General features: G+C 36.1%; 114 protein-coding genes (2 of these 114 cut by a window edge). 47 read left to right on the forward strand and 67 right to left on the reverse strand.

The genetic code is table 11. The annotated features are described in order from the left end of the window. The 6 genes from MTQ00_RS09015 to MTQ00_RS09040 all read right to left on the reverse strand — a co-directional run. Positions 1–61 carry the start of a hypothetical protein gene (locus MTQ00_RS09015; protein WP_273648529.1) on the reverse strand. 101 nt of this gene lie to the left of the window's left edge, so 61 of the gene's 162 nt are visible here — the first part of the coding sequence; it begins with the start codon at positions 59–61; its stop codon lies off the left edge, out of view. An 81-nt stretch (positions 62–142) separates the two neighbouring features. Continuing rightward, entirely contained in the window at positions 143–4,909 is a 4,767-nt protein-coding gene (locus tag MTQ00_RS09020; protein ID WP_273648530.1) for a hypothetical protein, read from the reverse strand. Positions 4,910–4,911: 2 nt separating this feature from the next. After that, complete coding sequence (locus MTQ00_RS09025; RefSeq protein ID WP_273648531.1) at positions 4,912–11,397, reverse strand: hypothetical protein; 6,486 nt, start codon at positions 11,395–11,397, stop codon at positions 4,912–4,914. Between the two features lie 449 nt (positions 11,398–11,846). Further along, entirely contained in the window at positions 11,847–12,377 is a 531-nt protein-coding gene (locus MTQ00_RS09030; RefSeq protein ID WP_273648532.1) for a hypothetical protein, read from the reverse strand. 243 nt (positions 12,378–12,620) lie between these two features. Continuing rightward, entirely contained in the window at positions 12,621–13,478 is an 858-nt protein-coding gene (locus MTQ00_RS09035) for a hypothetical protein (protein WP_273648533.1), read from the reverse strand. 3 nt (positions 13,479–13,481) lie between these two features. Next, positions 13,482–17,603 (reverse strand): hypothetical protein, encoded by a 4,122-nt coding sequence (locus MTQ00_RS09040; RefSeq protein ID WP_273648534.1) that lies wholly within the window; start codon positions 17,601–17,603, stop codon positions 13,482–13,484. Between the two features lie 872 nt (positions 17,604–18,475). Between MTQ00_RS09040 and MTQ00_RS09045 the strand changes: the two genes are divergently transcribed. The 5 genes from MTQ00_RS09045 (at position 18,476) to MTQ00_RS09065 (ending at position 24,733) form a co-directional block, all read left to right on the forward strand. Then, positions 18,476–19,480: an EamA family transporter gene (locus MTQ00_RS09045; RefSeq protein WP_273648535.1), complete on the forward strand. Its 1,005-nt coding sequence runs from the start codon at positions 18,476–18,478 to the stop codon at positions 19,478–19,480. A gap of 24 nt (positions 19,481–19,504) precedes the next feature. Beyond that, positions 19,505–20,533 (forward strand): methionine ABC transporter ATP-binding protein, encoded by a 1,029-nt coding sequence (locus MTQ00_RS09050; RefSeq protein ID WP_273648536.1) that lies wholly within the window; start codon positions 19,505–19,507, stop codon positions 20,531–20,533. Further along, positions 20,526–21,182: a methionine ABC transporter permease MetI gene (metI, locus tag MTQ00_RS09055; RefSeq protein WP_273648537.1), complete on the forward strand. Its 657-nt coding sequence runs from the start codon at positions 20,526–20,528 to the stop codon at positions 21,180–21,182. The genes MTQ00_RS09050 and metI overlap by 8 nt, the downstream gene beginning before the upstream one ends. A 216-nt stretch (positions 21,183–21,398) precedes the next feature. Beyond that, complete coding sequence (metQ, locus tag MTQ00_RS09060) at positions 21,399–22,208, forward strand: methionine ABC transporter substrate-binding lipoprotein MetQ (protein ID WP_273648538.1); 810 nt, start codon at positions 21,399–21,401, stop codon at positions 22,206–22,208. A gap of 263 nt (positions 22,209–22,471) precedes the next feature. Then, positions 22,472–24,733 (forward strand): glycoside hydrolase family 3 C-terminal domain-containing protein, encoded by a 2,262-nt coding sequence (locus MTQ00_RS09065; RefSeq protein ID WP_273648539.1) that lies wholly within the window; start codon positions 22,472–22,474, stop codon positions 24,731–24,733. 190 nt (positions 24,734–24,923) lie between these two features. On the opposite strand, the gene MTQ00_RS09070 is transcribed toward MTQ00_RS09065, so the two are convergent. The 8 genes from MTQ00_RS09070 to MTQ00_RS09105 all read right to left on the reverse strand — a co-directional run bounded on the left by MTQ00_RS09070 (position 24,924) and on the right by MTQ00_RS09105 (position 29,453). Next, positions 24,924–25,478, reverse strand: a complete 555-nt coding sequence (locus MTQ00_RS09070; RefSeq protein ID WP_172279317.1) for a hypothetical protein — start codon at positions 25,476–25,478, stop codon at positions 24,924–24,926. A 103-nt stretch (positions 25,479–25,581) separates the two neighbouring features. Continuing rightward, the gene (locus MTQ00_RS09075) at positions 25,582–26,136 is read right to left on the reverse strand and encodes a hypothetical protein (RefSeq protein ID WP_273648540.1); all 555 of its coding nucleotides are present in this window, start codon (positions 26,134–26,136) and stop codon (positions 25,582–25,584) included. A 1-nt stretch (position 26,137) separates the two neighbouring features. Next, complete coding sequence (locus MTQ00_RS09080; RefSeq protein ID WP_273648541.1) at positions 26,138–26,359, reverse strand: hypothetical protein; 222 nt, start codon at positions 26,357–26,359, stop codon at positions 26,138–26,140. Between the two features lie 107 nt (positions 26,360–26,466). Further along, entirely contained in the window at positions 26,467–26,901 is a 435-nt protein-coding gene (locus MTQ00_RS09085; protein ID WP_273648542.1) for a hypothetical protein, read from the reverse strand. Between the two features lie 53 nt (positions 26,902–26,954). Continuing rightward, on the reverse strand, positions 26,955–27,203 hold the full coding sequence (locus MTQ00_RS09090) for a hypothetical protein (RefSeq protein ID WP_273648543.1): 249 nt from the start codon (positions 27,201–27,203) through the stop codon (positions 26,955–26,957). 95 nt (positions 27,204–27,298) lie between these two features. Beyond that, on the reverse strand, positions 27,299–27,706 hold the full coding sequence (locus tag MTQ00_RS09095; protein ID WP_273648544.1) for a hypothetical protein: 408 nt from the start codon (positions 27,704–27,706) through the stop codon (positions 27,299–27,301). 236 nt (positions 27,707–27,942) lie between these two features. After that, positions 27,943–28,503: a DUF2652 domain-containing protein gene (locus tag MTQ00_RS09100; RefSeq protein ID WP_172279333.1), complete on the reverse strand. Its 561-nt coding sequence runs from the start codon at positions 28,501–28,503 to the stop codon at positions 27,943–27,945. Positions 28,504–28,706: 203 nt separating this feature from the next. Next, positions 28,707–29,453, reverse strand: a complete 747-nt coding sequence (locus MTQ00_RS09105; RefSeq protein ID WP_273648545.1) for a metallophosphoesterase — start codon at positions 29,451–29,453, stop codon at positions 28,707–28,709. A gap of 106 nt (positions 29,454–29,559) precedes the next feature. Here MTQ00_RS09105 and MTQ00_RS09110 point away from each other — a divergent pair, with 106 nt between their 5' ends. Continuing rightward, entirely contained in the window at positions 29,560–30,195 is a 636-nt protein-coding gene (locus tag MTQ00_RS09110) for an alpha/beta fold hydrolase (protein WP_273648546.1), read from the forward strand. Positions 30,196–30,260: 65 nt separating this feature from the next. Here the strand turns inward: MTQ00_RS09110 and MTQ00_RS09115 are convergent, their stop codons facing one another. Then, the gene (locus MTQ00_RS09115) at positions 30,261–31,463 is read right to left on the reverse strand and encodes a CynX/NimT family MFS transporter (protein ID WP_273648547.1); all 1,203 of its coding nucleotides are present in this window, start codon (positions 31,461–31,463) and stop codon (positions 30,261–30,263) included. A gap of 78 nt (positions 31,464–31,541) precedes the next feature. Between MTQ00_RS09115 and MTQ00_RS09120 the strand changes: the two genes are divergently transcribed. Beyond that, positions 31,542–32,327 (forward strand): helix-turn-helix domain-containing protein, encoded by a 786-nt coding sequence (locus MTQ00_RS09120; protein ID WP_273648548.1) that lies wholly within the window; start codon positions 31,542–31,544, stop codon positions 32,325–32,327. On the opposite strand, the gene MTQ00_RS09125 is transcribed toward MTQ00_RS09120, so the two are convergent. Both MTQ00_RS09125 and MTQ00_RS09130 read right to left on the reverse strand, forming a co-directional pair. Continuing rightward, on the reverse strand, positions 32,328–32,912 hold the full coding sequence (locus MTQ00_RS09125; RefSeq protein ID WP_273648549.1) for a TIGR00730 family Rossman fold protein: 585 nt from the start codon (positions 32,910–32,912) through the stop codon (positions 32,328–32,330). A gap of 41 nt (positions 32,913–32,953) precedes the next feature. Continuing rightward, a complete protein-coding gene (locus tag MTQ00_RS09130; protein WP_273648550.1) occupies positions 32,954–34,342 on the reverse strand; it encodes an MFS transporter in 1,389 nt (462 codons plus the stop codon). Between the two features lie 142 nt (positions 34,343–34,484). Here MTQ00_RS09130 and MTQ00_RS09135 point away from each other — a divergent pair, with 142 nt between their 5' ends. From MTQ00_RS09135 to MTQ00_RS09155, 5 genes are all read left to right on the forward strand, one after another. Next, positions 34,485–34,955, forward strand: coding sequence for an Lrp/AsnC family transcriptional regulator (locus MTQ00_RS09135; RefSeq protein ID WP_273648551.1), 471 nt, complete (start codon positions 34,485–34,487; stop codon positions 34,953–34,955). Positions 34,956–35,239: 284 nt separating this feature from the next. Further along, entirely contained in the window at positions 35,240–36,007 is a 768-nt protein-coding gene (locus tag MTQ00_RS09140; protein WP_273648552.1) for a methyltransferase domain-containing protein, read from the forward strand. Beyond that, complete coding sequence (locus MTQ00_RS09145) at positions 35,991–36,464, forward strand: GNAT family N-acetyltransferase (RefSeq protein ID WP_273648554.1); 474 nt, start codon at positions 35,991–35,993, stop codon at positions 36,462–36,464. The genes MTQ00_RS09140 and MTQ00_RS09145 overlap by 17 nt, the downstream gene beginning before the upstream one ends. A gap of 237 nt (positions 36,465–36,701) precedes the next feature. Further along, positions 36,702–37,043: a hypothetical protein gene (locus MTQ00_RS09150; protein WP_273648555.1), complete on the forward strand. Its 342-nt coding sequence runs from the start codon at positions 36,702–36,704 to the stop codon at positions 37,041–37,043. 291 nt (positions 37,044–37,334) lie between these two features. Next, positions 37,335–38,507, forward strand: a complete 1,173-nt coding sequence (locus MTQ00_RS09155; RefSeq protein ID WP_273648556.1) for a T9SS type A sorting domain-containing protein — start codon at positions 37,335–37,337, stop codon at positions 38,505–38,507. A 62-nt stretch (positions 38,508–38,569) separates the two neighbouring features. On the opposite strand, the gene MTQ00_RS09160 is transcribed toward MTQ00_RS09155, so the two are convergent. From MTQ00_RS09160 to MTQ00_RS09185, 6 genes are all read right to left on the reverse strand, one after another. Beyond that, complete coding sequence (locus MTQ00_RS09160; protein ID WP_273648557.1) at positions 38,570–40,783, reverse strand: S9 family peptidase; 2,214 nt, start codon at positions 40,781–40,783, stop codon at positions 38,570–38,572. Between the two features lie 44 nt (positions 40,784–40,827). Further along, complete coding sequence (locus tag MTQ00_RS09165) at positions 40,828–41,259, reverse strand: MarR family winged helix-turn-helix transcriptional regulator (protein ID WP_273648559.1); 432 nt, start codon at positions 41,257–41,259, stop codon at positions 40,828–40,830. A gap of 140 nt (positions 41,260–41,399) precedes the next feature. Continuing rightward, the gene (locus MTQ00_RS09170) at positions 41,400–42,614 is read right to left on the reverse strand and encodes an FAD-dependent oxidoreductase (RefSeq protein ID WP_273648560.1); all 1,215 of its coding nucleotides are present in this window, start codon (positions 42,612–42,614) and stop codon (positions 41,400–41,402) included. 68 nt (positions 42,615–42,682) lie between these two features. Further along, a complete protein-coding gene (locus MTQ00_RS09175; protein ID WP_273648561.1) occupies positions 42,683–43,537 on the reverse strand; it encodes a helix-turn-helix domain-containing protein in 855 nt (284 codons plus the stop codon). A 75-nt stretch (positions 43,538–43,612) separates the two neighbouring features. Then, positions 43,613–43,933 carry a hypothetical protein gene (locus MTQ00_RS09180; protein ID WP_172278350.1) on the reverse strand — a complete coding sequence of 107 codons (321 nt, stop codon included), beginning with the start codon at positions 43,931–43,933 and terminating at the stop codon, positions 43,613–43,615. 95 nt (positions 43,934–44,028) lie between these two features. Then, on the reverse strand, positions 44,029–44,400 hold the full coding sequence (locus tag MTQ00_RS09185) for a helix-turn-helix domain-containing protein (RefSeq protein ID WP_273648562.1): 372 nt from the start codon (positions 44,398–44,400) through the stop codon (positions 44,029–44,031). 683 nt (positions 44,401–45,083) lie between these two features. On the opposite strand from MTQ00_RS09185, the gene MTQ00_RS09190 reads away from it, so the two are divergent. The 4 genes from MTQ00_RS09190 to MTQ00_RS09205 all read left to right on the forward strand — a co-directional run bounded on the left by MTQ00_RS09190 (position 45,084) and on the right by MTQ00_RS09205 (position 46,761). Further along, positions 45,084–45,938 carry a hypothetical protein gene (locus tag MTQ00_RS09190; protein ID WP_273648563.1) on the forward strand — a complete coding sequence of 285 codons (855 nt, stop codon included), beginning with the start codon at positions 45,084–45,086 and terminating at the stop codon, positions 45,936–45,938. Next, positions 45,907–46,284 (forward strand): hypothetical protein, encoded by a 378-nt coding sequence (locus MTQ00_RS09195; RefSeq protein WP_273648564.1) that lies wholly within the window; start codon positions 45,907–45,909, stop codon positions 46,282–46,284. Before MTQ00_RS09190 ends, MTQ00_RS09195 begins: the two co-directional genes overlap by 32 nt. Before the next feature lie 34 nt (positions 46,285–46,318). Continuing rightward, entirely contained in the window at positions 46,319–46,522 is a 204-nt protein-coding gene (locus MTQ00_RS09200) for a hypothetical protein (protein ID WP_273648565.1), read from the forward strand. A 74-nt stretch (positions 46,523–46,596) separates the two neighbouring features. Beyond that, positions 46,597–46,761 (forward strand): HIT family protein, encoded by a 165-nt coding sequence (locus MTQ00_RS09205; protein WP_273651057.1) that lies wholly within the window; start codon positions 46,597–46,599, stop codon positions 46,759–46,761. Between the two features lie 35 nt (positions 46,762–46,796). Here the strand turns inward: MTQ00_RS09205 and MTQ00_RS09210 are convergent, their stop codons facing one another. Further along, positions 46,797–48,989: a DNA/RNA helicase domain-containing protein gene (locus MTQ00_RS09210; protein ID WP_273648566.1), complete on the reverse strand. Its 2,193-nt coding sequence runs from the start codon at positions 48,987–48,989 to the stop codon at positions 46,797–46,799. A gap of 10 nt (positions 48,990–48,999) precedes the next feature. Then, the gene (locus tag MTQ00_RS09215) at positions 49,000–49,326 is read right to left on the reverse strand and encodes a nucleotide pyrophosphohydrolase (RefSeq protein ID WP_273648567.1); all 327 of its coding nucleotides are present in this window, start codon (positions 49,324–49,326) and stop codon (positions 49,000–49,002) included. Between the two features lie 539 nt (positions 49,327–49,865). On the opposite strand from MTQ00_RS09215, the gene MTQ00_RS09220 reads away from it, so the two are divergent. The 4 genes from MTQ00_RS09220 to MTQ00_RS09235 all read left to right on the forward strand — a co-directional run bounded on the left by MTQ00_RS09220 (position 49,866) and on the right by MTQ00_RS09235 (position 52,859). Continuing rightward, complete coding sequence (locus MTQ00_RS09220) at positions 49,866–50,570, forward strand: hypothetical protein (RefSeq protein ID WP_273648568.1); 705 nt, start codon at positions 49,866–49,868, stop codon at positions 50,568–50,570. Continuing rightward, positions 50,557–51,201, forward strand: coding sequence for a hypothetical protein (locus MTQ00_RS09225; protein ID WP_273648569.1), 645 nt, complete (start codon positions 50,557–50,559; stop codon positions 51,199–51,201). The genes MTQ00_RS09220 and MTQ00_RS09225 overlap by 14 nt, the downstream gene beginning before the upstream one ends. Then, a complete protein-coding gene (locus MTQ00_RS09230; RefSeq protein ID WP_273648571.1) occupies positions 51,171–51,920 on the forward strand; it encodes a sensor histidine kinase in 750 nt (249 codons plus the stop codon). The genes MTQ00_RS09225 and MTQ00_RS09230 overlap by 31 nt, the downstream gene beginning before the upstream one ends. Before the next feature lie 258 nt (positions 51,921–52,178). Continuing rightward, positions 52,179–52,859 (forward strand): response regulator transcription factor, encoded by a 681-nt coding sequence (locus MTQ00_RS09235; RefSeq protein WP_172279378.1) that lies wholly within the window; start codon positions 52,179–52,181, stop codon positions 52,857–52,859. Between the two features lie 192 nt (positions 52,860–53,051). Here MTQ00_RS09235 and MTQ00_RS09240 read toward each other — a convergent pair whose 3' ends face one another. The 13 genes from MTQ00_RS09240 to MTQ00_RS09300 all read right to left on the reverse strand — a co-directional run bounded on the left by MTQ00_RS09240 (position 53,052) and on the right by MTQ00_RS09300 (position 59,179). After that, the gene (locus tag MTQ00_RS09240) at positions 53,052–53,738 is read right to left on the reverse strand and encodes a hypothetical protein (protein WP_273648572.1); all 687 of its coding nucleotides are present in this window, start codon (positions 53,736–53,738) and stop codon (positions 53,052–53,054) included. A gap of 104 nt (positions 53,739–53,842) precedes the next feature. Beyond that, entirely contained in the window at positions 53,843–54,109 is a 267-nt protein-coding gene (locus tag MTQ00_RS09245) for a RebB family R body protein (RefSeq protein ID WP_034684388.1), read from the reverse strand. Between the two features lie 84 nt (positions 54,110–54,193). After that, a complete protein-coding gene (locus MTQ00_RS09250) occupies positions 54,194–54,463 on the reverse strand; it encodes a RebB family R body protein (RefSeq protein ID WP_089027138.1) in 270 nt (89 codons plus the stop codon). Between the two features lie 62 nt (positions 54,464–54,525). Next, complete coding sequence (locus MTQ00_RS09255; RefSeq protein ID WP_172279382.1) at positions 54,526–54,795, reverse strand: RebB family R body protein; 270 nt, start codon at positions 54,793–54,795, stop codon at positions 54,526–54,528. Positions 54,796–54,881: 86 nt separating this feature from the next. Beyond that, positions 54,882–55,148 carry a RebB family R body protein gene (locus MTQ00_RS09260; RefSeq protein ID WP_172279385.1) on the reverse strand — a complete coding sequence of 89 codons (267 nt, stop codon included), beginning with the start codon at positions 55,146–55,148 and terminating at the stop codon, positions 54,882–54,884. 83 nt (positions 55,149–55,231) lie between these two features. Beyond that, a complete protein-coding gene (locus MTQ00_RS09265; RefSeq protein WP_034684380.1) occupies positions 55,232–55,501 on the reverse strand; it encodes a RebB family R body protein in 270 nt (89 codons plus the stop codon). Positions 55,502–56,117: 616 nt separating this feature from the next. Then, positions 56,118–56,360 carry a RebB family R body protein gene (locus tag MTQ00_RS09270; RefSeq protein ID WP_172279387.1) on the reverse strand — a complete coding sequence of 81 codons (243 nt, stop codon included), beginning with the start codon at positions 56,358–56,360 and terminating at the stop codon, positions 56,118–56,120. A gap of 24 nt (positions 56,361–56,384) precedes the next feature. Then, positions 56,385–56,816, reverse strand: a complete 432-nt coding sequence (locus tag MTQ00_RS09275; protein WP_172279389.1) for a hypothetical protein — start codon at positions 56,814–56,816, stop codon at positions 56,385–56,387. 54 nt (positions 56,817–56,870) lie between these two features. Then, positions 56,871–57,680, reverse strand: a complete 810-nt coding sequence (locus tag MTQ00_RS09280; RefSeq protein ID WP_273648573.1) for a hypothetical protein — start codon at positions 57,678–57,680, stop codon at positions 56,871–56,873. Continuing rightward, positions 57,664–57,867 (reverse strand): hypothetical protein, encoded by a 204-nt coding sequence (locus MTQ00_RS09285; protein ID WP_172279393.1) that lies wholly within the window; start codon positions 57,865–57,867, stop codon positions 57,664–57,666. The genes MTQ00_RS09280 and MTQ00_RS09285 overlap by 17 nt, the downstream gene beginning before the upstream one ends. Positions 57,868–57,908: 41 nt before the next feature. Beyond that, the gene (locus MTQ00_RS09290) at positions 57,909–58,436 is read right to left on the reverse strand and encodes a hypothetical protein (RefSeq protein ID WP_273648574.1); all 528 of its coding nucleotides are present in this window, start codon (positions 58,434–58,436) and stop codon (positions 57,909–57,911) included. Positions 58,437–58,453: 17 nt separating this feature from the next. Then, positions 58,454–58,669 (reverse strand): RebB family R body protein, encoded by a 216-nt coding sequence (locus MTQ00_RS09295; RefSeq protein WP_034684366.1) that lies wholly within the window; start codon positions 58,667–58,669, stop codon positions 58,454–58,456. Positions 58,670–59,005: 336 nt separating this feature from the next. After that, on the reverse strand, positions 59,006–59,179 hold the full coding sequence (locus tag MTQ00_RS09300) for a hypothetical protein (protein WP_273648575.1): 174 nt from the start codon (positions 59,177–59,179) through the stop codon (positions 59,006–59,008). 40 nt (positions 59,180–59,219) lie between these two features. Between MTQ00_RS09300 and MTQ00_RS09305 the strand changes: the two genes are divergently transcribed. The 9 genes from MTQ00_RS09305 (at position 59,220) to MTQ00_RS09345 (ending at position 67,527) form a co-directional block, all read left to right on the forward strand. Then, positions 59,220–60,524 (forward strand): spondin domain-containing protein, encoded by a 1,305-nt coding sequence (locus MTQ00_RS09305; RefSeq protein ID WP_273648576.1) that lies wholly within the window; start codon positions 59,220–59,222, stop codon positions 60,522–60,524. An 85-nt stretch (positions 60,525–60,609) separates the two neighbouring features. Beyond that, the gene (locus MTQ00_RS09310; RefSeq protein WP_273648577.1) at positions 60,610–61,296 is read left to right on the forward strand and encodes a peroxiredoxin-like family protein; all 687 of its coding nucleotides are present in this window, start codon (positions 60,610–60,612) and stop codon (positions 61,294–61,296) included. A gap of 2 nt (positions 61,297–61,298) precedes the next feature. Further along, positions 61,299–61,760 (forward strand): thioredoxin family protein, encoded by a 462-nt coding sequence (locus MTQ00_RS09315; protein WP_273648578.1) that lies wholly within the window; start codon positions 61,299–61,301, stop codon positions 61,758–61,760. A 63-nt stretch (positions 61,761–61,823) separates the two neighbouring features. Further along, positions 61,824–62,663, forward strand: a complete 840-nt coding sequence (locus MTQ00_RS09320) for an AraC family transcriptional regulator (RefSeq protein ID WP_273648579.1) — start codon at positions 61,824–61,826, stop codon at positions 62,661–62,663. A 370-nt stretch (positions 62,664–63,033) separates the two neighbouring features. Further along, positions 63,034–63,444: a hypothetical protein gene (locus MTQ00_RS09325; protein ID WP_273648580.1), complete on the forward strand. Its 411-nt coding sequence runs from the start codon at positions 63,034–63,036 to the stop codon at positions 63,442–63,444. A gap of 326 nt (positions 63,445–63,770) precedes the next feature. Continuing rightward, entirely contained in the window at positions 63,771–64,409 is a 639-nt protein-coding gene (locus tag MTQ00_RS09330; protein ID WP_273648581.1) for a hypothetical protein, read from the forward strand. After that, complete coding sequence (locus MTQ00_RS09335; protein WP_273648582.1) at positions 64,406–64,639, forward strand: hypothetical protein; 234 nt, start codon at positions 64,406–64,408, stop codon at positions 64,637–64,639. Before MTQ00_RS09330 ends, MTQ00_RS09335 begins: the two co-directional genes overlap by 4 nt. Before the next feature lie 487 nt (positions 64,640–65,126). After that, positions 65,127–66,404, forward strand: coding sequence for a hypothetical protein (locus tag MTQ00_RS09340; RefSeq protein WP_273648583.1), 1,278 nt, complete (start codon positions 65,127–65,129; stop codon positions 66,402–66,404). Between the two features lie 100 nt (positions 66,405–66,504). After that, positions 66,505–67,527, forward strand: a complete 1,023-nt coding sequence (locus tag MTQ00_RS09345; RefSeq protein WP_273648584.1) for a hypothetical protein — start codon at positions 66,505–66,507, stop codon at positions 67,525–67,527. A gap of 87 nt (positions 67,528–67,614) precedes the next feature. Here MTQ00_RS09345 and MTQ00_RS09350 read toward each other — a convergent pair whose 3' ends face one another. The 11 genes from MTQ00_RS09350 to MTQ00_RS09400 all read right to left on the reverse strand — a co-directional run bounded on the left by MTQ00_RS09350 (position 67,615) and on the right by MTQ00_RS09400 (position 77,376). After that, positions 67,615–68,508 (reverse strand): CPBP family intramembrane glutamic endopeptidase, encoded by an 894-nt coding sequence (locus tag MTQ00_RS09350; protein WP_273648585.1) that lies wholly within the window; start codon positions 68,506–68,508, stop codon positions 67,615–67,617. A 186-nt stretch (positions 68,509–68,694) separates the two neighbouring features. Beyond that, positions 68,695–69,708, reverse strand: coding sequence for a glutaminase A (gene glsA / locus MTQ00_RS09355; RefSeq protein WP_273648586.1), 1,014 nt, complete (start codon positions 69,706–69,708; stop codon positions 68,695–68,697). 13 nt (positions 69,709–69,721) lie between these two features. Continuing rightward, positions 69,722–70,267: a hypothetical protein gene (locus MTQ00_RS09360; RefSeq protein WP_273648587.1), complete on the reverse strand. Its 546-nt coding sequence runs from the start codon at positions 70,265–70,267 to the stop codon at positions 69,722–69,724. Between the two features lie 249 nt (positions 70,268–70,516). Next, positions 70,517–71,494: a hypothetical protein gene (locus tag MTQ00_RS09365; RefSeq protein WP_273648588.1), complete on the reverse strand. Its 978-nt coding sequence runs from the start codon at positions 71,492–71,494 to the stop codon at positions 70,517–70,519. Between the two features lie 119 nt (positions 71,495–71,613). Beyond that, positions 71,614–72,027: a hypothetical protein gene (locus tag MTQ00_RS09370; protein ID WP_273648589.1), complete on the reverse strand. Its 414-nt coding sequence runs from the start codon at positions 72,025–72,027 to the stop codon at positions 71,614–71,616. 170 nt (positions 72,028–72,197) lie between these two features. Further along, a complete protein-coding gene (locus MTQ00_RS09375; RefSeq protein ID WP_273648590.1) occupies positions 72,198–73,310 on the reverse strand; it encodes a COG1470 family protein in 1,113 nt (370 codons plus the stop codon). A gap of 2 nt (positions 73,311–73,312) precedes the next feature. After that, positions 73,313–74,341: a hypothetical protein gene (locus tag MTQ00_RS09380; RefSeq protein ID WP_273648591.1), complete on the reverse strand. Its 1,029-nt coding sequence runs from the start codon at positions 74,339–74,341 to the stop codon at positions 73,313–73,315. Beyond that, positions 74,331–75,137, reverse strand: a complete 807-nt coding sequence (locus tag MTQ00_RS09385; RefSeq protein ID WP_273648592.1) for a fimbrial biogenesis chaperone — start codon at positions 75,135–75,137, stop codon at positions 74,331–74,333. Before MTQ00_RS09385 ends, MTQ00_RS09380 begins: the two co-directional genes overlap by 11 nt. A 77-nt stretch (positions 75,138–75,214) precedes the next feature. Next, positions 75,215–75,739, reverse strand: a complete 525-nt coding sequence (locus tag MTQ00_RS09390; protein WP_172279425.1) for a hypothetical protein — start codon at positions 75,737–75,739, stop codon at positions 75,215–75,217. 307 nt (positions 75,740–76,046) lie between these two features. Then, a complete protein-coding gene (locus tag MTQ00_RS09395; RefSeq protein ID WP_172279427.1) occupies positions 76,047–76,466 on the reverse strand; it encodes a hypothetical protein in 420 nt (139 codons plus the stop codon). Positions 76,467–76,545: 79 nt separating this feature from the next. After that, positions 76,546–77,376 (reverse strand): helix-turn-helix domain-containing protein, encoded by an 831-nt coding sequence (locus tag MTQ00_RS09400; protein WP_172279429.1) that lies wholly within the window; start codon positions 77,374–77,376, stop codon positions 76,546–76,548. A gap of 417 nt (positions 77,377–77,793) precedes the next feature. Between MTQ00_RS09400 and MTQ00_RS09405 the strand changes: the two genes are divergently transcribed. Both MTQ00_RS09405 and MTQ00_RS09410 read left to right on the forward strand, forming a co-directional pair. Continuing rightward, the gene (locus tag MTQ00_RS09405; protein ID WP_273648593.1) at positions 77,794–78,936 is read left to right on the forward strand and encodes a vWA domain-containing protein; all 1,143 of its coding nucleotides are present in this window, start codon (positions 77,794–77,796) and stop codon (positions 78,934–78,936) included. A gap of 102 nt (positions 78,937–79,038) precedes the next feature. After that, entirely contained in the window at positions 79,039–80,493 is a 1,455-nt protein-coding gene (locus MTQ00_RS09410; RefSeq protein ID WP_273648594.1) for a sigma 54-interacting transcriptional regulator, read from the forward strand. A 71-nt stretch (positions 80,494–80,564) separates the two neighbouring features. Here the strand turns inward: MTQ00_RS09410 and MTQ00_RS09415 are convergent, their stop codons facing one another. The 4 genes from MTQ00_RS09415 to MTQ00_RS09430 form a co-directional block, all read right to left on the reverse strand. Further along, a complete protein-coding gene (locus MTQ00_RS09415) occupies positions 80,565–81,017 on the reverse strand; it encodes a nuclear transport factor 2 family protein (RefSeq protein ID WP_273648595.1) in 453 nt (150 codons plus the stop codon). Between the two features lie 139 nt (positions 81,018–81,156). Then, positions 81,157–84,030 carry a glycosyl hydrolase gene (locus tag MTQ00_RS09420; protein ID WP_273648596.1) on the reverse strand — a complete coding sequence of 958 codons (2,874 nt, stop codon included), beginning with the start codon at positions 84,028–84,030 and terminating at the stop codon, positions 81,157–81,159. A gap of 227 nt (positions 84,031–84,257) precedes the next feature. Next, positions 84,258–84,512, reverse strand: a complete 255-nt coding sequence (locus MTQ00_RS09425; protein ID WP_172279440.1) for a hypothetical protein — start codon at positions 84,510–84,512, stop codon at positions 84,258–84,260. Positions 84,513–84,755: 243 nt separating this feature from the next. After that, entirely contained in the window at positions 84,756–85,373 is a 618-nt protein-coding gene (locus MTQ00_RS09430; protein WP_273648597.1) for a phosphatase domain-containing putative toxin, read from the reverse strand. A 296-nt stretch (positions 85,374–85,669) separates the two neighbouring features. Here MTQ00_RS09430 and MTQ00_RS09435 point away from each other — a divergent pair, with 296 nt between their 5' ends. The 5 genes from MTQ00_RS09435 to MTQ00_RS09455 all read left to right on the forward strand — a co-directional run bounded on the left by MTQ00_RS09435 (position 85,670) and on the right by MTQ00_RS09455 (position 89,788). Further along, entirely contained in the window at positions 85,670–86,086 is a 417-nt protein-coding gene (locus MTQ00_RS09435; RefSeq protein WP_273648598.1) for an acyl-CoA thioesterase, read from the forward strand. Between the two features lie 149 nt (positions 86,087–86,235). Next, positions 86,236–86,934, forward strand: coding sequence for a DUF1826 domain-containing protein (locus MTQ00_RS09440; protein ID WP_273648599.1), 699 nt, complete (start codon positions 86,236–86,238; stop codon positions 86,932–86,934). A 131-nt stretch (positions 86,935–87,065) separates the two neighbouring features. Continuing rightward, on the forward strand, positions 87,066–87,533 hold the full coding sequence (locus MTQ00_RS09445) for a cupin domain-containing protein (RefSeq protein ID WP_172279448.1): 468 nt from the start codon (positions 87,066–87,068) through the stop codon (positions 87,531–87,533). 547 nt (positions 87,534–88,080) lie between these two features. Then, positions 88,081–88,557: a nuclear transport factor 2 family protein gene (locus tag MTQ00_RS09450; RefSeq protein WP_172279450.1), complete on the forward strand. Its 477-nt coding sequence runs from the start codon at positions 88,081–88,083 to the stop codon at positions 88,555–88,557. Positions 88,558–88,567: 10 nt separating this feature from the next. Continuing rightward, on the forward strand, positions 88,568–89,788 hold the full coding sequence (locus MTQ00_RS09455; RefSeq protein WP_273648600.1) for an epoxide hydrolase family protein: 1,221 nt from the start codon (positions 88,568–88,570) through the stop codon (positions 89,786–89,788). Positions 89,789–89,876: 88 nt separating this feature from the next. Here MTQ00_RS09455 and MTQ00_RS09460 read toward each other — a convergent pair whose 3' ends face one another. Continuing rightward, positions 89,877–90,992 (reverse strand): FAD-dependent monooxygenase, encoded by a 1,116-nt coding sequence (locus MTQ00_RS09460; protein WP_273648601.1) that lies wholly within the window; start codon positions 90,990–90,992, stop codon positions 89,877–89,879. A gap of 101 nt (positions 90,993–91,093) precedes the next feature. Between MTQ00_RS09460 and MTQ00_RS09465 the strand changes: the two genes are divergently transcribed. After that, on the forward strand, positions 91,094–92,047 hold the full coding sequence (locus tag MTQ00_RS09465) for an AraC family transcriptional regulator (RefSeq protein ID WP_273648602.1): 954 nt from the start codon (positions 91,094–91,096) through the stop codon (positions 92,045–92,047). 339 nt (positions 92,048–92,386) lie between these two features. Here the strand turns inward: MTQ00_RS09465 and MTQ00_RS09470 are convergent, their stop codons facing one another. Next, positions 92,387–92,926 (reverse strand): hypothetical protein, encoded by a 540-nt coding sequence (locus tag MTQ00_RS09470; RefSeq protein ID WP_273648603.1) that lies wholly within the window; start codon positions 92,924–92,926, stop codon positions 92,387–92,389. Positions 92,927–93,963: 1,037 nt separating this feature from the next. Between MTQ00_RS09470 and MTQ00_RS09475 the strand changes: the two genes are divergently transcribed. The 8 genes from MTQ00_RS09475 (at position 93,964) to MTQ00_RS09510 (ending at position 101,176) form a co-directional block, all read left to right on the forward strand. Next, a complete protein-coding gene (locus MTQ00_RS09475; RefSeq protein ID WP_273648604.1) occupies positions 93,964–96,519 on the forward strand; it encodes an NACHT domain-containing protein in 2,556 nt (851 codons plus the stop codon). Between the two features lie 23 nt (positions 96,520–96,542). Then, entirely contained in the window at positions 96,543–98,192 is a 1,650-nt protein-coding gene (locus tag MTQ00_RS09480; RefSeq protein ID WP_273648605.1) for a hypothetical protein, read from the forward strand. A gap of 252 nt (positions 98,193–98,444) precedes the next feature. Continuing rightward, positions 98,445–98,849: a hypothetical protein gene (locus MTQ00_RS09485; protein ID WP_273648606.1), complete on the forward strand. Its 405-nt coding sequence runs from the start codon at positions 98,445–98,447 to the stop codon at positions 98,847–98,849. Position 98,850: 1 nt separating this feature from the next. Further along, positions 98,851–99,252: a hypothetical protein gene (locus tag MTQ00_RS09490; RefSeq protein WP_273648607.1), complete on the forward strand. Its 402-nt coding sequence runs from the start codon at positions 98,851–98,853 to the stop codon at positions 99,250–99,252. A 4-nt stretch (positions 99,253–99,256) separates the two neighbouring features. Continuing rightward, positions 99,257–99,601 carry a hypothetical protein gene (locus tag MTQ00_RS09495; protein ID WP_273648608.1) on the forward strand — a complete coding sequence of 115 codons (345 nt, stop codon included), beginning with the start codon at positions 99,257–99,259 and terminating at the stop codon, positions 99,599–99,601. 225 nt (positions 99,602–99,826) lie between these two features. Further along, on the forward strand, positions 99,827–100,099 hold the full coding sequence (locus MTQ00_RS09500) for an ECs_2282 family putative zinc-binding protein (protein WP_273648609.1): 273 nt from the start codon (positions 99,827–99,829) through the stop codon (positions 100,097–100,099). Between the two features lies 1 nt (position 100,100). Further along, on the forward strand, positions 100,101–100,541 hold the full coding sequence (locus MTQ00_RS09505) for a hypothetical protein (RefSeq protein WP_273648610.1): 441 nt from the start codon (positions 100,101–100,103) through the stop codon (positions 100,539–100,541). Positions 100,542–100,552: 11 nt separating this feature from the next. Continuing rightward, the gene (locus MTQ00_RS09510; protein ID WP_273648611.1) at positions 100,553–101,176 is read left to right on the forward strand and encodes a hypothetical protein; all 624 of its coding nucleotides are present in this window, start codon (positions 100,553–100,555) and stop codon (positions 101,174–101,176) included. A gap of 88 nt (positions 101,177–101,264) precedes the next feature. Here the strand turns inward: MTQ00_RS09510 and MTQ00_RS09515 are convergent, their stop codons facing one another. The 11 genes from MTQ00_RS09515 to MTQ00_RS09565 all read right to left on the reverse strand — a co-directional run bounded on the left by MTQ00_RS09515 (position 101,265) and on the right by MTQ00_RS09565 (position 113,017). Continuing rightward, on the reverse strand, positions 101,265–102,161 hold the full coding sequence (locus MTQ00_RS09515; RefSeq protein WP_273648612.1) for a hypothetical protein: 897 nt from the start codon (positions 102,159–102,161) through the stop codon (positions 101,265–101,267). Between the two features lie 16 nt (positions 102,162–102,177). After that, entirely contained in the window at positions 102,178–102,555 is a 378-nt protein-coding gene (locus MTQ00_RS09520; RefSeq protein WP_273648613.1) for a helix-turn-helix domain-containing protein, read from the reverse strand. A 187-nt stretch (positions 102,556–102,742) separates the two neighbouring features. Further along, the gene (locus MTQ00_RS09525) at positions 102,743–103,810 is read right to left on the reverse strand and encodes a hypothetical protein (protein WP_273648614.1); all 1,068 of its coding nucleotides are present in this window, start codon (positions 103,808–103,810) and stop codon (positions 102,743–102,745) included. Next, a complete protein-coding gene (locus MTQ00_RS09530; RefSeq protein ID WP_273648615.1) occupies positions 103,807–105,033 on the reverse strand; it encodes a tyrosine-type recombinase/integrase in 1,227 nt (408 codons plus the stop codon). Before MTQ00_RS09530 ends, MTQ00_RS09525 begins: the two co-directional genes overlap by 4 nt. Next, on the reverse strand, positions 105,026–105,577 hold the full coding sequence (locus tag MTQ00_RS09535; protein ID WP_273648616.1) for a helix-turn-helix domain-containing protein: 552 nt from the start codon (positions 105,575–105,577) through the stop codon (positions 105,026–105,028). Before MTQ00_RS09535 ends, MTQ00_RS09530 begins: the two co-directional genes overlap by 8 nt. 267 nt (positions 105,578–105,844) lie before the next feature. Next, positions 105,845–107,230 (reverse strand): tRNA uridine-5-carboxymethylaminomethyl(34) synthesis GTPase MnmE, encoded by a 1,386-nt coding sequence (gene mnmE, locus MTQ00_RS09540; RefSeq protein ID WP_273648617.1) that lies wholly within the window; start codon positions 107,228–107,230, stop codon positions 105,845–105,847. Positions 107,231–107,330: 100 nt separating this feature from the next. Beyond that, complete coding sequence (locus MTQ00_RS09545) at positions 107,331–108,257, reverse strand: DUF4421 family protein (RefSeq protein ID WP_273648618.1); 927 nt, start codon at positions 108,255–108,257, stop codon at positions 107,331–107,333. Between the two features lie 133 nt (positions 108,258–108,390). After that, entirely contained in the window at positions 108,391–108,969 is a 579-nt protein-coding gene (locus MTQ00_RS09550; protein WP_273648619.1) for an NAD(P)H-dependent oxidoreductase, read from the reverse strand. Then, a complete protein-coding gene (locus tag MTQ00_RS09555) occupies positions 108,966–109,985 on the reverse strand; it encodes a saccharopine dehydrogenase (RefSeq protein WP_273648620.1) in 1,020 nt (339 codons plus the stop codon). Before MTQ00_RS09555 ends, MTQ00_RS09550 begins: the two co-directional genes overlap by 4 nt. A gap of 56 nt (positions 109,986–110,041) precedes the next feature. Beyond that, positions 110,042–110,608: a Crp/Fnr family transcriptional regulator gene (locus MTQ00_RS09560; protein WP_172279490.1), complete on the reverse strand. Its 567-nt coding sequence runs from the start codon at positions 110,606–110,608 to the stop codon at positions 110,042–110,044. 639 nt (positions 110,609–111,247) lie between these two features. After that, on the reverse strand, positions 111,248–113,017 hold the full coding sequence (locus MTQ00_RS09565; protein WP_273648621.1) for an aminopeptidase P family protein: 1,770 nt from the start codon (positions 113,015–113,017) through the stop codon (positions 111,248–111,250). Between the two features lie 326 nt (positions 113,018–113,343). On the opposite strand from MTQ00_RS09565, the gene MTQ00_RS09570 reads away from it, so the two are divergent. Both MTQ00_RS09570 and MTQ00_RS09575 read left to right on the forward strand, forming a co-directional pair. After that, positions 113,344–113,781 (forward strand): DUF6526 family protein, encoded by a 438-nt coding sequence (locus tag MTQ00_RS09570; protein WP_273648622.1) that lies wholly within the window; start codon positions 113,344–113,346, stop codon positions 113,779–113,781. 202 nt (positions 113,782–113,983) lie between these two features. Further along, positions 113,984–115,087, forward strand: coding sequence for a DNA topoisomerase IB (locus tag MTQ00_RS09575; RefSeq protein ID WP_172279495.1), 1,104 nt, complete (start codon positions 113,984–113,986; stop codon positions 115,085–115,087). A 4-nt stretch (positions 115,088–115,091) separates the two neighbouring features. Here the strand turns inward: MTQ00_RS09575 and MTQ00_RS09580 are convergent, their stop codons facing one another. Further along, a protein-coding gene (locus tag MTQ00_RS09580; RefSeq protein ID WP_273648624.1) for a hypothetical protein crosses the window boundary here: on the reverse strand, positions 115,092–115,343 show its 3' portion. The gene runs 234 nt beyond the window's last position; only the last 252 of its 486 coding nucleotides appear in the window; its start codon lies off the right edge, out of view; it ends in the stop codon at positions 115,092–115,094.

Raw genomic sequence — 115,343 nt, forward strand, 5'->3', positions numbered from 1 at the left:
CTGTCGACCGCTTTCCAGCTTTAAAATATTCGTTTAAAGCTGCTATTGTTTTTTTTATCATAATTTTTATTTTTTCATGATCAGTTCCTCCTCCCATAAAGTAGGGAGGAACTGATTCATTTTTATTAATTACAATTAAGGGTTAATTTGGACTAACGATAAAAGTTTGCTCTATGATCATTCCATCTGTTCCATCTGAAGAAATCCCTCCAATATCTGTCCAACTTCCAGCATCATAAACAGTTAAAACCTTATCTTCCTTACTTAACATACCTGCCGTATTTTCAGTGATCATTTTAAAATGATGATAAATTGGATTTCCATCCGGATCAGCAATTGAAAGAGGATCTAGGCCAAGTTTTTCTAATCTTAGGAATAAAGTATGATCATTAACATCAAAAACTTCTTTAGGCATCCACATTGGTATGTTGGTGACAGGATCATTTTCAAAAAGATAGAGCTGAACTTTAGAAACATTATCCGCAAGAATATTCATTCTGGCAATTTCTTTCCAATTCCCTTGATTATTCAATTTATAAAGATGGTATTTCCCTTTATAACATTGCTCTTTCCAGTTAAGTATTGCAGACGTAACCTCATTCCCGGTTATCGCATCGGACTCGAATTTTAACTCGGGAGATGAAGGCAGTATATTTTCAGTTATTATTGTTATCATAAGCTTAGATGCTTCCGAAGGTGCATATTCCGTCACAATCACATCAGCAGAGCCATCGTAATTTGCATTAGCATACTCTACTTCAGCTTCTACAGTAACTTTATAATATAACGGATCACCAAAAGGTACCTCCGGCAGATCGGAAAAATCATCTTCCATTGTCCAGATTTCGCTATTTAATACTCCCTCAGCTTCAAGATCAAGTTCCTTTACAAGAGTCATCGTACGTATGGAGGTTGCATCGGCCATATTAAGAGCGCGATAAAGTTTTGCTTTCTTAACATTATGGATTTTGTCATACGGATTAATATTCACCTGCATTTTCGCTGAGCTGCTTAAAATAGTGTTTTCCAATACCGGAATAACACTTTTAATTTCCGGAGTTCTTAATGGGAATGAGTTTACCATCTTTATCGGTCCGATTGCCGGACTCGGCTCACTCTGAACCATTTGTGCATTGGTTTCTCTTACCGAATAAAAATAAACACTCGTCGAAGCTCCATCCAGGGTATAATCTACAAAAAGGGTCTTATGACTAGGAGTTGTTGATAACACTTTCATCATCGGAGCCATATCAAACTCTGGAGATGTAGGGTTAAGGAGCGTACCATTTCTGTCTCTAATGACTTGTGCTTTAGGAATCGGCTGATAGCTTCCACCTTTGATATGTTGGTAAATAACAGGTATTTCCGTTAATGGAACGTAAGTATTCTGAATGGTCTGCTTTACGAAATCATAGAATTTCAGCTGACCATACCTTCCATTAGGATCGGCTGGAATAATAATATGATTCATTGAATTGACCTGTGAAGAAGAAACATCTGGTAAGTTTTCCTGATAATGCTGATTATGTTGGCTGATAAACTCATTGATTCCATCAAAAAGCCTCGGATTATTAGGTATTGGCAAACCGTATCCATTATACGTTTTAAACTGACCAGTTCCTAAATCTATTGTCGAATTGGCTAAATCCGATAATCTTGAATTAAAAAATTCATCTCCGTTCTTCATCCTGATATCTTCTACAGAGTTAAGCTCAGGTACTACCCCATAATCTTCAGTATTTTTATATAAAGATGTTAACAGAATATCATCATTACTTCTTAAAAATGTTACACTGAACGGCCTATGGGCATATTCTGTAGTAAATGCATAGCTTGATCTTCCAAAATAATCCGGCCTTGTTGCATATTGGGCACCTAGTGGCAACTGAGGAACCATTGGGGCTTCTATTTTTCTTCCAAATAACAATGACGGTGTAGATATCCTTGACTGATAGGCATATTGCAGATCAGAGCTTCGCAATCCGAAAATGGAATATTTTTCAAGCGTATCCGCATCTTGTGGAAGAAGATGACCTTCAGTAAGGCGGCACGGAGCATTATAATAAAGGTAAGCTCTATAGCCCGGATAAAAATTAACATCTACAGTTCTGCTCACTGAAGCCTGCAACGGATCTGTTGCAAAAGTTTCATCCTGTGCATATACTTTTAATTCTCCCGTTCCAATATTATCAATCCTAAGAACCTTTAGCGTCTTTCTTTCCCCTCCCGGATCATTATCTCTGGCAATACGAACACTTCCTCTATACCATTGTATACTATCAGCACCTGGAACATTGGAATACTGCAAGTGATTATTTAATGTGAATCCAGGAAATGTAATCTCATACACCCCAGAAAAAACAGGTGTAAATTGATCCGTATATTGCTTAACAGATGCATTTCTGTTGATGCCTCTGAATTTCCTGAAATATGTATTTTCAGTTATATCCGGAGCTTGCCCTGAAGTAATGTTTATCTCTTCTGTATAAATAGGCCAGTTATTCCCTATTTTCACTTTTACCTGATGTGGATTAACAGATCCCCATGTACTTGTGTTCTGCATGTTTTCTACAATCATAAAAGCTTCATCTACAGATGGGGTCACAAAATTCAAAGGATCAAAAGGAGCTGTTGTACTTTGACCAAAAGCATTTCCTACCTGCTTTTTCAGAATATGAAACACAGGATAAGTAGGATTGGATCCTGAAACAATATCATGAATAAAATATTCATCATTTCCTACTTTAAATACTCCTCCTATGTAATTCTGAAATTGCCCGGGAGGAATGGTCGGGGAAAGGGACTGATTAGCACTCGTTAGGGGAAGGTCTTTTGATTGAATAACCGAAACCAAAGGATTTCCGGACAGATCAGAGATCGCATCAATCATCCCGAACACCTGTTTCGGCATTTCTGGCCTGAAGAAAACTTCTATTTCATCTGCAAATAATTCCTCGTTATCAGGAAGCGGATTAAAATCAACCAGCTGCTCACCATTGATTGCTTTTTGATAAGAGACCATATCCTGAGCAGCATCATATTCAAAAGTCAGTCGTACAAGGGTTTTATCGTTTCCTGTGATCTGGGCAAGCAATTCCTGCTCATTCTGAGAGGTCAGCAACAAAGGTTGTTCTTTCTGAATAAGGAATGCATTAACACTTGAAGGAGGCAAAAGTGTATTAGCAGGCTTAATATCTGATTCTATTTCCCAGGTTATGGATGAAACTTGTGATCTGGAGAACCAATTGACTCCATAGGACCCATATACATGTTTTCCTGATTTTGTTTCTTTGTGCAAATAGGCAGGCACACCAAAGTCAGGAATACCGATAGCAACCGTTTCATTTTTAGAATCGTTTCCATTATTGTCTACATTAACGAATCCAGGGTCATGAGGAAGTTCAGGAACTCTCCATTGACTTTCGCTAATATCCCTGTATTCAATACCCACATATACCGGATACGTAAATTTAGACATATCAAATTCTGCATTCGAAAAATAAAACGGACTGTCTTCCGGCTCATCAGGATTGAGTTCTTCAGCTAATAAGCTAATATACCTTCCTGTACCATCATGAGTATAGCCTTCAGCATCAATAATACCTGAAGCTGAACCTCCTACTGTAGGATCTGCAGAAAAAATCCCAGGAACAGGTTCCTTTAGATCAACTGGTAAGCTAGGTCGTTCATCCTCAATGGAAGTTGGTAATGTGATATAGGCATGATGTACTTCTTTTATTCCTTGTCCGTCCTTAAGATCTGCAATAGTAGTATATTGAGCAGCATATATGAATTTCTCCCCTTTATACACCTGATCATTAAGATCGAGACAGCCCAATCCCAACATCCTTGCCACATGATAATCCAATGACGCCATCTGTAGAATGGCTAAATGTGAAACCTCCAAAGGGGTGTTTGGGTCGCTTGAATCATCATTCAGATAATAGGACTCCAGTGCCTGAGGGTTTGCAGGATCATCACTTAATTGTAAATATTGTTTTACAGAATCTTTGATTGTATTCCTAGGATCGGGTAAATTACTCCACTTCTCATGATAGTTTCTTATGTTCACATACTCGCCGTCATTATACCTGGACCATGTTGCATGGACAGGACGGTTGCCAGGATCCGGCTCCAGCCTTCGGTCTATTACCTCACTATCATCCAACGAAAGGCTGTACTTTCCTATTTCCTCCCATTTTGTTCTCAGGGAAACCTGATCATAAAATTCAAAATCAATTCGTTCTATTATACAATTGGCAGGTACAAAACGGATACTACGTCCATTTTCAGCAAATATTTTTTCTGAAAAATCAACAATGTTTTTTCTGAATGTTACATTCTTAGGAAGATTCAGTTTATTGGTTTCTACAGAAAGAACTTCTGTTTTTGAAGAACCATTGGAAGATGGATATAACTGTGATGCAAAAAACAACATTTCTTTACATTCAACCTCTATAACATTACTACCGTAGTGCTCGAAAAAAGCAGCAGGATCTGAAAAAGGATCAATATTAGCGCGTACTTGTTGATACTTGCTGGTGTTTCTGAAATATACATAAAACTTTCTTCCTTCTTTATTTCCATATAACCATAAGGCCTCATTGTCAATTACCGTAGTGGGTTGTTCTTTCAGAAAAAGAGATGTTACTACCGGATAATATGGTGCCCTGAAAATGGAGATAAAATCGTCTGGTTTATTAAAACCTTCAGGAGCATTTTGAAAATGATCTCCTTTTGGAAGGTGTTCAGCAGCTGGGCCTTTTAAGGCCCATCTGAGGTGAATTCCTGCTGTACTGTCATTTCCTAAAGAACCTGCAGACTGAATATAAAGACAATCTGATTGTAAAAATGAATCATTGATAGGAGATGCAGCAATCATGCTTGTATTATTTTTAGTTGATGACATTATTAATTTATTTTGATATTGTATACTATTCTTGAATCCGATATTTCATAGATGGTTCCGTTCCACACCCTGTAAACAAATTGGAAGTTCAATTCTTCTGCAGTAATTGATTTACCTGCATTCATAACTATTGCCTGGGCATAATCTTTGGAATAGATCACCTTATAATTTTGATCTACAGCTGGTTTTCCTCCTCCTGCTGCAATTTTCATTACATCTATCATCCCATATTTATTATTTATACTCCTATTGATATATTCTAAAGGAATTTTAGGATGATTAAACGGTTCAGGATTTCTGATCAGTAGAGCAACTACATTGCCTGTAACAGGATCCACAATTTTATTAAATTCCGTAGTAGGAGCATCTTCTAATGGGGAAATTCCAAATAATCCCTGAAGTATCCTGTCAAAAGGATGCTGGTATTGAAGAGCAATAGCCTCACTCAAAGGATTAGAAACTCCCTGAATAACATTCCATGCTGCTTCAAGTTTGTCTGCTGTAATCGATTTTTCAATTTTATAAACTGCCTGTTTGGTTGCCTCATCTCCATTTTCATCAAAATATGGTATAAAGCAGCTTTGTACCTGCTCATTAAAATCTTTGTAACGGGAAGTCTGGAATACAAACTTGTGAACTTCTTTAGCATATCTAAGCTTAAGATCTTCCGTAATTTGAGAAATATTTACCTGTTGATCTTTCCCCCAATAGAAATTGAGTACCTGTGCAGTATATAATTTCTGAGGCTTAAGTCTCTTAGGAGTTACTATACGATAGAAAGACTTTGGCTTTACCAATGTTACAATTCCTGTACAATTCTCTCCACTATTCAGCATATTAAAATACTGATTCAATACCGGTGGTATGGCCGGATTATCATCTTGTGACCATTCTTCGATAGTTTGTGGTATATCTACCTGTGAAAGCTGAATATTTTGTTCTGTTGTATCTAATCTAGGCGGATTAACAATAGACACCCCTTCTACAGGATCTTTAATGATAATCTTCATGGTTCCTCCAAGCTTTCCTAATCCCTGATAATCTTCCCAACCGTCAAGTAACTTAGATACATAGCTGGAAGTAAAATACATAGAAATTTTAGTCGTTACATCGTCGTAAAACAATGGTTTGGCATTCACAATATTTCCATCCGCGTTAGGATACGATCGCTGATAATCAATATAAGCCCTCAATGACGTATGCGGATATAAATCAGGATGTGGTGTAAGATCGTTTTGAACAACATTGCCGTTAGTGTCTCGAATGATCCCTACGGTATCTTCAAGAATATGACTAGAGTTGGCTACCGGAATATCTCCATAGGTAGAATCTTTATCCAAATGGAAAAATCCAAGTGGACCTCCTGTACGGAATGCATAAGCATAATCAAAAGTCTGCTGTCCTTGCCCGTTATCTACTGTATCTTTTAGTTTAAATCTTACAAAATAAGATGTATCGGGCCTCCAGATAGGCTGAATCGATTTGGTAATCGCATCAACTGCCGCTTGGGTATCCTGTGTGATAGCTCCTTGTGAAGGGATACTGATATTATAAGCATAATCTTCTACAGATAACCATTTTATTTCATGAAATAAGGTAAAACAGCTTTTATTTGCGGAACAGTTTCCGAGATCCGCAAGAGTTGAAATAATTTCTTTACAAGCATTATCGAAAATTACTTTAAAGTGATTATAAGTACCCCAGCCTTCTTTGATAATAGTTTCAAGAGTAGCTATCTGCCTATGTAAAATTTCATATAAATAGTTATACTCAGGATTTTCCTCTATAAACTTGTATAAAGTCTCTAATAGTGGAGAACGGCTTACTGGAGGTTTTGGACTGAACTCTCCAAATTCCTGATAGGAAAGGGAATCACTTAAATTACAAAGCTTTCCATCTTCACAAGGATTCATATTTTTCAACAGGTTATTAATCTGTTTGAATTTCGTTCTCAAATTATTAAAACGTCCAACAATCTCTTCTAAATTATCAGGATTCTGATCAAGATACTCCTTTAAATTCTTTAAATAGTCGTAATACTGCTTTACATAAAGTTCAAATAAACTTGACGGAATACCTGCTGATGCCAGAATGTTGAAAACCTCTTCAAAAATTCCCGCTTCTATATTTTCCCTGATAAGCTGTACATAATTGTATTGTTCTACTCCCGGCGATACCCCTTTGGTATTGAAAGGCAGGAAGAAATTGTTATTGTAATACCTTACCAGATCAGGAAATATTTTACAGACAATTTCATATTTTTCTTGTCTGCTTTCACCACCACATCCCTGAGATTGTAATTCCTGAAGCTGTTTCACCAACTCATTATATAAATCCGGGTTACTCGGTTTCACATCATCAATAATCCCTCCATGAGCTAAGGCATCCTGATATCCCTGATCCATAAGCTGTGCCATCTGTTCTAATATCAGATTAATTGCAACACTATCTGCTACATCAGGAGTAATTACAATTTTAGTAATCCCGTTTTGTAAACCACCTGGTGCTGTTACAGGATTGATAAGTTCATCTCTGTAATAATATTTTTCTGTAATATCATATTGTACAAAGGACTGGCTATCATCGATTATCGGACTATAGAATGCAACAGTTACCCCGGAACTGTACGTACTTAATTTAAGTTCAATATCAGTAGAAGGTGCCGGCAACATGATTGTCAACTTAGAATGGTTTTTAAACTCTAGTGATTGTATGAAACCATAACTATTGATAGCATCAGATACTTTTGCAGAATCTCCCTGCATCGTAATACTTCCATCAGGATTTACCGTGTACTGTACATCTCCTGAAATCTGATATGACGCTCCTTTACTTTGAAAGAAATTATTTGTAGATGCATAATACAGGGTATTCAATGGTTTATCTAAAAAATCTGAAACAGAGTTTTCTACATGCTGTCCCTCGCAGAATAACGTAGATGCATTTACTCCGTATTGCTCAGGTATAAACCATCCAGGATTTCCTTGCTCCGTATAAGTGAAAGGAGTGGTTGCCAACAATCTGATTGCATTATATTGATTATCTTTTTTCTGCCACTGTCCGGCTTTAAGATTATCCAAAAGAGAGTTAGCAGGTTCTATTGCCTTGAAAGGATTATAGTTGATCCATCCGGATCCGTTATGGGCTTTTATTTCAATATTTTCCAGAGTATACTGATGTTTTACCTGTCTTAATTCCAGACCCTTCATTACCTTATCGGGTGGAACAAGATCTACATAATAGTCTGCAGGGTTTGTAAATCCACCAATCACTGCATTTGTAGCCGCAGCCGGCAATAAGCCTTTTGTGGTTTTGATATCAATGTAGGTATCCAGCGGAACTACATTATGAATCGTATTAGGATTAAGATTATCTGCACTGGCGGCATTCACTTGCAACAAATCAAAAGTTTCATTTGTTAGCATACTGATTCCTTTTACAAGTCCTTCCACCTGTTCTGGTACTTCCGTAAATGGATTGACAGGCGTTCTGTCTACATCCTTATTAAATTCCCATTTTAATTCGATCTTCGCTTTGAATTTAAGTTTAAAGAATAAAATTTTCACTTTAAATTCTACTGTAAATGCACCATAAATCATAAATGGCCGTGGAGACTCTACGGCGAGCAAGATAGTTACTGCTGCGTAAATACGAATGATCTTCACATTGATATCAATGGCCAGTCCTGCTTCAAAATAAGCTCCCATCTGAGGCTTTTGGAAACTGATCTTTCCTCCCAGTTCAAGGTAAGCCAATACGAAAATACTTACAGGTCCGAACTTTCTGTCAAACCTGAACTCTCCTCTTGCTCCGGCCTGGATTCCTTTTCCTGAAATCATCAAAAATGCTTTCAATGTAAACAGATCCTTTAATAATTTCGCAGAAATCGGTGCCTGTTGTGTTCCAAAATTAATATACCATGCAGAAGGATTATTAAAGAAGAAACCAGCCTGAATCTCCGCGTAGATTTTAATGATATCCCCTGAACTTTCCGGGAACTTATAATCAGCCCCAAAACCGAATTCCAAAGAATTATCCCCAAAAATAAAGAAGGCAAAGAACGGTGGATCATCTGTGAAGGTTACCCTTTTTGATAAAAGCTTCATTCTTGCATCTACCATCACCATGGAAGGTAAGGATAATAAAAGCATAGCATTTGCTGAAATAATACTTCCGTTCGCTACGGTATCTCCCAGTAGTGCGCCAACTCCAAGAGAAAACGGAAAACTGTAATGTTCCGTCTGATCAGGTCTACTGAATTTATTAACGTTTACACCTCTTTGTGGTGCTGTATAATATTGATACCAAGTGTTTTGAGAAGTCATTCCTATCGCCTCTTTTTCAGCTACATAACGGTATCCTAATAAGCCTCTGAATCCGAAAATAGAAACGGGACCTAATGGAATCGGATTAGGAAGTTCAATATTAGCATCAATAAGGAATCCAGGATATTTAGGAGCTAACCGCATATCTACCCCTCCGGCAATACGTGGATTTTTTACTTTTAAGCTCACTCCCCCTTTATATTCCTGGAACTCTCCCGGTTCAGGAATAGATAACCAGCCTTTAATGGCTACATTCGGATCACTGGAATTTGCAGGAATAACCATATCCACGTAGATCGTCTGAATATGAAGATAAGCATCATGCGATTTTCCGGGACCATCATCTATGGTATAATAATATTTAATCCCATCTCCACGGGCATCAACACCGGCTATACCTATACTTACGCCGCCATCGAAGCCAAAATAGTTATATTTACGGATCATTCCCCCTTTCTCTCTTTCATGCGACCCAAAGTGAATCGCTGTAACAGATACATCAACAGGACCAATCGGGATCTTAATAGGTTTAGGTAATGTCAGATTTCCACCATTTACACGGAAATCAATATGACCATCACTATAGATTCTTAGGGTAGATATACTTAGAGTTTGACCTTTTAATAAATCACCAAGGAAACCTAAAAACTCCACATCCGCAGAAGCGCCAATGAAAAGTTTCCCATCTTCTTTCCCAAGTTCTACAGACTTTAAGTGAAGTTTGAAAACATTGGGTAAAGTTAAAGTAGGATCAAATGGTGGTACTGCCGCAGCAGTTAAAAGAAAGTCTCCGTTTGCATCAATATGCCCCAGAACATCTATTTTAGCCCCATTCCCATTAGAATCCGTGAATCTTGGAATATCCAGTTGGGCCCTGATATTGGAAGAAATCACATCATTTTGTTTGAAAGTAATATCAAAAGAATTAAAACCAATTCTCCAGCTTCCCATATCTGCATACAGATAATCATCACTTGTAGTAGGAGTACCGTTTACAGCTTCCAGGCCAATTGTCCCGGAAATACCTCCTGTTCCAACCAGCATGTTATATCCTGCAATACGTAATGTTGTATTATTAACATTATTAAACCACTTAGAAGGAAGTGTGATGGCTGCATACTGTGCATAAACTCCCATGAAATTCTGAGGTCTTCCATCTAAATCTGCTTCCAGAATATTTTTATTTTTACTCAGATCCAGCTTTGCTTTAACGATATCTATTCCCAATCCTGTGTTTCCGATCTGTGAGGGATGATTTAAGCTAACAGCCATTTCTTCCTGAAAATTAATTCCTCCCTGAGTACTGAAATCCAGGTTTCCTACATCAAATACCAAAATACTTTGTTCCGGTTCTGGGATAGCATTTCCGGAATTATCCACAGGAAGTAAAATATTTCTCGGGAAAGCAAGACCAACTGATAAACCTAAAGAGGCTTCAATTTTTGGAACAATAATTTTTTTGATGTAATCCTGAATACTTTCTCCTGTTACGCTCTGAGCCAGGGTATTTAAGTTATCAGTATAGGTGGAGTTGTTACCGGATAAGATATAAGCCTGATTGATTACCTCCTGAATATCATCTGTAATGAAAGTATTAGCCTCTACTGCCAAGCGTATATCCTCAGCCATGTTTAAAGAATCATCTTCAACAGGATAAGGAATTGAATTACTTCCTGAAAGTCCATAATGCAGGTTGATTTTATCAACAAGATTTTTATAAGCCTGAAGATCCTGATTTCCTTCAAAAACTCCTACTGCAGTCTGCACTAAATCAGAATCACTCAGATTCAGGGTTTGATTAAGGATACTTTGTAATTCGGCCGGTAGATAGGAAAAAGTTTCGAGATTAAAGTTACTGATCAAAGCCAATACAGGCCAGTTATAATTTAAAGTAAGCGGAATCAGGGTTTCACCTGCGCTTCCGGGATTGATCACAATAGAAAAACCTGATCCGAAAAGATCTAATTTCAATTGCTCTCCGGTAACCAGGACAATGTTATAATAGCCCTGGGAACCGTCATTGCTTTGAACATATTGCAGTTCTTTGTAATAAATTTTGTCTAATACATTTTGTAGTCCGTTTTCCAGAAATTGTAGTTCTTCCGGAAAATTGTCAATCGTAACCAATGTACCTATATTGGGGTAAAAGGATTTTGTTGCCATGGTGTTTTGGTATTTGTAAGTTTAAGCGACATGCTTATTTTGTTAGTTTGTTACTTGGTTTGATAAATTCTATACGATCTATTGCATTGTTTTAGTTTGACTGAATATTAAAAAATTAAAAGATTTTTGCCCCTGAAATAAGGCACTGGGAATAATGTACTACTGAAATGAATCAATAATAAATTGTATTCCGGATTTGAAAAAATGAATAAAAGAACTAGAATGAAGAAATGATCGGAATTATTTATGATGAAAAATCTCTATTACTCTGAAGTTTCAATAATTGTCTTATTTCATGACATTATAATACTCTCCACAGAAATCCCATGAATGTAATTCTATCCTATAGTTAGAGAAAAAAGAGTAGACAGAGCTATTCTGTATTTAAGATAAAGTACTTAAATTTTTGATACTATCACTAATCGTCAATAATCAAGTCAGAAATGATATTAATTGATCTTACGGAAGATATCACGTAATTTTTTCGCGGATATCATTTTCGCATTTGAAAAAGGAAGCGTTACAACCTTCTTTCCGATTTCCTGATGAGTATAATTAGCTTGTTCTTCAACCTTTAGAAAGTAGGTACCCGGTACAAAATAAAAATGATCCAGGTAAATGACTTCTCCTTCCGATAAATTACGATTAAAAGAAAAATAAACCGTCATTACTTTGTCATTATGAACTATCTTTAAAATACTTACATCATTGCTATTATTATAATTAGGGTATAAAGGAACGTAAATATATTCTGTTTCTCCCGAATTATGGTTTTTATAATTGTTTATCGTTTGCTTTGTTTTTGCTTGCTCTTCATCATTCGAAAGTTTATATGAATAAGAATAAAATGAATAGTTTTGCTTAACCGATGGCAAATCCGAATTCATATCTGAGATTTTTATCGCATATCTTTGAGGTACAAATTGTGCATGGAGAAAGCTGGTTATAAAAAGTCCTAATGCTATAATGTAATTTTTCATAGTTTATAAATTTGTAATGACCTGTTTTAAAACATCTTTTATTATAGGTACATTTGATCTCTTTCACTTCCGCTAACATCACCTTTATTAAAGCCAACATGAATATGCCCCGTTTTAAGACTTGGATTATATTTTGTCCTTAAAAAGGCAACTCTATAATAAATTTCATTTGATAAATAATCTCCTCCCGTACCTTCCAGTGCTTTAAGTTGATCTGCGGTACCAGCCCTAAATAGAGAGGTATTATTCTACCTGATAATTATTTATTTTATTTTCTGGGGTTGTAAAATTTATTCGTTCAATTTTATTCACTCCGTTTAATAGATATTTTAATTTATTTAAACTATTTTTATTTGCACAGATATCTTCGACTGATATAAATTGATTGGATTTTTTAAAGCTGCGCATCGATTTGTTATTTATTTTTAAAACAAAATTTGAAAACGGTGCTCCTCTTTTCACTCTAGGAATCCATGAATCTGTAATCCATTGGTAGTATCCTATGAAATAGTCATTTCTGTTAGATATATTTACATCCAAATTTACCAGATCGGAGGAATCATTAGTATTTGTTTTTTTTGAATTTGAAACTTTAGCGAAAGATGTTGCATTGATTCTTATTTTACTGTCGATTTCCTTTTTATCTTCAAAAAAATTCACAAGGTAGGTTCCTTCTTCAATATCAGCTGTTTCTATTAAAAACCTGTTGATATAGAAATCTCTTAATAACCAGTAGTCTTTATGCAGATGTATATAAATGGCTGTCTTCTCACCATTGTTCTTATTTACAAGTGTTACCAGATAAGTCTTAAGAAAATCATCATCCCTGTCTATTAAGAATAATTTCAAAAATTTTTTGTCCTTTAAAATTTTCCCACTAGGAGATGAACTATTAAAATAAACAGGTTCCTCATTACTTACTTTGTATTTTTGGATCGAAAGTAGATGTTCAGCCGAATAAGAAATAATTTCTATGTCCTTTAATTCGTACTTATTATTCTGTTCGAGTAAAAATTCATAAGGCTCTTTGGGAAGCTGGCTTGGCTGTGAGTATAATTTTACTGCTATCAGCAACATGCAAATTAAAATAGTATTTTTCATGCTTTATATAATATCATTAAACTTTTTAATCATTTCTTCAATATCGGCTAACATTAAATTTCTCTGATTTGCAGTAAGCCATCTTGGATCATCTTTCAGAAAACCAATATGAATATGTCCCGTTTTTATACTACTGTTATGTTTTTTTCTTAAATAAGCAACCCTATAAAAAATCTCGTTGGACATATAAGTTCCGCCTGATCCATCCCTTCCTTCTATTCTTATATCATTATAAAGTAAATCTAAGTTATTTTGTTTATAATTTGTCCATGTTGGATGAGGAATATAACTCGAACTAGATTGTTTAAAGTATTTTGTTTCAACATTATCGCAGCCAAGAAGCCCCTGATAGTAGAATGGCTTGTCAAGATCTAACTTCTGGGTTTCTTTTACAACAAAAAGTTTTTGCCCATTTGAAGTAGTAATAGTACCAGTGGTAGGCTGTGTAAATGGAGGGAATAATCCTGCAGGCATGCCCATTGTCAGCTGATCGGTAATATTCACTTCTGTACCTGAAGCATTTTTTCCAAAAACTTCCCACTCCAGAAAACCGTAATAAAAATTATATTTTGTTCCATTCACCGTTTGTGAACCAGCAAGCTTCGCTCCGCCATGATTTACCACAGCATCGTAATTCGTTACCTTAATCTTGCCTGTAGTCCCTACTTCCAGCTTATCAAAAGGTAATGTAGATTCGATAAATGTCCAATCCCGTTCATCTGTGCTTCCCGGTGCAGGAGGAACTTTTGGTAAATTAACAATGTAAGACGCATTATCTAAATTTGATCTTGTCGTTTCCTGGAAAGAATTGGTTGAAAAATATTTCGATGAATTATTATTATCTCCACCATTGCTTCTCCAATTACAGGCAAATCTTTCAAGATGATAATCATGAGGCATATTCTTATCATAATGAATACCGTAGCTTATTGTTATAATCATATGAGGTTTATTAGGATCGTTATCCGGTAAATCGATATAACTTTCAAAAAAATCCTCAACAATGTTACTATCAAAGTCTTCCCAACGAACAGGAAAAATACCGGATCTGATTATTCCTTTAACTGTAGTACCGGACTTCAGTTCTTTCCCGTCTAGTGCTAAAGCAATATTCCCACTCGTATTAGAAAGATCTCCATCCTTATCTATACCATAGTTTCCTATCCCTAGATTAAATGGGTCGAATCCTGAGATTAATACTCTTTTCAGATTCTGAGGATATGCGGAAAAATTCGCTTTTGAATCTCCTTGTAACCCTCTACTGGTCTTTTCAAAATGCCCAACAAAAGTTTTTATCTGTGATGATAAATTAGTAATAATCTTTGGATGATTTTTGATAATAACCTGCATTTTCAGTCTTACCAGGTATAAAATCCCATCCTTATTGGTGTAGGGTTTATTGGCTTCGCTAATTTTTTGCTTGGCAAGGACGTAGAGTTCCGTTCCTTTTTGTTTTAGCAATGTAGAAATATCGTCTGCATTTTCAGCTACCAAATTAAGTTCAGTCCGCAATTCTGAAATTAATCCTGTCAATTCTGTATTTTTCGCCAACAATCCTTTATTAATAGTAAATACCTGTGAGCTTTTATGTAACATATTCATTTCTTCATAGGTATAGTTTTTTAGCTTTGAAATATCATTTTGATTTAAAAACAGATCTAGGGCTTCATTTGCCTTTTGTTCTGAAATAGTTTCACTTTTTGCATATTCCGGAGAAGTAAAAATCATACCATCTCTTGAATAAATCTCTTTAAATGTTGTTGTTTCAGCGTAATTACCAGCATTATTAAGACCCGCTACTACAACATTATATTTATAATAAGCTTCATAATCCTGATCTCTCAGCCGGTTTCCCTGAGGTTTTAATTTTAAAGTCTGAATATGGTAGGGAGATAATTGTGTAGCTGCCGCAGTTTTCAGATCTTCAAATTCTGATTTTTTAAGACCCAAAATGAGAATATTTTCCCGCACATTTGTCGCTGAATTATAAGCTAGTGTAGCAATAAAATTTCCAGCAGTTGGTTGCAGGCTATATTTTTCAATCTGAAAGTCTGAAGAAAATTTCTGAATGGCTTTAATAAAAGACTCATTTTTGCTGGTTGCTCCCTTGAAGTTAAATGCATTATTATTTTTGCCTCCTGTATTTTTAAAATAATATTGCGGAACTGCATAAAACAATACATTATCGTTATCCGGAGGATTAGGCCCGGTAGCAAGATCGGTTTCTACAGCCATTCCTGTAAGCATAACACTTCCAAAACCTTGTTTATCAAAATTATTTAAAACAATCTCTGTATTTCCACTGATTAAAGAAGAGCTTACAATAGTTTGAATTGTTTCAACCGATTTTTTAACCATCAACTTTACTTTTTTCCCAGCTCCAAAAGCTGAAACATTGGAAAGGTTGATATTTTTTGCAATAACTTTTTTATTCTGATAATCAAAGATTACGGCTGCTTCGATAGCAAATGCTAATTTATCTCCTGTCTGTAAAGATGATGGAAAGCTTTCAAGGACTGTAATTTTTGTACTTGTCAACGTCGGGTTCTCCACTTTAATTACACTGTATTCTCCCACATTCTGCGTATTTGCAGTATTTACAATGTTTACTTTATTGGTAATCTGAGCATCTATTTTTTTATTGATGGTAATAGTTTTCAAAGAAATGTCGAGAGCGCTGATGGTTTCTTCCATTGTTCCGGAAATAAATCCCTGGTTCAAACCATCAAAATACTTATAGTGATCGCTTCCTATCCATTGTACACCATCCTGGCTATTCCAGGGAATACTTATATTGATAGGACCAAACAAATAATCGGTGGAATTTTGTTGAGGAAAAGCATCCACTCCGTCGTTTATCCTTATCTGTTTAATGTAGTCTAGTTTTATGATCGTTGCCATCTGCTCAGCGGTAGAACCAGGCACATTAGGGATCTTAAAAGACACAGTATTGGTAAATTCGGAAGCAGAAGCAGCCAGTAAGTTGGTTTCGTCCGCAAAATAAACCCTATTAGTAGTCGTATTACCTAAAGGTGGGTTTACTACCACATTAGGAGTAAGAGGAATATTCCAACCCGCAAGCAACGGTTTTTCATTATCATTAACTCTTAAAGCCAGAAAAACATCATTTTCAGCTGTTGTTCCGGGAGTGACAGCTACCATATGGACCGCCCAACCATCCGTATAATATTCCTTATTGGTCATGGAAGCAGCAGACTGTCCAATCTTAATATTCTTAAAAGCATCGGTTCCAGTTCCTTTATAATTATTGTAGTAATTATAAGAATATCCGTTTTCATTTCTTATATCGAGATATACTTTATTTTTAGTAGAGAATTTCTGTACAATATTTTGAAAAACTAAAGCTGGCGTATTGGCTACTAACTTTGCATTAGTATTTGATCTATATTCTATTCCGCCATCAATATTGTGATGGAATCCGTAAAAAGCGGCAGGATCAACAAAATGCCTCGCCAGATCCTTGATCCATTTTTTTTGTACCGGATCAGAAATAGAGGTTACGTCTAATTCGTGATTTCCTCTTTTTGCAAGTTCTACTGTTACAAAAAATTCAGGATTCTCAAGAACAATTTCTATACTCACGTTATCTGTAAATTTACCGAGGTCTGTTCCGCAATCAATAGTAAAAAGCTGAGAAGAAGGGGCCAGATTTTTAAAGAAGAATTCATCAATATTCTTTGTCGATGCTGGAGCGAGCTCATTTCCAAATAATGCTTCTACCGGGATTGCGGTGCCTGCAGCTCTTTGAGCCTGGATGGCCTGCATTTTTGTTAGCAATTCACTACCAGATGTTTTTACTTTATTAGCAGTATCAGAAATATTTGTACTGTCTAAAAATTCTGAAGTTTTTAAACCCCTGTAAATAATATATTTAACAGGCAGCTTGGTATCTTTTTGATCGTGGGGACGCAATATAAGGTTAACCTTATTGATATCGGTTTGTTGTTGTAATAAAATCGTTCCCTTCAATACGGCATACACATTCTGATCTCCGGTAGCTGTAAAGGGACTGCTGACTTTAAACTTATCCGGACCAGAGGCACCATACGACTGTCCAGGTGTCTGGACAGGAGCTGGGGATGTAAAATAGGCTAATGATGGCATATTATAAGTTTTTAATTAGATATTATTTTATAGGTTAAGTTTGAAACAACTTCTCAAAAGTTGAATCACAAGAATTCATTGAACGCTAAATACCGTTAAATCCTTATTGTAAGGCGCCATTTACAATGAAGTGATCTATAAGCCGGTCAATTATTCAGTTCTAAGATGAGGGCAAAAAAATATGGAAAGTCATTAGAGTATTCATGATTAATAATAATTTTAGTGATTAGTGGATGTATTGCTTTGTTGAAGGTGAATAAAAGATCTGCAGATCAATTTCAATCAGCAATTGATTATTGATTTTATAATGTTTAAACTTTTACAAATCTATCAGGCTGTAACGACAAAAACTGACGTGTTTTTTATTATTTTTTATTCTTAAAAGTTTTCATTAAAAATCAATAATAGCTTTTAATTTTTATTATTCTTTGATTCTAAAGCAAAGCTATTCACCGAGGACGCCAAAACTCGACGTATTAAAATTTTGTTTAACTATTCGTAAGTGATTTGAGGTAGTTTTTATAATAATTTCAGGTATACCCAATTTAAAACACGCATATAAATAATTAAAAACCAAACATATACACATTAAAGCAAATTAATTTTATAAAAAGTCTACTTTTTTAGTAGACTTTTAAAAATTTATGTTCTATATTTGCAAACGTATTCAGGAAATAAAAAAATGAAACCGGAATTTAAACATACCTATTCGCTAAATAAACAAGCCATCACTTCTGTGATGATGCAGTGCAGTATGCCTATGTTCCGACATTGCCGTGGTTGACCTTACTTTTATTATGACATATTTTATAAGGCCTTACCACATTGTAAGGCCTTTTTTATTTACATGAACAACATTAAAAAAACATACAATGAGTACAACTAGCTCTAAAAATAATTGGTTGATCCCAATAGCATTTACCAATATTTATGTAATCTGGGGGATTACATTTTTGGCTATTTCTTTCGGATTACAGGGGTTTCCTCCCTTTATCCTTTCAGGTTTCAGATTTTTGGTTGCCGGAATACTTATACTGGGCTATTTGTCGGCCAAAGGAGAAAAAGCCAATTCTTTGGGTAACTGGAAAAAAAACGGTATTACCGGAATTCTCATCCTTACCGGTGGAACAGGGCTTGTGGCCTGGGGTGAACAATATGTGACGGCTTCTGAAGCAGCCATCACGATAGCAACGGGACCGTTTTGGTTTATTGCTATCGATAAAAAAAACTGGAAATATTATTTTTCAGATAAGTTTATACCTATTGGACTTATTATAGGCTTCATCGGACTGATTTTATTTTTAAAAGGAAGTGTTAGCGCTAATGTTCATCATGCTGCCGTCAGTGATTCTGTTCGGGTTACGGCATTTGTTGTACTTGCATTAAGTTCGGTTGCATGGGTTCTAGGATCGTTATATTCAAAAAAGAATCCTGCCAGTCAGTCTACTTTTATGAATATTGCCCAGCAGCTTATTATCGCAGGAGTAGCTTCCTTTGTTATTGCATTTTTCAGAAATGAATGGAATAATTTTTCCTTAACAACAATTCCGTTATCGGCTTGGTTGGGAGTTTTATTTCTGATTTTCTTCGGATCAATCATCGCTTATCTTTCGTATATCTGGTTATTATCCGTAAAACCTGCGGCTCTGGTAAGTACGCATACTTATATTAACCCAATTGTAACGGTATTGGCCGGATGGATTATCGCTAATCAGACCATCAACGGAAACCAGCTGTTTGGACTGACCATTATATTAGCCGGCGTCCTGCTTACCAATATCACCAAGTATTTCAAGCTTTCAAAACGATCAAAAGTAAAGATCAGGAGGGTGTTGCGATTTGCAAAAAGGAACAACAGGCCGTATCAGCCCATATAAAATTTCAAAGTAATTAAAACTATAATGATAGAGATCAAGAACATTTCAAAAACCTTTCACAAGAAGAAACAGGCCTTTAAGGCGCTGGATGATGTCAGTCTCAGTATTGAGCAGGGAGACATTGTCGGAATCATCGGATTTTCAGGAGCCGGAAAAAGTACATTAATACGAACTGTTAATCTGTTGGAAAGGCCCGACCAGGGACAGATTATTATCAATGGAAAAGATTTCGTTCAGCTAAAATCTAAAGAACTGGCTAAAGAGCGGAAAAAAATAGGAATGATATTCCAGCATTTCAATCTGCTTTCTTCAAGGACTGTTTTTGAAAATGTAGCGCTGCCACTGGAACTGGATCATGTGAACCGGTCAGAAATTCAAAATAAAGTCAACGAACTTTTGAAAATTGTAGGGCTTGAAGAAAAAGCCAGTGAGTATCCTAAAAGCCTTTCCGGAGGACAAAAACAAAGAGTAGCAATTGCGAGGGCATTAGCTAATGATCCGTACCTTCTGCTTTGTGATGAGGCAACAAGTGCATTGGATCCCGCTACAACCCAGTCGATCTTACAATTATTACGCGATATCAATCAACGATTAGGAATTACTATTTTATTGATTACTCACGAAATGGATGTAATCAAGTCGATTTGTAACCACGTCGCTGTTATTGATAAAGGAAAACTCCTTACCAAAGGAACCCTGCAGGAAATTATTTCGGATAAAGAACATCCGGTTATTAAACAATTTATAAACCCAGGCATCATGACTATACCTCAGGAGCTTAACAAAAAGCTGCAAAAAGAGCCAAAAGACGGTCTGTTTCCGCTTGTGGAAATAGAGCTTAATGAACATATTACAGTAGAAAAACTACTTTCAAAGATCTATGACGAATATAAAATTCCATATAAGCTATTGAAAGCTGATGTAGAATATTTGGGAGATTCCAATTTTGGGAAGCTTCTTCTGCAGCTTCAGGGAGAATCCGAAGAAAACCAGAAGGCGATCTATTATTTTAATCAAAATAAAATTCAAAATACAGTAAAGGGCTATGCTTAGTGATTCGGTAATTTCCCTTTTATCAAAGGGCATTTGGGAAACAGTATATATGACATTTGTTTCCGGTTTTTTTGGTTTTGTTTTAGGTCTTCCGGTAGGGATTCTTTTGTTTCTTACGAGGAAAGGACAGCTCCTTGAAAATAAGATCTATAATAGAATTGTATCCATCCTGGTTAATATTTTCAGATCCATTCCATTCATTATTTTGATTGTATGGATGATTCCTTTCACAAGAGCTTTGGTGGGAACCTCTATTGGAATTAATGCTGCCTTGGTTCCGTTGAGCATAGGAGCGGCACCGTTTATTGCCAGATTGGTTGAAAACAGTCTTCTCGAAATCCCTTACGGACTTATTGAAACCGCAAGGGCTTTAGGAGCTACTCCACTTCAGATCATCAAAAAAGTACTGCTGCCGGAAGCGCTTCCTTCACTGATCAATAATGCAACCATCACGCTGATCACTTTAGTAGGCTATTCTGCCATGGGAGGAGCTGTTGGTGCCGGTGGATTGGGACAAATTGGTTATCAGTATGGATACATCGGCTATGATGCTGTGATCATGAACCTTGTTTTGGGGCTTTTGGTCACTTTGGTTTTTATCATTCAGTTTTCTGGAGATAAGCTGGCAAAGAGATTTGATCACCGATAAAGAGTTGGAGCGTGTTTGTGTTGGAGCGTATATGGGTTCAATGGGACCAACAGTAACTCCACTCCCACAATTAAACAGTTTTGCTTTAAAAATTTACTAAAGAGTTGGAGAGAATATGTGTTGGAATTCAATGCGATCAACAACTCCACTCCCACAATTAAACAATTTTGCAGTTCCGCAATTCGCGATTCTGCCTTTAAATAAAAATAGTATATAATGAAGAAATTAAAAATCTTAGGACTTCTTACAGTAGGTTTGCTGGTATTTAATGCATGTAATTCAGCTAAAAAAGATGATCCTAATTACATCAAAGTAGGAATTACCTCAGGACCAGAACAACTGATCGCTGAAACAGCGAAAAAAGTAGCTAAAGAAAAATACAACCTTGAAGTTGAACTGGTTGCTTTTAATGACTATGTAGTCCCAAATGAAGCATTGAACAATGGTGATATTGATGCCAATGCCTTTCAGCATGTTCCATACCTGAATGAACAGTCCAAACAAAGAGGCTATAAACTGGCCGTTGTAGGAAATACCTTTGTCTATCCTATTGTTGCCTATTCAAAAAAGATTAGAAATATCAGTCAGCTACAGAATGGAAGTACTATTGTAATTCCCAATGACCCAACGAACGGAGGGCGTTCATTGCTGTTATTACAGAAAAATGGTTTATTAAAACTAAAAGAAGGTGTAGGACTTCTTCCTAAAGTAACCGATATTACAGAAAATCCAAAACAATTGAAAATCCTGGAAATCGAAGCACCACAATTACCAAGAGTGCTGGATGATAAAGAAGTGGTGATCGCAATCATCAACAATAATTTTGCGGCACAGGCAGGATTGGACGAAACAAAATCCGGGATTTTTAAAGAAGATAAAGATTCACCTTATGTAAATGTAGTGGTTGCAAGACATGACAATAAAGATGAGGAAAAGGTAAAAAACTTTTTAAAAGCTTACCAGTCTGATGAAGTGGTGAAAAAAGCAGCAGAGATCTTTAAAGGGGGTGCTGTGAAAGGATGGTAATTTTTTAATCTATCAATATAGCAGCTGACATGATGTACTATTTCAATTGCTATATTGATGTTACTTTTTATCTTTTATCCTTTCCGAATAAAAAAATATATGATTTTTTATTACCCATGAAAATCCTTACAATACGGAGTTTTGTGATTTGTTCGTTTGAATAAGAACCTGGTATAATTGGCTATTTCTTAAAAATTTTCATTATCTCAATTTGAGATAATAAATAAATTTCCTATTTTTGTTACGAATCAAAAAAAGGTTTTATGTTTAAGAAAACTGCCATAGTAAGTTTATTCACTCTTATTTCAATTTCTTCAATGGCTCAGAATACTACCCTCCCGATCTATTTAGATGAATCGAAACCGGTTGAACAACGTGTTAAGGATGCTCTTTCCAGAATGACACTGGAGGAAAAAGTAGCCATGCTTCACGCACAATCAAAATTCAGTTCACCAGGTGTTCCAAGATTGGGAATTCCTGAATTCTGGACAACAGACGGACCTCATGGGGTACGTCCGGAAGTAATGTGGGATGAATGGAATCAGGCAGGCTGGACCAATGATTCAATTATTGCTTATCCGGCATTAACCGCTTTATCCGCTACATGGAATAAAAAAATGTCATGGAACTACGGTAAAGCATTAGGAGAAGAAGCGCGATACAGAAAAAAAGATATCCTTCTCGGACCTGGAGTTAATATTTACAGAACTCCACTCAACGGAAGAAACTTTGAATATATGGGGGAAGACCCTTACCTGACTTCCAAGATGGTGGTTCCTTATATCCAAGGAGTCCAATCGAACGGAGTTGCAACGAGTGTAAAACATTTTGCCTTAAATAACCAGGAAATGTTCCGCCATACCAGCAATGTTACCGTGGACGACAGAGCCCTGTATGAAATTTATTTACCGGCTTTTAAAGCAGCAGTAACTGAAGGGGATTCATGGACGATCATGGGCGCTTATGATATGTATAAAAACCAGTATGCCAGCCAGAACCAATACCTTTTAAATGATATCCTGAAAGGAGAATGGAAGTATAAAGGAGTTGTCGTTTCAGATTGGGGTGCGGTAAACAATACCGAACAGGCGATTCATAACGGACTGGATCTTGAATTTGGAAGCTGGACAAACGGTTTATCGGCAGGAACAAAAAATGCATACGATAACTATTATTTAGCAAAACCTTATCTGGACCTTATTAAATCCGGAAAAGTAGGAACTAAAGAACTGGATGACAAAGTGAGCAGACTTTTAAACCTGGCTTATAAAACAACAATGAACCGAAACAAACCTTTCGGAAATATTGCTTCCGCTGAACATCAGGCTGTAGCCAAGGAAATCGGTGAAGAAGGAATTGTTTTATTAAAAAACCAGGGGAACGTATTACCAATCGATCTCACCAAAACTAAAAAAATAGCAGTGATCGGCGAAAATGCGATTAAGATCATGACTGTTGGTGGTGGTTCTTCATCATTAAAAGTAAAATATGAAACATTACCCTTAGACGGAATCAAAAAAAGATTCGGAAAGCAGGTTGATGTGCAGTATGCAAGAGGATATGTTGGAGATATCGGCGGAGAATACAACGGGGTAAAATCCGGACAGGACCTGAAAGATACCCGCTCTGAAACCGAACTAATCAATGAAGCTGTAGAGCTGGCAAAAAAATCTGATGTTGTTATTTTCATTGGAGGATTAAATAAAAGTGATTTCCAGGACAGCGAAGGAAATGACCGTAAAAGCTATGGACTTCCATACAACCAGGATCATCTGATCTCTGCGTTGGCAAAAGCCAATAAAAATCTTGCTGTTGTTTTAGTTTCCGGAAATGCAGTAGCGATGCCTTGGATTAAAGAAGTACCTGCCATTGTTCAATCCTGGTATCTGGGTTCTGAAGCAGGAAATTCGATTGCTTCTATCCTAGCAGGCGACGCAAACCCTTCAGGAAAATTGCCATTTACCTTCCCGGTGAAACTGGAAGACAATTCCGCGCACCAATTAGGGGAATATCCCGGTCAGAAAGACCAGTTGGCAGCAGGAAAAGGAAAAGATCAAAAGAACCCAATCAATATTACCTACAACGAAGGAATTTTTGTAGGATACCGTTGGCATGATACAAAAAACATCAAACCTTTATTCAGCTTCGGACACGGACTAAGCTACACGACTTTCGAATTTGGAAAAGCTAAAGCAGATAAAACAACGATATCCCAGGATGATAAAATTACATTTACCGTACCGGTAAAAAATACAGGGAAGAAAGCAGGTGCTGAGGTCATTCAATTGTACATCAGTGACCTTAAATCCTCTGTTCCCCGTCCGGCAAAAGAGCTCAAAGGTTTTGAAAAAGTATTTTTAAATCCTGGAGAGCAGAAAGAAGTAAGCATTAGCATTGACAAAACAGCACTAAGCTATTTCGATGCCGATAAACATGACTGGGTAGCTGAACCGGGAGATTTTGAAGCCTTGATTGGAAATTCTTCAGATGCCATTAAAACTAAAGTGAAATTCACTCTAAAGTAGATAATTTTTTTTTCATCATTTGTGTTTTTTGACCTCCCGAAAGGGAGGTTTTCTTTTTATATAAAATTATTTGAAATTGGTATTGTAAAGAAATATAAAAGCAAAAATCCAGGAATTGCTTTCCTGGATTGATATTTATTAAAACCAAATATACCTTATTTCAATATCTATAGTGGATTTTCTTTTTTAGCTATTTCGATTGCTTATTCAGGTCATACTCAATTTCTAAGTATTGAAGCGCATCAAAGGTTGCCAAATCTTCCAGATAGACAAATTTTTCTTCAAAAATTGAGTATGCAAAAACATTCACAGGTATTGCAGGCTGTTTATTATTTTTCAATTGCTTAAATAAGTCATTACAAGAAGTTGCCTCTTTTGCATTAATCCCAAAATTATTTTTGTACTGTTCTGTTTTTCCAAAATTTTCATCAGATCTATCAAAAAATACGATAAATCTGTTATCGGTAACTTTAAAGCATTTACATTGCTTCTGATCTATGCTAGAGCTTGGTAATTGATTCTTTAAACTGACAGTAAAAGATCCATCATGAATCGGTGTTACCAAAGCATAAATAGTAGATTTTTCATAATCATTTAAAACAATTGTATTAGATTTATTAATGAACGCTAATACATTATTTACTTTTCGATATAAGGAATGGCTTTTAAAAAAATCGCTTGCATTCTTATCTTGTGCATTTAATTTTACACCTACTAGTAATAAAAGTAGTATAAATGGTTTCATTCTATTTGAAGTTAACATAATTATCTGAAAATCTTTTATTATTCATATCTCTTAAAAAATGATCCATTCTCAAAATTCTTTCTATAAATATAAGCTTAGCCAGCTATTTCGATTGCTTATGCAGATCATATTCAATTTCTAAGTATTGAAGAGCATCAAAGGTTGCCAGATCTTCCAGATAAACAAATGTTTCTTCAAAAATTGAGTACGCAAAGACATTCACAGGAATACCAGATTGCTTATTATTTTTTAATTGCTTAAATAAGTCATTACAAGGAGTTTCCTCTTTCGAATTAATTTCAAAATTATTTTTGTATTGTTCTGTTTTTCCAAAATTTTCATCAGATCTATCAGAAAATACGATAAACTTGTTATCCGTAACTTTAAAGCATTTATATTGCTTTTGATCTATGCTAGAGTTTGGTAATTGGTTCTTTAAACTGACAGTGAAATATCTTTCATGAATCGGTGTTACCAAAGCATAAATAGTAGATTTCTCATAATCATTTAAAACAATTGTACTAGATTTATTAGTAAATGTCAATACGTTATTTACTTTTCTATACACAGAACGGCTTTTAAAAAAATCGCTTGCATCTTTATTCTGTGCATTAATTCCTGTACATATTAGAATTAATATAAAATAAACTGTTTTCATTTTATTTAAAGTCACTATTATTTGAAAATTTATTATTCATATCTCCAAAATTTCTTTGTTTAAATAATGAACTGTTATCAAAGGGTTTTCCATAAGGATAGACTTTACCCATTTCATTGCCATTAGTCCTAAACAAAAACCTTATAACTTTCTTAGATAAGGCATGTTCTAAATCACCAGATGATGGTCCATTCGTTCCCCATTTGCTTCCATGTGAATGCATATCCCAATTTAATGTACTCGAGGAATATCCTAACTTATCTAAACTTAAATAATTAGGTGACAATGTAGGATTTAGTTGTGCTCAAGAGATACATTATATATTCTTTTTTATAAAAAAGACTTTGCTTCATTTGTATATTCAATTTTGTAATTATTTCTATCCTTCCACATATATATAAACTTATATTTTGGTAATTGTTCTTTGTTTAATTTTATTTCATGCTTATTATCAATAACAATTTCAACATCTTTATTATTAAAAATTACACAAGAGTTTGTATATCCTAATATTGGCAATGTTTTACTTTTTTCATTGAGAACTATACTATCTCCATTTTTAACTGTTATAAGATTATCAAACTGCGATGCAAAATCTAAAAACGACTTATTTTTGTCTTGAGCCTTAAATTTTTTAATCATAACTCTTGATCGTACATTATCGACAATCTCCATCTCTGTACCATATACTTCAGTTGTCTTTACAGTAGAGCAGCTTATAAAAGGAAATGCGAAACAAATTATTATTCTATTAAAAGTTTTCATTATCTTGTTTATGGTTGTTGTTTTTCTATTAGTTTTATGGACTCAGTCCTTTGTTATGGAGTCATTTTTGTACCAGGAGCTCCCATTCGCATTAAATTATCTGGAGGTGAGGCTAAAGTGACTTTACTGTCATGTTTCTGTCCCGCCGTATGAATATCTTCGTGAGCCCCTGTTTTAGCTAATTGTTTACTATCCCTTTTATCAAAGAGTAAATTACCATTTGCATCCTGAGGCATTCCTTCGGTTGTATAAAAATTAATTTGGTTTTTATTGATTTGTGTATTGTTATTAGTATCAGTCATTCCACTAGTACGGAGTACAGCATTATCAATAAATTCTTGGCTTTTTCCTTTAAAATCATCTAAGCTATTAGTATCGTAACCAATATTATATTCTCTTATAATAGTAGCTTTATTGCTTTCACTAAAAGTAATTTATCTGATCCCTTTCCGGAATATGAGGTTCCTGAAATTAGAAAGCCTCCTTCCTTGGTCACTACGGTAGAAGACAAATAATCATGATTGTTTCCTGAGAAATATTTTTCCCAAACCTGGTCTCCCTGTTGGTTCAATTTAACCAAATGAAAGTCATAGCCATTATTTTGCTGGGTGCTTCCAGCATCCTTCTTTTGGTTTCCAGCCTGTATGGCTCTTCCTGTTATCAAATACTGCTGATCAATTGTTGTGGTTACCTGGCTCAGGAAATCCTGGGTAGAAGATTTGATATCTTTTTGCCAAACCACTTCCTGGGCCGATAGCCCGGAAATAATGCACATAGAAAGTACACTGAAGTAGAGTTTTTTCACTTATTTTTTAATTTAAAGTTACTAGCAATTCACATTATAAAAATCGCGCTAATTTAACATTTTTTAATACACATAATATAAAATTTAGAGATATTTGACAATAATTTAATTCGCATATAACTTTTTAATAATTAGTTTATTATTTCATAACAATTTTAATATACCGATGCGCCAGAACATATCGTAAAAATGCCCAGACTAATCCGGGCACACCTATAGCATTTACAAGGAAAAAATTAAATATGCTGTTCTATTCCTTCAAAATAATGGATCACTCCAACATCAGGCAGGTTTTGTTCCTCGTCAGTATAAAAATTACTGCTGCTCTCTGTACTTTCAAGGAAAGAATTGCTGAATAAGGCATAAGAAGGTTGCTTTGCAAAATCGTTTTTCAACAGCTTATGAGCTTCCACCACAGGTGCACCATACAGCTTTCTAAAATTTCCAATCTTATATTGGGAAAACTTTCCGTAATGAACAATAAATTTTAACGATAGATCGATGGAAATGCTTAATGCTTCATTGAGCTCAGCTACTTTTCTGCTAAATGCATTCTGCATATTCCGAAGCATATTGGAGATTTTTTTAAAAGATGGGTTTTTATCATATCTGAAAAATAAAATGGCATCCCCTTCAATTTCAGAAATTTCAAAATACCTGTTATTAACATCTATCAGAATTGATAATAATTGTCTTACAATATACTCTCCCGTGTATAATTTCGTATTCAATACAAATTCGGTAAATCCATTGAAATCCGGAATCAGTATAATACCCTCTTGTATATTTGCATCCATGATGTTGAGTTTAAAAACCTGTTGTATCTAAAGACGTAACAAGTTTCATTTTACTTTATTCACAAGCCATATAATGATCGGGGTGAGGCAATGGCAACAACCAGAAAGCAAGGTTCAATTCCACCTGAAATTTATCTACTCATGTGAAATCAACTCCAAATAAATTATCAAATTATTTAAGTATTACATCAACATTTACAATATTACACCTCAATAATCAGCTCTTTCTCATACCCGTTGTATTTCTCGTCAATATATCCATGCGGATTACAAATAATTTCAGTTTTTTCAAACACATATCTGCAAGGCGTGTGAATATGGCCATGAATCCAATAAAGTGGCTCATATTCTTTAATCATATCTTCCAAATCGGAAGCATACGCTGAGGTTAAAGGATCATTCTTATATTCTTCAGGAACTGATTGAATACTTGGGGCGTGATGAGTAACTATAATATTTTTTAATCCTTTTGAATTTTCCAGATTCTCTTTTAATGTTAATTTCGAGAGCTGATGAATTTTAAAAGTATCAATTGTTCTCAATTTTGAATAAGAAGGATCCCTACGGATTTTAAGGTAATCATTCATTCTTGGCTGACAAAGCATTCCATACTTTACCGGATTTCCAAAGATCGAAAAATCTGTCCATAATGTGCAACCATGAAACCTGACTCCTTCAAAGTCTACAAAAGAATCTTCGAGCACAAAAACTGTAGAATCCTCTGCTGCTTCTTTTATCTTATTCAATGTTTTTGGATAAGAACCTTTATAATATTCATGGTTCCCAAGCACATAAATAACAGGTTTATCAGAAATCTTACCCATAATCCATTCAATACCTTTAGTCCCTAAATTAATATCACCAGCCAATACAACAATATCTGCTCTGTCAAAACATAATTCAGTGGAGCCAAATTCCTGGTGCAGATCGCTGATGATTTGTATTTTCATATTTTTAAATTGAGGATAACATAGTTTGCAAGCAACAAAAATACTACAATATCAAAAACTATATTTATATTTATATTTATCTTTATCCCTTTAATGCAGGGTACCCATGAAAACAGTCATAGCCATTCTTTTTGCTTTTCTTCTCACATCAAATTTTTTAAAAGCTCAACAAAAACAATATATTTTCTTTCTCCATAACAAGTTTCTTGAGGGGCATTCATTGACCGAAAAACATCCGCAATACGGTATTGCTGAATATACACCGATCCTGAATAAGCTGAAAAGCAAAAACACTGTAGTGATCTCAGAAAAAAGAGCTGATCAGACCGATCCGGAAGTCTATGCCCGAAAGATCATTGCTCAGATTGACAGCCTGCAGATAAAAGGAGTTTCTTCCCGTAACATCAGCATAGTCGGAACATCGCAAGGCGGCTATATTGCACAATATGTTTCTTATTATGCTAAAAATCCGGATCTGAAATTTGTAATTATCGGCTCAAGCTTCAAGGATGATTCGTTAAATAAAATTGCCGGTTTCAAACTATACGGTAAAATACTTTCAATCACGGAAAAATCTGATGAGGGCCATGTCCCTTTATCTTCCGAGAAAAGATATCAAAACTCAAAATTAGCGGCATTTAAAGAAATAGAACTTAACACTGGAATGAAGCATGGATTTTTGTTTAAAGCTTTAGATATTTGGCTTACCCCCACCAAAGAATGGATTTATAAGAATTTTTGATCCGGGTTTCCGGATAACAAGATTGCAGTATGTCCAGTAACAACAAAACCATCAACTCACAATTCTCAACCTTCAACAAATTTCCGCTGTGCCGCCCTCATTCCGAAGAAAAACATCAGAATGACTGAAATTCCAAGAAAAGCAAATGAGTATTTCCAAGACGGATCCCAATCGTGCAGCTTTCCAAAAACAGCAGGCCCGAATGCAGCAATCAGATAGCCTACAGACTGGGCCATTCCTGAAATTTTAATGGCATTGGCACTTGATTTTGTCCGTAAAGAGAAAAATAAGATCGATAAGCTAAATGATAACCCATTTGATAGCCCCAATAAAATTGCGGTCGCATAGATCCATTGTGACTTCAGCAAGGCAAACATGACAATACTTGCAAACATTAGGACACAAAGGAAAATGATCATTATTCGCTGATCTTTCATCTTATTGGCAATGATCGGTCCTACAAAAGTAATGGGAATCATGGAAATCTGAATGACGAACAATACCCAACCCGGAGCATTTCCATTCATTCCATAGTCATTAAGAACAGCAGGCAACCAGGAAATTAAAGAATAGTATACCAAAGACTGTAATCCCATAAAAATACTGATATTCCAGGCCTGAGCCGATTTGAACATATTAAAATCAGACTTTGCCATTGAGCTGTTAGCCTGTCGTACGCTGTTTTTATTTAACAATAACTCCAAAATAACGACCAATAAAGCCAAAAGGGCAATCACCAGCCATATTCCAAGGGAACCACGCCATCCATACCCTGTCCATTCTCCAAGGCTCACGCTGTATCCCGAAGCCAAAGCCGCAGTAAGATTCATTGCCACCGCAAAAATACCGGTCATTAACCCGATCTGTTTGGGAAAATTATTTTTGATATAACCGGGTGTAATTACATTCCCTACACAGATTCCTAAACCGATAAATACGGATCCTGTAAATAGGGTCCAAACCGACCCGAAAACCCTTAAGAATAATCCAAAACTCAGAATAATCAATGCGTACAATAAAAACCTGTTGATACTGAACCGGTGTGAAAACCGGCTTACGAGTACAGAACAACTTGCAAACATCAGCAAAGGTATGGAAGTAAGCAGGCTGCTTTGAAAATTATCCAGGTGTAAAGACCGGCTGATCTGGTTCAGTACCGGTCCTACTGAAGTAATAGGTGAACGCAGGTTACTGGATACCAGAATAACCACCAAAACATTGATCAGTAGTAGGAAATATGATGCTTCTTTTCTTGTTTCGTTTTTCATAATGAGGATCAAAATTGTTACAGCAAAATTAATCATGTTATTTTGCATACATTTGCCATAATATTAATCTAAAACGACATGATGTCTTCCAAACCTCTATTGAATGTCGATGATATCAGCAACCCGTATTTTGTTTGGTTTGAAGATAACTGGCGGCATGATGATGTTCTTCATATTCATGAGAAAAAAGGACAGCTTGTGTATGTGGAAAGCGGATTTCAATATCTTACAGTAGAAGGGAAAATGTATCTTTTACCCCAAAACCATGCGGCCTGGATTCCACCACAGGCTTTGCATAAAACCAATTCTCATTCTGAAAGTATCCGGCTGATGATTATGTTTTTTGATGTTGATACAGAAGATCCTTTTTACCATCAGGTTCATGTATTTTCAGTACCAGCAGTGTTGAGAGAAATGATCAGGTATGCTGAAAAATGGTCGATGAATACTACCGAAAACAACGATGAAAATATTTTCCTAAAAGCATTGTATAACGAGCTTCGTAACTTTGTGGCCGATTCTATTCAGCTTCACATCAGCCTTCCTCAGGATAAAAGATTAACGCAGGCGATCAATTACCTGAATACCCATTATACCGAAGATCTTAAAATGGAAGATCTGAGCGATATTGCTTCATTGTCACTCAGGTCCCTGGAAAGAATTTTTAAAAAAGAAACAGGACTTACGCTGATTAAGTATCAGCAGATGCTTCGCATCATCAAAAGTATGGAATTACTAAGTGCCAATGAATGGACCATTTCTGAAATCGCTTTTCAGGTCGGATATAAAAGCCTGCAAGCCTACACCAACAGTTTTCAGTCGGTCATGCAATACAGGCCCAGTGATTTTATCAAAAACTTATGATCAGACCTCATCCTTAGAGATCCATTTTTCAACATTTGGAGCCTCGTAATTCTTCATTTTCATTAAAAGGGTATCAATGTTGTCATCTACGATCAGCATCTTTTGATTGGTTTCTTTTAAAAAACCTTTATCAACCATGTTCTGAGACATCTGTAACAGGTCATTATAGAACCCATTGACATTCAGAACAGCAATTGGCTTTTGATGCAGCCCAAGCTGTGCCCAGGTCATCATTTCAAAAAGTTCTTCCAGTGTTCCATAACCGCCCGGCAGAGCAATAACCCCATCGGATAATTCGTTCATTTTCGTTTTACGTTCGTGCATCGTTTCTACCAGAATGAGTTCACTTAATCCCAGGTGGGCAATTTCTTTCCCCTGCAGAAAATGAGGAAGTATCCCTATTGCTTCCCCTTTGTTTTCCATAACCCCGTTAGCTACTGTTCCCATCAATCCGCTGATCGCACCGCCATATACCAAACCTATCTGCTCTTCCGCAAGCTTCTTTCCAAGCGCATAAGCTTGTTCTTCATAAACCGATTCGTTTCCAAAACTTGATCCACAAAATACGGTTAGTCTCTTTATCATGATTTCTCTTTTTTAATAATTATTATCTATACAAACACTTCTTATAAAACGGCAACCTGCTCTCTTTTCACTTTATGTTCCCTGATGATCAAATATACCAGAATTCCAAGTGCACACACTGCATAAGCAGATAAAATAATGATACTTAAACTGCCAACTGCCAGATCTGACGGGAACAACTGGCCCATCAAAGTCATAAATGAGAGACCGATTCCTGCTCCCAGAAAATAGTTGGTGCTCGTTAAGCTTGAAGCAATCCCATAATGCGATGCATCCACATCCCGGATTCCCAGAATGGATAAACTTGTAAAGCAAAAGGTCATTCCTATTCCGGATATGCATGCGGCACCCAATAATACAATCGTTAATGGATGTCCCCAATAAATAGCTCCCAACAGAGATAAAGCTCCTGCCAGCATAAAAGACCATCCGAAAATTCCCATTTGTGCAGGATTCAGCTTTTTGGAAATCGCAGGTAATACAAATTTAGCCACTAACGCAGACATAACGCTGAAAGGAACCAACATCAATCCTGCGGAGGCGGCACTGTATTCCATATCTTTCTGAAGCATCAAAGAGATCAGGAATAAAAATCCAATGAAAAATGCACCCAGTGTAAAAAAGGCAATATTGGAAGCCATGAGTGATCTGTGTTGGAATAATTTGAGATCAATCAACGGCTGTTTGATGGTTCTGAGACGGTAGATTACAGAACCTAAAAGTATAACCGCAACCACAATTGATCCGATGACTAAAAAAGGCTGTTCCATAATCAGAATAAGCTCGTGTGTTCCATAGGTAAGGCTTAAAAGGCCTAAAACCAGCAATATTCCTGAAACGGCATCTGTTTTCTGCGTACCTTCTGATTTTTCATCTGCCGGAAGATATTGATAAGCAAAAATAAGCGTCAGCAAAAGGATAGGTACATTGATCAGGAATACCCAATGCCAGCTTAAATAAGTACTGATGATCCCTCCTATCGACAATCCGCTTCCAGATCCGATTGCGGCAAAAGAGCTGAAAACACCCAATGCTTTATTTCTTTCCTGATTTTCCGTAAAAGTATGGGTTACGATAGATAATGCTGATGGCATGATAAATGCCGCTCCGAGTCCCTGTAAAGCCCTGAATATAGCCAGCATTTCGAAATGAGTCGAAAGCCCTGCTCCCAATGATGTCAGCATAAAAATTAACGCTCCCAGTAAGAACATTTTTTTACGTCCGATCTGGTCAGACAGTTTCCCTCCGATAATCAGAAAGCCTCCAAAAAATAAAACATACAAGGTCTGAAGCCACTGAACAGTTTCTGCTCCGATATTGAACTGTTTCTGAATAGCAGGAATGGTAAGATTAATGATAGCAATATCCAAAGCCTCCACGAACGTTCCGATCGATGCGAGTATTAATATTAAATTTCTTTTTGTTCCCATACTATTCAAATTTCCTGCAAAATTAAAATTATTAGAACGTATGTGAAAATTTAGTTTTAAATTTGGAACAAAATATTCATACAAGACAAATAAAAAGACAAATGTTCTATTAAGATAATATTACCATAAAAAAACAGAACAAATGCAACCCGAAAAATATACCCTCGACGAAAAAGACCTCTCTATCCTGCGTTTGCTGCAAAAAGATGCCAAACTAAGTGTAAGGGATATTTCCACACGCATCAATCTTAGTCCTACACCCACCCATGAACGGATTAAGCGTATGGAAAAATCAGGAATTATTAAGGAATATACCACTGTTTTAGACCGGAAAAAAGTCAATAAAGGGATGATGGTCATATGTATGATCGCTTTGAAGGCCCATAATAAAAAGATGGCTACAAAATTCATCGAAGAGGTCTGCAAATTAAAAGAAGTTGTTGAGTTTTATAACATCAGTGGTGATTTTGATTTTATGCTAAAGATCCTGGCTCCCAATATGGATGAGTTTCATGAGTTTTTTGTGAATAAACTTTCGGAGATTGAAGGGATCGGGCAGACAAAAAGTATTTTTGTGATGAACAGTATTAAAGAAAGCACCCAGATCATTTAAAGTTTTGTAAGTACAAAGACATCCTTTTTTGAAGGTCAGGTTTTAAATTACAAGGTTTCAATCACCGGTACATGTAAAGAAAAAAACATTTTTGTATAAAATACAGATCGCAATTAAAGCCATTCTTCACCACCTTTGAGGGGGAAATCTACGCATAAAAATTCTATTTTAAAAAATACTATAATCAACGCTTTCCATTTTAATTTAAGAAAGTTTTAATCAAATTTATCCTCCCATTTAATCAGGAATAGCTAAATTCAGATGATCAATTAAAAATATTTGTTATGCCTTGGAATCCTGACGTTTACAATCAATTTAAAAATATCCGTTTCAAACCTTTTTTCGACCTTGCGGAACTCATTACCGGGGAAACGCCGATGAAGGCCATAGATTTAGGTTGTGGGACGGGAGAACAAACGGCTATTCTCACAGAAAAATTTCCCCAAGCCGAGTTTATCGGAATCGACTCCTCTCCGGAAATGCTTGAAAAATCCAAAACCCTGGAAAATGACCGGCTTCATTTCAGAATGTCCACCACGGAAGAGATGCTCACGGGTAATGAAACCTGGGACCTTATTTTCAGCAATGCAGCCCTTCAATGGTCTGATGATCACCCTCAGTTATTCCCCAAGCTGATCTCAAAACTTAAAACAAACGGACAGCTCGCCATCCAGATGCCTTACCAACCGGGAAACACCCTGAACAAGATCTTAACTGCTATTGCCGGAGAAGAACCTTTTAAAAGCTATTTACAGGGATGGAACCGGCCTTCTGCAGTGCTCACGATAGATGAATATGCTCAGATCTTATTCGAGAACGGAATTGAAGAATTAAATCTTTTTCAAAAAGTGTATCCTATCATTGCTGAAGATCATGATACTTTGTTCAATTTTATTTCCGGTTCAGCTTTAATACCCTATCTGGAAAGGCTGGATGAAGAACAACAAAAAGAATTTATCCACGAGTTTAAAGCCCGCATTGCTACAAGTTTCCCCAAGCTTCCTGCCATTTATGCATTTAAAAGAATCTTACTCTATGGAAGAAAAAAATAAAGAGCTTCATCTGCGCAAAGTAACCTTCGGCGATTTAAAGACGGTTATAGAAATGCTGGCTGATGATGTACTGGGAAAAAACAGAGAAGAAGTTTCGGATCCCCTGAACGAGCAATATATCTCAGCCTTCAGAAGCATCGAACAAAACCCTTATCAGGATTTACTGGTTCTGGTCAATCGGGATGATGAGATCCTGGGAACCCTGCAGGTCACGTACCTTCAATACCTCAACCACAAAGGAAGTAAACGTGCATTAATCGAATCTGTCCGTATCCATTCGTCGATGCGGGGAAAGGGTTTGGGTGAAAAAATGTTTCACCTGGTGATTCAACGGGCTAAAGAAAACGGAGCTGATGTCGTACAGCTGATGTCGGATAAAACAAGAACTGAGGCACTCAGGTTTTATAAAAAGCTTGGGTTCACCGCTTCCCATGAAGGCTTTAAAATGAAAATTTAAAATAAATCCGAAACTTTATAATTATCGTATATGCTTATGGGACACCGTATTAAAAAATAAATTAAATCAAAAGACAAAAATATTTTAAAACAGATGCAAGATTTTCGGATTACCGGATTTAAGATATAAACCAACTAATGTTACTTCGAAACCTGCTTTGGTATGGGCTTTGAACAAGAAAACAATATAATAAAACAAGGTTAAAAACTTAAAATAACAACAAAAAGCTATCATACAATGAAAAAAATACTAGCATTAGCGATTTTAACATTAGGAATATTCAACATGAACAGTTGTACGGCAAAGCCATCCGCACAGTCAGGAGATCAGGAAAAAGATATGACGATCGAAGCAAAAGGAAAGATCACGAAAATTGAAAATGGAAAAGACGGCTATATGGCCACCATTCAGGATGCTGACGGGAAAGAATACGTGGCAACGATCAGTATTGTGAACCTTCAGAAAAGCGGCAGTACCTACAAACGTTATGAAGTAGGTGATTCGATCTATGTAAAAGGCCCTTCCTGGAAAGATGATCAGGGCAAAGTATATATCAAGGCTGAACAGCTTAAACAATAAAGCAACCATTTTTTTAATAATTCTCTATCATGATATCCTTCAAAAAAAATTTGAAGGATATTTTTTGATGATCAGATCCAGGCCAATACGTTCTACATAGTAAATATACAGATAATTAGATGACATAAATAAATAGAATAGATATTAACCATAATCCAAAACAACCCTTTCAGTACTAGATTCCAAACACTTACACCTATAAAATACATCCCACAAAAGTGACTAAAATATTATTTATGCCATAATATTTCCTAAATTAGTGACAACTAATAACCATCAAAACTCAAATTTATGAGAACATCACTATTATGCGTGAAAAATAGCATAGCAGCGGCTATGGTATTTCTAACGGGTATGGCTGGCGCCCAACAATGGCTGGTCAATGGAAACAGCGGAATTGCACCCAACAATTACGTAGGCACCGTAGACAGCAGAATTCTGTATCTGAGAACAAACGGCGCCACTTCAAATCCCAATCAGGCACTTCTGAATGAATTCGGTTCGTTTATCGTAGAAACAACGAATAATACCAATGCCTCAAAAGCCAAAGGAAGCATTATTGCGGGAATATCCAATACTTTGGGAGGCCAGGCCGGCAGCAGCATTGTTGGTGGATGGACCAATAACCTCAGTAATGCGGGAGGAGCTAATATCGTAGGCGGACAGGATAATGCTGTTTTGAACAATGCCAGCAAATCGGTTGCACTGGGTTGGAAGAACATCATCAGGAACCATAATGAATTTGCACTCGGAGTGGGAATCGATCTTACCGAAGAGTATTCCGGAGGATTTGGAATCGACCTTGCAGCTACCGGTAACCGTTCATTCGTTATCGGAGCAGGAACCGGCGGAGCCAAGCTTACCAATACCATCCCCTATTCTATTATGCTGGGAATGTCCGGTAATTCAACAATGCTGATCAAAGACCAGAGTGTAGGAATACGGACCAACGCCCCTACAGCTAATTTCCATACCGTAGGAACCGTAAGGCTTCAGGATCTGCCCGTAGGAAGCGGACGCGCATTGGTTGTGGATTCTAACGGCAACGTCATGGTATCCAACTCAATTCTCTCCAGAACGGCCCCTTCTGATGAAACTGTTCAAAAGCTTGAAGACCGTATCAAAACCCTTGAAAATACTGTTGAAGAACTCAAGCAACTTCTTGTAAGCAAAAATACCATCACTGATATTTCCCTTTCGGATACCCCTTTCCTGGGGCAAAATGTCCCTAACCCGGCAAAGAATGAAACAAGTATCCGGTATTTTTTACCTCACCATATAAAAACCGCTTCACTGGACATCTACAATATTTCCGGACAGCTTATTAAATCTGTTCCTCTTCGTGAGAAAGGAAACGGGACGATACGACTTTCCGGGTCAGAACTTCAGTCCGGCACTTATGTGTATAAAATGACAGCAGATGGCAAAGTAACTGATGCCAAAAAGCTTATCATACAGGATTAAATTCTTGATATATTTTTTTCAAAAAAGCGGTCGCTGAGGTCATGCCTTCAACGACCGTTTTTCTATTTCTCTGTATTTTTCAGATTTTCTTCGAAATACCGTCGGATTGCATCATTTACGTAGTCTTCATTTTCTATATCATGTCCTTTTCCGGGAACCAGGATGAGGTCATACCTTTTTCCGGCTTTCGTTAGCGCATCAATCATCCGGATGGTTGTTGAAAGCGGGGCATTTATATCGCTTGTTCCATGTATAAGAAGCAATTTACCTTTAAGGTTTGCGGCATGATGGGTATTCGTTCCCCATTCGTATCCTTCTTTATTATCTTCCGGCAGTCCCATATAAGGTTCATTAATTTCTGCGCCTTCTGTCAGTTCACCCGGTGCCGAAGCAATGCCGACCTTGTACAGGTCAGGCGCCATCTGCATAGCCCGGATGGCAAAATAGCCTCCCCATGAATGGCCGCAAATACCAACACGCTTCATGTCCATATAGGAATATTTTTCCCCAAGCTGCCTGAAAACAGCCACACGATCTGCAATTTCATATCTTCCGATATTCCTGTAAACAACATCCTGGAAAGCTTTGCTTCTTTCAACCGTTCCTCTTGTGTCCATCATTACTGTGATATATCCCAGCTGAGCTAATGCCTGCGCCTGAACCGAAAGTGATGTTGTAGGCCCGAACCGGTGAGATACAATATTGATAAAAGGGCCGGCATACACCATTTCTACGACAGGATATTTTTTAGATGGATCGAAATCATAAGGTTTGTACATGATTCCATAAAGATCCGTAATTACGTCAGCTGCCTTAGCTTTAAAAATTTCAGGAGCCCTGAATCCTATTTTCTGCAGCTTGGTGATATCAGCCTGATGAACCTGTTGCAACCACTTTCCATCCGTTGTCCTAAGCTCAACGGCGGGAGCTGTATCCGGAGAGGATTGGGTATCCAGAAAATATTTCCCGGAAGGTGAAAACTGGGAATAGGTATGGATCCCGGGAGCGGGCGTTAATCTTTTACCATTTTTTCCGTTAATACCGACGCGATATACATTGGTAGAATACACTTCTTTTTCGGCATTCGCTGTGAAGTAAATCAGTCCTGATTTTTCATTCGTTTTGATCACACTGGTGACCGGAAAATTTCCTGATGTCAGCTGGCGGACCAGTTTCCCATCCATACTATACAGGTAAAGATGTCTCCATCCGTCACGTTCCGACATCCATATAAAAGAAGGGCGCTCCTTCAAAAGGGTGACCTGACGTTTCCAGTTGCCGGTCAGGAAATCCAATCCGGCTACAAAGGTTTTAGCCTCTTCGCTCAGAATTGTTCTGCCTGCTCCGGTGTCAGGATTCGTGGCCAGAAACTCCAGCTTTTTCCCAAGACGGTCCAGGCGCATAAAAAGAATTTCTGAACCCTCCTGTGTCCATCCTACCGGAAATACATATTGGGGAATGCCGGAACCTTCTTTTATGGTAATCATCTTTCCGGAATCAATGTCCAGTACATACAGTTCGGGAATTTCAATAGCCCCGCCTGTCTTTGCATACACAGTGTATGTCACAGATTCCTCAGGTTCCGAATAATCTATGACAGGCAAGTGATGAACCTTCCTTCCATCAGACCTCTTCAACAGCAGCCTTTTACCGTCTTTTGACCAGCACCCATTCTCGACGGTCCAGGGATAATCATCCGTTCCGCCGGTAGTAAGCTGTTGCTCTTTTGGGCCGGAATGGCTAATCAGCCAGATATTGTGATCTTTCATAATAACAGATTGTTGCCCATCAGGCGACATAATGCCTGCCAATGGCTGTCTTACTTCTTCCTTTCCGTCAATTTTTAAGATCTTGTAATCGTTCAGGTACAGCCTAAACTTTTTATGTTCAACAAAAAATTCCGCAGCATTATCATCCTCTACAAAAACAAAATCACTGAACGGTAACCCCTTATTTTCCGGTTCCTTATCTAACCATGGAGTGAGTGCTTTCCTTAAACGGCCCTGATCAAAAAAAGGACGCTTTGTATTATGTTCCGGATCCACTTCATAGACCACTGTATTTTCAGGAGCTCCCACCGCGAACCAGAAGCGGCTTCCATCCTTGTACCAATGCGGAATAATGTAGGTATCCCGGATCAGGGAATGGAACTTCAGATAATTCCGGTACCGGCCTTTGCTCGTTATGGTATCACTCACCTGTGCATGAGCAAAGGAAACCAGAAAAACGATCATAAGACCCATCTTCAGGATAGCATGTTTACACAAAATTTTCATGGAATGGATTTTTATGTGGAACCTTACAACTCATCTGTCCTGTTTCAGCTTCTGCAATTAGCTGTAATCTTATTAACAAGCTTTCTCAGCAGTTCAATCTCCTCCGGAGAAATGCCTTCAACTGCTTTTTTCCTGTTTGCGTTCACGATGGGCTGAATATCGTTTAAAATATCTTTTCCCTCCCCGGTAAGGATGAGGTTAAACCGGCGTCTGTCTTCTTCAAAAGAATCTCTTTTCAAAAAATTCCTTTTCACTAATAGCTCGATGATCCGGGTTACCGAAGCATGATCCTTAAAAGCCCGCCTCGCAATATCTTTCTGGGCAATTCCCGGATTTTCATTAATTATACTCAGGACCAGTCCCTGATCGATCGTAATGTCAAATCCCCTGTCATTGATCTGCTTCTGGGCAAACTGACGATAAGATTTGATCGATTCCTCTATGCTGTAAAAAATAGTATGTTCCGATTGAGCCATTATAAATTATTTAATTGATATAAATATAATTGATATATCAAATATATAAATAAAATAAATACCAGGTAAAAAAATATATAAAAATTTAAAAGCCTGCAGCTGCAGGCTTTACACTGGGTTTATTATTATTCTTTTCGGGACTATTTTCCATTTACCAGGTTTCCATACAATACTTCTCCACCTTCAAGAGACATGATAATGGCTTCGTTGCTGTATATTCTCATTGCATCTTCATAGCTTTCAATCGCTAAAGCAAGCTCTGTATTGCCGAAAACGGCTTCACTGATATTAGTTGTCAATAATGCGGCATCCCTGAATGCTGTATTGGCTCCTACTCCGCCGGCGGGGCTCATCGCATGCACGGCATCCCCTAAAGCCGTAACATTCCCGGACACCCATTTTTCTTTAGGCAATGAAGATCTGATCGGGCCCATGACTAAGGACTGCTGATCTCCGAAGTCCAGGAGGGCTTTTAATTGGGGGTGCCAATTATCGGTAACCCTTCGAATATGATTAAAAATCTCCTGTGAAGAAAGCGTATAAAAATCCTGCAAAGGCCATCCAAAAGCAGCCGGCTTTCCGATAAAGGCCCAATAGAAATAATCCTGCAACGGACTTAATGCATCCCATGAGCTATTGTATTTCAAAAAATCAAACTGCATCGCATCGGCAATTAATGAAAACTGATCTCCAAGAATCACAGAAGTCCCGGTCCACAATTCGGCAGCAATTGCTTCGCGGTTTTCATCCGTTAGGAACGTCCTTCCGTAGATGGTTATATTTCCGGTATTTACTTTTTGGTCTCCGCAACATTCAGTGCCGATCCGGGAATTTACGCCATCTGCCGCAATAACGAGATCAGCAGTATAAGAGCTTCCGTCAGCAAAAGAAAGCAATACTTCCCCGCTTTCCAGCCTGCGATAATCTGTTACCGCTTTTCCAAAATGAATCTGCTCTTCCAGGCCCTGGACCAATATTTCCCGTAAAGTCAGCCGGTTGGGCTTCAGATCGGGAACTTCCCGGATGCCGTCACTCCAGGAATCGACCAAGTCTTTTCCTGTTTTTTCAAGATGGGAAGTAAAAACTTTCAGTCCTTTGGTACGCGCGGCACAAGTTTCTATAAATAGCTGATACAGCGATTCCGGAAGACAATCTTCCAGTGCCTGCCTGCCCTGCTCATTGATCCTGATCCGGTATCCCTGGGTTCGTGTGTTCATCGCTTCGTCCTTTTCAAAAAGGACACATTGGATTCCTTTCTTTTTCAGTCCCTGGGCCAGGCATAAACCTCCCAATCCTGCACCTGCAATAGCAATTCGTATTTGCTTCGGTGCCGGTATTCTATTCATTGTATCCATCGTTCTCGTTTTTTTGATGATTGACAGTTACAAAATTATCGGGTAATACAGGGGATTCCTATAGCGGATTAATGGTCTTTATGAGACAAATCTTTGTGATGGGACCTGAACTGAAGGGCAGTCATCCCTGTTCCTTTTTTGAAAAACCTCGAAAAATAAACAGGATCATCATAGCCTAATTCAACCGCGATCTGCTTAACGCTCATTTTCGTATAAAACAAAAGCCGGCGGGCTTCCAGCAACACCTCCTGCTGGATCCAGTAGCTGGCAGGATAGCCGGTTACTTCTTTGATCGCTTCGTTCAGATAAAGGGGCGTAATGACAAGGGATTGCGCATATTGCTGTACCTGCTTGATCTTTTTAAAATTTTCTTTCACCAGTTTTTTAAACTGCCGGGTAATGGTATACTTCTGGCCGGTACTGGTCTGCTCGGAAACCTGAAATTTCATGATCTGGGAAACCATCATTCCAATAACGGATTCTACCAAAGACTGTTTCACGGAAACCGTATGCAAGCTATCTGTTTCATCAATCTTTTCAAGTATTCCCGGAATATCAAAGACGACATCCCTTTCATTAACCTCCACCGATTGGCGGATCCATTGATAGGTTTCCAGAACTTCCCGGTAATGCTGAGGAATGGCTCCTATGTCAACAAACAAAAACCAACCTTCCGTATCCTGCTGATGCACATACCGGTGAATCTGTCCCGGAGCTACAAAACACAGGAAAGCCCCTTTCAATTCTACGGTGTTGAAATCTACTTCAAGGGTAAAATCCCCTTTTTGCTGAAGGATAAACATATAATGATCGTCCCGGTGAATTCCGGTTTCCTTTTCAGATAAAACCGATAAAGGCATCAGCTTTATTCCAAAATCCTGCAGCTGACGTTGATGAAGCGATATGTTGGAGTACTTTTCCAAAGGATCGGATTGTGAAACTAAAGATAGTAATTATTCGTATAGATCCGGTTTTTTATGAACGAAAAATACAACAGATCATTCTTTGCTGATCACATGATCAAACAAAAGCTCCGCAACCTCTTTATCACTCAGCTCCTGATGATCCCTGATTTCCTTAAGCACATTCAAAAAATAAGGAAACCCAAATAAGCTGTAATATCTTATCCCATCTTTCACAAACTCCAGACTTCCTTCTGTCGTCTCAATCTCAAAAAATGCCAGATTATTGTTCAGCTCTAAAGGTTGTTCCATATAGACTTCGATCGCTTCGGAAGTCTGATCCAATGATTGTTCCTGACAAAAGTCTCTATAGGATCCTCCCTTGCGGAAGTAGTTGATTAATTCTTGTAGATTCATGTGGTTTCTTTATTTCATTCTTCTTATCATAAAAAATACCACTTCATTGAAGCAGTATTTATTCTTTATGATCTATTATCCTTAAATAAGGAAGATTACTTTTCTGATTTTAATTTCTCAACTTCCTGTTTCAAAGCTTCAACTTGTTCTTTCAGGAGTTTAATGTAATCCTGTAGGTTGTCCATTACTTGATTTGGAATGTTATAATATTGTTCATAATAGTTCCCAGCAGTAGCACTATCGCTAAGAGTAAAATTTTCATTATGAACTCCGCCAGACTTTCGCTCTTCCTTAATATCCTCCACCGGAACATCAAGAGCTTTTGCTAGCTTTTCCCACTCATCGTCAAATATTCTAACATCTCCACTTTCCTTTCTGCAATAGTTGGAAACATCCGTTGATAAGATGTTAGACATATATTCCTGAGTGTATCCTCTTTTCTTCCTTAGACTTCTTAGCTTTTCCATAGTGGTTGTGTTGTGCTTTGTACAAATATAGAGAAAATTTGGGTTTAGTTTTTGTTAATTTCACGATAGATGATATATCAAAAAAAATAATTTAGGTAATTACATATTACGTTAAACAAGGGTAGGAAATAACAAAGAGAACTAGATCAGTTCTCTTTGTTATTAATTTATATCCTCGATATAAACTTACAGTCTACAATATTCCAATCTCTTACATTTATACTCACTCGATTTTTATTTTATTTATAAACTTTAAGTGTTTTAAAAATAATGCCCTTTGCTAAGTATTCATAAAGTCAATTATTACTATGTAATCTATTGATATATCATCTCAAATTTGACTGTATCTATATTTATTTGGACATCTGTTAATTCACTAGCTAAAAATGTAATTTTCATATTTATTTATTTTCTCTAAATATAAAATTAGATCACTTCTTTTTTGATGTTACTTACTATATCAACAACATTAAAAGGTCTTATTCGCAGAAGAAAAGTGGAAGAGAATTTGTTATTTTCTAAATATTCCTACGGCAAACCGTAATTATATTTAAATCGTTTTACCTTACTTTGTATTTAATACGACAACTTTCGACGTGTTGATTAATTACATTTGTAAATATATAGAGAGTACAAATAAATATTTATATTTACAGATCAAACTATGAAAATTTAACATAAATATGAATTCAGAAAGACAAGTTTTATATAGATTATTGAAGTTATTCCCAGTAAAAGTCATAAAAGATCATTTTCAAAGAAATGAAGTTGGAGAAGCATTGTATAGAGAAGTACTAAATTCTAATATTAATACTGTTATTTATGATTTTGCCTATTTAAATTTAGATTTCACAAAACAACATATTTATGTATTTAATATAGATAATAGAGATGGCAATGTTTTGCTTGATGGGTTTCCGTACGAAATTGTAAGCAATAGAGATATTGAAGGTAGTAAAATTTTAATTATCAATCCTTTTATAAATTATAATACCGTATTAAGTAACCCATTTGAACAAATTGTAATAAATTTTCACCAGCCTATTAAATTAGAGATAACCAATGAGCATTTAATTTTTTATGTGACCATTGTAGAGAAGAATATAAGCACATATGTTGAAGAAGGCCGAAAAGTTTATAATGTTGAGAAGAACAATGATGAATATGAAGTGATAAGAGCAATTACAGATTTCTTAACTGTGAAAAGACCAAGGTTATGCGATTTAAATAGAGGGCTAAAAAAAATGTGGGAAGATGATGTTATTGATTGTAAATATGCACAATGGAAAAAGTCAAAATCAACAACAACTGAGACAATGGATGAAAATTATACTCTTAAAAGTCAGTATGCTGACGTTTATAGAGGGATTATTACAGCGCCATTAAAAAAAACTATCTTTAAATATTTGCTAGATGACGGTGAAATGCCTGAGCATTTTACAGCAGATCCAGGAATTGGACAGATTAGTATACCATTATTTCCTAAATCATTAAATCAAAATCAAAATGTGGTTAAAAAAATTCTTTCAGATAATTGACAAAACTCCAATAGGAAAATTTGTTGATAAAAAAATAGAATTGATCGAATCAACTGATCCTGATCGAATCTATGTGGAAAATATAAGGAGCTTCTTTAATTTAACAACACCTATTGCAAAAATACTATGTGAGATGGCAGTAAAAGATAAACTTTTTAAAAAGAAAGTAGGAATTGAATGTCCAAGTTGTGGCCGTATAATAAATACTTATAATTCAACAAGTGAAATTCCTCAAAAGATAAAATGCGACACTTGTGAGTTATTAGAAAAAGAAGATTATTTATTCCCTGAAGTGAGTGTTAATAAAATTACGTTTTATCAATTAAATAACATTGCTCATGACTAATAGGCCTAACAGAAGTCCTTTAAATGAAAAAAAAATGAAAGTTTATGAGGCCGGTTTTAATATGCTGATGAAATTTATTTTAATTGTTGTGGGAATTGTAGCCTTCTTTATTGTGCTTTTTAAGATGCTTAATTCAAACTCAGACGAAGCCTTAAAAATATATGGTGCTTTTGAATTACTGCTTGGAGGTACATTATATATGGCCTATAAACATTATTTTCCCTCAAAAAAAGAATAGGCAAAATCCCCACTTAATTAGATGGGGGAATTCTTTATTCAGGATTAAAGTAATAATTAAAAGCTAAAGAGATTATTTTATCAAAATATAAACCTGATGCTTTTAATATCAGAATGAATTGTGGTGCTGATGTAGGACAATCTGTGTTTCATTTCCATTGTCATTTAATTCCCAGATACAATGGAGAAATGGATAATCATAAAGGTGGGCGTATGATTCCTAAAAAAGGAAAATATTAATTATAGAAAATTGTAACTTTTGATAAGTACATGATTTAGAAAATATTTTGTTTTTTCAACACCCTCACAAACACTCCCACTACATTAAAATCAACCGTCTCCTCATCCCTAAGAACAATAGGTTTAAAATTCGGATCATTCGATTTTGGTAATAAAACTATTTCATCATGATGCCAACCTTCTTCATCAATCGATTTTTTACTTGAATATTCTTTAACGGTATAATTACTACCAAATTCTATATCAGAAATATTTCTGCCTTCAACTAAAGTAATAAGCCCATTACGTGAACCTCCTGTATACTTTTTAAATAAACAAATACTGTTGTTAGGTATAATTTTATTCATCGATTCACCTACTACTTTACAAACGAAATAATCATCATTACCACTTATTCCATCTACTTCAACAAACTTTATATTTTCTAGTTCTTGCAGTTCAGAAAAAGATCCTGCTGCAATATTGAGATCATAAAAGGGTATTGAAGTTTCAGTTGGATGATCTAGAAATTGTATTGGATTCTCTTCTTTTGAAATGGAATTAAAAGATTGGATGAACTGACTAAAGAAACGTCTTAAATTATCATTGCAAACATAAATATAAGTCCCCTCGATTCCCCGTAACAATATTGTTTTATAAATATTGATGATAAAATCTAATAACTCATCTTCATTCTTAATGGAATTTTTTCCATTCTTATCCTTGTATTTTTGCTTGTCTACAGTTAGCTTTCCAAGTTCAAAATCATAATCCAATTCTGGACCGATAATAACTCCGGTATAGTTCAGATCATAACCTTGCGTTGTATGAATACACCCTACTTCGTTGATAGAATTTACAGAGTTAACCCAATCTATAGAAGTACTGTTCCACTTTAACCTGTTCTCACCAATAATGATATCGTACGCTTCTGGATTTTTATTTGAAATCCATTCCCAGGCATATCCTGCAACCATTCTTGACAAACTATGAATTTCATTTTTCTTTTTTATTCGATCCACCATCTCTCCGAGATCATCAAATAAGTAAAATTCATAATCATCAGTTCTAAATTTTTCTTTTGGAAGAATTGAAGGCTCATCAAAAAGTTTATGAATCAGAGTTATATAATTATTTCCACCACGAACACGAAATTGAGTTTTTAGTTTTTCGACCCGAGTATAAGGTTCTAATTCAAGTTTTTGAAAACTCTCTTTAAGAGTATCTGAAGGTTTTATAGATTGATATTGGTCATAGAAAATGATTGATTTTTCACTCTGCTTAATAACCCAATCTAATTCTGAAGAAGTATATTTATCTAATCCTAACTTCTCACTATTAGTATCAAATGTTCCAAAATAGGAACCCAGATTCACCCTTCTTCTCAAACGATGTCCTTCATCAACAATGATGAGGTCGTATTTATTTTTTGATAGTTCTGACGGTCCAATAACCATCTTACTGGATAAACCATTAATATTTTTAAATACGTTAGAAATGGTTTTTCTAAAAGAAGCCATTGGGATTACCAATGCCATATTCAAATCAGAAAACTTCTCTTTAACTTTTTGTAATAAAGAAAAAAGCTCCTCATCTTCTTCATCAAAATCTGCGTAATTAAAGTCTTCTAAATTAGTTTTAAGAAGTTTGAATAAAAAAATAGCTAAAATAGATTTACCAGTCCCTGCTCCTCCATGAATGAGACTTACTTTAGCCCTTTCATCCAACAAACAATTAAAGATTGTTTTCAAACTTTTAACTTGTTCTTTAGAAAGCGATTTATAAGGTGAGTATTTGAAAAGGTCAGAATTATTAATATGGTCTAATGAATGTCGAGCAATACCTAATTGTCTAAGTTCATCCCAAATATCTTTAAATAGCTCCCAATATACTTTCTTTTCATGATATTGATGATTCGAAATTCCCAGATTACCATTTTGCAATGTATATTGTCCATCCGCTGAGATATATTTAATCAAGTTAGCTTCAAGGTCTAATGTAGCTGACTTATGAAAAAGTTCACTTAAAATAAGATTTACAGATGATAGCTTTTTCTTTTCTTCCGATTTAAGATGCGTGTTTAGTCGGGTTATTATATCAGTAGTTTCTCCGACATATGCAGACTTATCCTGCCTATTTTTAAGCAGGTACACTATTGGCCAGGATGTATAATCTTTATGATTAAAATTAATATAAGTTTCAGCGAGATAATCGAAGCCGTATTCTTCAGTAATTGTAAAATTTTTCATTTTTCAAAATCTACAATTCATCGTATTTATCCGACTTCCCTTTTGCTTTGTCTACAGGATATTTCTCACCGTTTTTCTGTAGTTTTTTTAAAATGATATTGTTGATATCTATTTTGTTCTTATCTGCAAGAAGAATCCCATACATAAATACATCAGCAAGTTCCTCTTCTAATTTGTCTTTATTAAAATCTTCATTTTGTTTCCATAAAAAAACTTCTAAAAGCTCAGACGCTTCAATGGATAGTGCTAATGCCAAATCCTTTGAATTATGAAACTGTTGCCAATCTCGTTCATCACGAAATTTTAAAAGCTTATCTATAGTGCTTTTGTCTATCATAAAAAAAGTTTAATAAAGTAACAATTCAAATTAAATTTAAAAATAATAAATCTTGGTAATAAATATCTTAAAAATATTAGTTTTTCAGGAACTTTTCCTAAAACATCATCTCTCAACATCATCTGGTTAGCAACCGTACCACTCATCGTGTACTATTTTCAAGAAAATCCATTTCATTTATCAACAATGTTTCACTCACCATCAGTTCACTCCAGGGTATTCCCAACAAATGTACTCAACAAAACAGGAACAGCAATCCGTAGAAAAACTGATTTTTTCAGAAAGAAAACAACCTCTTTAGCCAAAAACAATTAAAAAAACAAAAATAATTCACATTAGAGCTGGAATTCTCAATATTTATAAACAATTACATATCAATACATTAACTAATACAACACCGTTCTCAAAGCTACCTCACTCCACCGGTAATTCACAATCCGGTAACACAATTCCTCCTATTTCTTACCCGCGTGATTTAAAAACCATTTTTTTTGTAAATTTCAAAAATAATTTATTATTACTTACAAATAACTAATACCATGACAACTGAAAGTATTTACCAATCCATTAAAAAATGGAAAACTTTAATTGACGCTTACAAGAGCGGAATTGACGGAAGCGAGGCGGAAATCCTGGGCTATCTCAATCAAGGCACGCACTTTTCTGTTTCCGGAAAGGAGATTGACCAATGGAAAATTAATCTTGGAAATTCAGAAGACCCAAAGATCCATGCGTACCTGGGTATTGATGAGGACCGGCTTAAGTTCTTCCTGATCGATTCCGAAAGCGATAAGACCTCAGATTTCACTGATATTGTCATCAGGGAGTTCACTCGCGATTCCCCAAATGTCACTGTACAAAACACCACCAACCTGGAAGTTGATCCGCCGATCACTTCGGAATCAGCGATCAACCGCAATTTCAGATGGAATATGTATTGTACGACCTGGCTGAAGGCCCAGAAAGTTCAGGACTTCGTCCAGATAGTAGCAATTCCGTTTGCAGATTTTGACCGTCTGGGACTGGATGGTGATCAATCCGGCACCTGTTTCTTCGGACTTACGGATGATCCTGAGAATGCCTCTGTTTTCGCCTATCATGTTGAGATCATTACCGTAAAAGACCTTACGATCAGCGAAATGAGTAAAACCGCAGAGAACTACTCTACTCCGCGACCTCCGTTTACTGCTGCTGATCCTGTTGACAATTACCAACTTTTGAAAAAAAGCGGTGCTTTCTTATAATGACCTATCCCTCTGTTTACAGGTACTGATCAACCTCACCCTATTCACCGGGCTGATCCTATTGGTAAGAAGGGGGATAACCTCCAAGGAAGCGATCCTGCTATTCCTGCTGGGTGAATTGGCCCTGGAACTGACGGACCTCGTGGACCGCCTGCTGAAATTAAACACACTGAACACCTACAACTATGCATTGAGCCAGTCTTTTGGCCTTATAATGCTCACCGAGATCTACAGCAAATACTGTATTAAGCTTCCCCAACCGCTCAGGTGGATGATCTACCTCTATGCTGCGGTATTCCTGGTCATCAATATCGTGAATGTCCGGGACCATACACCCGCTACCTTTTATTCCAACATTATCAGCAGTATTATCATCTGTAGTTTTGCGGCAGCTTATTTTGTGAAGGTATTGAAAAGAGGAAGCGTAGAAAAAAGCGTGTTGATCCTCAACATCTCTGTTTTTCTTTTTTTTTCTGTTGAATGCCTGATCTCCACGACTTTTGATTTCCTGATCAGCAATCACCTGGAATGGGTGGCTCCGATCTGGCTTTTCAGAGGGATCCTGTTATGGTGTTTTTATCTTGCTCTTATTAATCTGGGATGTTGCAGTGGGAAAATCCGGGCCTGGTAGTTGAATGGATATGGATTGGCATTGGTTTATTCCTTTTAACAACAATACTGATCACCGTATTGGTGGTGAACTACCTGAAAAGCATCAGGAAAAGCAGGCAGAAAGTAATGCAGCTCGTCCGCAACACCCAGACGGAATGTTGGGAAAATACCCTACACATCCAGGAAAAGGACCGGGAACGTCTTGCGGAAGAACTTCATGATAACATAATCTCCAACCTGAACCTGATCCGCCTGAATATTAATCATAAAAACAAGGACGAACTGAACCTGGATCTGAAACAATCGATGCAGCTGATCCGGGAATTATCCCACAACCTGACGCCTCCGGATCTGGGGGAGATTACGTTAACGGATCTGATCGCCGATTACCTGGACCAGATCAGTAAAACCATAGAGATCGATTACCGCCACAGGGTTACCGATGCATCGATCAGCAGTCCGGTAAAATTAAATATGTTCAGGATCGTCCAGGAGCTGGTCACCAATACTTTAAAACATGCCAATGCCACCAGGATTGATGTATCATTAAGGATATCCCTGGAATACCTGATGCTGACCATAGAGGACAACGGAAACGGATTCCGCCAGGAAAACAATTACAACGGGATCGGCCTCAGAAATATCCAGTCCAGGGCACAAAAGATCAGCGCAGCGTATAAGCTGAAGTCGAAACCGGAAAAAGGGACAAAGTTTATAGCGTGTGTGGTGATAGAGTGATGAGAGTTCTAAGGTTTGAGGGTTTGGGGGTTTGGGGGTTTTGGAGATGGCGGGTGAGAGAGTGAGGAAAAGTGGGAAATTTAAAGTGGGAAATTGTGAAATGGCGGAATTGCTGAGGAGGCTGAAAGGCTAAACTGCGGAAACGTGAAATCGTAAAATTGTAAAATTGTAAAATGGCTGAAAAGCAGGGGCGAAATGGCTGAAAGAGGAAAAAGCAAACTCGCCTATTTGCCCATTTGCCTAAATAAAAATTAAAAAATGAAAAACTTAAAAATTAAAATTGGTATCGTAGATGATGACCTGTTGTTTGTACAACTTTTAAAAAACTATATCGATCAGGATGATCGTTACGAAGTGGTAATGACCTCAACAAGTGGTCATCATTTTCTGAATGAAACGAACATTGATCTGCCGGACGTCCTTTTGCTGGACCTCAGAATGGCTAACGGGGACGGTATTGAAGTTATGTCCGCCCTGCCACAAAAGGAAGCGGAGGTAAAAATCATTGTCCTCTCCAGCTTTTACCGCCGGTCATTTATGGGACAAATGCTGAAAATGGGAGCCCATGCTTTTTTATCCAAGGAAATTGAGCTTGATGAGCTTTTAAAGGTGATTGATGCAGTGCATCATCATGGTCATTATTTTTCCGATGAACAAGTGGATGTGATGCGCGGACAGCTGTCCAATAAGCTTCCGGAGTTTCATGCCTACTCTAAAGACGATCTTACGGAAAGGGAAATTGATGTATTGCGATTGGTTTGCCAGCAGCTCAGCACCAAAGAAATTGCAGATCATTTATTCATCTCTCCCAAAACAGTGGAGACCCACAAAACCAACCTGATGATCAAAACCAGTGTGAAGAATATGGCCGGGCTGGTGATCTATGCGGTACAGAATAATTTTGTGAATGCTCACGAGATCGTACTGCTGGATAAATAGCTGGAAAACGGTGGTTGAGAGTTGATGAGTGATAAGTGATAATTGATGAGTGATGAGTGATGATTGATACTGAAGAGAATACAAATTTGTGAGGGTTATTTTTACCGGTTATACAATTTGTATTCTTTTTCAGTATTATCTGTTTTGAAAGATCCTTTTTGAAATTTGCCCTGAAATTATATTGTAGGAGCACTAATTACTGATTTCTTCAACCGTATGCTTTATACGGGGAAGGTTACGGTATTCTCTGTATGCTTCTATATTGGCTCTTCCCATATTCGGAAATACCCAGCTTCCAAAACCTTGATTTATGGTAGAAAAATTATTGTATCCACCTCCTTCAAGGATAACATATGTATTCCCGTCATTCTCATCTACAAATGCCAGATCCAAATACCCTTCACTGAAAACGTGTCCCGGCTCAGCATAATTTCTCATCGTCATGTTTTCATCATCATGAGTCATTCTCACCTGTCCGCCGAACATAGCCGTTGTGACTACGTTCTGACCTCTTCTTCCCATGAAGACTCCTCCTTCCCCTCTCATCGCACCGGGTACTGTTTGCCCTACAAAATTCTTTGAATGTTCAAAAAGCAAACGTGCATTCAAATCGTAATCCGTAGGTCCTGCCAGTATTTTAAATTTAAATTTATGCTCGTCGTAACAGATCTTCCAGCTCAGGGCTCTCCCCAGAATACGGAAAGGTTCCATGAACGGTGATCCCACTCTTCCTGCGGGCGAAACAATCTGATCAACAAAACGAAGTTGAGGGGCAAATTGCGGCAATCGCAAGATGTGTCTGTAAACCGGTGTTGCATTATCCCAACGGACGCGCATAGCTCTCGTTACCAGCACCACTCCATCTTTTAAAAATCCCATATTAATTTTATTTTAGGTTATTAAGATTTTATCCTATTAAAAAAATCAGGGAGAATCAATAAAGCATTCTCCCTGAACAATATAATTCTAAAAACACGCTCTGATTAAGATGGATTCAGCATCTTAGCGATAGAAATAGCATCTGCTACGGTATCCACGCTATAGATCTGCATCACGCCTTGTGTAGTCGCTGCCTGACCTAGGATGTTCTGTTGATTTTGCGTATTTACTGCATTTTCAAACATGATCCCGGTAGAGTGCGCTGCTGTCTGATACACATTCCCTAAAGCGATAGCCGGAGCTTCTGCCACTACTTTTACGTTGGACTGCGTTACAGCATCTGTGATTTGTTCATTAACTACTGTTGCCATAATGATAATTGTTATTAGATTTTATACGGCCGGACTCTCCGGCCGTGGTTGTATTGTGTTTCCCGCTATTGCAGAAATGAGGTATTAAGATCCTGCATTAAGCATTTGAGCAATAGAAATTGCATCTGCTACAGTATCCATGCTGTAGATCTGCATCACCCCTTGTGTTGTTGCAGCCTGTCCTAAAATATTTTGCTGGTTTTGGTTATTTACCGCATTTTCGAACATGATCCCGGTTGAATGTGCCGCCGTTTGGTATACATTTCCTAAAGCGATTGCCGGAGCTTCTGCTACTACCTTTACGTTGGACTGGGTTACTGCGTCTGTAATTTGTTCATTAACTACTGTTGCCATAATGATTGATGTTGATTAGAGTTTTAAAAATGATCAGTCGATCCGATCATGGTTATTGATTTTTAAGAGTTCGGGTTAAGCATTCTTGCAATAGAGATTGCATCCGCTACGGTATCCAGGCTATAGATCTGCATTACACCTTGTGTAGTAGCCGCCTGTCCTAAAATATTTTGCTGATTTTGATTATTTACTGCATTCTCAAACATGATTCCTGTTGAATGCGCCGCTGTCTGGTATACATTCCCTAAAGCGATTGCCGGAGCTTCTGCCACTACTTTTACGTTCGTTTGCGTTACCGCGTCCGTGATTTGTTCGTTAACTACTGTTGCCATATTATTAATTTTTAATTTGATTTTGAATAACAACCGGATGATCCGGTTGTTAAAAGGTTATATTTTACTTTTACGCGTGGGAGCTTTTATGCCGGATTCAGCATCTTTGCAATAGAAAGAGCATCTGCAATGGTATCTATACTATAGATCCTCATTACGCCCTGCGTATTAGCCGCCTGTCCTAAAATATTTTGCTGATTTTGCGTATTCACCGCATTTTCAAACATAATTCCCGTTGAGTGAGCGGCAGTCTGATACACATTACCCAAAGCCATAGCCGGAGATTCCGCCACTACTTTCACATTCGCCTGGGTAACGGCATCCGTAATTTGTTCATTAACTACTGTTGCCATAATGATTGTTGTTGATTAGAGTTTTCTTTAACCTGATATTCCGGTTAAGGTTATCGTTTTTCTACTAAAGCAGAAACAGGTTATTAAGAATTAGGATTCAACATTCTTGCAATAGAGATCGCATCTGCTACGGTATCCAGGCTATAGATCTGCATTACACCTTGTGTAGTGGCCGCCTGTCCTAAAATATTCTGTTGGTTTTGCGTGTTCACCGCATTTTCAAACATGATTCCCGTAGAGTGAGCCGCAGTCTGATAAACATTACCCAAAGCCATTGCAGGAGCTTCTCCTACTACTTTTACATTCGATTGAGTAACCGCATCTGTGATTTGTGAATTAACTGTTGTTGCCATAATTGTAATTTGTTTTTTTTGAGATTTAAATCCCGGTTAATAATTATTTGATTGTTAAACTAGTTTTCTGTTTCTTTTGATCTTTGCGATCTTTTTTTCCATATCTCACCGATCAGACAGATGGAACAGATCTTTTGATTATCTGCTATACCTGCTGAATCAACAAGAACTTTACAATCACCATTTTTGATGAATCTTATCTGCATTATCCGCGAAACCGGCAGAAATTAAAATTCTGTGTTGGTTTGATAAACACGTGGGCACTAACTATCACGACCTGATGTGTTTTTTATATTACTTTTATTTTTTTCCGCGGATCTTGCGGACGGGGCAGATAGTATATATACATTGTTATTTTAAAAAAAGGATGCGGTCCCTTCTTTGGTTCTTACCTCTATATGAAAGAAACCATTCTTCTCCTGCAGGCTGTTGTACAGTGTTTACATTTTGAGCGAGAGATTGCATTTCCACATGATATTTGCTCTTTGGGGGCATCGGCAACATTCTAAAAGCGGGTGGGAGGATGAAAAATTTTGACTAATATATATGTTGAGGTCACCAGCTTTTATTTCTGCAGGGAAGAAAACCGCATCCGTAATCTGAGTATTCAGACTGATCAGAAATTAAAACGTCCTTTTCTGAAATTCAGCAGCTCTTTTTTTAATTTCCGGGAGCCTATTTTTTTAATTCCCATAACTGAATTGCTTAAACCGATCAGGGCATCCCTTTGTTGGTGCGATACAGATTGCTCGTACATCAATCCTGTAGAGTGCGCATTCACCTGCATAGATATCGCCGTAGGTACAGTGGGAGCCATTCCTACAACTTCCAAATTGATTTCATTTTGATTGTGTATCATAACTATTAATTTTTGGTTATTTGATTATTTACGGATATTGGCAAATCTTGCCTGCAGCTTGGTCATCCTTTCGGCGATCTTCAGTTCTTTCTCTTTTAATTTTCCTGTGGAAGCCTCCTGAAGTTTTTTCAGCTGTTCTTCATAGGTCATCGCAACCGGATTTCCTGTGGCCGGCGCTGCAGCCTGATAAGCCTGCTGCTGTTTAACCGCTTCCTCAAGCTTTTCCAGCAAAGGAGCTAAAGATTTCAACGTTTCCTTGGTTGCTTTCTCCTTGATGTAATTAATGATCTCATCCTCGTTCGTGATCACGAAAGGCATTAAGTCTTCTTCCACAATTTCCGGCTCAATGGTCTGTATAGATTCGATGATTTCTACAGGTTCAGTTTCTATCGGAACCGGGGCAGGATCAGGGGTACGCGCAGGTTTGGAAGACCTGTGATTGATTCTTCTTCGCATAGGTATTATTTTTTGATGGTGAGTGAAAAGAGACAGCCGCGCAGGAATGATCTCCTACAGCAAATAGCCGAGAAAAGCGCCTGCAGTCGTCCAGTCCCTGTTAAGGTCCAGAATCACATTGGCTCCGATAATTTCCAGGGCAATACATCCCGTGATCGCACACGCTGTCATCATTTCCTTGATCTGGTCGTTGGGAAGGCTCAGGATATAGTCGTCCGGAATTACCGGCGGCTTGCCATGCACGGGAACAGCTTCATTAAGGATAATATCAAGGATTTCCTGGAAATAATGAGCCATCAGTTTTGATCCCTGGAATTCCAGCTCCCTTTTTAATTCTATAATTTCCTCCGGAGTCACCAGGTTAGCAATTGCGTTCACATCTACATCATGCACTGAATAAAGGGCTTCACCTGTATTGGATGCGGTGATCGTAATATCGGTCTTGAGAACACATTTCGATTTTTCGAGATTAATGGTAAGAAGCCTGGAATCTACTTCCGGTTCGGTAATATCTGCCAGGGTGCTCAGAGGAAGGATCCTTATATTACAGAAAAAAGTCTGATTTTCTTCCAGTTTGATCATCACCACCACAATTCCGGTCGCTTTGTCTTTAGGTTCGATAACAAACGACTGATAGTTGTTGGTTCTTTTGCCTTTCATACTAATGACCGGCCTTACCGTAGGCTGAATGGTGACATTGGAGGTTTGCAGACCGAATATATCACGATCGCTGTTATTTTCCGGCTTCTTTACGCTGAAATAGGCATTGTCATCCGTTCTGGTAAGATAAAGGCTTTCATTCAGCTCCCTGAGGGTGCGCAGGTTTAAAACCTTCGCTGGTTTTGGTTCAATTGAATAATTCATCTCTTATTTTTTTAAGTTTTTCGATTAGTTTTGTTAGTATAGTTTTTTTGGTGTGTTCACTGATGTGTTGTTCAACAGGAACTACCGCTTCTTTGATTTCCGGTTTTACTAATGGCTCCGTTAATTTTATAGATTTCAGCACAACTCCCCCTCCCTGCTCGTCAGCCACGGTAAAGTTCTTTTTCATAGGATCTTCCGGTATCGGGGTTTCTTCCGCTGCCGGCAGCGTTACTCGTTTTTTTTTTCGGGATCCTCACTTTCCACGGTTACATCTGCCAAAGGGGGAAGGTCTGTGTTTCCGTTTGAAAAAGGAGTAATGTTGCTGTTGTAAATGGTCCCGGAGAGCTTTGTCTTGGCTTCTGCATAATCACTTACTATTTTGAAAAGGTCCTTCATCATTGCATTTCCGTTTCCTCCTGCCGGATCATATTCCGGCACTTCCATATCTTCATCATCTTCTTCCTTTGGACTCTTTTTTTTCCCGCCGGGATAGTAATTTCCATATGTTAAATAATTGAAAGCCAGTTTACTCAAAGCTACCAGACCCACCTGTTCAAATCCTTTTAAAAATGACTGTAAATCCTGCACCATCATCCCGGTCGACTGATCAATCATTATTTTCGCAGCGCCTAACATCGGGTCGGTAGGTGGCGGCGATAAAACTTCTGTGTTCACAAACACTACTGCTTTCTCCTCCGGAGTGGTGGGATCAGCTTTTGCAGCTTTTTTTGTTGCATCTTTATCATTCTCAGCCATGGTTGTAAGGTTTTAGGTTATCCTTTTAAAATCTTTATGGCATCCGCAACAATCGCAGGGTTTAATTGATTCAGGTTCTGCTGATTGGATACCGAGTTCTGGATAGAAATCCCGCTGGCGTGTGTGGCCATCTGATAAAGCATACTCATGGCCTGTGCCGGAGACTCACCAAGCACGGTAACATTCGTCTGCGTAACTGCATCTGTAGTCTGGTTGTTTACTGTATCTGCCATATTTTTCGTTTAAATGGTTATTTTAGTTTTAGTTTTTTTTGACATTCTATAAGATTTCTCTCATCTCCATTCAGTCTTTTGTTTTATATTGCGATTGAAATGGTAAGTACTTCGTTACTTTCTCTCTTTTGTCTGATACAAATTTCATAAACTAAAAGAAGTCATCGTTCAGGGAAAAAACTGATTTTTAAAAATGAGGGTATTCTCCTAAAGGTGAAATGAAAAGCAGATTACATTGCATAAAAAGCCCTTCCTATAAGCCTTTTGATACTGTTTTAGAATTATAAAGTTCTTTGGAAACATTAAAAAAATTTCAATTTTAATAGTAAAATCCATTTAATTTCTTTCTTCAGGATTTAGTAACCGGTATTCAGGATGAAGATTCTTAATTACGCATCTGTATTTTTTACCTCCTGTTCTCCATGTATAATAACCGACACCAGATACACTTCGGGAAATATCGTCAACACCGCGGGAAATGCAGGTACCACTTCTGAACGGATGTCCCAATATCTTTGCTTTGTAATTTAAAATACTTAAGCAAATGAAAATGAATAAATTAAAATCCAGTTGGCTGACATTAGCTGCAATACCTTTGGTCCTGCTTTCGTGCAATGACAATGATGACAGCCCTATGGAAAATGGAATGCCATCAACGATCACAGTTGAAAATGTTCTGGACTCAAGACCCTTGGTGGAATCCGGAACGTTTAAAAACAATGGAGCCTCACCGGTTATTATGCCCGGAGAATCTATCTCTTTCCAGTTTTCTGCTGCTAAAGGACAAGCTTTAAGCTTTGCTACGATGTACGGCTGGTCCAACGACCTTTTTTTCGCACCGGAAAATCCAGGAATCAAATTATATCAGGATAACGGCACTCCTATAGAAGGGGATGTTTCGGCCCAGATCAAATTATGGGATAACGGAACAAGAATCAACCAGACACCGGGAGCAACCCTAATGCATCCGGGAACGGCAGAGACGACCGCCAAAAATATCACGGAAGTAGCAGGAACAGATGCCCAGGGACACACCTATGCACCGGCTTCTTCTTTAATGAAAGTATCTTTACATTACGATGGAAACTCAACGTTCACGGTAACAATTGCCAATACATCCGGAAATACCACCAATCCTACTCCTTTCAGTCCCGGCGTTTGGGCCATCTCTTACATTGCAGGGGGGAATCTTCTGAATCCGGAACCCCTTTATAAAAAAGGAATGCCATCCGTTAACGGGCTAACCAAAATCGCAGAAGCCGGCGATCCTACTGATCTCGGAAATTACATCAAGGGGCAAACCGGAATTTTCACTCCTCTTTCCCCTATTCTTGTAGTCGTTTACAATGGTATAGACAATCCGATCTACAAAAACGGAGAAAATGACAGAGGACAGGGATTAAAAGAACTGGCACAAAAAGGAGATGCAAGTATTTTGGCAGGATATCTGAAAAACGTGCCCGGCGTTAAACAAGTCTATGTTTTAGCAGCAGCCGGTTCAACCGTATTATTGCCTAAAATAGGTGGACAAGCAGGCGGGAAAGTTTCCCAGCAGTTGAATGTATCACCAGGCGATAAAATTGCTGTCGCTACCATGTACGGCTTCTCTAATGACTGGTTCTTTGCAACCAAAGGAAGTGGTGTGGATGCTACGCAAAAAGGTGATATTTCATCTTCAATAGCTCTGTATGATAATGGGACAGCCCTCAATCAGTTTCCGGGTGCAGGTATAACGCAATTCAACCTGGCAGGTACTCCACTTACGGAAAGTAAACCAATACAGGAAGTACCTAATCCGAATGCATTTACAACCTTACCATCGATTTCCAATATCATTAAGGTAACCCTGCAATAGATTGAGCTCTTAGAAGAAATAAAAATCAATAAAAATTGGACACTTAAAGGTGTCCAATTTTCCCAATTAAAAAAAATAATCCAACGTGAAAAATTTAATACAGCGCACGATCATATCAGGAACATTAGGCTCATTGTTCCTTCTTATCCCTTCATCATTCCATGCACAGAAACAACAGAATCACATGGAAATGACGGAAAGTGAAATGCAATCATCCTCTTACACCATTCCTCAAAAACCTGAAGATATCAGTCCCCTACTTAATGGAGAAAAAATTCCTGTGGCCACTTTACCGGACGCAAACGGAAAGCGTTTCGATCTCAATGCTGCAGTATCCCAAAAACCGACTGTCCTGATATTTTACAGAGGAGGCTGGTGCCCTTATTGCTCCAAGCAGCTTTCAGGATTACAGGAAATTGCACCCGATCTTGAAAAAACCGGATACCAGATCATCGCGATCAGTACGGATCAGCCTGAAGGACTTATGCAGTCTGCCACTAAGGAAAAATTAAGCTATACCCTATTATCAGATGCAGACCTGAAGCTTTCCAAACAGTTCGGGATTGCTTTTAAGGCACCGAAAGGATATTGGGAAATGCTTCCGAAAACGACAGGTGGAAAGAATACCGATCTGCTACTTCCCGTGCCATCCGTGTTTATTTTAGACAGAAAAGGAACTATTCATTTTGAATATATAAATCCCGACTTTAAACAGCGGCTTAATCCCGAACTATTAAGATCAGCAGCTCATCACCTTATAAACGATTTATAGACATGATTACCCATAAAAAATATCAATTACTCTACAGCCTTCTGGCCTTCTTATTCACGGTAAACTTTTGTACGGCTCAACAAAAAACAGCCAAAGCCAACATTTCTCCGGAAGAAATCAATTTCAGAAACATCAGCTGGAAAGAAGTCAGTGCCGAAGCAAAGAAAAGTGGTAAAACCATTTTTGTAGATGCTTACACAAGCTGGTGTGGTCCCTGTAAGCTATTAAAATCAAAGACTTTCAAAGATAAGATGGCAGCCGGCTATTTTAACAGAAATTTCATCAATTATACAATTGATATGGAAAAAGGAGAAGGTATTGAACTGGCAAAGGACTGGAAAGTAAACTCTTATCCTTCATTACTGTTTTTTGATCCTAATGGCAAGCTTGTGCTGAGGCAAATAGGATATGTAGACGGTAAAGGCCTTATAGAATTAGGAAAGGAAGCATTAGAAAAAAAATAATTAATTTTAGTAACCAGGATTACCTATATAAACAGAGTACTGACATCATAATGTAAAGATAAAATGATCCGGAAATACGAAGACAAATCTACCCTCGCCCGTTTTATTATGCATATCAATAACGAGGAATTAAAAGGGATCGGATTGCGAAATGGCTCACCAGTTCCTATCAACACATTTGTTTACAACAAAGGCGAGGCACAAACTGTGACCATAGATGAAATAGAATATACGCTGCCGGAAGGTTGTATTTTACCATTGGTTGCCAGTTTACATTTTGTTTTCGAACGTCCGGATCAGCTCGTTGCCTGGCAGTTCAACCGTGAATTTTACTGCATTGTAGATCACGATGCTGAGGTGGGCTGCGTAGGGTTTCTTTTTTATGGAATACAACATCCGATGTTTATCCGGCTGAACCCTTCCGAAAAAAGAGCGATGCTTCAGCTCGAAAAACTATTTCAGGAAGAATGGGAATCTACAGATAACTTCCAGGGGGAAATGTTGCGAACACTCCTCAAACAGCTAATTATTAAAACAACCCGGATTGCAAAACAGCAATCTGAAAGTTATCAGTTGTTTCCCGATGAAAAAATGGATTTGGTAAGGAAATTCATGCTGGTTCTTGAAGCGCACTTCAAGCAGGAACACGGTGTCAATTTTTATGCAGCAGCCCTTCACAAATCTCCCAAAACACTAAGCAACATCTTTGCTATCCTGAAACAACCCGCACCATCAAAGATTATACAGAGCAGAATTATCCTGGAAGCTAAACGTTATCTTCATTATTCAGATAAATCCGTAAAAGAAATAGCTTACGAACTCGGATTTGAAAGTTCAGCTCATTTCAGCCGGTTTTTTAAAATGTACTCGGGAAAAAATGCTTCCGAGTTCAGAAATTCTTAAGAAATATTCTTTTCTTCTTCTCAAATCTCCCGAAATGCCTTCTATCAGGGCAATCATCATTTATATCTCTAGCCATTCAGTTTTGTCGGTACTTTTATGCTTTGGATGAATACCATTTTTCCACTGGAAAAATCCTCATTTTAAAATATCACAAAGTAGAGAATTAAAAATAAAATAATGCCTATTTTAACCTGAAAAACATAGAGTTACGAACCGCCCGCCATATAAAAAATATTTTCCATTAAAGTTTTACAATTTAACATATTGTAAATAAAATAATCTTATTATTTTTACAAAATAAACAAATTTTTAAGATTAATTAATAAAAACAAACATGGTCGTAACTAATCGAAAAAAAGTCATTTTCAAGATGAGAATTCTGATGGCTTTATTGATAATTGATGTATTCTTAGCCATTGCCGGCTACATCCTAAAATCATTTATGGAAGAAAGTATTTTATGGACAATACTGTCTGCTTCTCTTGTTGTATTCGTGCTGACTTTAACCAGTATCATCAGGTTAAGAGTTTTTCATTTTGAAAACACCGGAGCTGTCTTCTCAATTAAATACTATCATCCGCTGAAAAAAGGAGTCATATTCCCTAGTGTTGATTATCCGGTCAACCGTCTTCGTGCATTTAAAATTGAAGAATCCTTAATGGCAAAAAAGATTGTAATCGAAGTCAACAGCCAGCAGAAAGAATCTCCGGTTCGCATTAAAGTGAAGGCATCCAATATCAGCGACAAGGATTATCACCGTATGATCAAATCATTTGCATAAATATCCCAAACGACTATCAATTTGCACAAATAGAGATGTGAAAAACGTAGCAAATACATCTTTTAACGCATTTAACCCTACAATATATGGCATAAAACTACACTTTTAATTCCCTTACTGTAATTCAGAAAAATCATTAATATTACAATACACCATCTTAATCCTCAATAAAAACTAAACAATGCATGTAAATATTCATTAATAAATAGACAACAGTTAAACAAATATAAATTTTAATTTTTTTTTAATTTTTTCATTCTATTCATTTTGTGCTGAACAATTAGATTTGCGGTGTCAAAAAAATTAAAACTATTAAATTCAAAATTATGAGAAAAGCATTTCTATTTGTATTTGCGCTGGCAACTCTGGGGTTAACATCATGTGGACAGGATGAAGAAAATGTACAACAAAAAGAAAACAAGGTCGTAAAGAATGATCTTAGTGCCAAATTTAAGGCTTACATTCAATCTAAAATAGGAGATAAAAAAACATCTAGAGTTATAGACTCTACTATTTATGATACGGATAATGTGTATTATAACAAGGAAGTAGATGCTTATTATTTTCTGCAGAGGGATTTCAATTTTGATTCCAAAGAAGAGCAAATGGCCATATTTGCAGTTCCTGATGATCAGGGAAATTTCGGAGGAATTTTAGAAACAGGAATGAGTAAGGTAGATGATGAAAACTTTACTGTTAAGTATTATGATGGTGAGGAATTAATCAATTCTGTAGATTATGTTTTAAATAAACAGGAAGGACGCATCTACTTCAGAAATATTCAGGATCTGAGCACATCCGGCACAACAAGCAGAGGATGTGGGCAGGCAGTAGCTAATTGCATTGCGGGGACTTATGTGAACCACGGCTGGATGAGTGTAACACTGTGGGTTGAAACAGCCTTTATTCCGCAGACTTCTATTGCAGTTACGGCGGCTTGCGCCATCAAAAATTGTTCACTATGAAAAATGCATTAGTTTATTATATTGTTATATTGATGCCTCTGTTAGGACTTCTTTTTATCAGCAGCTTAAATTCTGTCTATTTTGTGATTTACCTCTTCGTTTATGTCATCATTTACAGACCTGTCGTTGATATTGCACGTTTGAAAGAAAAAAACATTCATGTAGCGTCCATCAAATCACTGATTCCGTTTTATTTACACGTGAAATATTTCAAGCAATTATATACTTAGTATAACATCCCATTAATAAGCTAACAAACATAAAAGCAGGTTTTAAAAAGCCTGCTTTTTTTATGTGTTATTATAACAAGTAGATTGAGTAAGATTACCTATTCTGTAAATCGCATGCAAAGTATGGGGTAAGTATTTGTACGGAAAGTTATATTTGGTTATTTCTACTCTAAAATTCATCTCTTTTTGTTTGTTACTTTGAGCTGTTCATCCGGAATAAGACAAAAATGGTAAGAATCCATACATGCTCCTCTCATGCACGTATGCTCTTCCATTAATACCCTTTTCAATCATATCATTTATACCCGTAAGGTGAGCTTCACAGCTCATCTTTTTTGTTTTAACACATTATTATATGCGCCCGATTAATCAATCAGGGTATACCCCCAATTTCTAAAAATGGGTATTTACTCTCTTTTACAGGCTCACTATTCCTTCGAACTTTGTGATGTAAATAAGATCATTGATCATCACCAAATTATACAAAATGTTAAATTACCAGAAACTATTAGAACCGGGCGAGAAAAAAGAGATATTACCTTTAAAGGCTTATGAGTATGGGATAAAAGTAATGCATCTTCTACCCAGAGATTTAAATATAACCTATCTTCAGGAAACGTTTAATGAATGGATACGGTCTGAGCCATGGCAACTGCCTTCAGGAATCATGCTTGGCTCCGTAAAACCCTCGATCGGATTAGACGACGACCAGCCAAAAGCTTACTGGAAATCATTTCCGGATAAGCCATCTTTTTACAGGCAGCTCATTTACGATTCACATCCTTCTTTGCGGAAAAATAAGCAAAAGGAAACAGAGCTCGCCATAAAAATTTTAAGTAATGAGAGAATTGCTGCCGTTCTCAATGAATTACGAAGGGCCATAGCAGCTGAATTATGGAAAAAAGAAAGTATTAGTGGAAAGCTAAGTTATTACCTGACCACAAACCCTATTGCCAACCTGCTCCCGAATATGGGCGGCAGCTACAACCTTGCCAATTCCTATCCAAGATTACGGACCGAACCTACCATAGATAATATTGGAAGCATACAACCACTATTAGAAATGATGTTCATAAAAACAGACAGGATCAGTCTGGCTTTTTCAGAAAAGGATTTTACCGTGAGTGAAAATATTGCTATCCTTCATGATATTAAAGAACTGTTTAGCCCCCGGGGAAACAGCAGAGCGCTACCTACGGCACATCCTGTCTTAATCCCACATCCTTACCAGGGTAAAAACAGCCCGCCCAGACCCATGAGATGGGAATTAAATGAGGATTTTGATTACGAACGCGTAGCAGTACTCCAAAAGAATCTTACTCCTTTTTCAAAAGACCCTAAAAAACACAAGGGAGAAATCAAATGGGATCAGGGAAGATTAGGAGCAGGAACAAGGAACGAAGCTTCACCGGACACCATAATGGCAAGAAGAGCAAGAATGCCTATTGAAACAGGCCGTTCCCATACGGCTGCAAGACTCTTTGAAATGGTTTCTCTTTTAAAACCCGGGTCAAACGCTTCAATAGAAGAACATAAACTTTTCAAAAGGAGAATACAGGCAATAGCCTATGGAATATTCGCTTATTGGAACGCACCAAACGAATATGGCGGTTATCCTAAAAGTCTTACCCCGATTCATACCTATCATGAAGTCATGGATCCTGCAGAAGATTACGCACCGGGAATATATAGTCAGCCATTTTCCTATGAGGATCTGAAGGATTATCTTCAAAAATCAAGCAGCCATGGCTACGCAAGACTCTAGAAAATGAGATAAGCCAGATTGTAAATTTATTAATTACACATGCGTATTGCTCCTGGTGACCTTACTTCAGCATTTATACAACAACCTAAATAACTATATCATGAAATTAAGCAACGAAGAAGTGGCCTTACACGATAAAATGGCCGAAAAATTACCCGAACTTATTGAAGAATATTTCCAGAGACCTGAAATAACCTCGGTTGGGGTTTCTCTGAAAACCGTTAACGACAGCCTTACCAAAACACTGAGCTATACCTTTGGAGTGAAAAATAAACTCCCTTTATCTGAGGTTTCACAGGCTATTCCCCTGACCATCTTTGGGTGCCCTACAGATGTTATTGAACTGGAAGTAGATCCTGAACCTTTATCTTATGAAGTAACCGAAGTAACCACCCGCAATGAAAAAACCGATCCCCTGATCGGTGGAATCAGTATCTCAGCCAATGGGACACTCAGACAAAATGGTAAAAAAATGGCAGGCAGTGGTACTTTGGGGGTAATGGTAAAAAAGGGACCCGACGAACATCCATATATGCTGACATGCGCCCATGTTCTTGCGGGTGTCGGTACCGAATTGGATTCTGATGTTTGCCAACAGTCTAAATGGAGAACCGCTTTAAATTACTGCCACAACTGTGCAACCCTCAAGGATTATTATTATGAAAATGTTCTGGTACCACGCGGAGACTTCAAAACGATCAATGTTTGGTTAGACGGTGCCATTGCCAGAAAAGGAAAAGACAGAAATGCCACGATAGGAAAAGTATTTGGAGCAGAGGAAATCATTAGTGGATTTGCACAGATTGACGCATTTCTTATAGGAGCGGAAGTTCGTAAAAGTGGGATCACCAGTGATATCACCACCGGAAACGTCACGAGTATTACAACCTCCCTTAGACTAACAGACTTTAACGGAGATCAGGTAATTGCCAATAACCTGGTGATGATTCAGGGAAATTCAGGACTCTTTTCAAGACCGGGAGATTCAGGATCTGCTATTTTTACTACAGGAGATAGTCCTCAACTGGTTGGCATACTGGGAGGAGCAACTCTCAGCGGCAGCCCAACTTATGCATCTGCAGCAGATGCTATTCTAAGTAAATGGCAGGACTTAAGCTTTTAACAAAAAAATTAAAAAATAACAATGCCCTGATTATTTTCAGGGCATTGTTTATTCTATTGATAATTTCACCCGGAATGATCAGGAAATCTAAGATGAAATGATTTCCTCCTTTCCCTGATTCGGCAGCTCGTTCCGCTTCCTCCAGAAGAAATAAGCCACCACCACTGTTGCAATCGGTATCGCAATACCAAATTCATCGATATAGTAATTGGTGTTCCCGTTATCCACTGTAAGAGGTGTGAAAATCGATTGTATAAAAAGATTATGGCTGGCATGCATAATGGCTGCCGTCCAAAGGCTTCCCGACTTCAAACGGATCCATGTAAAAATAAAGCAGCTCGCAAATATCATAACGGTAAAACAGACAAGTGCCAACCATTTAGGTCCTCCTGTATTGTAGTTTGAAAAGAGCAACAATGGATAATGATACAATGACCAGATCAGTCCCATCCAGAGTGAAGTAGCGGTATAGGAATTGATTTTTGCCAGCTGAGGAGTGAGAAATCCCCGCCATCCGATCTCTTCACCTAAAGCAGAACCGACAGATCGTACCATCCCAAAACTGCTCATCAACAGGATATACAAGACGAGAACCGCTCCATCGGGCAGGTCCCAGCCCATCCCTTTTCCTGTTTCCTCTATAAACTGGTGATTATAAAAACCTCCTGCCCCGCTGATCCAGATGATCAGGTAGGGCACAAACGAATATAAAAACGGAACTCCGTACGCCAGCAACTGGTATTTTGTAAGCCCCCATTTCCAGCCCAGTGATGAAATGGGAATACCACGTAAACGACATGTAAGTAAGGCAGCGATAGCCGGACACCACATAACAATGGTAGCATAAGATATGATTCCTCCGCCTAATTTACCTGTACGGATGCACATATAATAAACCGGCAAACAGAATAGAAGGGTAAATCCAAGATAAGTGAGGATGTTTTTCCTGATGGAGGACGTGGTGTTGAAAGTATTTTTCATAAACAAATTGGGAATAGGTTAAAAAATGACTCCCACACCATAGACCATACTCATGATGAATCACTTAGATAAAATTACACCTATTTTCTATATTCCAATGAATATTTTTTGATATAAATACAATCAGAGTTGAATACAAATCAATGTATTGATGAAAGGCCATCCAATACATGATAAAATATTTTTTTAAAATATACTGAGATGATATTGCTTCACCAGATCCAAAATCATATGATAACCCACCAATGAGTTACCATGCTGATCCAAGGCAGGACTGAAAACCCCGATACCCATTTTTCCGGGAACGCTTATCGCGATACCTCCCCCAACTCCTGATTTACTTGGCAAACCTACAGTTCTTGCATATTCCCCACTGAATTCATACATCCCTGCAATAAGCATTTGGGATTCTATCAACTGGGCTATTTCTGCATTTTTATACTGAGAATCACCATCAAAACGAACACATCCGTTCGCAAAGAAATATCCTATTTTGGCAAGATCTTCTGCTGTGAGTTCGATGGAGCATTGTTTGAAGTAATTATCAAGCTGATCTTCATTTCCTGAAATCAACCCGTTATTTTTCATCAGATAGAACATTCCCCGGTTACGGTGACCGGTAGATCTTTCCGATTCATACACGGATTTATTATAGTCCAGTGTCTGATTTCTGGTAATGTACCGAACCATGTCTAAAATCTTAAGAAAAGGTTTCTCTCCATCCCCGGAAATTAAAGAAGTCGTAAGAATGGCTCCTGCATTCATCATAGGATTAAGAGGTTTTCCGGATGTTTCCAGATTGGAAAAAGAATTAAAGGGCTGACTTGTCCCGAAATATCCCATCTTATCAAAAACATGAGCTTCTCCCTTTTCACTAACTGCAATCATTAATGCTATGATTTTAGAGATACTCTGCATGGTAAATTTCTTGCCTACATCGCCCACATTCAATACTTTTCCGTTTTTTCCGACGATGGATAAAGCAATAGACTGCGCATCCATTTTTCCCAATTCGGGAATGTAGTTTGCTACTTTTCCCTGTGTATAAAACGATCTGTTCTTTTCTAAAATATGGGTGAGATCTTTTTCTGAAATGGTGGAAATATCTTCTGTTTTCTGGGCATTTGCACCGATGTGTAAAGAAAAGAAAAGGGCAAGAAAAATTCCCTTTCCGGGAATTAAAGAACTATTTATTTTCATATCCTGAAAAACCTTATTTTACTTTTTCCAAAAGATATAGTTTAGCTCCGGTAAATGCCAGTTTAGGCATCAGGTTTCCTTCCAGAACCATTGTTTTATTATTCACGTCAATAACTGAGATATAATTATTGGAATTATATTCTATATAATTTTCTTTTTCTTTGGTTACAGGATTTTTCCCGAATTCCATTGAATATTTCACCCAGTCTTCCTTCTCAGAGCTGCAGTGTACCGGCTGAAACTTAGATTTTTTAGCCTTGAAAATAATCTGATCAAAACTATCTGTACATTCTGATGTAAATGAGCTTTCAGGATTCTGATCTTTTGAAAAGTCTTCAAAAGAACCTTTGTAAACCCCTACTACTTTCCAGGTACCATCCAAACGGTCTTCATCAATCTTTCCTTTTGCTTTGCTCACTGCCCAGCTGATTCCGTTTACTGTTCCTTTTACCGCTTTGTAGCTTACATTTACAGCTCCCTTCACCACTTTTGCCGCAGTAGAAACGACACAAGAATTGAGTACAAGAACCGCTAAAGCCAGAAATATTACTTTTTTCATCATGCTATTTTTATTGTTCACAAAGATAGTATTTTTAGAAAAAAGACCTCCGGGAAAAACTATCAGGATTGTTGTTCTATCAAATTTAATGATTTTCTATTCTTCTCAGGAACTATTGACATCTTTTAAAAATTCCCTTTACACTTACTTAAATCAATTATCGTATTGTCTCGTATTGTCTTTCTCAGACATTATTTGTAAGCTTAAAATTAAAGAAGAAAACCCTACAATGGGTAGTTGATCACAAATTTAATTACCAAACTTTTTAACCCTGATGTTTTTTTCTTTCACCTTAATAATGAACGGTTCCAGACTAACGATCTTTCCTGCCTCCACTGTAAAATCAGCGGTCATGCGTTCACAATAAGTATTGGCGGGCAATGAATTCCCATTAAGTTCGATCCTGTAATTTCCTGATTCAAGAAAAGAAATAAATTCTCCGTTATCATCAGTTATTACCCTTTGCAGGAACTGATCATTACGAAATATATTAAGAATAATCCCTCCGATTTTAGGACTGAATTCTAAAGCTGTTTTTGCATCAAACTGATAGATAACTTTTCCTTTCGAAGTCCCATTCTGAAGAAGGGGAATTTCCAGGAAATAATGGTGTTTATCCACTTCAAATGATGCCTCATCATAGTACCAGCCTTGCTGGATAATCTGTTTTAAAGCATACTTTCCAAAAGGAATTGATTGATACCTGATATTCCCTTCTTGATCTGTTTTGAATGAAATATTATTCAGCATAATTAAATAATCCTTTGCCTCCTGATCTTCCCCATCATATACATTGTTATTATTACGGTCATAATAGACAAATGCTTTTATTTCTCCTTTTTTTCCGGGATTTAGTGTACTGGTCTGAAAATTTATGGTAACACCTGCTTCGATCGTTAAAAGGTTATTGGTAAAATGGTTAGAAGAATAGTTAAACCATGAAGAGTTGAGATACAGCCCGTAGCGTTCCTTAGAATATTTCAGGTTGACAAAACCGGACGGCGACCTTCCATATAAAACATCATGGGTATAAGATACTCCTGAACTTATATTTACTTTTTCCCGGAAAAGATTTTTATTGACAAAAGCAGAAAGAGAAAGCTTTTCATAGGGAGTATTTACATTCATCATTTTTGAAAAAGCATATTCTGAAAGAAAGTAGCTTCCATATTGGTACGTACAATTTACATTGAGCCACTTATAATTGTAGTTCCCATTAATTTTCATCTGATAATCCGGATGATCTGTATTAGGGTAATTAACAAGTCCGGTCTCAATCCCAATAATGGAAGAATGCTTTTTATCCGGACTTAACCACGTTATATATTCAGTAAGCCTCTGTGCTTTCAGCTGTTTTGACTCCTGGTTACCCGGAACATTAAAAAGTTATTATAGGAATTGGACCTTTCTTCCTGATACTGATATCCTACCCCTAACCCAAAATTACCTTTTTTAGGAAAATTGATTCCGGTATCCACTCTTATATTATCAGACTGCATGGCTGTATTATAAAAATAAAATTTAGGAGAAAAATCAGACACCGTTACATTAGCATACACATAATGATCGGTAAAAATATGGGTGGAAAAATTCTGCTGAATCTGTAGCATTCCCCTCCTGTTTCCAGGATAATAATCGGTACTGTAAAAATAATTTCCGTTCAGGTTCACCTTCTTTATCCTTCCTGAATACTGAGATTCCAGTGCTAAAGAAGGCTTAGTAGTATTGATATCTTCATAAAAGCTAAGTCCAGTGTACATTTTAGCATTCATTTTCCAGTCCTGATTGAAAGCATATTGTACATCTGTACCTGCAAGATGATGCCTTGCTTTGTCATAAGGATCGTTTCTGAAAATATAAGTTCCCGATATGCTTCGAGATGCATTTTGTGCTCCCAGGGTTCCTCTGGTATAAAAACCATAGCCGTTTTTTAAAATGAATTCCTTTCAATCAGACTAAAGCTTTGATCTACAAAACCTACCTCTATTTTCTTATCTTTATCAGAAGATGTAAATGCATACTCTGCTCCTCTTCCAAAGAGGGAGAGTTCAAGTAATTTGCTCATGTTACCCAGGGTAAATTCATTATTTTCCCGATGGTACGATATATAAGTGTTATTCACAACGGGATCACTATGATTGTTCATTGCATAGATGTTCCCTCTTATATAGAGATATCCCGAAGGAAGATTAAAGCCTCCCGACCCGATCATCTGGTACATATCCAGGTTTTCACCCACACGCCTGTAACTGGCTGTAATACTGTTCTTACTGAAATTTGAGAAAATATCGGTTTCCCTGTCTTCATAACGTTGGGTGGAAGATATATTCTGAACCGAAACAGAAGTATTTCCGAATATTTCCTTATCCGGCTCTCTGAAGCCTGCAATCTGGACTGTAAATTGTGGGCTCCGCATCAACACTTTAGAAGGAAAAAAACGAAACACAAATACTGAATCTTTCTGTACTTCAATGTTACCGCTTTTTTCGATAAAAATACTTCCCTGGGAAACTTCCGGAATTTTAAATACCAGCGTGACGTTTTGCCTTTTATTACCAAGATTAGAAACCCTTGCTTTCACTTCTACAGAATCATTTACATTATTCATATAAACGACCGGGTTTTCAGGAGTGATCCGCATCATATTATTTTCGGATACCACGTAGGGTATCTCCTGCTTTGCGATCACAAAATTTTGTCCATCTATAAGTTTACATGCAATATGAGATTCTCCGGCAACAACATTGTTATTTACCAGGATCTTTACCGGCAGATATAAATTTTCACCCGGCTTCATATGTACTTCCGTTTTGCCAGGTGAGATGTTCCTGAACCCTGAAGGCGTGGTGATTTCAACCTTCCCGCTGAATAGATCGTTTCCGGTATTTTTTACCACTACGATAAGATCTATTATATTCCCTTTATCCGCCCTGGATTCATTACGGATCTCCAAAATAACCCCTGCATTATTCTGTGCGGGAATCAAAACAGCAATAAGTATCAAAAAAACAGAAAATGTCCTTTTGAAAAGATTATATAGCATGGTTATTGAGGAATTATCTCGTATTGAATTGTAGTGGTATATTCTTCCGATCTGGCATTAATCAACCGTTCATCATTAGCGTTCGTGGAATATCTGATATCGTAATAAACATTAGAGCCTTTTGTAGAGCCTCCCGTTGCGATCAGTTGAGGTGTGGAACTTAAAGTAACCGGATATACATTTCCTTTATTATCTGCAACAGGCGTAAGACCCATTTTAACGGTTCCCAGAGGAATCGTATTCCCTGTCGGAGAATTAAACTGCCCCTGAAGAGACTTCATCCTGATCTGATAATTCGTATTACTGCTTACAATCAAAGCATTGGTATACAATACACTCACGCCTTTTATGTAATCTTCCATACTTTTAAACTCCAGCGATCCATTGGTTGCATTCGCAGAAAATTTTAGTGAAAGCTCCGGAACTTCCGTTGGGGTTCCTGAAAGAACACCGTTCTGAAACTGGAAATTATGATCCGTTTTTCCTATGATATTATTGTATTGATCATAGGCCGTGAACTGTACAGGTGCCGTAAAAGTGATCCATGAAGGGTAATTTCCAAGGTAAGATCCTCCCGCTACATTCAGGCTGTATTTCACCTGAAGATTATAATATCCGTTAGGCTGTACAGGCTGATTATTCAATGGTGCATTGGACTGGGGGATTAAAAAAACCTCCTGTCCTTCCTGAAGAAAAACATGTAAAGGCATTCCGATCTGGGGAATCGTGGGAACAGGTCCGGGATAGGCCTGACCTGAGGAAGATACCGGCTGAAAAGAAATTTTATTGGCAGGCATTACATATTTTCCGTCATTGGAAGTAATGGGTTGCTTTAGTCTCATGGATACCCTCCAATGAGGAATATTGAATTTACCATTCCCTGCCAAAGTAAAAGTATAGGCATCCGGATTGGTATTACCGCCATAAGAATTGATCTGTAAATAGCTGTTTATCCATGAAGTATATGTTACTTGCGAAAAACAACCCACAGAAATCAGCACAAAGAAGAGGACGAGCTTTTTACTTTTCATAAGTGAAGCTTAGCTCTCCCAGTTCAAGATTGTTACTGTCCCCATAATCGATCATTACAGAAGCAGTGTATTTTCCTTTTTCAAGAGTGGAAGGCAAAGAAATATTCATTTCCCTCTTATTTCCCGGCATTGTATAAAAGATAACAGGATCAAGTGCCGTTTTCTTACCGTTTTCCACATTCACAAGGTCCGTATATACTTTTCCGTCAATCCACACATCTCCCTGGTTTTCAAAAAACAGATCCAGCCTGTTGCTCAATTTCCCGTAGACAAGATTCTGAATTTCAATTTTTTTAGTCCCCGGTAATAGCAGCTTATGAAAAAGCTTGATTCCGGATCGTATGCTGACCTTTATATGAGCCCCTTTACTATCTACATCATCCACAGGATTCATTTGACTGACATACAACACTGCAGTATGAGCTTTTAAATTATCAGATAAGGTGGTGGGAGCAGTAATGGTAACATCAATATCTTTTTTTTCGCCGGGAGCGAGCGTAAAATAATTTTCTTCTTTTTTCACAGACACCCAGCTTGCACAGGATGCAGGTCTTGTATTGGCTCCATAGGTCATATTTTCCCCTTTTTCATCATACTCCCAATCACCGAGGCTTATGGCCAGATCCAGAGAGTTCTTTGCGCTTACATTCGTTACAGTTACTTTTTGAGTATTGCTATGTCCCGGATCAGATTCGAAATACAGCCGTGGTGGAGATACAGAGACTCCTGTTTGTGCAAAAATTGTAGAAAACAAGCCACAGAACAAGGAGCAAAAGAAGAAAGAAAATTTTTTCATTACAGATACTTCATATTAAGAATAAAGTGCAGCAATAGACCTGCAACACTTTATCCTGTAATCGTATTTACATTATCTTATTGGGAAATAATAGTATACGTTAGCTCTGTAGTGTATACTGTAGGATCCTGACCCGCGATATAATTATCAAGATATGCGTTAGCTCCGGCTCCTTTGTATTCAATATTGATTTTCTTATCCACTCCTCCGTTAGAAGATGTTACCAATGTTGTTTCATTCGCTGATAGCTGCACGTTTTGTGCATATTGAGCTCCGTTTACTGCCTCAGAACCAGCACTTGCTTTGATCTGAATGGTATTGGCCTGGATATTTTTACCCGCATTCTGTAAAGCAGCATTGGCACTTTTTACTTTTACCTGAAATCCACCGGTGCTGTAGATGCTCAAGTGATCTGCATTCACAGAAGAAACTCCGTTTACGTAATCGTCTTTGGTTACATAGTCTAGGTTAACAACCTTCTGTGCATTATTCACAACAAGGGTCTGAATAGGCTTCAGTCTTACGTTTAGGGTTACATTCTGTTGAGCTTTCAATGTTGCAAATCCTACTAAAGCAAAACAAGCTAAGACACATTTCTTCATAGTTTAAAATGATGTTTGTATTAATTTTTAAAATTCGCTGCAAATGTATAGAGAAAGAAAGCCTGCATTCTTGTGAAAAAACACTTATAACTTGTAATTTTATGTAGTGAATTATTCACAAAAAGAAATAGCCTTTTATGAAAAAATCATAAAAAGCGTCGAATCATAAAACGATAGAACCGTTATTCCGTAAAAGCGCTATTATTTTAATCTCAAATAATTCACTTTTACATACATATCGGTAAAAAAGGTATTTTAAAAAAATACCACGTATTGTGTAGTAATTTCCACAAGTCTTATTAAAATTTTACTGAGAAATTAGCGTAAGCACGACGTGATCAGCTTTAAAACCCGAGTCACAACCTGATTTTTTTAGTACAGCTTCTAATTTCTCATGTATTTTATATACCTTCTGAATTACTCCCTTTTGACGATCAATCAGATTATGTTCTTTGTAACAGTTATCATTGTTTTTAAGATTTGCACTATCCTCATTAAAGGTCTCATGATGTACTTTTACTTCAAAACCTGAGGGACTCGATACGGTCACGGATTTAAATTCCGGTAATCGAGACGTTGTTGCTCCGGAATCTTCTTCATCATTATTGATAGAAAATATCTGTGCCGGATACAACCGTACATTTAATCTCAAAGCATCAGAGTTCTGAGCAAAAGATTTTGCACAAGCAAAAAATAAAACAATTAATAAAAACCATTTAAAAAGCATATTGCCTGGATTTTTCACCAATCGGTTACATAGGTAAATATACAATAAATTCTATACCCACCTACAATAAATTCGATAATTATTTCATTTCGGAGGGATTTTTACCGGTATGTTTTTTGATAAAGTTGCTGAAATTCCCTTCATCGCTGAAACCCAGCTCATAAGAAACTTCGGAAATCGTACAATTGGAAAACTTCAGGGCTTTTATACATTCGTTCACCAGTTTTTCAATGATCACCTGTTTTGCAGTTTTTCCCAGCATGTATTCAGTCATCTCCGTCAATCTCCTTGAAGATATACTGAGTTCATTGGCATAGTAAGAAACCTTTTTTGCCGTTTTATAATCCCTTTGCAAAATCACTTTAAACCGATTGACATAATACATATAATCGAATTTAAAATCATTTTTTATTTCTTCGGTAGGAATATGCAAGAAGGCATCCAGTATAAGCCTTTCAATGGCATTATGGGCGGCGGAAATATATAAGCTTTTATCTTTACGCTGAAAGCTTTCCATTCTTTCCATGAATACCACCCTCATCTGTTCTATATTGATAAAAGGAGCAACAAAAACATCTGAATTATAGTTAAAGAAAAGCTGGGAGTTGATAAACAGGCTGTCTTTTGTCGATCTTTCATAAAAGGTTGAAGAAAATACGATCGCGAAGACATCGGATCTTTTTGTCTTGCCAAAAACGATTTTCTTCTGGGGACCTACAAATGCAATATTACCGGCTTTAATGCCGTACGCAACATCTTCCACCGTTAATGTAATATCTTCTAAAACAATATAAATACAAAAGTATTCCAGCGTGTTCATCTCCCTTTTGTTGTTATTTCTTTTTATGATATAATCCAACCGGTTGATACTAAACCCATTATCTTTTAACTGATCCGTTATTATATACATATTCCTCCCAATTCTGTAAACGAAAAATTCCTTTTAAATAAAACGAATATATAGATATAAAAATTTTGCCAAAATGGCTTTATAAAAGGAAAAATTATTAAAAATAATTTATTATAATTTAGTATATCATTACAATATCCATTAAAAACTTTCTGCAAATCAAAAGGGAAGCACGAAAATATCTGTACCGATTATATTTTCATTGCTTATCAAAGCCATTAGTATTTTCTATTTTCCAACAGGTATGTTGAAATGATATTTTCATAACTTGTAGTTTTTTAAATTCAATAAAAAATTAAGGAATATTGCAAATACATTTCGCTTTGATTCAGGACTGAAACAATTACTTGGTTCATTTATTACATTACAATTTTACTAAACAAAAAAAAGCAGTTAACCGAAAAACCGCAATGTCTTATGACAAACAAATATTTAAATTTTCAAAAAGGTTTTACTTTCAGTAAACATATTCCGGAAGAAACATCAGATTTTGACCGGGTCTTTGATGTTTTTAAGGATCTGCTCACCCACACTTCCGGAGATATCGAGGAAGCCTTTCACTGGCTTGATCTTCTCGATAAGGAGTATGACATTTTCAATGATGAATATACGCTTCAGGACTTTGAGGAAGATCTGAAAAAGCGTGGGTACATCAAAGAGGAAGATGATCCGAAAGACGGCAATACAGGATCCGGTAAAGGGAAAAATATATTAACCGCCAAATTAGAGTCTGCATTAAGAGAATATGCACTGGACCAGATTTTCGGTAAACTGAAGAAAACGGGAATCGGAAATCACCGCACTTCAAAAACGGGAATCGGTGATGAAAAAGATGGTGAGAACCGATCTTACCAATATGGAGACGAACTATCTTTGGTTAATATGACGGAAAGCTTAAAAAATGCACAGATCAATAATGGCATTTCTGATTTACGCATGACGGAAGATGACCTCATCGTAGAGGAAACAAAACATAAAGCTCAAATGAGCACCGTATTGATGATTGACATCAGCCATTCCATGGTTTTATACGGTGAAGACCGCATCACTCCTGCCAAAAAAGTAGCCATGGCATTAGTTGAGCTGATCAATAGAAAATATCCTAAGGATTCTATTGACATTATCGTGTTTGGTAATGAAGCATGGCCTATTAAGATCAAAGATCTTCCTTATTTAAAAGTGGGACCGTATCATACCAATACGGTGGCAGGTCTGGAGCTTGCGATGGATATTCTCCGCAGAAAAAGAAATACCAATAAACAGATTTTCATGATCACCGACGGAAAACCGAGCTGCATGCAGCTGCCTAGCGGTGAGTTCTATATGAATAGTGTTGGTCTTGACGAAAAAATAGTTACACAATGCCTGCATAAAGCGGCCCAGGCCCGAAAGCTGAAAATTCCCATTACAACCTTTATGATTGCCCAGGATCCCTATCTCCGTAAATTTGTGGAAGTATTTACAGCACAGAATAAAGGGAAGGCGTTTCTTACAGGCTTGTCTGGTTTGGGGCAGATGATTTTTGAAGATTATGAAAAAAACAGGATAAGGAGAATATAGTTTGATGCTAGATTTTAGATCTTAGAATTTAGAGGTTAGAGGTTAGATATATAGATTCTCATCCTTTTATACAGTATATAGATTATTTATTTAAAAGAAACAATGAAAAACGATATTACATTCAAAGAGTTAAAAGATTCCGGATATACCCATAAAACGATTAGTCAGGAGATTCAGGCGAACCTTATTGCCAGGATTAAAGCTAAAGAACCCGTATTTAAAGGGTTACTGGGTTACGAAGACACCGTAATCCCTCAATTGAAGAAAGCCATTCTAGCAGGACACCATATTAACTTACTGGGCTTACGCGGACAGGCAAAAACAAGAATTGCGAGAAGCATGGTAGACCTTCTGGATGAATACATGCCTGTTGTAAAAGGATCTGAAATTAATGACAGTCCATTTCATCCGATCTCAAAATTTGCCAGAGACCTTATTGATGAATTGGGAGACAAGACCCCTATTTCATGGGTACACCGATCAGACCGTTTTTTTGAAAAACTGGCCACACCAGATGTAAATGTTGCCGACTTAATCGGAGACATCGATCCGATTAAAGCTGCCACTCTGAAGCTTCCATATTCTGACGAACGCGTGCTGCATTACGGAATGATTCCGCGTGCCAACCGTTCGATATTTGTTCTCAATGAACTTCCTGATTTACAGGCCCGCATCCAGGTTTCGTTATTTAATATCTTACAGGAAGGAGATATTCAGATCAGAGGTTTTCAGTTGAGAATGCCTCTTGATATTCAGTTTGTATTTACTGCAAACCCTGAAGACTATACTAACAGGGGAAGCATTGTAACTCCTCTTAAAGACAGGATCGGTTCGCAGATCTTCACCCATTATCCCCGAACCATTGATCTTGCCCGTCAAATTACGGAGCAGGAAGCTCTTATATCACCTGAAGACAAATCAAGGATACAGGTTCCGGGTCTTGCAAAAGATCTGTTGGAAGGTGTTGCCTTTGCAGCACGTGACAGTGAATATGTGGATGAAAAAAGCGGGGTAAGTGCCCGATTGACCATCAGTGCAATGGAAAACCTTGTGGCTGCCGCAAAACTGCGCTTAATAGAAACCGATGCAGAAAAAACAACGGTTCGCCTGCTTGATTTTATGTCCATCATTCCATCGATCACAGGGAAAATCGAACTTGTCTATGAAGGGGAGCAGGAAGGAGCAGATTATGTAGCGAAAATATTAATCGACAGAGCCGTGATGGTACAGTTTGAAACGATTTTCCCACGCATTTCCAAGCTGGAGAAAGAGGGCATCAAAACTCCTTATACTGACCTGATCAAATGGTTCAACAAAAATCAGCTGGAACTGAACTACACGGATACGGATGAAGAGTTCTATTCCAAGCTTAACAGTATTGCTCCTCTGGTGCAGGTGGTTGAGGAAAACGCCTCCGAATTAAGTGAAGAAGATCAGAACTTCTGTAAGGAGCTTGTTTTATGGGCGCTTACCATTAACAAAAAACTGGACAAATCTGAAAATCAGACTGCCTTTACTTTTGATTCTTCAGGGGTAAGCCCTTTTTTCCGTAACTAAAGCTTTCGCTTATTCATCTTAAGATAAGCGTATCAATAATAAATCCTCCGTTTCGGAGGATTTTTTTATGATCAGTTCTTTTCGATGACAAATGCTTTCAATTCTGCCATCTTTCCATCACGGAATCGCCAAACATCACAATAAGAATAGTCAACAATTTTCCCTTCTTTATTCTTCATGCTTATTCTTCCTATAGCCACCACATAATCATTTTCGGCTACTAATTTTTCTACTTTAAATTCAGGTGGTTCTGTATAAGCAACTGCCATATATTTTCGCACTTCTTCCTTTCCTTTCAAAACCTGTTCACCTACAAATGTCCACTGTGTATCATCGGTACAGTAGGAAAGAAAACCTTCATAATCTCCTTTAGCGATAGCTAGATTTGCTTTTTCAAGTACTGTTTTATTGTCCATATTCAAATTACTTTTAAAACGATGCTCTGATAAATAATAAGGTGACCGGACAGCAGATAAAAAATCAGTTGATCCCATCATCAATAATGTTATAAATACTATTTTCATGCCTATATTGCTTTAGATCAGGATATTCCTGAACTCATCACAGACAAAGGTAAAACAGAGATTCGGGATCATGAATAAGAAAGGCTAAATGTAAGATACTAACAATAATGTAAGGAACAGACTTATGCTCCCGTAGGTCTCAGTAAATCGTTACAGGTCCTGCCAGCCCCAAAGATTGCAGGGGCTGGTCTTTCTTTTTCTGGTTGGTCCAGTACTGAGCCACTTCATTATCTTTAAGCGTTTTCATATAGTTTACCATAACGGTAATGACCTTAATTTCGATTTCATTTTCACCGATATGGAGCAAGCCATCGAGAGCATACACCCTTCGGCCGAACCATTGGGTTCCGGCTTCTGTTCCATTCACCTTTACTTCACAGATTCCATATACACTTCCAAGATTCAGGAAATCCTTGGTATCATGATCTCCAAGTTGAAATGTAGTACGGTAAACTACAGTTCCGGCAAAATGACTGTAAGAAGACAGCTCCTTAAGATCAGTAAGACGATCCAGCTTTTCTTTGTTGACGGTCCCGTCATAATGCCTGAACTCCACATCCCATCCAGTGCTCAGTTCTTTTACTTGAGTTCCTGTTAACGGATGAGCTTTCCACATGGTTCCTTTTCTATGATGATCAAAAACAATCAGTTTTGAGTCTGCAGGACCTAAATTTATATGAAAAAGCCCCTCTTCTACTGCCAGCTTATTTCTCCTGCCTGTTGTCGCATCCCACAACCACGCCTGTTTACGCTTAATGATCTCCTGATCAAATTGAATATCCAGTGAAGCACTATGCCTGCTGCTCGAATTGGTCAGTAAGAATAGCTCTGCATCTGTTGTCTGATAACGCACTTGAGTTATAAAGGACTCAGGTTTCCGGATTTTCATATAGGGCTTTAGGCTGTATTTCTCCTGTACGGTTTTATACCACCCTGAAAAGTCAGCCGTAGGTTTATGCAATACAATGAAACGGTCAGGATAAGCCTCCATCTTTCTCACCCATTCCTTCACTTCCTGATCTCTTTTTTCATAATTATTCCAACCCGTTGATCTTTCGGGAACCGTTTCAATGCAAAAGACTCTTCCACCCTCCCTTATAAAATCATACAGTTTGCTTGCTGTGGCTGTATCCAAACTATGCACTTCAATTAAAAAAAGAGTATGGTATTTTCTGCTTCCATACGTAAGGAATCCTTTTTTTACTTCCGAGTCTTGGATCACACGTTCGGAAACATAATCACAAGCGTTACCATTCTGATGAATGGATTCCCAGATCAAAGCCTGATATGCCGGCGATACGATAACCGGAAAAGGTTCCATCTGGGCACCGTATTCCGACCACTGATCAGCAAAGGGAGCTAACAGCCCAATGTCGGCAAACATGGTAGCCTGCTGCAATACCGCCGATAACCGGGCACGATAATCTGTGTAATGTTTAAAATAAGGCCACATCGTGTTCTTTTCATTAAAATATCCACCATAGGTAATCCAGCCTGGAAAAGCTGCTTCCGGCGGAGAATAGTTAAATCCATGAAAAACGGGATGTGTAACTCCCGATATCGTGCTCTGATCCCCCGCTATTTTGAAAATTTCCAGAGACTCATTGAACACCATGTCAGTATTGGTAAGCTCTTCGGAACTGATCAGTTTTTTATTCTTCAGATGGGCTGCAGAAGAAACCAACTTATTGATCATCGTGTTTCCCCTGCCAAGATGCCAGGGATATTGTGTGAATTTCTCTTCACTGATATCTTCTCCGATACCGTATTTCAGCCAGGTTTCACATTCTGGAATATCAATTTCAAAACTTCCTTCCAATGGAAAATAGCCTCTTCCATAGGCCTGCGCTCTCGATTGTATTTTATTCTCTTTGCACCAGTCTACATAGGGAGTAACAAACCTTTCTTCAAAAAGCTCTGCTTTGGTAAGCTCAAAATCATACCGCATACGGTCTGTCATTTTTTTGAACACTTCGCCCGTCTTTACGGGATATTGGATATTCTGCCCCGTGGTATTTCCCATTGCTCCAATTTTAAATAATACAAAGGGCAAATAAGGATAAATATCATATCCTCTCCTTCTTTTAAACTCTGTGATCATATCCTCACTCCAGTTGGCCCCCTCTATTTCCAGACTATCCACAAAGAAAGAGCGGACATAGCCTGCAAGAGGTCCTGTTTTTCGCTGAATGCTATCACTCATCCTGTTGAGGTATTTTTTCACGGCAGCAGAATTATAATGATTCAGAACGGGTCCCATCCCACCCGGCGCCCCCTGGATCACCCGCATAAAGCGTTCTATTTTCACCAATCCATAAACCGCATAATTACCTTTGGGTATAGAAACTTTTATCATTCCGCTTTTAATCTGATCCGAAAGATCCATCATTTCGTCTATCCTATTGAGCGGATCCGGCACAAGTTTTACGTCCAGCATTTCCATCGTCCTTCCGCTGTATGGGCTGGTAATCGCCGGATCGGCTTCTTTATAAAGATCAAAAAGAGAAAATTCCGTGGTAAGAGGACCCTTTAATTTTTTTACGGCGATCACCACTATTTGTGAGCATTCTTCTTTTTCTAAAAAATCGCCACCCATGGGAAAACCCGTACCCACCAATATATCACAGGTCATCTCCAGAGATTTAGCTTCTTCCAGCGTAAATTTCAATAAGTCTATCCATTCGTCACTTAGCCAATCAATACTTTGCTTCCCCATGTCATCCGTACGCGAAGGAAATGATATCGGATTGATCTCAACCCCTCCTATTCCCGCATCCTTTAAAATCCTGAGCTCCCTGGCAAGTTCTGATCTTTCAATCTTATTGCCATTCCACCACCAACGTACAAATGGGCGGTACCGATTTTCCGGATTACTGAAAACTTCAAACAGTGATTTACCTGACCGTAAATGTTCTTCCCGCAACATGGCACTGGCGTAGGATGGTAGTATATTCGCAAGAACCAAGCCGGATGCAGCAACTGAACACTGTTTCAAAAATTCTCTTCTTTCCATGGAGCGGTTTTATATTAAAATTACACCGGTGTAATGACTACATAGGCTATGTCCTGTTTATGAGAGAGCAGGATTATCAAATTTAAAAGATTTGCCTATAATATAACAGTTTTGTAAAAAATAATAAAAGAGGATATCTCTGGAGATATCCTCTTTTATACTTCACCTTTCCGGTGTAACATCCGATAAATACTAATTTTAATCAAGCTGATCTAGATTCTGTTTAATTACCACGGGGCACCATTTCGGGCACATAAAGTAGAGCACTCTTCAAGTCCTCCCGGATCAGATGGTGAGCTGGGTTGATTTGAGGCCCAAGCTACACAGCAATTAAAACAAACATCATAACTATCATTGGACCAGTCATCACAAATCCCACCACCAACGGCTTTTTTTGCGCCTGTTACATTTTTCAATTTAGTTCTGCTAAGTAATTTTGCATTTTTCATATTAAAAGATTTAGTGTTATGCCATTCAATCATGCAAGAACGGCTTTTGCAATCAGTGATTATATCTATATTTTTTAAATATCATCCTTCCTATTTAGCCCTTTGGTAGGGTTTTAATAACTCTTTCAACGAATGTATTTATAAAATACTTCTTAAAATTGTAAAAATGTAACTTACAAATAAAAAATCCAGGAAAGTGATTCCCTGGATTAATTTATAGGTTAGGATTACAGTATAATGAAATACTGACTTTTTATGTTTTAAATCAGAAACTAATTAGTTAAATACCTGTCCTTTGATGTAATCAACATCCACATCCCTGATATAATCGATAAGATTGGTATATTGGGAATGGAAATGGTAGCCTCCTTCTGTCATTTCTTCAGTGGCATCCTCTTTACTCCAGTTCTGGAAAATAATACGGTACATCGCCATCGTAACACCGGTTCTGTCACTACCATGAGCACAATGCACATCAATAGGTTTCGGGGCGGTTCTTATTATGCGCAAAGCTTTAATGATCTCAACATCTGATACGGATGAAGCATTCATGGGAACATTATACAGGTTACCTGCATAGTTAGTTCCTCCCACATGATCTGTATGACCTTCCCTCAGGTTAAGTATCGAAGCAATATGTTTTTGCTCAAGAAAATTAAAGCCCGCATTGTCAGGCTGCTCACTTCTATACACATCATTATTTACTTTATACAGATTATCAAAAGGAGAACCTGAAACTTTTTGAGCCCAGGTCTGGGGCCTTGAGGTTTTGGATGTGACGGACAAGTTGGAACTTTGGAAAACATTGCCCGATTTTACCAGTGCATCATCAGAATTTTCAGGAGCACAAGCCAGTGTACTTAATGCTAGCAGGATAAAAATTGCTTTTTTCATGTTTTATTTTTATTATTAAAATGATCTGTTTATTGGCTACCATCATGACGTGACCGGAATTCCAATGGTAAGGAATCTTCAACGATCTGTCATATATTATAGGAAATAAGCGGGTACAATCGGGATGAAATAATGGAAACAAAAGTATAAATAAATCACAATATATCAACACATAGAGAAATATAATACATTAAAATATTATTAAATTTTCTTTGTGTAGGTTAAGATCTCTTCGTTCAATTTTGATTTGGCGCCAATTATAATTAGCTTTATGTATTAAATATAGAATTATCATTATGAAATATTCAAAAGAATATGTGACTAAAGAAGAGCACATTGATGTACAGGGAATTATGGACGGTTTATATTATCCGTTTTATATGGAATATTGCAGACACCAGTATATTGATGAGGTTTTGGGGTTTAACCTTGAAAATGAAGCAAAAAATGGGGTTAATATGGTATTATCAGGATACACGATCAGTTTTCTCAGGTCTCTGAAAAAAGGAGATACCTTTACGGTAACCTGTGAACTGTTCAGGGATAAAGGTGACGCTCCTAAGATTCATTTTAAGCAATCCATTATCCTGAATGGTAAGGTGACGACAAAAGCAACTTTTACCGGAACTTGTGTGCCTTCAACCGGTGGCAGGCCTTTTCTTCCTGAATCTTTAAAAGCACTTATTGAAGAGGCACCTGTTTTGGAAGACTAGTGTCTTTTCCATCACATTATAAAAAGCAGGTATAAAAACCTGCTTTTCAATTTTCATATCCAGTCCTGTTGAAGACAAGTCAATTTAAAGTTATCTCCAATTCCTTACTTTTGTAAAGTATTAAACGGCTTAACAGTTTATTCCATCATATGAATCCTATATTTTCCAGCAGCAAACAAATTGAAGTGGTATCTTCCTTTTCAGAACTCATCGATACCGATTTTTACGGAACTATGAATGCAATCTGCTGGCACAGGAATTTAACCGGAGACTTTAAAGAAATTGTCTCTAAGCTTCATTTAAAAGATCATATTACGGAAGTTTCCACTGACGATCTTTTGGCATTACCACTTTCAGAAAAAGGAATTACTGCGAGGGAAACGATTCTCAATGATTTACGTTTATTGGAAGACTTCGGAGCATTGCCTTCCCTCAACCTGCTTAAAAATTATGACCGGGACGAAGAACTGGATTTCATCTCAACCGATGTATATTCATATCATGTAGACCGCTCCCCCATCGGCACCGATACTTTTTTGTGTACTTATCACGGGGCTCCCAGTGAAATTATACCCAATGACCAGGTGGAGCAAAAGATTCTGATCCCCGAGATCAGGGAAAAGCTTAGAAAATTACATAACGGTCCGGAAGCAGAATTTGAAGATTTCCTGAAAGAATACTTCTTCGACCTGCACTATCAGCCAAAGATTAATGCTGAACCGGTCAGTCTCGGATCAGGGCATCTTTGGCGACTGGCAGTAGATCATCCGGAACAAAAAGTTCTTCCTTGTGTTCACAGGGCCCCCATTGAAAAAGATGGCGAATACCGCTTACTTCTTATTTGCTGAAAACGTTATTGATATTGACGAATCTCTTTTTATGATCCGGAACATATAATGATACATACTGAATTGCTTGCAATGCTGCTTAATTTTTGGTACCTTGAAATCCTATTTTATCCATTAATCATGACCTCACAATGGCCGATACCGTAATACTATCTGAAGGAGCAGAATTTGACCACGTTATACAAGAAGTTTCAAAGTATATCCACCTGTATGTAATGGCATTCCAAAAAGATGAAAGAACCATTACCCGCGTTGATAAACGTGAAGGTATGTATGGCGGAAAAGGAACCGTTTATATGTTACAAATGTTCGGCGATAAAGAGCTAGCCAATAATCGCCTGGCTGCTTATATGGTCTTGCTGAACAAAGGAGACGAATCCGGATATCATAGCCACCATGCAAGAAATGAAGAAGAACTTTATGTCGTTGTTCATGGAACAGGAGAATACCGGGAAAGAACAGGAACTCACGGACCCGAGCGTAAAAAAACACTTCAGAAAGGTGATATTACAGCCATCAGTTCAATAGGTTATCATTCCATCGAAAACACAGGCGATGAACCTTTGATCATGTTTGTTATTACGACTAACAATCCCTAGATCAATGTGCTAAAGCCGGAAATTCCTCCTATGATCAGTAATAGGAACTATACTCTTTTCTTCTTTACAAATACAAACTCCAGAAAGCAGAAAAACTTGCCAATATTTTTATAATATCGGACTCAGTATTCCCTTGGCTATATTTAAAATACCATCTATTTCCTTTTGCATAATCATTTTCTCGAATTATTTTCCAAATGATCTACCATGATTTGGGATCATATTACACCAGCACAACTAATACAGTACAAACGGTTTTGTTCACCAATTTATTTCCTATATTTTTGGTATATGCCTGTCATTATGCTATCAATACCTTATTCTATTTCGTAGAATTACTTACTTACATTACAGATGAAATTGGTAAAAGAAATTACTTCTGACACAAAATTGGAGATTTATAATACTATTATCAATTGTTTTTATCTCTTTCTCTAAACAAAAGGTTCAGTGATATAATCAATGTAACTGGTATACTTTATTATACTGGTAACAAAAGTATATCATTTTTACTATAAATTTGTCTGAGAATTATAAAATATAAACAATGAATATAACACATTTAGAAAAATTAACAATCACAGACGATATAAGAACAGTCATGGCAAAATATGTCCGTCATGCCGACAGCAAAAACTTCACTGAACTTGCAAATTTATTTACGGAGAATGGAATATTTACTCCATTAGATGTTAACGGTGAAACACTCGTCCAAATGGCAGGGAGAAGAGAAATAGAAAATAAGATTTCGGAAAGTGTGGGAAATGCGACAGCAATTCATCATTTATTTTCTTTTGAAATAGACATCGAATCTAAAGAAATGGTCCATGCAGTATTTTCTATGGAAGATCATCTCATAAGACCGGAAAATGAAGAAAATATATTATTGAAAGACAGCAATGTACCAGTATTTAGAACATTACATGGTTTTGGACATTATCATGGTGATTTTGTTAAAATCAAAGACACATGGTTTATAAAAAAACTCATACAAACCAGATTAAAATTAGATTTCACATATTAAAAAAAGAAAAATGAATACAGACTTAAAACCTTTCGAAATTAATGTATCCGGGGAAATCCTTAACGACCTGGAAACCAGATTAAAAACAACACGTTGGTCAGAGGATTTAAATAATGAAGATTCTTATTATGGCATCAGTACTGCATACCTCAAAGATATTGTTCATCATTGGATTAATAGTTATGACTGGGAAGCAGCACAAAAGGAACTAAATTCTTTTAACCAGCATAAAATAGAAATTGATGGCCAGGCTATCCATTTTATTTACGAAAAAGGTAAAGGACCAAATCCTACACCGATTATCCTATCTCATGGCTGGCCTTGGACTTATTGGCATTGGAGTAAAGTCATTCGCCAGCTTACCGATCCGGCTTCCTACGGTAGAGATCCTGAACAGTCATTTGATGTGATTGTCCCATCGCTTCCTGGGTTTGGTTTTTCTACGCCTGTAAAAGATGGAGAAATGAATTTTTCGAAGATGGCAGAACTTTGGCATAAACTGATGACAGAAACTTTGGGTTATAAAAAATATGCTGCTTCAGGAAGTGATTATGGAATGCTGGTAACCGCTCAATTGGGACATAAATATGCAGAAGAGCTTATCGGTATCCATTTGGGACAGGAAATGCCATTAACAATTTTCCAAAGCGAAAGACCATGGGACTTAACAGAAGGACAGATGATACCTAAGGAAGCCTCTCCCGAGCTACGTGAAGGCATCATCAAGTTCCAGCGTACCTATGCTTCCCATGTTGCAGTCCATATGCTTGATGCTCAGACCATCACACATGGATTAAATGACTCTCCTGTTGGAATGTTGGCATGGATTCTACAACGTTGGAAAAGATGGAGCGACATCCATGGAAATTTTGAAGATGTTTTTTCGAAAGATGATATCATTACATTTGCCATGATCTACTGGGTAAATCAGGCTATTGGTTCTTCTATACGTGTTTATTCGAATGCTAACAGATATCCCTGGAAGCCATCACATAATAGAACTCCAATAGTAGAAGCTCCAGCGGGATTTACTTTCCTTACAGGAGACGCTTACCCGCCTCTGGGTACTGAGGAAAACCGTGTTGGTATTTTCGAAAACGGTCCTATGGCATCACAATTTAACACAATCTATGCTAAAGCATTTAAAAAGGGTGGACACTTTGGTCCATGGGAAAATCCAGAGGCCTTTATTGAAGGTATAACAGATACTTTTAGATTACTTAAAAATTAAACGTACACGCAAGGCCTACTTATTCCAAATCCTTGTAAATACCCAAAATTCTTAACCCCAATATGTGTTGGAATCAATTCATAAGGGGTTATTTTTTATTATCATTACTAAACGCCAGGAAAGATGCCTGTAATTCTTCTTCTGTTTCAGGTAACTGAACTTTTAACCCCCATTTAATCCGAGATTGAATGCTTTCCGCAAAAGGTTTGAAGGTTTCATTGTATTTTTTGAAAGCAGTTTTATAATCATCATTTGCATCAAGCTCCTTTGCTAACAAAGTCGCGCCTTGCAATGCGAGACTTGTACCCATTCCCGTAAAAAAACTTGGCGCATGCGCAGCATCACCAACCAGGGCTACACGTCCTTTAATCCAGGTCGGCATATGGATCTGGTTCGCCTCATCAAAATATAAATCGTCGGAATGAAGCATGGAATCTAAAATTTCAGGAATTTTCCAATTCGTATTGTTCCCAAAATATTCTTTCAGAATTTGTTTTTGTTGTTCTGTATTTCTGTAATTCCAATCCAGTTCCGGAGCTCTGAACATCAGTATTGCATTAGCTCCATCTTTGAAATGGTATATTACAGCCTGCTTACCCAGCTCACGATATACGATTCCCGTATTACCTGACCTGCCTGTTTGTATATGATCTGCTTTGGTAAAAGCAAAGTAAACACCGAAAAACTTTTTGAAATTTTCTTCAGCACCAAACACCAGTTTTCTTACTATTGAGTGGGTGCCATCTGCCCCAAATACAAAATCAAAACTTCTGTTCTCCCCCTTTTCAAAGGATATCTCAATACCATCTTCATGTTGTATCAATGTCTTTATGCTGTTTCCGAAAATAAATTCTACCTCCTTCTTAGGTACAATATCAAAAATAAGTTCTACCAGGTCACTGCGATGGATTTCAATATCACCAAGATATTCTTCCATTGCATTTATTGAAAAACGACTCAATGTGTCGCCTTTAGCATCCACGATTTCATCGGTATGGATAAACTCACGGTCTTTAATTTTTTGTAATATTCCCATTTCTTTTACCACATCCAGTGCTTTACCCCGGACATCGATAGGTGAACCTCCTTTCCGAAGACCTTTACCTATTTCTACGACAGTTACCTCATAACCATATTTGTTTAACCAATAAGCCAAAGTTAATCCGGCGAAACTTGCACCTGATATCAAAACTTGTTTTTTCATAACTTAAGAATTTAATTGTTCTATAACATTTGTTATATCAAAATTACCGGTAACTTTACGATTAAAACACCTCAATAACTACTAAAAATAGTCGTAAAAACATGAAAGACGAAGATCATAAAGCTATAGACAGCAGAATTCTTGAGTATGCAAGCAAGGTAGGACTGACGACAAAAGATGAGCTACAGCATTTCGAGGTCAAACTTTTTAAAGCTTTTATTTTTTTACCCGATATGGCGCTGCACTTTGGTTCAATGATCGCTAAAAAGAATTTTACACGACAAACTGCAACATCCGTGATTAAAGACAGTATTGGTTTTTTATTTTACAACATCTTTGAAGATCATAATCAAAATACGTCCGGTACAATCAAACCGCCTTCAGATGCCACATTTGTACGTATATTTCCATTTACGATACCACAAAAAATTCATTTCATAGAAAATACACAGGCTACCTATGTTTCAATTAGCATCAGTGCCGAGTATTTGAAGAGTTTTTTAAAAGAGGAATCCGAATATTTTCAGTTTCTTTTCGATAATACCAACAGCTTTCTGATTGAAGAATTGATGACCGATGATATTTTGCGCACCGTAAATGATATTGTAAAAAAAGAAACTCCGGCAACAATGAGAAGCTATTACTATAAAATCAAGGCTATGGAGTTGCTTTTTTATTTATTTGAGAGTTTACGAAAGCGGGAAAATTCTACCCATCAAAAACTAAGTCGGAAGGAAATACAATCTATTTATCAGGTACGCGACAAAATTGTTTCCTCATTAAGCCAGCCAACCAGTATTGCAGAACTGAAACAAATGGCCGGAATGAACGAACTTAAGCTCCGCCGGATATTCAAGCAGATCTTTGGTATGGGAATTTACGATTACTATCAGCACCTACGTATGAAAGAAGCTGCACGGCTTTTGCGGGATGAAAAACTGTCGGTATCAGAAACAGGCTATCAAATGGGGTTTGAAAACCTAAGTCACTTTTCAAGGGTATTTGAAAAGCATCTGGGTAAAAAACCGAAAAAATATAGTCATGATATGAAATAGAGGAAGATATTTTTAGTAGTTTGAGATTGTGACCAATATATATCTGTGTGTAATTAAAAAATATTAATCAAACAAACTAATTGTTTATACACATTTCGAGAAAAGTAGTATCATGATTAGTGAATGATTTTGTTATATTTTAGCAAATAAGAGATTTCCAAGTGATCACAAAAAAACAGGAAGGAAAAATTCCCTCCTGATTATAAATAATGTAAAGTTCAAAATTAAAGGCAGAGCATTTATTGTAATATTCTGTAATTAGCCACTTGTTAAATTACATCTTAAATATCAAATTTTTATTTACTTTTTTTTGTCATAGAATATCTCCTTACAAGAGAATTAATCATATTTTCTTAAACTATAATAACCAACATAATCATTTAAAGTTATTATGAATTCATCTTCAAACATTCTGTACAATATTGTATATCTCTCAGATGAATTTAAATTTGTTAAAAACAATAAAAACTGTCCATTTTTCGCTTTTAAATACTCTTTTTGGATATCCTCAATGTTTTTCAAATTAATATTATTATCAATTTCACTAAAATTGATTAGATAATCTGCTCCTTTATATTTTGTTAAATCATTAACTTTTACAACCTCATTATGGAGAAAAAGAGCTTTTAAAAAATCTTTCAAACTGGAATACTTATTCGAATATTCATCTTTATAAAGCTCAAACAATAAATCAATATTAGTTTCTAAAATTTTATTATTATCAATTGCTAAATATAGCCTATAATTAAAATGTGGAGACGGTAATCCATTTTCAATAGAAGATAATTTATCAACTAAAATTTCTTTTTTAAATTCACTCTTACATGAAGAAAACACTAGTAAAAGTAATAGCAGCAAATTTTTTAAAGATATTTTCATAATTATCTGCGTTTTTTATCTTGATTAGCAGGTATTATATAATTTTGAGGATTTGGATTAATCCGCACTCCTCCATAGGTAGTTCCTCCCCTAGCGCGAGCGTCACGCTCGTTGCCCCATTCACATCACAAATTTAAATCTATTTCCAGAATTTTCTGGCCGTCATTACAGTAGTTTATTACACTACCCTATTCCATTTGTATATTTCTGCTACAAAGTTACTTTCAGGTTCATTAATCTTAAATACTAAAAATAAAAATCCAAGAAAGTGTACCTTCTCGGATTTATATATAGATTGTTAATCTTTATTCGGACACGAGCGTGACGCTCGCGCCAGCAGGTGGTTACTAACTCTCCTTAATTTTTATAAAAACTTTGATACACTCTAATTTATAATAAAAGAATAAACATCAAATTACCTATCAGATTGCTTCTCCTTTCGGTTCGCAATGCCTATTATTTTCCGATACAAAAATAGTATATTATGAATATCAATTAGTTAAGAAAAATAGTAACAATATAGAATCAAATGATTTGAATTTTGAAATTTTTCATCAAAATTTCGTCAACTTCCAAGTTACAAAAATATTCATATAGATATTATATAGTAGTGCAATTTGTCATTGTAAAATTCTGAGCATTTTATCTCCATTACACACACTACTAAAAATTGTGGAAAATTATTATTTTGAAAAAAGAATACATAGAATTACTTGATACCATTTTAAACATATAGAATAATAAAGCTGTTGATTAAGTACTATGCCAGGAAAAGAACACTTTATCACCTCACTACTATATATTAATATTCGTGGTTATTTATAAGATGAGTGGGTGATACCTGTTTTGCTTCATATTGTGAACATATTGAAAAGATTTCAAAAAAATAACTGAACTTCAAATACGTCCGAAAATATTTACTCTAATTTCCAAAGACGGGGGTACTACCAAAAACTTGCCCTATGGTGGGGTACTTTTGCTTAGATACCTTCTATATTGACTGATATTAAGTATATTTGAAAATATAGAAAAATAATATGGCAAAGAAAGGTGGTGACTTTGAAATAATTGCAATTGATTTTCTTGAGAGAATCTTCCAAGATTTAGATTTTGAAGTTGTAAGAAAAAGAATACAAAAAACAGGTTCTCAAGATGGATTTGATAACCTTATAGAAATAGTTGATAGAAAATTTAAAACTTACACTATTTATTCTGAGTGCAAAGACTATTCAACTACTCTTAACTATACTATGGCTATTGAAAAAATTCCACATATTATTTCAACGCATAAAAAAATTGATTTGCTCCTTTTCATTTCACCGCATGAAAATTTTTCAAATACCAATGAAGATTCAAAACTGGAAAGTTTTTATGAAATAATAGGTGATGAATGCCCAATTGAATTTCTAACACCTGAATCATACATTAAAGAGTATTTTTCGTTGTATCCTGATTTATTCAAAAGGATTTACAAAGAGGCTATAGATGAAATTTCAATTGAAAACAGAACAAAACTTTTAGAAAAGTTCAAAAAACTAATTTTTTCTGATAAAAATCTAAAAAAAACTATAATTGAAGAAGAAGATAGAAATTTATTTATTGATGACTTGAAGAAAGATGAATATCATGTTTCTCGTTCTTTTAGAAAATATCAAGAAAGAGAAAGGTTTGTTTTTGACAATCCTGATTACGAAATTAAGCTAGAGGAACAATTAAATAAATCAAGGTTTGGAGTTATAGTACTCGGAAACCCAGGAAGTGGCAAAAGTCATGAATTAAAAAACTTTGCCATAGAACTTTGGGAAAATAGAGATGCTAATAATAAAATTCCGAGATTTCGTATCCTAAAAAACTTTTCATCTGAAACAAAATTTACAGATTTACTTCCTGAGAATTACAAAAACATCTCAAACCTTATAATTATATTAGATGGAATTGATGAAATTCATGACATTACAAATTTTACTGTTAAATTAAGAGCATTTATTTATGATAATCAACATATTATTGAGTCAAATCAAATCAAGTTCGTTGTTAGTTGTAGAACAAATATTTACAATAATCATATAAAAAGCATTGATGGTTTTGACATATGTTTTATTAATGAAGTTCCTGAGAATTTAGCTGTCAACTTTCTAAATAATAAGTATAATCTTGATGTAACGAAAGATGAAAGATTTAGTTATTGGAAATTTAGAGATATACTACAAACTCCTTTTTATTTAGAATTACTCGGACAACATTATTATAATACACATGAAATTTTATTAAATAAGTCAAAACTTTTAGAAACATATGTAAAAAACAGGTTGAATGATGATGAGAAAATTAAATATTTAAATGATAGCTCATTTAGCAAAGCAGAAATTCTAGAGTATTCTAAAAAAATTGCATTGTCAATGGAGGCAATGCAAAAATCCTTTATCTCAACAAGTCAATCTTTTGGATTATGTGAAAAAAGAATAGATTTGCCAAAGAACTCATTTCTTCAACAAAATCTTGATGAAACATGGAGTTTTGAGTACAAAAACATACAAGAATATTTTGTCGCAAAAACTTTGTCTCAATTAGATTTTGAACAAATAATTAATTTCATACAAATTGATTCTAACACCCTTAAAGTTCATCCAACTTGGTATAATGTTGTATCATTTTTATTAAACTTAGAATTAGCAAAAACCGATTATGAAAACTTAGTAGACTGGATAATTGAAAATGATTTAGAATTGATTTTTCAAGTAGATTCTGACAGAATCCATCCAGATATTCGTACAAAATGTCTGGTTAAGAGATTTACAGAAATTTGTATAGAAGAAACTTTGTGGTTGGACGGAATATCTGAAATTGCAAGATTTTCTAATACAGAAAATAGTGTAAATTATTTAATTTCTCAAATAACAAATATATCAAACCATTCAAGAGCAAGAGTAACAGCTATGGAGCTTTTATCACACATGAGCTTCTCAACGGAACAAATAAATATAATTGGAAGTACAATATTAAAAATAGTTTCTGAATTTCAATCTAGTAAAGAAAGAAACATTCTGTTTTTACAAAACATTTTAAAACTATTCAAAAACCCAACGTTTACATCTACTTCTACCTTCTATTCTAAAATATTTAAAAAGTTACAGTTAGAAAATGATAAAGATATTATTCTTAATTTATTAAAAACAATGCCCCAAGAAGTAACAGAAAAAAATCTTAAGTATATTCTCAATGCTTTAGACATCTCTTTACGGGAAGAATTTGAAGTTGTAAGCTACAAACATACCTCTACATTGAAACATTATGTTTTTGAATTATTAAAACACATTGAAAATTCTAAATCATTACTAATTATCTACACTTATTTAATTAAAAATTACGAAATTGTTGATAGTAAAGATTATGATACATGTGAATTTTTAGACCACTTAAATCAAAAATGTTGTGATAAAAAAGAAATATGCAATGAACTTGTCGAAATAATCTCAAAAACTGTTATTAATGATAAAATATCTTTTTATGCTGATAATTTATTAATTGAGATAACAATATCTTGTGAACTTAATATTCCCATTTTAAGAAAATACTGCATAATAATTCTTTAGAAAACTACGATACTATCCTTTTTTTGTCAAAAATTTTAAAAGAAGATTTATTTTGTGAAATTTTAGAAGTTTATAAAGAAGGCAATATTAAGGATGATTTTCTCACAAATTTTCGCAATTTGATTCGTGGCAATGACTTTCAGTTAAGTTTACTTTTTGAAAATTATATAGAATCAACTTTAAGCTATAAATTTAATGAAAAACTGACAATAAATGAATACGAAAGTAGGACCGAGTTTTATTTTCTTAAAAGACAAAGAGAGTTTGACATATTGTTAAATTTTGAAGCTTTGCGGGATGAAATATTATCCATTTTTAATTTATGTAAAAAGAAACAATTTTTAATAAAAGATTGGAATGATTTTTATAAAAAGTACTCAACTAATTATAATATTTATAAAAATATCACAAAAAATTCTACACAAATATTAAAAGACTTTATATTAGATAAAAAAAATGGTAAAGCAGTAAAAGATTTAGAGATACCAAAACTTATTCTCAATTATGAACTTGAGATAATGAGAGCTGTTGAAAATTTTTTACCAAAAAGAAATGATACAAGTATTCTATTAACAAATGAGCAAAAATTAGTAATTGAAATATGGTGTAAAAATAATTTAGAAAAATTAAAAGAAATATATGGTCAGAAAATATCTGCATGTATAGAAAAAACGTCAAGTAAAAGAGACTATTTATTGTTCAACTTGTTATATCTATTTCAGAAATATTTTAAATTCAATATTGAGGAAGAATTTTTATTAGAAATGATAAGTTTAAATATCAGACATAAATTAAGCTTAGACTATTTTCCTGAAAATTTTGACTTGGAAAAAGTAAATTTAAGGATTATTCAAAATATTAATCATGAAAATGATTTAACAAATATCTACATTTATTTGAAGTACTTAGTTAATTCCAAAAAGAACCTTGATAAAGTTACAATTGATATAAAAGCCAAGATTATTAATTCCTTTAGTAATAATAATTATTATTATCCTCAAAAATTGATTGAACTACTATATTTCAAAGATATTAAATTCATAGATGAAATTATCAATATCGAAAACTTAGGGATTAAAGATGGTAATTTTTTAGATGATATTTTAAGTATGTTAATTAGAAATGAAAATTCAAATTATGCTGAGAACTACATTTTAAAGCATTATAATTACCTAATTGAGAATCAAATTATGATGAAATCATCCTTAATTAAGTTATTGATAGATTGTAATTCTGAACATGGATTCAAAAAGCTACTTGTAGTTCTTGAAAATAATATTTTCTCATATCAAGAAATTGAAAAAAGTTTTAAAAACTCAAATTGGCAAAACTTCTCAAATAAGAATTCAATTAATGACTTGGTGAAAATTCTAGAATTAGCAATGACAAAAAGAGAAATTATAAAATTGGAAAGTAATTTTTCTCCTCTCAGAATCACATATGAAGTTGTTATTAATATATGTCAAAAAAATGATTTAAAAACTTGTGAAGAGGTTTTAACAATAATAAACAATATTAATATTAAAGAAATCAAAAAGCTTAATGGAGATTTATTTTACCTTAATCAATTAAAGAAAGATTTAAAAGATATTATTTATAACCATAAGTCAAAAGCATTTAATTTTTCTGAAACCTTAAAATTGATAAAAGACTACAATTATATTTTTTATTAATAATAAAAAATTAAGGCACAAAATTTGTAGTTTTGCGCCAAGACATCAACGAAAAAAATAAAAGTGTAAAACTTTTGCTTTTGTTCTGTGAATCGGCAAAATTCTTAAATGTTACAAAACGCAAACAGTTTAGCGCACTTGTCATATAGGCAAGTGGCTTATCCTGTTTTTATGTAACATAGGCTTTGCCGAGCCTTCAGAACTAAAAGCAAGTGAGAACCACTTGCTTTCTTGTTACATAAAACAAAATATATGACATCAATTCCAGATTTAGAAAGAAAAAAAGACTACAAAGAATTATCTAAAATTCTTTACACGGACGGCGTTATTCCGCATTCACATTTATTAGAAAACCGAGACGCTAAAGTTCTAACGTATAAAGAATTTATACGACGTACAATTATAATGCTTGATGAAAATTACAACAGGTTATTAAGAAATGATTGTGAAAGAAATCTTGAAGATTTAAAATACACTAGTTTATTACTAATAGATGCTTATAATACCGTCGGTGGTATTGGTGACCCTATTTTTTATGATGAAAAACAATTTCCAAATGAAGGAGCATTAACTAGACTGATGTTCAACCCAACAATTTTTTTTCTAACCCGTGAACTATATATCAATATTGAAAAATATAAACAACAAAACAAATAATATGAAAAAATTACTTTTTACACTTTCATTGGCAGTCTTGCCATTATTCTCATGTTCATCATCTGATAATGACGAACAGACAACTAACCCTACAACCATAAACAATAGCAAAATCAATCCACCTTCATGGATAATGGGTAAATGGACGAGTTATTTAGGAGGTACGGCTTACCAATCATACACATTCTCAAACGGAGATATTGTTATGTCTATGAGTGGATATTCGCAGAGCTATAAATACATAGCTGACAACGGAGGATATTCTCAAACTTCAAGCGATACGGAATTTACTTTCACTCTTGCTAATGGCGGAGTTTCACAAACATTCAAATTCAAGAAAGTAACAGCAACAAAACTCAACTTTGACAACGGAAACGGAATTACAGAATTTATTAAAGAATAACAAAATGAAAAAATTAATCTTTACTTTACTATTGACAGTACCAACACTTTATTTTGCACAGGACACTCAAAAAGACAAGAAATGCGATTTACCTTCAAACTATCAAGAACCAATTCCTGATAAGAAAATTCAGTCATTTTTGAAAAAAGTTGATGCAACTATTTCAGACCTCAGGAAACATGTTGCGATAGATAATGATTGTGACGAAAGTGATGTAGTTTTCTTGCGTATTTCAGAGCAAAAAGGAAATGGGATTTATGATGTATGTGCAAATGGTAAGCCTGTGAAATATAAAAGAATGGGCTCTGTTTTCATGAAAAATAGTGAAAACCCGTTTGATACTAAATGACAACCTTTAAGTAGATGTACATTATCATTATCAGGTGAAGTAAATAAACAAGATTATAATATTTTCTACTTTATAATTTTAACTTTAAATATTTGTATTTTAATGTATTATTCAAAAAAAATGAATTTTTAGCCAATTAGGCGAGAGGATAAATACCGTAAAAATACGGATGTATCTAATATTTTTTTTGTCGATATTGTGTCAGTCAATTTTTATGAAATTTTTATGAAAGATAATTATAATTTTTCAATCAATCTTAGATGTCAAACTTGCGGTAACAGCGATTTTGAATACAATGAGGATAGAACATGGGTAAAATGCAATAATTGCAATCGTGAGTATAATGGTGGATATGAAGAACTGGTCGAGGCTAACAAATCAGAAATTGATGATGAAGTTTCAAGAATGAAAAAGGAAGTAACTGAAGATTTGCAGAACGACATTAATAAAATGTTAAAAAATGCTTTTAGTGGCAACAAAAATATAAAATTTAAGTAAAATGGTTTTGCAAATTTTTGCCCTTTGCATATCAATAAGTTCATTGGCTTTAGCAGCTTTCACCTATTTTAAACATGATGCTAAGTTAAAAAAGCAAAGTGCTTTATTAAATAAATTTCAACTTGAAAAGATTACGAAGGAAAAAGATGATGAAAAAAAAGCAAAAGTTGAAGCAAATATTTTACAAAAAAGTAAAGGAGCGAGAGTTATTAAGGTTTATAACAAAGGTAAATCTACAGCAAAAAATGTTACAATTCACTTCCCAAATTTAGTAGGATTGCAAGTTGTTACTAATCCTTTTCCACTTGATATTAAACCACAAAACTCTTATGAAATAGTACTATTTTTAACAATAGATGCTCCAGACACTACGAAAATTGAATTTGAGTGGCAAGATGATTTTGCCGAAAAAAATTTAGAATACCAGATTTTACAATTTTAAAAAATAAATGAATGAAAATCCTATTTAATGTAGATTATCTGTCAAAACGATTAGATACAATTAGAAAAAATATTATTAGAAGATTCGAAACTTTTCCAGAAGGTGAGATTTTAAATCTTGACCAAGATAAAATAATAGAATCAAATCTTAAAATGTATCAAGTAAAAAACTTATCCATCGATTTCACAAGTAGAAAAGCAGATATAAAGATGGTAACTTTACGAAGACAAGAGTTACCTCCTCAGATAAGCTTTTCCATGGCAGCGGGAGAAAAGATTGATTGTGCAAAGGTGACATATTCTTATAATATTACAGGAGACGAAGAATATTTTTATTTACGTCCATCAAAATTTTACGCCCAAAATAAAACGGCTTCTACTATCGAACAAAAAAAACTTATCGTTCATATACAAACCTATTATGGTTCTGAGTCTTTAAGTGACAAAGTTAAAAATGAAGTTAAAGGTATTATTCAACGGTTTGAAGATGAAGTAAAACCAAATTTAGAAAGTATCAATCAGGAAATAAATGACTTCAATGAAAGCCTTCCAAAGCTCATGACGGAATTAATCAATGCAAGAAAATTGAAGATTAACGCTCGAAAAGATACTGAAAATGACTTGAATAATTTCTAAATCATAAATTACATAATAAAAGTAGGAAAATAATTTCCTACTTTTTTGTTGTAACAACAGTTACGGTAACTTATACAATGTCCGTAAACTAACTATCTAATAACTCTCCAAACTTACTATCCATCAGGTCTAACAGTATGTTTTTATGTTCCAATAAATTATTTTTATCAAAATATGGATAGACTTTTTTTGATTCAATTTTGAATTTATCGTCATCCAATTCCGACCAAAATTTATGGGCACAATATTTATAAAGTTTGTTTTTCTTGTAACTTGTGAACTGACCGTTTTCAATATCATCTACACACATTAGCTTAAATTTAACAAGATTGTATAGCTTATCATACAAGAAAATAAGATTATCCCTATCTTCCAAATCAGTTAGCATAAAGATTCCATTTTTATTAAATTCTCTCTTATCTAAAAACTTAACTTCAACTCTCAAAATATTCTCTCCATTACATTGTTGTCTACCTTTGTGATAAATTTTCAGTCTGTAATTACCTTTTTGAAATTCTTTATACACTTGTTCATCATTGGGTGGAGGTAATTTTGACGCAGGGCAAAAATCGTAAAGCACACATTCATTCAGAATAAAGTGGTCTAAATCAAAAGGTACTCTTAAATTCAAACCAAATTCTAAACCCTGTGAAAGATGTAGATTTTCAGGAGAAATTTTAATTTGTTCCTCCAAAAAATCAATGGAATTTACAATCGCCGAGCGACTAAAATCATTATAATTTCCATCAATGTTATGCACAAATTTATTATAAAAATGATGTAAGGAATTATGAATATATGCACCTTGATTGGTAATTTTTAGTTCCATATTTTCAAATTCATTTTTGTATGTTTCATACAAAACAGCTTCATTTTTAGTTTTATCAAATCGAGAATAGCTGATTTTTTCGAGATTGTAGTTTTCTTTCATAATTCCAAGAATTTCATTTTTATCGGAAAAATATGCTTTGATGTAATCTATCATGTCTACAGAATTAAGATTAAACATATTTTCTATTATCAAATCCCTGATTTACTTCAGTACTTATCATTGAAATTGATTTGTACTGTGTTCCTGAAGCAATCTCTTTGATTAATTCACGCTTCAAAACAAGAAACTTATTGGTAATCTTGCATTTGTAAGCAGGAATTAAACCTGAATTAATCTTTTGAACTATTACTCGCTCGTTCATATCGAGAAGTTCTGCAACATCTTTTACTGTTAAAACAGCTTTTGAAAGAGCTATCTCACTCAATTTTTCTAATTCTGTTGCATAAGCAGTTAAGTATTTAGTTACTTCTGTCTGCACCAATTTTTCGATTATAGAACCGAAATTTTCGTTATGGCTGGTTTTCGCCGTCATGATTTCGTTTGTCATGAATCGGTTACATCAATAACTTAGCGAGTATGCCAAAAACGAAAAAACTCCTACCTTACAGTAAGAGTTTTAAGTATTTGATTTTAAGAACATTATAATTATAATAAATTACTATTTGATTAATCAGCTCAAATTTTATCGGAAAAAATGAAAAAAAATGAAAAAATTTTCAAAGGTGGAGTGAAGATTATGCGATAATTTTTTTCAATAAGTCAAATGTGCTTTCAAGGTCAGTTAAAATTTTAAAATTTGTTGACTTCTTTTTGCTTTTAAGTTCTTCTCTTGAAATCTCCGAATTATTTTTAAGAATAAAATAATCAGCCAAAATTTTCCAATGCTCTCCTTCTGCATCCTGAATAATTTTATCATCTTCCATTATTTTATAAAATGTGGCTAAAGATGTAATATCTTTCTCCCAAAGGATTTTTGGTAATTCTCGTCTTTTGTTGTCAAAGAGGTCATAAACCTGTTCAAAAGTGGTTATCTTAGAAATGAATCCTTTTTCTATCAAATTTTGTTTAATGGATTCAACAATTTTTGTTCTTGCTTCCATATCTTTTAAATTCCGATAGGTTTTTCTGGGTGCAAATCTAAAGGACTGAACCTCTTTTTTTGAAGGGTAAACAAGTTTTTTTAAATCTTCAAAATTTTCAGTTGTAAGATAATCTACAAAATTTGAATAAAAGTCTCTAAACACTTCTAAATAAACCTCTTTAACAGCCATTCCATATTTTGCAAAGACATTTTTCTCTTTCCTAATTGCATCATCTAAATCGTAGTAATCATTGAAAAGTATTTCTGTAAGCTTGTTTATGTATAAATACTTATTTTTAGAAACAATATATTCGTGTCGGAGTAATTTCTGAGATTTAATTTTCTCGTCTATTAAAGCATTATATAGTGGCTCAAAAAAGGAAATTGTTTTTAATTCTCCATTTTTATCTGCGATTTTCATTCTTCCTTCAACTTTATACTCAAACTCATACTCCTTAATATTTATAAAATAATGATAAGCAATAAGATAAAAATAATCTCCTCTAATAAATATATTTCTAAACATATCAAAATTCTCGATTTTTTCTTCATCAATCTTCAATGTCATTATAGGTAAACTTTTTTTATCCAAAAAGAAATATCTAAGCCTGAAAAATGGGTACATACCAAATTCGGTGGTATCTGTATGACCTTCTTCGTAATTTTGAAATAATGATGAAAATGTAAAATCATCATCTTGAATTGGTAAAAAGTCTATCATAGTCCTAAAATAATATTATTAATAGTACTTATTTTTCGTTTATCAACAATTTTTGCGTAAATCTCTGTAGTACTAACATTTTTATGTCCCAACATTTTTGAAATTAAATAAATATCTGCACCTGCCTCTAATTGTGCTACAGCGTAAGAAGTTCTGAAATTGTGAAATGTTACTTTCTTCTCAATTTTTGCTTTTAAAAGCCATTTTCGTAAATTGTCATTTAGAGAATGGTAAGCAATTCTTTCAAAAACAAAATCAGTATTATTTTTTCTATCTCCCATTATACTAATTGCTTCTTTAGAAATTGGATGATATTGAAATACTGAAGTCTTTTTCATCCTGAAATCTATAAAATCAGTTTCATGTCGTCTTACAACATCTTCCCACTTCAAATTTGATATATCCGAGTATCTAAGACCTGTTAAAAGAGCGAAAACACAGTATTTTTTCAAAACTCCATCAGGAAACTCAGTTCCAAATAAAGTTCTACATTCATCGAGTGTTAGAAAATTCTTCATCACTTCTTCCTCTTCAATCCAATCTATTTTTCCTTTGAAATTTTCAGAAAGATAATTTTCTTCATAAGCTATTTCTAAAACTTGTATAAACCTGATAAAATAACTTGCTGCTGAATTTCTACTAATTTTATGTGTTGTACTTTTTAGCCGATAAGCATTAAGCAATCTAGATTTAAAATCTTCAATTAGAGTTTTGTTAATATCTTGAAACAAAACATTTCCATAAAACTTAACAAAGTGTCCATAACAACTACTCCACGCTCCTTCAGAATTAGTTGCATTCTGAGCTTTTTTCTTAAAATATTCTGTAAAGATTTTACTTCTATTTTCTGTCAACTCCAAAGTCTTCAGTTCTGCTTCTGTATAAATATCTGGACTAATTACCTCCTTAAACCTCTTTGCTCTGTACAGCTCAATCATCTCATTAGTCTCCTTATTATGGTGTTTTTGAGCAGGAGTCAAAGTTAATTTCTTAGGATTACCTTTTTTATCTGTTAAAATTTCAATTTTTGACTGCTTCTTCCCATTTGCATCTGTATAATATACAGTCTCACTTTGAAATTCATTATAAATAAAATAGCTCGTTTTTTCATAGCGAGTCTTTTTTCCAGTTTTTCGATTGAAAACAGGAGGATAAAAATTTAGTGAAAGATTGCTCTTATTTCCTTTTACAAGTTTTTTTAGCACTGTTACTTTTTTACTCATTATTGAAAATTGTATTTACTAAGTTTTTGGGAACATACACATTTTTACCTTTTGGAATTTTCGGAATATTATGTTTTTTGCATAAATGATAAAATGAACCTGAACTTACTTTAAATGCGTCTAGGACTTCATTAATCGTGTAATAATTATCATCACAGAAATATGGTAAATTATATTGTTTTTCTTCGTTATTTTCGGCTTTTTGTCTAAAGAGTACATCTAAGTCAATTTTCCTAATTCTAACCGATTTAAAGCCTTCTAATTTGCTTAATCTGCCATCTTTTAACATTCGATAAATTGACGTTCTACTAATATTGAGTAAAAGCATAACTTCTTTGATGGATAAGTAATCTTTCTTTTGGATTTCTTCAATATCATAACCTTTAATTTGTACTTCCAAATCCTTATCACTCGCCTGAATCTTTTCATCACGCTTTCTCTTTTTGTAGAATTTCTTAGCACAGTCATCGGAACAGCATTTTGTTGTAGTTTTTTTAGCTACAAATCTATTTCCGCAGAATTGACAAATTTTATTGACTTCCATAACGTCTAAATTCTCCCCAAAAATGTTTCATATTGTTTCCCCATGTTTCCCATTGTTTCAAAATGTTACATTTTTTAACGATGAAATTACAAATTTTATTCCAAATCAAATTCATAGAAACGAAATAGAAACAAATAGAATATATATGTTCTGCAATATTAAATTTTGAAACAAAACGAAATGCAAATAAAAAACCCTTTAAATATTACATTTAAAGGGTTTTTCGTATTATTGTAATTGCAATCTATATGCAGTCTAAAACGTTATCTACTTTCCGATACAAAACTTAGAAAAAATATTCCCCAGCACCTCATCATTCGTCACCTCCCCGGAGATCTCTCCTAAATGTTCCAATGCATTACGAAGTTCATACGCCAATAGCTCTGTGGAAATCCGGAAAGTGATTGCTTCATTTACTTTGTGTACTGCACTTAAAGATTTGTGTAACGCTTCGAAGTGACGCTGGTTGGTGATCACCACATTATTTTCGAGGGATTTCAATTGTTCAACATAGGATGACAATTCATTTTTCAGGTCCTGGATATTCTGATTCTCTACTGCTGAGATTTTGATGAAATCAAATTCGTGGTCGATTTCCTTTCTGAAAACATTTTCCACATTCTCATATTTTGTAGGAATAACCTCATCAATTTTAGTGGCACAAATAATCAGCTTTAGATCTTCTCGTATCAAGGACCGGATCATTTCAATATCTTCTGTGAAATCTTCTGTAGCGGCATCTGCCAGATAAACGAGAATATTGGCATTTTCAACTTTCTCTTTGGCTTTTTTAACCCCTATCGCTTCAATTTCGTCCGCGGTTTCACGCAATCCTGCGGTATCGATCAGACGGAATGCATGTCCCTTAATATGTAAAACCTCCTCGATTGTATCTCTGGTGGTTCCTGCAATACTGCTGACGATCGCTCTTTCTTCTTTCAGGAGGGCATTCAATAATGTGGATTTACCTGCATTCGGCTTACCAATGATGGCAACAGCAGTTCCGTTTTTAATTGCATTACCGTATTGAAAGCTTTCAATAAGTGAATTTAATTTTAATTCAATTTTGCTTAAGAGCTGATTGAGGGCTGACCGGTCTGCAAATTCTACATCTTCTTCTGCGAAATCCAATTCCAGCTCGATCAATGAAACAAAATTCAGCAAATCAGTTCTAAGAATTGATATTTCGTTGGTAATTCCTCCCTTCAGCTGATTGATGGCCACTTTCCGGGATGCTTCATTCTCAGAAGCGATGACATCTGCAATAGCTTCTGCCTGGGAAAGATCGATTCTTCCGTTGATAAAAGCACGAAGTGTAAATTCTCCCGCCTTTGCCATTCTTGCTCCGTTTTTGGTAAGGGTTTCAAGAATACGTTTTCCAATATGCGGAGATCCGTGGAATGCTATTTCCACAGAGTTTTCAGTTGTAAAACTTTTGGGTGCCAGGAAAATAGATAACATCACCTCATCAATAGCCTCTTCCCCATCCATAAAATACCCGTAATGAATGGTATGCGATTTTTGCTTCCCAAGATTTTTCCCGGGAAAAGACTTCTGTACCACAGATAAAGCATCGTTACCCGAAACTCTGATAATGCCTAAAGCTCCTACTCCATTGGCCGTAGCCAACGCACAAATGGTATCGTTATTCATGCTGCAAATTTACGTTTTTTAATGGAAATCTTTATGCAAAATGCTTATACGGATTGTCTATAATAACGATTTGAAACCACGGCTATAAACAGCAAAGATTTTATTTGTTTTTGGATTTAAAAATATGATCCAGATGTTTAACATAGGAAAGCTGCATGGTAATGGCAGTAAGGCTTAGCTCTTCCTTTTTTACGGGATAGACGGTTTTATTGTTAATGAGGATCGCAAAAGAAATACCCCAGTTATTTTTATGATAATTTCCGGCAATCCGGGCAAATGCAGTAGGATACACTTCAACCCTGCCTTTTTTCAATGATTTCAGAGCATTCCCAAAATTAGCCCCTGCCTGAATAGTTCCTGTCATCATCCAACGCTCACTCATGACCCAGGAATAAGCATATCCTCCATTAATTCCCAATTGAAAATTTTCTAATCCGTACGTTCCTTCAGAGCCGCTTCTTTCCATTCCCTTCAACTGATAATAATAACCACCGCCTCCTACCAGCCAGCTTCCGGCAGAATGCCGCTGTATTTCGTCCAGGTCAAAAGCAGCCTTGGATGAGAAGCGTTTCCCATTAAAAAGGTAGGTCGCTTCCATACCGATCTGCTTCACGGACATTTGCTGATAGATATCGGGATTCTGGTCTTTATCTTTCTCCACATAAAATCCCCTGTAGTCCTGGAAGAATATATCGAATATCATCTTCCTGCCGTAGTGGTGTATCTGAAAATCACGCGTTTTCGTTTTTCCGTATTTCTTTTTATCCGTTAAAGGAATAAAACCATATCCCAGCTGAATTCCCACGATCGTATTTTTAATCGCGAAACCGATACCTGTATTCAAAGGGTAATTGGGAGTATAATGCCTATCCGTATCGTCTACCTCTAAGGAACTGGTAGAAAGATATCCGGATATCCTGTATTTCTGTGGATAGGACTTGATGTACGATGAATCGATCTCCTGGGCATGGATATATGAAACGGAAAAAATAGCTGTTAATCCGGTTAAAAACTTCTTAAGACGCATACACTAAATGATTCCATTATATTCTACTGTTTTTGCTATCATTTTTCTTTAACGGACAGCAATTTAAGTATAATTTTCAGTTTTTAACCTATCAGAATCATTTAAGCTTTATTATAAATATTTAATATACATGCTACTTTTGCCTTTGTCCTGCCTTTTGTATTTTTTTCAGCCATTGGACACGCTGCTTTTCATCAGAGGTCTTGATGATTCCGACATAGCTCACTCTAACCGGTTTTATTCCACAAAACTTCAATGTTGATTTTCTGAGCTGATTCACACTGGGACGGCCATACATCAACCGGTAATACCAGCCCGGTTGATCTAAAGTGGTAATAATGTGTGCCGTCTTTCCTTTCAAAAGCTGATCCCACCACAGCGAATTTTCTCTGTATTTAAAAGCCATACCCGGAAGAAAAAGCCGATCAATGAACCCTTTTGTAATAGCTGGCAGACCTCCCCACCAGACGGGATGAATCCAAACCAGATGATCCGCCCATTGTATTGCCTCCCATGCTTTCCGCAGATCCGGTTCCAGTTCCATTCTTTTCTGATAACCGAATGTAAGATTAGGATTAAACTCCAGATCTGAAATAACAATTTCTTTAATTGCTGCTCCTGAATTAACAGCTCCTTTTTTATAAGCACTTGAAAGTGCAAAACAAAATGAACTCTTGTGAGGATGCCCGTTGATAATTACTATTTTTTTCATCCGATTGTTTGTATATGGATACTTTCGTAAGCATTTAATGAGGCCATTAAATCATGGGGTTCATGCAGCTGGTGACTAAAGTAAATCCTGTTATCATGTTTTTCACTTCCTAGTAATTTTTCAGCATGGAGAACAGCAGATAATGCCGTTAATTCTGCCTGGCCGTTTGTGCTTTTCAGGCTGATTGTTTTATTACCCGTATGGCCTGAGATTACGATATCGAAAACAGATTGATCTCCCTTTCCACTTGATCCAAAGATCATCCTGCGTTCTTTCAACGATAAAATACTGAAGATCCTCATAGATTGAAAAGCGCCCAGCAGCCAGGTAACAAATTTTGAGTTATAGGTCATTTTAACCGTTACATCTGGTATTTTCTCAATTTTATTTAAAATATACAAATCCGGCACATCAAAATTGTAAGCCGTTCTTTTCCCTATTCCAAAGGAATACTCAAACAATTCGGAGTTTAAGAAATGTTTGACAGAAAAAGGTTGATTATTTTTATACATAAAAAAGGGTTTAGCCACATTTTCAGCCATAAAATGCGCTGAACTTTCTCCCGCAAGATCTTTTATAGAGTAATAAACGAAAAGCTGCACCTTGTTTATCTGGCCCGGCAATGTATTGGTTAATCCACTGACGATACCTCCCATCCAGCCTGAACTAAAAACAATCCTGCTGTTGATCCTTTGTTTTTTCGCCAGTTCATAGGCATTCATAAGATCCGGTGTAGGCTTGGTAATATCCAGGTAATCAATTTTATTTTCTATGGCAAACCGGAGAATATAATCCTCCTTGTCATTCACGGAAAGAATGATCAAATGGATCTGATGATCCAGAATCGTTTGAAAAGTATCGGGTTTGGTAACATCCACCAATAAATCATTTGCGGATTTTCCTGTTCTTCGGCCTCCTATAAAAACTTGATGGTGAGGATTTCTCGATTTGAAAATACGGGCAATGGTTTTCCCTACTGTTCCATTCCCGCCGATAATTAAAATATTTGACTGCATCTCTGATTTTTTTGACAAAACTAGAGAGCTGGAGGATCATTTAACAGGACAAATGTCTAAAAAGAAATTTCTTTTCGGATACGGCTTAAATGTCTTTGTGTAATTCCAAGATAAGAAGATAAATATTGAAGAGGAATATCCTGGATATAATTAGGATGGTTCTTCAGCAGAGAAAGATACCTTTGTTTAGCATTATCCCTTTGCAGTTCGAAAAAACGTTTTTCCAGCTCCAGGTATTCCTGTTCAGCAATCATTTTTAGGAATAAGACCCATTTCGGATTCCCGTTAACTAATTTTTCTATCTTCTCTTTTTTCAAAACCAAAAGATGAGCCTCTGAAATAGCCTGCATACTTTCAACACCCGGATTTCCCGAAATAAATGAAGAATAAGAAGCAATCCACACATTAGGAAACCTGAAGCAGTATGTATTGTCTTTTCCCTCACTTGAAGTATAATAAGACCTGAAAATACCGGATTCTATAAAAGCTATTTCCTTGCATTGATCTCCCTCATGAACAAAATAATCATTTTTATTGAGTCTTCTCACTTCAAAAAGCTGCAAAATGCCTTCAATTTCAAGCTCGGTAAATAAATTAAAGCTTCGAAAATATTCCTGTATCATTTTTGATTATCTGGTCATTACAATTACAGCTCAAAGGTAATGAAAACCTGATTATTCCTATACCCAACAAAAAAAATCATCTCATGACTGAGATGATTTACCGTTTAAATTTATTAAATGTATATATGAAGATATGAAAATGGTGTCTCTTTTTGTTATTTCAAAGATAGTTTCCATCATTTCGAAAATCATCAGGGGAATCCCTAGAAATATATCCGTAAAAATACGGTGGTGTAATTCAGATATTATTTTATATTTCCGGAAAACCCTTGAAAAGCAAAATTGATACATGGGAAATATCCGGCCATTGACGGCTATTTGGCTACGATTGCTGTTGGCAGACGGGTTTTTAAATCTCAACGGTCATAAAAAAATCATCTCAGGAACGAGATGATTCAACTGTTTGTGTTCTGAAAATATATAAAATGAAGTGGTGTCTGTTTTAATTGATACAAAAATAGACGGGATGGCATTTCTAATTTTCAGGGTAATCCCTAGAAATACATCCGTAAAAATACGGAGAAGCTTTTTGAGATTACTGACAGGATTTACAACGGGAGGTAATAAGACCGGGATAAATAATTATAAAAAAGCCCCGTAAATAATATTCACAGGGCTTTTCATTTGATCTAACAATTTTTAAAGCGGGCTTACCAATTGTAAAAACCACTCTTTAACGTCACCTTCTAAATAAGGAGACAGTTTCTGTTCACATGTGCTGTGATATTGATTAAGCCATTCAATCTCTTTTTCAGAAAGAATTTCTTTTACGATCGTATCTTTGAAGAAAGGACAGAATGTAAGGGTTTCAAAATCATAGAAAGTTCCTGATCCCGTCTTTTCAGCTTCTTTTACTGCAATAAGGTTTTCATGACGGATTCCGTACTCTCCTTCCAGATAATATCCCGGTTCATTAGAGCAAACCATCCCCGGAAGAAGTTCCTGTGGATTAAGGTCCTTTCTGATATTTTGCGGTCCTTCGTGTACATTCATAAAACTTCCAACCCCATGTCCGGTTCCATGATTAAAATCTTTTCCCTCCATCCATAGCGGAAGTCTTGCAATGGCATCCAGCTGTACGCCTTTAGTTCCCTTTGGAAACTTTACCATGGATAAACGGATCATTCCCTGTAGTACTAAAGTTGAATTTCTCTTAAATTCCTCAGAAACATTTCCTAAGGCAAAAGTTCTTGTAATATCAGTTGTTCCTTCAAGGTACTGACCTCCGGAATCAACCAGGATACTGGCATCATTCGTTACTTCTTTACTTCCTTCACTTTTTGCAGAATAGTGCATGATGGCTCCATTATCTTTGTACCCGACAATGCTTCCGAAACTTTCCCCTACAAAATTTTCTCCTTCTGCACGGAAGCCTAGGAGTTTTTCACCGATAGAATATTCTGTCATTGCTTCTTTTCCTGCGTTATGAGTGAGCCAGTAAAGGAATTTCACCATTGCGACTCCATCTCTTACCATCACCTTTCTGAAACCTTCCAGTTCGGTTTCATTTTTCTGAGCCTTCATTAAATTACCCGGAACAGGAGCTTTTACAAACTGATTATCTGCTTTTAATGTTTCAAAAATAGACTGGTTGCTGTTTGGAGATACCAGGATTTTTTCGTTCTTAACTGTTGTAAGGTAGTTATAAAACTCTTCATAAGGCATCATTTTTACGAAAGAATCGTCCAGTTGTTTTCTCGCTTCTACCTCTAATTTTTCAAGATCGGTAAAAAGGATCGCGTCGTTTTTTGTAATGATGATATAGCCTAAAAATACCGGATTGCTTTGTACATCACTTCCTCTCAGATTAAGCGTCCATGCTACATCATCAAGGCTGGAAATAATATGATAGGTAACTTCCTGTTCTTCCATTTTCTGACGGATGGCAGAAAGCTTATCAGTTACGGATTTTCCGGCTCTTTCTACAGGTTGAGTATAAATCGGATTTTTTGAGGGTGTTCCTCTGTCCTTCCATACTTCCTTCAGTAAAGGAGCGTCTGCAAGAACGATATTTTTATTTTTTAATTTTTGAGAAAGGAGTTCCCAATTGGCGTTGGATGTGGCTACTGCATTAACAGCTACTTTCCCACCAGCAGGAATTTCGGAAATAATCCAGTCGATATAGTTAGGCGTCCCTTCAATTCCATCTTTAAAAAGATCAATCCCCGAGTCCTGAAGTTCTATTGCAGCCTGGGTAAAATACCGTCCGTCCGTCCAAAGTCCGGCTTTGTTTTGGGTAACCACCACAAAACCTGCTGACCCGAGAAATCCTGAGAGCCATGCTCTCTCCTGCCATTCTTCCGGTAAATATTCACTCATATGCGGATCTGCAGAATATACTATAAATGCATCAACATTATTTTTCTGCATTTCTTCACGAAGCGCAGCTACTTTTTCCCTTGAAGTCATTTTTTAATTTTTTAAAACCGAAAGTTACAAAAAATTTGAGCTTCCGGATTCAAATTATTAACCGTTTTTTCCCGAATTAAAGGTTATTTTTTATTTTTTCACTGATCATAAAACTGAGAGATTCTCATTCGTTTGACATAAAAGTTCAATGTCCCGTCTACATCTGAATGATTCACAGCTAAAAAAATTTATGTAAGAAAAAAAGAATTTAATGAATACATAAAAAATAAATCATTTAAGCCAAAAACAAATACTTTAAAGCATGAAAACAACAATTATTATTAAAAATATTCTATTTTGGAAAGATTCTTGCTACATCATATCCTATGGGAAAGCAGAATTATAAAAACCACAGAAAATTTTATCCTCCACATCACTTCATTTATCTTCCTCTGCTGTTTATATTGGAATGCGTAGGAATTTATAATATCTGGAATGATGGTGAGAACAAACTTACCTGGATCCTATTTTCTATAATCATTTTTCTGATTCTCTATTTAGCCATTATGCTGCGGCAGCACTATGCACTCGGCAATCAAAACCGTATTGTAAGATTTGAATTCAGACAACGGTACTTTGAAATTTTTAATAAAAGATCCGATGAGGCTTATGAAAAATTAAGTTTCGACCAGATCGCCGCTTTGAGGTTTGCTGATGACGATGAATTTAAAGAGCTTTTGTATAAGGCTCTGAATGAAAATATTTCCGGAGATCAGATCAAGAAGTCTATCAAAAACTGGAGACCTGATCACCATAGAATTTAAATCAAACACTAAAAAAATCAATATGAAAAAATTACCCTTATACAGTATTGCAATATTCAGTTTATTGTTACTAACAAGTTGTGAAGCCGTCGAGACTATCTTTAAGGCTGGAATGTGGTGGGGAATTTTGCTCGTTGTAGCGGTTGTCGTTATTCTATTATTAATTTTTTCGAAGGGTAAAAACTCTTAACCATGCTTTATTATGGATAATGACGACTTTGAATTGATCTCCCACCTTAAACCTTCTAAGATTGTTAAGATCATGAAAGATCCGGTGGCTTCTGCAAAGGCAGTAAATCTTATTTACACCTCCGATACAGAAACCGCCGGAATTATTCGTAAAAGAAGGGGAAAAAAGTATTCGTACTTTAAAGACGGTGAACGCATTAAAGACAAAGATGAGATCACCAGGATCAATAAACTGGTAATTCCTCCTGCATGGGAAAATGTTTGGATCTGTGCCTTGGACAATGGACATCTGCAGGCTACAGGATTTGATATTAAGAAACGAAAACAGTATAAATACCATTCTTTATGGAGTGCCTTAAGAAATCACACCAAATTTTACAGGATGCTTCAGTTTGGATATGCCCTACCTGAAATCCGCCTGCATGTGGAAAAAGATCTGGCACTGAGAAATTTTGAAAAAAGAAAAATCCTGGCTCTGATCGTAAGCCTTATGCAACGTACGAACATCAGGATTGGTAATAACGCGTATGAGAAACTATATGGCTCATTCGGTTTAACCACCTTAAAAGATAAACACGTAAAGATCAACGGACAGAAAATGACCTTTTCTTTCAAAGGAAAAAAAGGGGTGATGCACAATGTCGATCTGAAAAGTAAAAGGCTGGCAAGACTTGTTCAGAAATGTAAAGATATTCCGGGGAAAGAGCTTTTCCAGTATTATGATGATGAGGGCAACAGACATTCCATTGATTCCGGAATGGTGAATGATTATATTAAAGAGATCAGCGGCGAAGATTTTACGGCTAAGGACTTCAGAACCTGGTCGGGGACCGTCAGTGCTTTAATCGCATTCAAAGAAATCGGCTATGCGGAAAGCAATACGGAATACAAAAGAAAAGTAAAGGAGGCATTGGATATTGTAGCTTCACACCTGGGCAACACCAGCACGGTGTGCAGAAAATACTATGTTCATCCGCTGGTGATCAACCTTTACGAAAATAATACGATTAAAAAATACCTTGACGAGCTGGAAGACATTGAAGTAAATGATGGCAAGGCAGATTTAACACAAGAAGAAAAATTAGTGCTGAAAATTCTTGAGAACGAAAAAATGTAATCCGCTATTGAGAAACAGAAGTACTCGGCGGGTAATCATACTCTTTAATTTCAATAACGGACTCTTTTTCATCATATAGAACATCCAGATTACTTTCTAAGAAGGTGATCAGGCTTTCCATGCATTTCTGATTTGTTTGGGAATTTACTACAAACGGGCGATGACCAAAAGTGACTGCAATCTCTTCAGTTTTCCTGAGAATCTGATAAGTCCCTTTTACGATGCTTTTACAGTCTTTCTGATTGATATTCATTTG

The organism is Chryseobacterium sp. B21-037 (assembly GCF_028570785.1).
In the GTDB taxonomy this organism is placed as follows: domain Bacteria; phylum Bacteroidota; class Bacteroidia; order Flavobacteriales; family Weeksellaceae; genus Chryseobacterium; species Chryseobacterium proteolyticum.

Bases quoted from the DNA above. Each gene is read 5' to 3' on its own strand.
- MTQ00_RS09325 (WP_273648580.1), top strand. From the start codon at position 63,034: ATGAGAATTCTGATGGCTTTATTGATAATTGATGTATTCTTAGCCATT.
- MTQ00_RS09470 (WP_273648603.1), bottom strand. From the start codon at position 92,926: ATGAAAATATCTTTAAAAAATTTGCTGCTATTACTTTTACTAGTGTTT.
- MTQ00_RS09525 (WP_273648614.1), bottom strand. From the start codon at position 103,810: ATGATAGACTTTTTACCAATTCAAGATGATGATTTTACATTTTCATCA.
- MTQ00_RS09455 (WP_273648600.1), top strand. From the start codon at position 88,568: ATGAATACAGACTTAAAACCTTTCGAAATTAATGTATCCGGGGAAATC.
- MTQ00_RS09575 (WP_172279495.1), top strand. From the start codon at position 113,984: ATGGATAATGACGACTTTGAATTGATCTCCCACCTTAAACCTTCTAAG.
- MTQ00_RS09090 (WP_273648543.1), bottom strand. From the start codon at position 27,203: ATGACTGATACTAATAACAATACACAAATCAATAAAAACCAAATTAAT.
- MTQ00_RS09315 (WP_273648578.1), top strand. From the start codon at position 61,299: ATGATTACCCATAAAAAATATCAATTACTCTACAGCCTTCTGGCCTTC.
- MTQ00_RS09530 (WP_273648615.1), bottom strand. From the start codon at position 105,033: ATGAGTAAAAAAGTAACAGTGCTAAAAAAACTTGTAAAAGGAAATAAG.
- MTQ00_RS09545 (WP_273648618.1), bottom strand. From the start codon at position 108,257: ATGCGTCTTAAGAAGTTTTTAACCGGATTAACAGCTATTTTTTCCGTT.
- MTQ00_RS09560 (WP_172279490.1), bottom strand. From the start codon at position 110,608: ATGATACAGGAATATTTTCGAAGCTTTAATTTATTTACCGAGCTTGAA.
- MTQ00_RS09475 (WP_273648604.1), top strand. From the start codon at position 93,964: ATGGCAAAGAAAGGTGGTGACTTTGAAATAATTGCAATTGATTTTCTT.
- MTQ00_RS09265 (WP_034684380.1), bottom strand. From the start codon at position 55,501: ATGGCAACAACAGTTAATTCACAAATCACAGATGCGGTTACTCAATCG.
- MTQ00_RS09245 (WP_034684388.1), bottom strand. From the start codon at position 54,109: ATGGCAACAGTAGTTAATGAACAAATCACAGATGCTGTAACGCAGTCC.
- MTQ00_RS09510 (WP_273648611.1), top strand. From the start codon at position 100,553: ATGAAAATCCTATTTAATGTAGATTATCTGTCAAAACGATTAGATACA.
- MTQ00_RS09295 (WP_034684366.1), bottom strand. From the start codon at position 58,669: ATGGCAGATACAGTAAACAACCAGACTACAGATGCAGTTACGCAGACG.
- MTQ00_RS09495 (WP_273648608.1), top strand. From the start codon at position 99,257: ATGAAAAAATTAATCTTTACTTTACTATTGACAGTACCAACACTTTAT.
- MTQ00_RS09335 (WP_273648582.1), top strand. From the start codon at position 64,406: ATGAAAAATGCATTAGTTTATTATATTGTTATATTGATGCCTCTGTTA.
- MTQ00_RS09400 (WP_172279429.1), bottom strand. From the start codon at position 77,376: ATGTATATAATAACGGATCAGTTAAAAGATAATGGGTTTAGTATCAAC.
- MTQ00_RS09180 (WP_172278350.1), bottom strand. From the start codon at position 43,933: ATGAATCTACAAGAATTAATCAACTACTTCCGCAAGGGAGGATCCTAT.
- MTQ00_RS09380 (WP_273648591.1), bottom strand. From the start codon at position 74,341: ATGAAAAGTAAAAAGCTCGTCCTCTTCTTTGTGCTGATTTCTGTGGGT.
- MTQ00_RS09405 (WP_273648593.1), top strand. From the start codon at position 77,794: ATGACAAACAAATATTTAAATTTTCAAAAAGGTTTTACTTTCAGTAAA.
- MTQ00_RS09105 (WP_273648545.1), bottom strand. From the start codon at position 29,453: ATGAAAATACAAATCATCAGCGATCTGCACCAGGAATTTGGCTCCACT.
- MTQ00_RS09430 (WP_273648597.1), bottom strand. From the start codon at position 85,373: ATGAAAAAAGCAATTTTTATCCTGCTAGCATTAAGTACACTGGCTTGT.
- MTQ00_RS09505 (WP_273648610.1), top strand. From the start codon at position 100,101: ATGGTTTTGCAAATTTTTGCCCTTTGCATATCAATAAGTTCATTGGCT.
- MTQ00_RS09050 (WP_273648536.1), top strand. From the start codon at position 19,505: ATGATAGAGATCAAGAACATTTCAAAAACCTTTCACAAGAAGAAACAG.
- MTQ00_RS09260 (WP_172279385.1), bottom strand. From the start codon at position 55,148: ATGGCAACAGTAGTTAATGAACAAATTACGGATGCCGTTACCCAGGCG.
- MTQ00_RS09125 (WP_273648549.1), bottom strand. From the start codon at position 32,912: ATGATAAAGAGACTAACCGTATTTTGTGGATCAAGTTTTGGAAACGAA.
- MTQ00_RS09030 (WP_273648532.1), bottom strand. From the start codon at position 12,377: ATGAAAAATTACATTATAGCATTAGGACTTTTTATAACCAGCTTTCTC.
- MTQ00_RS09370 (WP_273648589.1), bottom strand. From the start codon at position 72,027: ATGTACACTGGACTTAGCTTTTATGAAGATATCAATACTACTAAGCCT.
- MTQ00_RS09270 (WP_172279387.1), bottom strand. From the start codon at position 56,360: ATGATACACAATCAAAATGAAATCAATTTGGAAGTTGTAGGAATGGCT.
- MTQ00_RS09255 (WP_172279382.1), bottom strand. From the start codon at position 54,795: ATGGCAACAGTAGTTAACGAACAAATCACGGACGCGGTAACGCAAACG.
- MTQ00_RS09025 (WP_273648531.1), bottom strand. From the start codon at position 11,397: ATGGCAACAAAATCCTTTTACCCCAATATAGGTACATTGGTTACGATT.
- MTQ00_RS09280 (WP_273648573.1), bottom strand. From the start codon at position 57,680: ATGAATTATTCAATTGAACCAAAACCAGCGAAGGTTTTAAACCTGCGC.
- MTQ00_RS09445 (WP_172279448.1), top strand. From the start codon at position 87,066: ATGGCCGATACCGTAATACTATCTGAAGGAGCAGAATTTGACCACGTT.
- MTQ00_RS09040 (WP_273648534.1), bottom strand. From the start codon at position 17,603: ATGCCATCATTAGCCTATTTTACATCCCCAGCTCCTGTCCAGACACCT.
- MTQ00_RS09375 (WP_273648590.1), bottom strand. From the start codon at position 73,310: ATGCTATATAATCTTTTCAAAAGGACATTTTCTGTTTTTTTGATACTT.
- MTQ00_RS09150 (WP_273648555.1), top strand. From the start codon at position 36,702: ATGAAAAAAATACTAGCATTAGCGATTTTAACATTAGGAATATTCAAC.
- MTQ00_RS09275 (WP_172279389.1), bottom strand. From the start codon at position 56,816: ATGCGAAGAAGAATCAATCACAGGTCTTCCAAACCTGCGCGTACCCCT.
- MTQ00_RS09385 (WP_273648592.1), bottom strand. From the start codon at position 75,137: ATGAAAAAATTTTCTTTCTTCTTTTGCTCCTTGTTCTGTGGCTTGTTT.
- MTQ00_RS09230 (WP_273648571.1), top strand. From the start codon at position 51,171: ATGTTGCAGTGGGAAAATCCGGGCCTGGTAGTTGAATGGATATGGATT.
- glsA (WP_273648586.1), bottom strand. From the start codon at position 69,708: ATGAAAATAAATAGTTCTTTAATTCCCGGAAAGGGAATTTTTCTTGCC.
- MTQ00_RS09100 (WP_172279333.1), bottom strand. From the start codon at position 28,503: ATGGATGCAAATATACAAGAGGGTATTATACTGATTCCGGATTTCAAT.
- MTQ00_RS09520 (WP_273648613.1), bottom strand. From the start codon at position 102,555: ATGACAAACGAAATCATGACGGCGAAAACCAGCCATAACGAAAATTTC.
- MTQ00_RS09115 (WP_273648547.1), bottom strand. From the start codon at position 31,463: ATGAAAAACGAAACAAGAAAAGAAGCATCATATTTCCTACTACTGATC.
- MTQ00_RS09365 (WP_273648588.1), bottom strand. From the start codon at position 71,494: ATGAAAATTAATGGGAACTACAATTATAAGTGGCTCAATGTAAATTGT.
- MTQ00_RS09440 (WP_273648599.1), top strand. From the start codon at position 86,236: ATGAATCCTATATTTTCCAGCAGCAAACAAATTGAAGTGGTATCTTCC.
- MTQ00_RS09120 (WP_273648548.1), top strand. From the start codon at position 31,542: ATGATGTCTTCCAAACCTCTATTGAATGTCGATGATATCAGCAACCCG.
- MTQ00_RS09415 (WP_273648595.1), bottom strand. From the start codon at position 81,017: ATGAAAATAGTATTTATAACATTATTGATGATGGGATCAACTGATTTT.
- MTQ00_RS09450 (WP_172279450.1), top strand. From the start codon at position 88,081: ATGAATATAACACATTTAGAAAAATTAACAATCACAGACGATATAAGA.
- MTQ00_RS09080 (WP_273648541.1), bottom strand. From the start codon at position 26,359: ATGCATTCACATGGAAGCAAATGGGGAACGAATGGACCATCATCTGGT.
- MTQ00_RS09130 (WP_273648550.1), bottom strand. From the start codon at position 34,342: ATGGGAACAAAAAGAAATTTAATATTAATACTCGCATCGATCGGAACG.
- MTQ00_RS09020 (WP_273648530.1), bottom strand. From the start codon at position 4,909: ATGTCATCAACTAAAAATAATACAAGCATGATTGCTGCATCTCCTATC.
- MTQ00_RS09465 (WP_273648602.1), top strand. From the start codon at position 91,094: ATGAAAGACGAAGATCATAAAGCTATAGACAGCAGAATTCTTGAGTAT.
- MTQ00_RS09515 (WP_273648612.1), bottom strand. From the start codon at position 102,161: ATGATAGATTACATCAAAGCATATTTTTCCGATAAAAATGAAATTCTT.
- MTQ00_RS09075 (WP_273648540.1), bottom strand. From the start codon at position 26,136: ATGAAAACAGTTTATTTTATATTAATTCTAATATGTACAGGAATTAAT.
- MTQ00_RS09570 (WP_273648622.1), top strand. From the start codon at position 113,344: ATGGGAAAGCAGAATTATAAAAACCACAGAAAATTTTATCCTCCACAT.
- MTQ00_RS09330 (WP_273648581.1), top strand. From the start codon at position 63,771: ATGAGAAAAGCATTTCTATTTGTATTTGCGCTGGCAACTCTGGGGTTA.
- MTQ00_RS09220 (WP_273648568.1), top strand. From the start codon at position 49,866: ATGACAACTGAAAGTATTTACCAATCCATTAAAAAATGGAAAACTTTA.
- MTQ00_RS09320 (WP_273648579.1), top strand. From the start codon at position 61,824: ATGATCCGGAAATACGAAGACAAATCTACCCTCGCCCGTTTTATTATG.
- MTQ00_RS09485 (WP_273648606.1), top strand. From the start codon at position 98,445: ATGACATCAATTCCAGATTTAGAAAGAAAAAAAGACTACAAAGAATTA.
- MTQ00_RS09240 (WP_273648572.1), bottom strand. From the start codon at position 53,738: ATGGGATTTTTAAAAGATGGAGTGGTGCTGGTAACGAGAGCTATGCGC.
- MTQ00_RS09285 (WP_172279393.1), bottom strand. From the start codon at position 57,867: ATGAAAAAGAACTTTACCGTGGCTGACGAGCAGGGAGGGGGAGTTGTG.
- MTQ00_RS09435 (WP_273648598.1), top strand. From the start codon at position 85,670: ATGAAATATTCAAAAGAATATGTGACTAAAGAAGAGCACATTGATGTA.
- MTQ00_RS09170 (WP_273648560.1), bottom strand. From the start codon at position 42,614: ATGGATACAATGAATAGAATACCGGCACCGAAGCAAATACGAATTGCT.
- MTQ00_RS09395 (WP_172279427.1), bottom strand. From the start codon at position 76,466: ATGCTTTTTAAATGGTTTTTATTAATTGTTTTATTTTTTGCTTGTGCA.
- MTQ00_RS09195 (WP_273648564.1), top strand. From the start codon at position 45,907: ATGTGGTTAAAAAAATTCTTTCAGATAATTGACAAAACTCCAATAGGA.
- MTQ00_RS09185 (WP_273648562.1), bottom strand. From the start codon at position 44,400: ATGGAAAAGCTAAGAAGTCTAAGGAAGAAAAGAGGATACACTCAGGAA.
- MTQ00_RS09555 (WP_273648620.1), bottom strand. From the start codon at position 109,985: ATGCAGTCAAATATTTTAATTATCGGCGGGAATGGAACAGTAGGGAAA.
- MTQ00_RS09235 (WP_172279378.1), top strand. From the start codon at position 52,179: ATGAAAAACTTAAAAATTAAAATTGGTATCGTAGATGATGACCTGTTG.
- MTQ00_RS09155 (WP_273648556.1), top strand. From the start codon at position 37,335: ATGAGAACATCACTATTATGCGTGAAAAATAGCATAGCAGCGGCTATG.
- MTQ00_RS09160 (WP_273648557.1), bottom strand. From the start codon at position 40,783: ATGAAAATTTTGTGTAAACATGCTATCCTGAAGATGGGTCTTATGATC.
- MTQ00_RS09065 (WP_273648539.1), top strand. From the start codon at position 22,472: ATGTTTAAGAAAACTGCCATAGTAAGTTTATTCACTCTTATTTCAATT.
- MTQ00_RS09210 (WP_273648566.1), bottom strand. From the start codon at position 48,989: ATGAAAAATTTTACAATTACTGAAGAATACGGCTTCGATTATCTCGCT.
- MTQ00_RS09165 (WP_273648559.1), bottom strand. From the start codon at position 41,259: ATGGCTCAATCGGAACATACTATTTTTTACAGCATAGAGGAATCGATC.
- MTQ00_RS09350 (WP_273648585.1), bottom strand. From the start codon at position 68,508: ATGAAAAATACTTTCAACACCACGTCCTCCATCAGGAAAAACATCCTC.
- mnmE (WP_273648617.1), bottom strand. From the start codon at position 107,230: ATGAATAACGATACCATTTGTGCGTTGGCTACGGCCAATGGAGTAGGA.
- MTQ00_RS09490 (WP_273648607.1), top strand. From the start codon at position 98,851: ATGAAAAAATTACTTTTTACACTTTCATTGGCAGTCTTGCCATTATTC.
- MTQ00_RS09135 (WP_273648551.1), top strand. From the start codon at position 34,485: ATGCAACCCGAAAAATATACCCTCGACGAAAAAGACCTCTCTATCCTG.
- MTQ00_RS09390 (WP_172279425.1), bottom strand. From the start codon at position 75,739: ATGAAGAAATGTGTCTTAGCTTGTTTTGCTTTAGTAGGATTTGCAACA.
- MTQ00_RS09085 (WP_273648542.1), bottom strand. From the start codon at position 26,901: ATGAAAACTTTTAATAGAATAATAATTTGTTTCGCATTTCCTTTTATA.
- MTQ00_RS09070 (WP_172279317.1), bottom strand. From the start codon at position 25,478: ATGAAACCATTTATACTACTTTTATTACTAGTAGGTGTAAAATTAAAT.
- MTQ00_RS09140 (WP_273648552.1), top strand. From the start codon at position 35,240: ATGCCTTGGAATCCTGACGTTTACAATCAATTTAAAAATATCCGTTTC.
- MTQ00_RS09425 (WP_172279440.1), bottom strand. From the start codon at position 84,512: ATGATTGAATGGCATAACACTAAATCTTTTAATATGAAAAATGCAAAA.
- MTQ00_RS09190 (WP_273648563.1), top strand. From the start codon at position 45,084: ATGAATTCAGAAAGACAAGTTTTATATAGATTATTGAAGTTATTCCCA.
- MTQ00_RS09305 (WP_273648576.1), top strand. From the start codon at position 59,220: ATGAATAAATTAAAATCCAGTTGGCTGACATTAGCTGCAATACCTTTG.
- MTQ00_RS09045 (WP_273648535.1), top strand. From the start codon at position 18,476: ATGAGTACAACTAGCTCTAAAAATAATTGGTTGATCCCAATAGCATTT.
- MTQ00_RS09420 (WP_273648596.1), bottom strand. From the start codon at position 84,030: ATGGAAAGAAGAGAATTTTTGAAACAGTGTTCAGTTGCTGCATCCGGC.
- MTQ00_RS09035 (WP_273648533.1), bottom strand. From the start codon at position 13,478: ATGAAAAATACTATTTTAATTTGCATGTTGCTGATAGCAGTAAAATTA.
- MTQ00_RS09345 (WP_273648584.1), top strand. From the start codon at position 66,505: ATGAAATTAAGCAACGAAGAAGTGGCCTTACACGATAAAATGGCCGAA.
- MTQ00_RS09110 (WP_273648546.1), top strand. From the start codon at position 29,560: ATGAAAACAGTCATAGCCATTCTTTTTGCTTTTCTTCTCACATCAAAT.
- MTQ00_RS09500 (WP_273648609.1), top strand. From the start codon at position 99,827: ATGAAAGATAATTATAATTTTTCAATCAATCTTAGATGTCAAACTTGC.
- MTQ00_RS09360 (WP_273648587.1), bottom strand. From the start codon at position 70,267: ATGAAAAAAGTAATATTTCTGGCTTTAGCGGTTCTTGTACTCAATTCT.
- MTQ00_RS09550 (WP_273648619.1), bottom strand. From the start codon at position 108,969: ATGAAAAAAATAGTAATTATCAACGGGCATCCTCACAAGAGTTCATTT.
- metI (WP_273648537.1), top strand. From the start codon at position 20,526: ATGCTTAGTGATTCGGTAATTTCCCTTTTATCAAAGGGCATTTGGGAA.
- MTQ00_RS09410 (WP_273648594.1), top strand. From the start codon at position 79,039: ATGAAAAACGATATTACATTCAAAGAGTTAAAAGATTCCGGATATACC.
- MTQ00_RS09340 (WP_273648583.1), top strand. From the start codon at position 65,127: ATGTTAAATTACCAGAAACTATTAGAACCGGGCGAGAAAAAAGAGATA.
- MTQ00_RS09145 (WP_273648554.1), top strand. From the start codon at position 35,991: ATGGAAGAAAAAAATAAAGAGCTTCATCTGCGCAAAGTAACCTTCGGC.
- MTQ00_RS09200 (WP_273648565.1), top strand. From the start codon at position 46,319: ATGAAAGTTTATGAGGCCGGTTTTAATATGCTGATGAAATTTATTTTA.
- MTQ00_RS09215 (WP_273648567.1), bottom strand. From the start codon at position 49,326: ATGATAGACAAAAGCACTATAGATAAGCTTTTAAAATTTCGTGATGAA.
- metQ (WP_273648538.1), top strand. From the start codon at position 21,399: ATGAAGAAATTAAAAATCTTAGGACTTCTTACAGTAGGTTTGCTGGTA.
- MTQ00_RS09565 (WP_273648621.1), bottom strand. From the start codon at position 113,017: ATGACTTCAAGGGAAAAAGTAGCTGCGCTTCGTGAAGAAATGCAGAAA.
- MTQ00_RS09535 (WP_273648616.1), bottom strand. From the start codon at position 105,577: ATGGAAGTCAATAAAATTTGTCAATTCTGCGGAAATAGATTTGTAGCT.
- MTQ00_RS09460 (WP_273648601.1), bottom strand. From the start codon at position 90,992: ATGAAAAAACAAGTTTTGATATCAGGTGCAAGTTTCGCCGGATTAACT.
- MTQ00_RS09290 (WP_273648574.1), bottom strand. From the start codon at position 58,436: ATGGCTGAGAATGATAAAGATGCAACAAAAAAAGCTGCAAAAGCTGAT.
- MTQ00_RS09250 (WP_089027138.1), bottom strand. From the start codon at position 54,463: ATGGCAACAGTAGTTAATGAACAAATTACAGACGCAGTAACCCAGTCC.